General features: G+C 65.3%; 111 protein-coding genes and 4 pseudogenes (2 of these 115 cut by a window edge). 54 read left to right on the forward strand and 61 right to left on the reverse strand.

Going from position 1 to position 111,191, the window contains the following annotated elements:
- The 6 genes from flhB to flgB all read right to left on the reverse strand — a co-directional run.
- A protein-coding gene (gene flhB / locus RMR04_RS09735) for a flagellar biosynthesis protein FlhB (RefSeq protein WP_311914430.1) crosses the window boundary here: on the reverse strand, positions 1–530 show its beginning. It extends 538 nt beyond the left edge of the window; only the first 530 of its 1,068 coding nucleotides appear in the window; it begins with the start codon at positions 528–530; its stop codon lies off the left edge, out of view.
- Positions 531–536: 6 nt separating this feature from the next.
- Positions 537–1,295 (reverse strand): flagellar biosynthetic protein FliR, encoded by a 759-nt coding sequence (gene fliR, locus RMR04_RS09740; protein WP_311914431.1) that lies wholly within the window; start codon positions 1,293–1,295, stop codon positions 537–539.
- Between the two features lie 83 nt (positions 1,296–1,378).
- Complete coding sequence (gene fliQ, locus RMR04_RS09745; RefSeq protein WP_069692353.1) at positions 1,379–1,645, reverse strand: flagellar biosynthesis protein FliQ; 267 nt, start codon at positions 1,643–1,645, stop codon at positions 1,379–1,381.
- A 46-nt stretch (positions 1,646–1,691) separates the two neighbouring features.
- Positions 1,692–2,015: a flagellar hook-basal body complex protein FliE gene (locus RMR04_RS09750; protein WP_311914432.1), complete on the reverse strand. Its 324-nt coding sequence runs from the start codon at positions 2,013–2,015 to the stop codon at positions 1,692–1,694.
- A gap of 29 nt (positions 2,016–2,044) precedes the next feature.
- Positions 2,045–2,455 carry a flagellar basal body rod protein FlgC gene (flgC, locus tag RMR04_RS09755; RefSeq protein WP_069692351.1) on the reverse strand — a complete coding sequence of 137 codons (411 nt, stop codon included), beginning with the start codon at positions 2,453–2,455 and terminating at the stop codon, positions 2,045–2,047.
- Positions 2,456–2,582: 127 nt separating this feature from the next.
- Positions 2,583–2,984, reverse strand: a complete 402-nt coding sequence (flgB, locus tag RMR04_RS09760; RefSeq protein WP_311914434.1) for a flagellar basal body rod protein FlgB — start codon at positions 2,982–2,984, stop codon at positions 2,583–2,585.
- A gap of 260 nt (positions 2,985–3,244) precedes the next feature.
- On the opposite strand from flgB, the gene RMR04_RS09765 reads away from it, so the two are divergent.
- The 3 genes from RMR04_RS09765 to fliP all read left to right on the forward strand — a co-directional run bounded on the left by RMR04_RS09765 (position 3,245) and on the right by fliP (position 5,565).
- Entirely contained in the window at positions 3,245–4,201 is a 957-nt protein-coding gene (locus RMR04_RS09765) for a flagellar biosynthetic protein FliO (RefSeq protein ID WP_311914436.1), read from the forward strand.
- A 56-nt stretch (positions 4,202–4,257) separates the two neighbouring features.
- A complete protein-coding gene (locus RMR04_RS09770; RefSeq protein WP_311914438.1) occupies positions 4,258–4,599 on the forward strand; it encodes a hypothetical protein in 342 nt (113 codons plus the stop codon).
- A 225-nt stretch (positions 4,600–4,824) separates the two neighbouring features.
- A complete protein-coding gene (gene fliP, locus RMR04_RS09775) occupies positions 4,825–5,565 on the forward strand; it encodes a flagellar type III secretion system pore protein FliP (RefSeq protein ID WP_410492257.1) in 741 nt (246 codons plus the stop codon).
- A 3-nt stretch (positions 5,566–5,568) separates the two neighbouring features.
- Here the strand turns inward: fliP and RMR04_RS09780 are convergent, their stop codons facing one another.
- From RMR04_RS09780 to fliL, 6 genes are all read right to left on the reverse strand, one after another.
- Complete coding sequence (locus tag RMR04_RS09780; RefSeq protein WP_311914439.1) at positions 5,569–8,367, reverse strand: tetratricopeptide repeat protein; 2,799 nt, start codon at positions 8,365–8,367, stop codon at positions 5,569–5,571.
- 20 nt (positions 8,368–8,387) lie between these two features.
- On the reverse strand, positions 8,388–8,948 hold the full coding sequence (locus tag RMR04_RS09785) for a hypothetical protein (protein ID WP_311914440.1): 561 nt from the start codon (positions 8,946–8,948) through the stop codon (positions 8,388–8,390).
- 812 nt (positions 8,949–9,760) lie between these two features.
- Positions 9,761–10,600 carry a MotE family protein gene (locus RMR04_RS09790; RefSeq protein WP_311914442.1) on the reverse strand — a complete coding sequence of 280 codons (840 nt, stop codon included), beginning with the start codon at positions 10,598–10,600 and terminating at the stop codon, positions 9,761–9,763.
- On the reverse strand, positions 10,597–11,049 hold the full coding sequence (locus tag RMR04_RS09795) for a DUF6468 domain-containing protein (protein WP_311914443.1): 453 nt from the start codon (positions 11,047–11,049) through the stop codon (positions 10,597–10,599). The genes RMR04_RS09790 and RMR04_RS09795 overlap by 4 nt, the downstream gene beginning before the upstream one ends.
- A gap of 19 nt (positions 11,050–11,068) precedes the next feature.
- Entirely contained in the window at positions 11,069–12,202 is a 1,134-nt protein-coding gene (fliM, locus tag RMR04_RS09800; RefSeq protein WP_311914444.1) for a flagellar motor switch protein FliM, read from the reverse strand.
- A 43-nt stretch (positions 12,203–12,245) separates the two neighbouring features.
- Positions 12,246–12,758 carry a flagellar basal body-associated protein FliL gene (gene fliL, locus RMR04_RS09805; RefSeq protein ID WP_311914445.1) on the reverse strand — a complete coding sequence of 171 codons (513 nt, stop codon included), beginning with the start codon at positions 12,756–12,758 and terminating at the stop codon, positions 12,246–12,248.
- A 291-nt stretch (positions 12,759–13,049) separates the two neighbouring features.
- On the opposite strand from fliL, the gene flgF reads away from it, so the two are divergent.
- Genes flgF through flgH form a run of 4 tightly spaced genes read left to right on the forward strand, consistent with a single transcriptional unit; the run spans position 13,050 to position 16,461 of the window.
- Positions 13,050–13,793 carry a flagellar basal-body rod protein FlgF gene (gene flgF / locus RMR04_RS09810; protein WP_311914446.1) on the forward strand — a complete coding sequence of 248 codons (744 nt, stop codon included), beginning with the start codon at positions 13,050–13,052 and terminating at the stop codon, positions 13,791–13,793.
- Between the two features lie 20 nt (positions 13,794–13,813).
- The gene (gene flgG / locus RMR04_RS09815; protein WP_311914447.1) at positions 13,814–14,605 is read left to right on the forward strand and encodes a flagellar basal-body rod protein FlgG; all 792 of its coding nucleotides are present in this window, start codon (positions 13,814–13,816) and stop codon (positions 14,603–14,605) included.
- Between the two features lie 17 nt (positions 14,606–14,622).
- Positions 14,623–15,696, forward strand: coding sequence for a flagellar basal body P-ring formation chaperone FlgA (gene flgA / locus RMR04_RS09820; protein ID WP_311914448.1), 1,074 nt, complete (start codon positions 14,623–14,625; stop codon positions 15,694–15,696).
- 24 nt (positions 15,697–15,720) lie between these two features.
- On the forward strand, positions 15,721–16,461 hold the full coding sequence (gene flgH, locus RMR04_RS09825; RefSeq protein WP_311914450.1) for a flagellar basal body L-ring protein FlgH: 741 nt from the start codon (positions 15,721–15,723) through the stop codon (positions 16,459–16,461).
- A gap of 539 nt (positions 16,462–17,000) precedes the next feature.
- Here the strand turns inward: flgH and dksA are convergent.
- The 3 genes from dksA to RMR04_RS09840 all read right to left on the reverse strand — a co-directional run bounded on the left by dksA (position 17,001) and on the right by RMR04_RS09840 (position 20,000).
- Positions 17,001–17,423, reverse strand: a complete 423-nt coding sequence (gene dksA / locus RMR04_RS09830; RefSeq protein WP_311914451.1) for an RNA polymerase-binding protein DksA — start codon at positions 17,421–17,423, stop codon at positions 17,001–17,003.
- A gap of 203 nt (positions 17,424–17,626) precedes the next feature.
- Positions 17,627–18,652 (reverse strand): hypothetical protein, encoded by a 1,026-nt coding sequence (locus tag RMR04_RS09835; protein ID WP_311914452.1) that lies wholly within the window; start codon positions 18,650–18,652, stop codon positions 17,627–17,629.
- Complete coding sequence (locus RMR04_RS09840; protein WP_311914453.1) at positions 18,627–20,000, reverse strand: MBOAT family O-acyltransferase; 1,374 nt, start codon at positions 19,998–20,000, stop codon at positions 18,627–18,629. The genes RMR04_RS09835 and RMR04_RS09840 overlap by 26 nt, the downstream gene beginning before the upstream one ends.
- 140 nt (positions 20,001–20,140) lie before the next feature.
- Between RMR04_RS09840 and RMR04_RS09845 the strand changes: the two genes are divergently transcribed.
- From RMR04_RS09845 to RMR04_RS09895, 11 genes are all read left to right on the forward strand, one after another.
- Positions 20,141–20,803 (forward strand): CerR family C-terminal domain-containing protein, encoded by a 663-nt coding sequence (locus tag RMR04_RS09845; RefSeq protein WP_311914454.1) that lies wholly within the window; start codon positions 20,141–20,143, stop codon positions 20,801–20,803.
- Entirely contained in the window at positions 20,800–21,756 is a 957-nt protein-coding gene (locus tag RMR04_RS09850) for an HlyD family secretion protein (protein WP_311914455.1), read from the forward strand. Before RMR04_RS09845 ends, RMR04_RS09850 begins: the two co-directional genes overlap by 4 nt.
- Entirely contained in the window at positions 21,753–22,670 is a 918-nt protein-coding gene (locus tag RMR04_RS09855) for an ABC transporter ATP-binding protein (protein WP_311914456.1), read from the forward strand. Before RMR04_RS09850 ends, RMR04_RS09855 begins: the two co-directional genes overlap by 4 nt.
- Positions 22,671–22,675: 5 nt before the next feature.
- Positions 22,676–23,818 (forward strand): ABC transporter permease, encoded by a 1,143-nt coding sequence (locus tag RMR04_RS09860; RefSeq protein ID WP_311915787.1) that lies wholly within the window; start codon positions 22,676–22,678, stop codon positions 23,816–23,818.
- Between the two features lie 71 nt (positions 23,819–23,889).
- Positions 23,890–24,405, forward strand: coding sequence for a winged helix-turn-helix transcriptional regulator (locus RMR04_RS09865; RefSeq protein WP_311914457.1), 516 nt, complete (start codon positions 23,890–23,892; stop codon positions 24,403–24,405).
- A 9-nt stretch (positions 24,406–24,414) separates the two neighbouring features.
- Positions 24,415–25,680, forward strand: a complete 1,266-nt coding sequence (gene fabF, locus RMR04_RS09870; protein ID WP_311914459.1) for a beta-ketoacyl-ACP synthase II — start codon at positions 24,415–24,417, stop codon at positions 25,678–25,680.
- 341 nt (positions 25,681–26,021) lie between these two features.
- Positions 26,022–26,732 (forward strand): ABC transporter permease, encoded by a 711-nt coding sequence (locus RMR04_RS09875; protein ID WP_311914460.1) that lies wholly within the window; start codon positions 26,022–26,024, stop codon positions 26,730–26,732.
- Positions 26,725–27,477, forward strand: coding sequence for an ABC transporter ATP-binding protein (locus RMR04_RS09880; RefSeq protein WP_311914461.1), 753 nt, complete (start codon positions 26,725–26,727; stop codon positions 27,475–27,477). The genes RMR04_RS09875 and RMR04_RS09880 overlap by 8 nt, the downstream gene beginning before the upstream one ends.
- Positions 27,474–28,430: an ABC transporter substrate-binding protein gene (locus RMR04_RS09885; RefSeq protein WP_311914462.1), complete on the forward strand. Its 957-nt coding sequence runs from the start codon at positions 27,474–27,476 to the stop codon at positions 28,428–28,430. The genes RMR04_RS09880 and RMR04_RS09885 overlap by 4 nt, the downstream gene beginning before the upstream one ends.
- Positions 28,427–29,044, forward strand: coding sequence for a hypothetical protein (locus RMR04_RS09890; RefSeq protein WP_311914463.1), 618 nt, complete (start codon positions 28,427–28,429; stop codon positions 29,042–29,044). Before RMR04_RS09885 ends, RMR04_RS09890 begins: the two co-directional genes overlap by 4 nt.
- Positions 29,044–29,682 carry a hypothetical protein gene (locus tag RMR04_RS09895; RefSeq protein ID WP_311914464.1) on the forward strand — a complete coding sequence of 213 codons (639 nt, stop codon included), beginning with the start codon at positions 29,044–29,046 and terminating at the stop codon, positions 29,680–29,682. The genes RMR04_RS09890 and RMR04_RS09895 overlap by 1 nt, the downstream gene beginning before the upstream one ends.
- A gap of 14 nt (positions 29,683–29,696) precedes the next feature.
- On the opposite strand, the gene RMR04_RS09900 is transcribed toward RMR04_RS09895, so the two are convergent.
- From RMR04_RS09900 to RMR04_RS09925, 6 genes are all read right to left on the reverse strand, one after another.
- Positions 29,697–31,226, reverse strand: a complete 1,530-nt coding sequence (locus tag RMR04_RS09900; RefSeq protein ID WP_311914465.1) for an acyl-CoA carboxylase subunit beta — start codon at positions 31,224–31,226, stop codon at positions 29,697–29,699.
- A 109-nt stretch (positions 31,227–31,335) separates the two neighbouring features.
- Positions 31,336–32,124, reverse strand: a complete 789-nt coding sequence (locus RMR04_RS09905; RefSeq protein ID WP_311914466.1) for an ATP12 family chaperone protein — start codon at positions 32,122–32,124, stop codon at positions 31,336–31,338.
- 115 nt (positions 32,125–32,239) lie between these two features.
- Positions 32,240–33,700, reverse strand: coding sequence for a methyl-accepting chemotaxis protein (locus RMR04_RS09910; RefSeq protein ID WP_311914467.1), 1,461 nt, complete (start codon positions 33,698–33,700; stop codon positions 32,240–32,242).
- The gene (locus RMR04_RS09915) at positions 33,697–34,011 is read right to left on the reverse strand and encodes a hypothetical protein (protein ID WP_311914468.1); all 315 of its coding nucleotides are present in this window, start codon (positions 34,009–34,011) and stop codon (positions 33,697–33,699) included. Before RMR04_RS09915 ends, RMR04_RS09910 begins: the two co-directional genes overlap by 4 nt.
- 181 nt (positions 34,012–34,192) lie before the next feature.
- Positions 34,193–34,558, reverse strand: coding sequence for a VOC family protein (locus tag RMR04_RS09920; RefSeq protein WP_311914469.1), 366 nt, complete (start codon positions 34,556–34,558; stop codon positions 34,193–34,195).
- Between the two features lie 36 nt (positions 34,559–34,594).
- Positions 34,595–35,599 carry a P1 family peptidase gene (locus RMR04_RS09925; protein ID WP_311915788.1) on the reverse strand — a complete coding sequence of 335 codons (1,005 nt, stop codon included), beginning with the start codon at positions 35,597–35,599 and terminating at the stop codon, positions 34,595–34,597.
- A gap of 301 nt (positions 35,600–35,900) precedes the next feature.
- On the opposite strand from RMR04_RS09925, the gene RMR04_RS09930 reads away from it, so the two are divergent.
- Positions 35,901–36,527, forward strand: coding sequence for a Spy/CpxP family protein refolding chaperone (locus tag RMR04_RS09930; protein WP_311914471.1), 627 nt, complete (start codon positions 35,901–35,903; stop codon positions 36,525–36,527).
- 158 nt (positions 36,528–36,685) lie between these two features.
- Positions 36,686–37,402, forward strand: coding sequence for an MgtC/SapB family protein (locus RMR04_RS09935; RefSeq protein WP_311914472.1), 717 nt, complete (start codon positions 36,686–36,688; stop codon positions 37,400–37,402).
- 39 nt (positions 37,403–37,441) lie between these two features.
- On the opposite strand, the gene RMR04_RS09940 is transcribed toward RMR04_RS09935, so the two are convergent.
- Positions 37,442–37,681, reverse strand: coding sequence for a hypothetical protein (locus tag RMR04_RS09940; protein ID WP_410492224.1), 240 nt, complete (start codon positions 37,679–37,681; stop codon positions 37,442–37,444).
- A gap of 191 nt (positions 37,682–37,872) precedes the next feature.
- On the opposite strand from RMR04_RS09940, the gene RMR04_RS09945 reads away from it, so the two are divergent.
- Both RMR04_RS09945 and RMR04_RS09950 read left to right on the forward strand, forming a co-directional pair.
- Complete coding sequence (locus RMR04_RS09945) at positions 37,873–38,025, forward strand: hypothetical protein (protein ID WP_311914474.1); 153 nt, start codon at positions 37,873–37,875, stop codon at positions 38,023–38,025.
- A gap of 209 nt (positions 38,026–38,234) precedes the next feature.
- The gene (locus RMR04_RS09950) at positions 38,235–39,125 is read left to right on the forward strand and encodes a heparin lyase I family protein (RefSeq protein ID WP_311914476.1); all 891 of its coding nucleotides are present in this window, start codon (positions 38,235–38,237) and stop codon (positions 39,123–39,125) included.
- Between the two features lie 122 nt (positions 39,126–39,247).
- On the opposite strand, the gene rpsD is transcribed toward RMR04_RS09950, so the two are convergent.
- The 3 genes from rpsD to RMR04_RS09965 form a co-directional block, all read right to left on the reverse strand.
- Positions 39,248–39,865 (reverse strand): 30S ribosomal protein S4, encoded by a 618-nt coding sequence (gene rpsD / locus RMR04_RS09955; RefSeq protein ID WP_310156716.1) that lies wholly within the window; start codon positions 39,863–39,865, stop codon positions 39,248–39,250.
- A 216-nt stretch (positions 39,866–40,081) separates the two neighbouring features.
- On the reverse strand, positions 40,082–40,951 hold the full coding sequence (murI, locus tag RMR04_RS09960; protein WP_311914477.1) for a glutamate racemase: 870 nt from the start codon (positions 40,949–40,951) through the stop codon (positions 40,082–40,084).
- Between the two features lie 172 nt (positions 40,952–41,123).
- The gene (locus tag RMR04_RS09965) at positions 41,124–42,401 is read right to left on the reverse strand and encodes a flavin monoamine oxidase family protein (protein WP_311914478.1); all 1,278 of its coding nucleotides are present in this window, start codon (positions 42,399–42,401) and stop codon (positions 41,124–41,126) included.
- Between the two features lie 508 nt (positions 42,402–42,909).
- Between RMR04_RS09965 and RMR04_RS09970 the strand changes: the two genes are divergently transcribed.
- Positions 42,910–45,093 (forward strand): TonB-dependent hemoglobin/transferrin/lactoferrin family receptor, encoded by a 2,184-nt coding sequence (locus RMR04_RS09970; RefSeq protein WP_311914480.1) that lies wholly within the window; start codon positions 42,910–42,912, stop codon positions 45,091–45,093.
- 97 nt (positions 45,094–45,190) lie between these two features.
- Here the strand turns inward: RMR04_RS09970 and RMR04_RS09975 are convergent, their stop codons facing one another.
- From RMR04_RS09975 to RMR04_RS09990, 4 genes are all read right to left on the reverse strand, one after another.
- Positions 45,191–46,000 carry an RNA methyltransferase gene (locus RMR04_RS09975; RefSeq protein WP_311914481.1) on the reverse strand — a complete coding sequence of 270 codons (810 nt, stop codon included), beginning with the start codon at positions 45,998–46,000 and terminating at the stop codon, positions 45,191–45,193.
- A 109-nt stretch (positions 46,001–46,109) separates the two neighbouring features.
- The gene (locus tag RMR04_RS09980) at positions 46,110–47,975 is read right to left on the reverse strand and encodes a methyl-accepting chemotaxis protein (RefSeq protein ID WP_311914483.1); all 1,866 of its coding nucleotides are present in this window, start codon (positions 47,973–47,975) and stop codon (positions 46,110–46,112) included.
- A 282-nt stretch (positions 47,976–48,257) separates the two neighbouring features.
- A complete protein-coding gene (locus RMR04_RS09985) occupies positions 48,258–49,397 on the reverse strand; it encodes a dipeptidase (RefSeq protein ID WP_311914484.1) in 1,140 nt (379 codons plus the stop codon).
- A gap of 223 nt (positions 49,398–49,620) precedes the next feature.
- A complete protein-coding gene (locus tag RMR04_RS09990) occupies positions 49,621–50,868 on the reverse strand; it encodes an NAD(P)/FAD-dependent oxidoreductase (protein ID WP_311914485.1) in 1,248 nt (415 codons plus the stop codon).
- Between the two features lie 259 nt (positions 50,869–51,127).
- Here RMR04_RS09990 and RMR04_RS09995 point away from each other — a divergent pair, with 259 nt between their 5' ends.
- The 5 genes from RMR04_RS09995 to RMR04_RS10015 all read left to right on the forward strand — a co-directional run bounded on the left by RMR04_RS09995 (position 51,128) and on the right by RMR04_RS10015 (position 55,661).
- On the forward strand, positions 51,128–52,093 hold the full coding sequence (locus tag RMR04_RS09995) for a hypothetical protein (protein ID WP_311914486.1): 966 nt from the start codon (positions 51,128–51,130) through the stop codon (positions 52,091–52,093).
- A 97-nt stretch (positions 52,094–52,190) separates the two neighbouring features.
- A complete protein-coding gene (locus RMR04_RS10000) occupies positions 52,191–52,868 on the forward strand; it encodes a glutathione S-transferase family protein (protein ID WP_311914487.1) in 678 nt (225 codons plus the stop codon).
- Between the two features lie 54 nt (positions 52,869–52,922).
- Complete coding sequence (gene rpe / locus RMR04_RS10005; protein WP_311914489.1) at positions 52,923–53,606, forward strand: ribulose-phosphate 3-epimerase; 684 nt, start codon at positions 52,923–52,925, stop codon at positions 53,604–53,606.
- A gap of 145 nt (positions 53,607–53,751) precedes the next feature.
- A complete protein-coding gene (gene purB, locus RMR04_RS10010) occupies positions 53,752–55,059 on the forward strand; it encodes an adenylosuccinate lyase (protein ID WP_311914490.1) in 1,308 nt (435 codons plus the stop codon).
- 47 nt (positions 55,060–55,106) lie between these two features.
- On the forward strand, positions 55,107–55,661 hold the full coding sequence (locus tag RMR04_RS10015) for an RBBP9/YdeN family alpha/beta hydrolase (RefSeq protein WP_311914491.1): 555 nt from the start codon (positions 55,107–55,109) through the stop codon (positions 55,659–55,661).
- A 201-nt stretch (positions 55,662–55,862) separates the two neighbouring features.
- Here RMR04_RS10015 and RMR04_RS10020 read toward each other — a convergent pair whose 3' ends face one another.
- The 11 genes and pseudogenes from RMR04_RS10020 to RMR04_RS10070 form a co-directional block, all read right to left on the reverse strand.
- Complete coding sequence (locus RMR04_RS10020) at positions 55,863–56,978, reverse strand: branched-chain amino acid ABC transporter substrate-binding protein (RefSeq protein ID WP_311914492.1); 1,116 nt, start codon at positions 56,976–56,978, stop codon at positions 55,863–55,865.
- Between the two features lie 129 nt (positions 56,979–57,107).
- A complete protein-coding gene (locus RMR04_RS10025) occupies positions 57,108–57,482 on the reverse strand; it encodes a DUF6867 family protein (protein WP_311914493.1) in 375 nt (124 codons plus the stop codon).
- A gap of 1 nt (position 57,483) precedes the next feature.
- Positions 57,484–58,215: an ABC transporter ATP-binding protein gene (locus tag RMR04_RS10030; RefSeq protein ID WP_311914494.1), complete on the reverse strand. Its 732-nt coding sequence runs from the start codon at positions 58,213–58,215 to the stop codon at positions 57,484–57,486.
- Positions 58,215–59,051 (reverse strand): ABC transporter ATP-binding protein, encoded by an 837-nt coding sequence (locus tag RMR04_RS10035; RefSeq protein WP_311914495.1) that lies wholly within the window; start codon positions 59,049–59,051, stop codon positions 58,215–58,217. Before RMR04_RS10035 ends, RMR04_RS10030 begins: the two co-directional genes overlap by 1 nt.
- The gene (gene livM, locus RMR04_RS10040; protein WP_311914498.1) at positions 59,051–60,433 is read right to left on the reverse strand and encodes a high-affinity branched-chain amino acid ABC transporter permease LivM; all 1,383 of its coding nucleotides are present in this window, start codon (positions 60,431–60,433) and stop codon (positions 59,051–59,053) included. The genes RMR04_RS10035 and livM overlap by 1 nt, the downstream gene beginning before the upstream one ends.
- A 5-nt stretch (positions 60,434–60,438) precedes the next feature.
- Positions 60,439–61,356 carry a branched-chain amino acid ABC transporter permease gene (locus RMR04_RS10045; protein ID WP_311914499.1) on the reverse strand — a complete coding sequence of 306 codons (918 nt, stop codon included), beginning with the start codon at positions 61,354–61,356 and terminating at the stop codon, positions 60,439–60,441.
- Positions 61,357–61,833: 477 nt separating this feature from the next.
- A complete protein-coding gene (locus RMR04_RS10050) occupies positions 61,834–62,844 on the reverse strand; it encodes a 4-hydroxyproline epimerase (protein ID WP_311914501.1) in 1,011 nt (336 codons plus the stop codon).
- Between the two features lie 9 nt (positions 62,845–62,853).
- Positions 62,854–63,261, reverse strand: coding sequence for a DUF3574 domain-containing protein (locus RMR04_RS10055; RefSeq protein ID WP_311914502.1), 408 nt, complete (start codon positions 63,259–63,261; stop codon positions 62,854–62,856).
- 127 nt (positions 63,262–63,388) lie between these two features.
- Positions 63,389–64,621 carry an NAD(P)/FAD-dependent oxidoreductase gene (locus tag RMR04_RS10060; RefSeq protein WP_311914503.1) on the reverse strand — a complete coding sequence of 411 codons (1,233 nt, stop codon included), beginning with the start codon at positions 64,619–64,621 and terminating at the stop codon, positions 63,389–63,391.
- A gap of 10 nt (positions 64,622–64,631) precedes the next feature.
- Positions 64,632–64,958, reverse strand: coding sequence for a cupin domain-containing protein (locus tag RMR04_RS10065; protein WP_311914505.1), 327 nt, complete (start codon positions 64,956–64,958; stop codon positions 64,632–64,634).
- 32 nt (positions 64,959–64,990) lie between these two features.
- Positions 64,991–65,892, reverse strand: a pseudogene (locus tag RMR04_RS10070) (dihydrodipicolinate synthase family protein).
- Positions 65,893–66,027: 135 nt separating this feature from the next.
- On the opposite strand from RMR04_RS10070, the gene RMR04_RS10075 reads away from it, so the two are divergent.
- Positions 66,028–66,732 (forward strand): GntR family transcriptional regulator, encoded by a 705-nt coding sequence (locus RMR04_RS10075; protein WP_311914506.1) that lies wholly within the window; start codon positions 66,028–66,030, stop codon positions 66,730–66,732.
- 28 nt (positions 66,733–66,760) lie between these two features.
- Here the strand turns inward: RMR04_RS10075 and RMR04_RS10080 are convergent, their stop codons facing one another.
- Positions 66,761–66,922, reverse strand: coding sequence for a hypothetical protein (locus tag RMR04_RS10080; RefSeq protein WP_311914507.1), 162 nt, complete (start codon positions 66,920–66,922; stop codon positions 66,761–66,763).
- Between the two features lie 163 nt (positions 66,923–67,085).
- Between RMR04_RS10080 and RMR04_RS32090 the strand changes: the two are divergent.
- Both RMR04_RS32090 and RMR04_RS10085 read left to right on the forward strand, forming a co-directional pair.
- Positions 67,086–67,259 (forward strand): annotated as a pseudogene (locus RMR04_RS32090) (flavin reductase family protein); the annotation flags it as partial.
- A gap of 119 nt (positions 67,260–67,378) precedes the next feature.
- The gene (locus RMR04_RS10085; RefSeq protein WP_311914508.1) at positions 67,379–67,534 is read left to right on the forward strand and encodes a flavin reductase family protein; all 156 of its coding nucleotides are present in this window, start codon (positions 67,379–67,381) and stop codon (positions 67,532–67,534) included.
- A gap of 4 nt (positions 67,535–67,538) precedes the next feature.
- Here RMR04_RS10085 and pcaC read toward each other — a convergent pair whose 3' ends face one another.
- Genes pcaC through pcaB form a run of 5 tightly spaced genes read right to left on the reverse strand, consistent with a single transcriptional unit; the run spans position 67,539 to position 71,784 of the window.
- Positions 67,539–67,934, reverse strand: coding sequence for a 4-carboxymuconolactone decarboxylase (pcaC, locus tag RMR04_RS10090; RefSeq protein ID WP_311914509.1), 396 nt, complete (start codon positions 67,932–67,934; stop codon positions 67,539–67,541).
- Between the two features lie 11 nt (positions 67,935–67,945).
- Positions 67,946–68,725, reverse strand: coding sequence for a 3-oxoadipate enol-lactonase (gene pcaD, locus RMR04_RS10095; protein WP_311914510.1), 780 nt, complete (start codon positions 68,723–68,725; stop codon positions 67,946–67,948).
- Between the two features lie 32 nt (positions 68,726–68,757).
- Positions 68,758–69,168, reverse strand: coding sequence for an aconitase X swivel domain-containing protein (locus RMR04_RS10100; protein ID WP_311914511.1), 411 nt, complete (start codon positions 69,166–69,168; stop codon positions 68,758–68,760).
- On the reverse strand, positions 69,159–70,418 hold the full coding sequence (locus RMR04_RS10105) for an aconitase X (protein WP_311914512.1): 1,260 nt from the start codon (positions 70,416–70,418) through the stop codon (positions 69,159–69,161). The genes RMR04_RS10100 and RMR04_RS10105 overlap by 10 nt, the downstream gene beginning before the upstream one ends.
- Positions 70,411–71,784 carry a 3-carboxy-cis,cis-muconate cycloisomerase gene (gene pcaB / locus RMR04_RS10110; protein WP_311914513.1) on the reverse strand — a complete coding sequence of 458 codons (1,374 nt, stop codon included), beginning with the start codon at positions 71,782–71,784 and terminating at the stop codon, positions 70,411–70,413. The genes RMR04_RS10105 and pcaB overlap by 8 nt, the downstream gene beginning before the upstream one ends.
- 176 nt (positions 71,785–71,960) lie before the next feature.
- Between pcaB and RMR04_RS10115 the strand changes: the two are divergent.
- Positions 71,961–72,409 (forward strand): annotated as a pseudogene (locus RMR04_RS10115) (SRPBCC family protein).
- 40 nt (positions 72,410–72,449) lie between these two features.
- Here RMR04_RS10115 and RMR04_RS32095 read toward each other — a convergent pair.
- Positions 72,450–73,528, reverse strand: a pseudogene (locus RMR04_RS32095) (methyl-accepting chemotaxis protein).
- A gap of 602 nt (positions 73,529–74,130) precedes the next feature.
- On the opposite strand from RMR04_RS32095, the gene RMR04_RS10130 reads away from it, so the two are divergent.
- From RMR04_RS10130 to RMR04_RS10190, 13 genes are all read left to right on the forward strand, one after another.
- The gene (locus RMR04_RS10130; protein ID WP_311914518.1) at positions 74,131–74,631 is read left to right on the forward strand and encodes a (2Fe-2S)-binding protein; all 501 of its coding nucleotides are present in this window, start codon (positions 74,131–74,133) and stop codon (positions 74,629–74,631) included.
- 85 nt (positions 74,632–74,716) lie between these two features.
- Positions 74,717–77,095, forward strand: coding sequence for a xanthine dehydrogenase family protein molybdopterin-binding subunit (locus RMR04_RS10135; protein WP_311914520.1), 2,379 nt, complete (start codon positions 74,717–74,719; stop codon positions 77,093–77,095).
- Between the two features lie 79 nt (positions 77,096–77,174).
- The gene (locus RMR04_RS10140) at positions 77,175–77,978 is read left to right on the forward strand and encodes an FAD binding domain-containing protein (RefSeq protein ID WP_311914521.1); all 804 of its coding nucleotides are present in this window, start codon (positions 77,175–77,177) and stop codon (positions 77,976–77,978) included.
- Positions 77,979–78,076: 98 nt separating this feature from the next.
- On the forward strand, positions 78,077–79,147 hold the full coding sequence (locus tag RMR04_RS10145; protein ID WP_311914524.1) for a YncE family protein: 1,071 nt from the start codon (positions 78,077–78,079) through the stop codon (positions 79,145–79,147).
- A gap of 181 nt (positions 79,148–79,328) precedes the next feature.
- Positions 79,329–80,240 (forward strand): AAA family ATPase, encoded by a 912-nt coding sequence (locus RMR04_RS10150; protein WP_311914526.1) that lies wholly within the window; start codon positions 79,329–79,331, stop codon positions 80,238–80,240.
- A 107-nt stretch (positions 80,241–80,347) separates the two neighbouring features.
- Positions 80,348–80,725 (forward strand): nuclear transport factor 2 family protein, encoded by a 378-nt coding sequence (locus tag RMR04_RS10155; RefSeq protein WP_069692276.1) that lies wholly within the window; start codon positions 80,348–80,350, stop codon positions 80,723–80,725.
- 124 nt (positions 80,726–80,849) lie between these two features.
- Positions 80,850–82,052 (forward strand): vWA domain-containing protein, encoded by a 1,203-nt coding sequence (locus tag RMR04_RS10160; RefSeq protein ID WP_311914529.1) that lies wholly within the window; start codon positions 80,850–80,852, stop codon positions 82,050–82,052.
- Positions 82,053–82,135: 83 nt separating this feature from the next.
- Entirely contained in the window at positions 82,136–82,459 is a 324-nt protein-coding gene (locus RMR04_RS10165; RefSeq protein ID WP_311914530.1) for an XdhC family protein, read from the forward strand.
- Positions 82,459–83,088: a LysE family translocator gene (locus RMR04_RS10170; RefSeq protein ID WP_311914531.1), complete on the forward strand. Its 630-nt coding sequence runs from the start codon at positions 82,459–82,461 to the stop codon at positions 83,086–83,088. Before RMR04_RS10165 ends, RMR04_RS10170 begins: the two co-directional genes overlap by 1 nt.
- Before the next feature lie 4 nt (positions 83,089–83,092).
- Positions 83,093–83,785, forward strand: a complete 693-nt coding sequence (locus RMR04_RS10175) for an XdhC family protein (RefSeq protein ID WP_311914532.1) — start codon at positions 83,093–83,095, stop codon at positions 83,783–83,785.
- A gap of 12 nt (positions 83,786–83,797) precedes the next feature.
- The gene (locus tag RMR04_RS10180; RefSeq protein ID WP_311914534.1) at positions 83,798–85,396 is read left to right on the forward strand and encodes an NTP transferase domain-containing protein; all 1,599 of its coding nucleotides are present in this window, start codon (positions 83,798–83,800) and stop codon (positions 85,394–85,396) included.
- A 461-nt stretch (positions 85,397–85,857) separates the two neighbouring features.
- A complete protein-coding gene (locus RMR04_RS10185) occupies positions 85,858–86,127 on the forward strand; it encodes an usg protein (RefSeq protein WP_311914535.1) in 270 nt (89 codons plus the stop codon).
- A 254-nt stretch (positions 86,128–86,381) separates the two neighbouring features.
- The gene (locus RMR04_RS10190; RefSeq protein ID WP_311914536.1) at positions 86,382–86,897 is read left to right on the forward strand and encodes an exopolysaccharide biosynthesis protein; all 516 of its coding nucleotides are present in this window, start codon (positions 86,382–86,384) and stop codon (positions 86,895–86,897) included.
- Positions 86,898–86,988: 91 nt separating this feature from the next.
- Here the strand turns inward: RMR04_RS10190 and RMR04_RS10195 are convergent, their stop codons facing one another.
- The 10 genes from RMR04_RS10195 to RMR04_RS10240 form a co-directional block, all read right to left on the reverse strand.
- Positions 86,989–89,205, reverse strand: a complete 2,217-nt coding sequence (locus RMR04_RS10195) for a putative bifunctional diguanylate cyclase/phosphodiesterase (protein ID WP_311914537.1) — start codon at positions 89,203–89,205, stop codon at positions 86,989–86,991.
- An 87-nt stretch (positions 89,206–89,292) separates the two neighbouring features.
- Entirely contained in the window at positions 89,293–90,042 is a 750-nt protein-coding gene (locus RMR04_RS10200) for a proteasome-type protease (RefSeq protein WP_311914539.1), read from the reverse strand.
- Between the two features lie 49 nt (positions 90,043–90,091).
- Positions 90,092–90,919, reverse strand: coding sequence for a transglutaminase family protein (locus tag RMR04_RS10205; protein ID WP_311914541.1), 828 nt, complete (start codon positions 90,917–90,919; stop codon positions 90,092–90,094).
- An 84-nt stretch (positions 90,920–91,003) separates the two neighbouring features.
- Complete coding sequence (locus RMR04_RS10210; protein WP_311914543.1) at positions 91,004–91,945, reverse strand: alpha-E domain-containing protein; 942 nt, start codon at positions 91,943–91,945, stop codon at positions 91,004–91,006.
- Positions 91,946–92,018: 73 nt separating this feature from the next.
- On the reverse strand, positions 92,019–93,434 hold the full coding sequence (locus tag RMR04_RS10215) for a circularly permuted type 2 ATP-grasp protein (RefSeq protein WP_311914545.1): 1,416 nt from the start codon (positions 93,432–93,434) through the stop codon (positions 92,019–92,021).
- 296 nt (positions 93,435–93,730) lie between these two features.
- Positions 93,731–94,648: a dihydrodipicolinate synthase family protein gene (locus RMR04_RS10220; RefSeq protein WP_311914547.1), complete on the reverse strand. Its 918-nt coding sequence runs from the start codon at positions 94,646–94,648 to the stop codon at positions 93,731–93,733.
- Positions 94,649–94,688: 40 nt separating this feature from the next.
- Positions 94,689–95,573, reverse strand: a complete 885-nt coding sequence (locus RMR04_RS10225) for an ABC transporter permease (RefSeq protein ID WP_311914549.1) — start codon at positions 95,571–95,573, stop codon at positions 94,689–94,691.
- 17 nt (positions 95,574–95,590) lie between these two features.
- Positions 95,591–96,550 (reverse strand): ABC transporter permease, encoded by a 960-nt coding sequence (locus RMR04_RS10230; protein WP_311914550.1) that lies wholly within the window; start codon positions 96,548–96,550, stop codon positions 95,591–95,593.
- Positions 96,551–96,575: 25 nt separating this feature from the next.
- The gene (locus RMR04_RS10235; protein WP_410492225.1) at positions 96,576–98,153 is read right to left on the reverse strand and encodes an ABC transporter substrate-binding protein; all 1,578 of its coding nucleotides are present in this window, start codon (positions 98,151–98,153) and stop codon (positions 96,576–96,578) included.
- 12 nt (positions 98,154–98,165) lie between these two features.
- Complete coding sequence (locus tag RMR04_RS10240; RefSeq protein ID WP_311914551.1) at positions 98,166–98,873, reverse strand: FadR/GntR family transcriptional regulator; 708 nt, start codon at positions 98,871–98,873, stop codon at positions 98,166–98,168.
- Between the two features lie 133 nt (positions 98,874–99,006).
- On the opposite strand from RMR04_RS10240, the gene RMR04_RS10245 reads away from it, so the two are divergent.
- From RMR04_RS10245 to RMR04_RS10270, 6 genes are all read left to right on the forward strand, one after another.
- Positions 99,007–99,960 (forward strand): dihydrodipicolinate synthase family protein, encoded by a 954-nt coding sequence (locus RMR04_RS10245; protein WP_311914554.1) that lies wholly within the window; start codon positions 99,007–99,009, stop codon positions 99,958–99,960.
- A 58-nt stretch (positions 99,961–100,018) separates the two neighbouring features.
- Positions 100,019–101,218 carry a mandelate racemase/muconate lactonizing enzyme family protein gene (locus RMR04_RS10250; protein ID WP_311914555.1) on the forward strand — a complete coding sequence of 400 codons (1,200 nt, stop codon included), beginning with the start codon at positions 100,019–100,021 and terminating at the stop codon, positions 101,216–101,218.
- A 233-nt stretch (positions 101,219–101,451) separates the two neighbouring features.
- On the forward strand, positions 101,452–102,768 hold the full coding sequence (locus tag RMR04_RS10255; protein ID WP_311914556.1) for a M20/M25/M40 family metallo-hydrolase: 1,317 nt from the start codon (positions 101,452–101,454) through the stop codon (positions 102,766–102,768).
- A 152-nt stretch (positions 102,769–102,920) separates the two neighbouring features.
- A complete protein-coding gene (locus RMR04_RS10260) occupies positions 102,921–103,826 on the forward strand; it encodes an amino acid ABC transporter permease (RefSeq protein ID WP_311914558.1) in 906 nt (301 codons plus the stop codon).
- 13 nt (positions 103,827–103,839) lie between these two features.
- Entirely contained in the window at positions 103,840–104,619 is a 780-nt protein-coding gene (locus RMR04_RS10265) for an amino acid ABC transporter ATP-binding protein (protein ID WP_311914559.1), read from the forward strand.
- A gap of 40 nt (positions 104,620–104,659) precedes the next feature.
- The gene (locus tag RMR04_RS10270) at positions 104,660–105,493 is read left to right on the forward strand and encodes an ABC transporter substrate-binding protein (protein WP_311914561.1); all 834 of its coding nucleotides are present in this window, start codon (positions 104,660–104,662) and stop codon (positions 105,491–105,493) included.
- Between the two features lie 51 nt (positions 105,494–105,544).
- On the opposite strand, the gene RMR04_RS10275 is transcribed toward RMR04_RS10270, so the two are convergent.
- Complete coding sequence (locus RMR04_RS10275; protein WP_310156558.1) at positions 105,545–106,519, reverse strand: LysR family transcriptional regulator; 975 nt, start codon at positions 106,517–106,519, stop codon at positions 105,545–105,547.
- A gap of 157 nt (positions 106,520–106,676) precedes the next feature.
- Positions 106,677–106,952 (reverse strand): hypothetical protein, encoded by a 276-nt coding sequence (locus RMR04_RS10280; protein ID WP_311914564.1) that lies wholly within the window; start codon positions 106,950–106,952, stop codon positions 106,677–106,679.
- A gap of 219 nt (positions 106,953–107,171) precedes the next feature.
- Here RMR04_RS10280 and RMR04_RS10285 point away from each other — a divergent pair, with 219 nt between their 5' ends.
- From RMR04_RS10285 to RMR04_RS10295, 3 genes are all read left to right on the forward strand, one after another.
- Positions 107,172–108,044, forward strand: coding sequence for an alpha/beta fold hydrolase (locus RMR04_RS10285; protein ID WP_311915790.1), 873 nt, complete (start codon positions 107,172–107,174; stop codon positions 108,042–108,044).
- A 78-nt stretch (positions 108,045–108,122) separates the two neighbouring features.
- Positions 108,123–108,515 carry a CopG family transcriptional regulator gene (locus RMR04_RS10290; RefSeq protein WP_311914565.1) on the forward strand — a complete coding sequence of 131 codons (393 nt, stop codon included), beginning with the start codon at positions 108,123–108,125 and terminating at the stop codon, positions 108,513–108,515.
- A gap of 17 nt (positions 108,516–108,532) precedes the next feature.
- Positions 108,533–109,639, forward strand: a complete 1,107-nt coding sequence (locus RMR04_RS10295) for an extracellular catalytic domain type 1 short-chain-length polyhydroxyalkanoate depolymerase (protein WP_311914566.1) — start codon at positions 108,533–108,535, stop codon at positions 109,637–109,639.
- Between the two features lie 327 nt (positions 109,640–109,966).
- Here RMR04_RS10295 and RMR04_RS10300 read toward each other — a convergent pair whose 3' ends face one another.
- Both RMR04_RS10300 and RMR04_RS10305 read right to left on the reverse strand, forming a co-directional pair.
- Positions 109,967–110,623, reverse strand: a complete 657-nt coding sequence (locus RMR04_RS10300) for an extensin-like domain-containing protein (protein ID WP_311914567.1) — start codon at positions 110,621–110,623, stop codon at positions 109,967–109,969.
- A 151-nt stretch (positions 110,624–110,774) separates the two neighbouring features.
- Positions 110,775–111,191: the end of a L,D-transpeptidase gene (locus tag RMR04_RS10305; protein ID WP_311914568.1), read on the reverse strand. Its footprint extends 546 nt past the window's final position; the window shows 417 of its 963 coding nt (coding positions 547–963); its start codon lies beyond the right edge, outside the window — the gene reads right to left on this strand; it ends in the stop codon at positions 110,775–110,777.

The following is a 111,191-nucleotide window of genomic DNA, read 5'->3' on the forward strand; positions in this document are numbered from 1 at the left end:
TGGGCAAAACTCTCGAGCCGGTCATGCTCGTTCCAAAGCGTGGTCCAGAGCACGACGCCAATCAGGCCGGTCTTGGCGAGCCCCTTGGCGAAATTCACCCAGGCTTCCTTGCCGAACATGCGCTTGGCGCCGGCCATGGGCGAGATGCGGCTGAACTTCGGCATCATCGGCTCGAAGGTCCAGAGTGGCCTGTGCTGGATCAGCGCGCCGGCGAGTGCGGCGCAGAGGATGAAGGCAAGAGGCAGCCCGATCGCGGAAAAGCCGGTCATGACGCCTTGCCGGGTGACGTTCATGAAGGACGTGCCGTCGGAGGGTACCTGATGGGCGTTCATCAGGAAGCTGCGCAGCGAGAGTGCCGCTTCCCTCGCCGACCAGCCGGCGGCGACGAGCAGTGCCAAGGTGAAGCCGCAAAGCACGAAGAAGGTGCCGATTTCGTTGGAGCGGGCGACGTCGCCCTTTTCGATCGCCTGATCCAGCTTTCGCTGGGTCGGGTCTTCTGTTCTGTCCTCGTTGTCGGCCTCGTCTGACATCGCCGCTCAGCTTCCGGTGAACTGGCGCAGGAAGACGCCGAGATCGTTGAGGAAGACGCTCATCATGACGCCGATGACAGCGATGAGCACGACCATGCCGCCGAAGATCGAGGCCGGGACGGCCAGAAAGAAGACCTGGAGCTGCGGCATCATGCGCGCGAGCACGCCCAGCCCCAGATTGAACAGCAGCCCGAAGACGATGAAGGGGGCCGAGATCTGGACAGCGAGCGCAAACCCTTGCGCGGCAGCGCGGACGGCCAGGGTCAGTATGTCGTTGACGTCGGGCAGGCCGCCGGGCGGCAGCACGCGGTAACTTTCATGGACCGCGACGATGGCGACATGATGCAGGTCTGTCGTCAGGATGAGTGTGATGCCGAGCATGGTCAGCAGGTTGCCGACCGAGGGATTCTGTTGCCCGCCCGTCGGGTCGATCGTCGTGGCGAAGCCCAGCCCCATCGTCTGCGCGACGATCGCGCCCGCCGATTGCAGGCAGGCCATGACGAAGCGCGAGCAGAGGCCGATGACGAGGCCGATCAGCACCTCGCTGGCGAGCAAGCCGACGACGCCGGGCATGTCGCTCGGCACGCGCAGCAGCGGACGGACCATCGGCGCTATCATCAGAGCGATGAAGAAGGCCAGCGACAGCCGCGCACGCGAAAAGACGAAGCGCTCGCCGATGCCCGGCATCAGCATGACCATTGTTCCAACGCGCGCGAAGACAAGCACGAAAACGGCGCTGATCTCGGGCAGGATCGCGATCTGCATCGGGCGCGGCTGGCCTCTTCGCCGATCGGTGCGTCGCAAGCTGGAGCCATGGGCGACCATGGCTGGGCAAAGCTGCGGCAGGTTCATTCGCCCGTGGCGATTCGGACGGCGACCCGCCCCATATAGCCTGCGAGCGCGTCGCCCATGAACGGAAGAAACACCATCAGCGTCACGAAAACGGCGAGGATCTTCGGAACGTAGACGAGCGTCTGTTCCTGGATCTGCGTCAGGGCCTGCACCAGCGAGACCGCGAGGCCGACGATGAGGGCAACCGCCATCACCGGCCCACCGGCCTTGAGGAAGACGAAAATGCCGTCGCGCGCGACGTCGAGGATGGCTCCGGAGGTCATTGCTTCGTTTCTTGTCCTGGCTTCTCGTCCTGAAACGCGGCGGCCGTCAGACCGGCATCCGCATGATTTCCTCATAGGCCGCGATGATCTTGTCGCGCACGGCGACGAGCGTCTCGATCGCGGCCTCGCTTTCGGCGACGGCGGTCACGACATCGACGACATCGGAGCGGCCGGCGGCGACATTGGCCGTCTGCGTGTCGCTCTTCTTGCCGGCGTCGGCGGTGGCTTCGAGCGCCTTGCTGATCAGCGACGAGAAATCCGGGCCGTCGCCTGCGCCGGTCGCTGAGGCGAGCGGCTTGCGCATCAGATTGCCCGCGCCCATCCCCTGGATCGAGGCGTAGGCTCCCGCGGCGAAGCTGGGTGTGGCCATGGCTGGGGTTCCTGTTCCGGGCCGCGCGATCAGGTGCGCAGGATGTCGATGGTGCGCTGGATCATCCGGCGCGTGGAGGAGATCAGATTGAGGTTGGCCTCGTAGCTGCGCTGGGCCTCGCGCATGTCCACGGTCTCGATCAGGGTGTCGACATTGGGCATGCGGACATTGCCCGAGGCGTCGGCGACCGGATTGCCGGGCTCGAATTTCGTGCGGAAGGCGCTCTGGTCGCGCTGGACGCGGCCGAGATTGACCAATTGTGCGTCGAGGTCGCGGTCGAAACGGCGCTGAAAGGTCGGGATCTTGCGGCGATAAGGGTCGGCGCCGGCGCTGGCGGGCCCGGAATCGGCGTTGGCCATATTCTCCGCGATGACCCGCATGCGGCCGGACTGGGTGCGCAGGCCTGATGCCGCGACCGCGATGCTCTTCATCAAATCCATGATTTGCCTCCCGCCATATTAGAGCGGTTTCCGATCCTATTGGATCGTTCAACCGCTCTATCTCCTTGTTTTAACGCGTTTTCTTCACGCGAACCGGTGCCCACTTCGCTCGAAAACGCTGCGCCGGTCACCGGCCCTTGCCGATCGCGATCTTCATCAGGCCCAGCCCCTTGGTGTAGAGCGAGGCGGCGAGCTGGTAGTCAGACTGGTTCTGCGCGACCTTCATCATCTCGTCCTCGAGATTGACCGCGTTGCCGTTCGGCGTGATTTCGAAACGCGGAGCGCCCGTGCTGTCGAAGCCGCCACGCTGGCCGGAGAGGCCCATATGACTGGGGCTGGTCTGCGCCATCACGACGCCGGCCTGGCCGGGCGCGATCGCGGGCGCCTTCAAGTCATGCGGGCGAAAACCCGGGCTGTCGGCATTGGCGACGTTCTCGGCCAGCAGCTTCTGGCGCGATTGGTGCCAGTGCATGCGCGTCTTCAGCGCCTGCATCAGGTTTCCGCCGGTGCCCAAAGCAGTGTCGGCCATGGTCGATCGTTCCGTTCCGGTCACCCTGGGGCCGGCTGTCGCCGAGGGGCGGCTGCGCGGCGGAGGCTTTCGCTCACTGGGTAAATATTGCCGGGTACAGGGTTAACGACCGGTTAAAATCGGTTTGGCTGTGCGAAACAGTTAACCACGCGTTCACCATGTTGCCCGATAAGAAAAGCGTTATGCTATAGCCAAGGCGTTGAACCTTGGGCGGAAACATCAGCCGCCCGGGTAGGTCGCCGTCGCTCATGAGGCAAACATTGCAGACGTTGTTCGGCTTCGATCTTACGACCGCGCAGAAGGTGATTGTCGCTTCTGTCGTGATTCTCGTGCTGCTGATCCTGCTCGGCTTATTCGTGCGTCAGATCCAAGGCGGTCGGCTGAGAATGAAGGGGCAGGGCGGAGGGCGCCAGCGCCAGCCGCGGCTTGGCGTCGTCGATACCCATACTCTCGACCGGCAGCGCCAGCTCATCCTGATCCGACGCGACAATGTTGAGCATCTGATCATGATCGGCGGCGCCTCGGACGTCGTGGTCGAAACCAACATCCTGCGCAGCGGCGGCCGCGCGGCGGCGGCGCTTCCCATGGAGACCCCGGTGACCGAGCGGCCGGGCGCCTTCGAACCCTTGCCGTCGGCCGAGGCCGCGCGCCAAGACACGCGCCAAGATTTGCGCCAAGACCTGCGCCAGGAACAGCCCACATTAGAACGGTTGCCGATCCGATCGGCCCCAGGCGGTGCGCCGTCGCGTCCCGCGCAGCAGGGGTCGACGCAGGTCGAGGCTCCTGCCGCTATTGCTGCCGGCGTCGTCCTGCCCAGCCTTGCGGCTGCGGCAACCCAGATACCGGCGCCGGCGGTTCAGCCACCGAGCTTTACGCGTGATTTTTCCCCGTCGCAGTCGGCCAGCGCCGTCGAGCTCGACAGCATGACGCAGCAATTGGAGGAGGCGCTGAAGCGGCCGCATTCGGCCGTCCGCCCGGCGAATGCACCAGCCGAACCGCCACGGCTTCAGGACGAACCCAAGCCGCCTGCGCCGCTGGTCGAGCCGGTGGTCGATCTCCCCCTATCGCGCCGGCGATGCCGACGCCGACTCCGCCCGCGCCGCCGGAAACGGCAGGGCGGCCGATTCCGTTGCCGGCCGATGTCGAGGCCGAGCTCGAAATGGCCCTGGGCCTCAGGCCCGAACGCGTGGTTCCCAAGGCGCCTCCCGTCACCGTAACAGTGAAACCCGCTCCTGTCGCAGCGCCGCCCGCGCCTCCCATGCCGGAGCCAGTCGTGGCGCCGGAACCCATCAAGGCTGCCCCAGCCAAGAGCGAGCCTGCGGCCGTGACTGAGTCGGCTCCTCCCGACGATATCGAGGATTCGTTCCTCGAAGCTCCCGCCAAGCCCGCCGAGTCCGCGCCCGCACCGGAGCATAAGCATGAGGCGAGTGCCGCCCCCGAGCCCAAGATGTCGGCGAGCGAACCGGAACCCGCCTTCAAGCCTGAACCCAAGCCTGAACCCAAGCCCGAGGCTGCGCCCGAGCTGAAGCCTGCCGCCATCGACCCGTTCTCCGTCGATGCGATCGAGGCGGAGTTTGCGCGTCTGCTCGGCCGCGATCCCAAACCTAAATCCTGACATCACAAATCTTGACATCACCCAGGGCCGCCTCGTCGCCTCGGCGAGGCGGCCCTGGGCACGATCAACAGGCACGATCAACAGGATTGTCGGTGTGCGCGGGCCTGACGCCCCGTCCCCGGTTGCCGGGGCGCGCTGGCCGGCTCTAGCGTTGGCCGGCCCGATCGACTGAGTCGGGCGTTGTTCCGGCCCGGCGTGACCTTGACGAGAACCCTTGAGAGATCGCTGCGAGGCGGCCGCGCCCTATGGGGCGCGCTAGCGCTCTTGCCGGTGCTGGCGGCTCCGGCCTGGGCGCAGACGCTTTCGCTCGACCTGGGGCAAGGCGGGGGCGTCGCCGAGCGTGCGCTCCAGCTCATCGCCGTCATCACGGTGCTGTCGCTCGCACCGTCGATCCTGGTCATGGTGACGTCGTTCACGCGCATCGCCGTCGTGCTGTCGTTGCTGCGCTCGGCGCTCGGCACGCAGACCGCCCCGCCGAATGCCGTGATCATCGGGCTGGCGCTGTTCCTGACCGGCTTCGTGATGACGCCGACGCTCCGCGAGGCCTATCGCACGGCGATCGAACCGCTCGTTGCCGGCCAGATCCAGCCGCAGGAGGCCTATAATCGCGGGGTCGTGCCGTTCAAGGCGTTCATGCTCAAGAATGTCCGCGAGAAGGATCTGGCGTTGTTCATGGAGATGTCGCGCGAGCCGGTTCCCGCGCGGCCCGAGGACGTCCAGATCCAGGTGCTGGTGCCAGCCTTCATGATCTCGGAACTGCGCCGCGCCTTCGAGATCGGCTTCCTGCTGTTCGTGCCCTTCCTGATCATCGACCTGGTGGTGGCCTCGATCCTGATGTCGGTCGGCATGATGATGCTGCCGCCGGTGACGGTGGCGCTGCCGTTCAAGCTGATCTTCTTCGTGCTGGTCGACGGCTGGGGGCTCGTCGCGAGCTCGCTGGTCAAGAGCTATGGCGGGTCGGGATAGGGCTCAGCCCTGCCTGGACGGCGGGGCTGCGCTGTCGGCGGCGCCGGTCTGGCCCTCGGTCGGTGGCTGCTCGGGCCTGGGGCGCTGCCGCACGGTGGTGGAGTAGGCTGGGTAGCGGGCGCGATAAGCCGTCATGAAGTCGGTCAGGGTGTCGGAGCCTGCTGCCGCACGCGCCATCTCGCGGATGTCGGAGGCCTTGGCGCGGCTGGCGCCGGTGACGAAGGCAAAGGTGCGCGCATCCGTGCTCTGCGCCATCTTGGCGGCGAATTTGCCCCGCAGCCGGTCGAGCGAGAGCGCCTCGTTCGACATGACATAGGAAATCGCGCTGCGCATAACGTCGGCGCGCTCGCCTTCGCTGAGAGGCTCCGTTCCGCGCCAGCTTTCGCCGAGCATGCGTTCATGCGCCTCGCCGGCCTCCCGCCAGCGCTTGCCGGTCCAGAAGATGTCGGCGCGCAAACGGTCGACCTCGGGTCCACGTTCCGCTTCCAGCAGTTCGAGCGCCTGGTCGGTGCGCGACAAATCGGACAATGCCTTGGCCTCGAGCAGCAGGCGGGCGCGCTTGACGTCGCCGGGCAGTTCGATCAGCCGCGTCGCGTTGAGCGCACGCAGCGCCTCGACCGGCTTGCCGTTCATCAGGCTGATCATGGCGAGCTTGGTGGCGACGGTGGAGCGCGCCGCGCCGGTCAGGCGCTTCTCGATCTGGTAGCGCAGGATTTCGCTCGCCTGATCCAGCAGGTCGAGCTCGACCAGCCTGTCGGCCAAGAGCCGGGTGATTTCGTCGCCGCGCCGGCCGACCGGCAGGAATTCCTTGAAGTCGTAGAACAGCGCGAGCGCTTCGATGCGCGGCAACTGCTCGGCGCCGCGACCGCTGAACAATTCGGCGAAGCGCTGGGCGGTCTCGTCATGCATGCGCCGCGTCAGCGGGTTGTCGGGGTAGTTCTCATTGGCCCGGCGCGCGACCATGAAGGCGTCGCGCCAGCGCTGATGGTCGGCATAGAGCCGGCCAAGCTCGGCCAGCGCTTCCATCTCCAGATCTCCGCCGCGCCAGATGATCGACACCGTCTCCAGGCGGGCGATGGCTTCGTCGGACGACATGTCCGGCCGCTTTTCGACTTGCGCCAGCTTGACCGCGCGCAATTGCGCCTCGGAGGCGACAGGCCGGCTGTGGGCCTCGAACAAGGGCTTGTAGCCGTTCAGCGCCGCTTCCGGCCGGCCGCTGACATCGTCGAGGATGGCGCGCAGGAGCGCCAGTTTCTCGGGGTCGACCAGGCCGCGCGGCAGGTCCGATAGTTTTTCGATCTCGCGCTCGGCGACGGTGAGGTCCTGCGTCGCCAGCGCCGCGCGGGCCTTTGCGAAGCGCAGCTCGGCCTGGATCTCCGGCGGATAGCGATCGAGGATTGCCTCCGCGCGGCGAAAGCCGATGAGCGCCTGGGCGTTGCGCCCAAGTCTCTGCTCCGGCAAAGCGCGCCAGAGGCCGGCTTCGACATCCTCCTTGATCGGGCCGGCGTCGAAGGCGGTGATCGCCTCCTGATTGCGATGCATGCGCACCGCGATCAGCCCCTTCAGGAAGAGCGGCTCGCGCTGGTTCCGCATGGCCGGGTCGTCTGCCATCATGACCGACAAGGGGCCATTGGCTTCCGCCATCAGGCCATTGGCCGCGTAGAAACGCGCCAAGGCGAGGCGAGCCTCGGATTTGCGGCCGCGCGAGGCGTCGGCGACGTCGCGCAGCAGGGCGCGTGCGCCGTCCCGCACAGTGTCGACGTGCAGCTTGTTCCATTGCTCGGGGTCGAGCAGGGGCGGCTGGGCGGCCGCCGTCTGGCTCGTGTCGCTTTGCGCCTCGGCGGCTACGTCGAGCGTCACCGTCAAGCCGCCGGCGCGGCCGATCTGGGCCTGGTCGGCCGCGGCGCGCACCACGAGATCGTCGGCGCGGGGCGCGACGGCAAGACCATGGGCGGTCTGGAGCAAGTTGAATTCGACGAACTGATAGGGCTTGGCCGTGACGCGCGCCGGCCCGAACGCTGTCGCGACCGCCAGCGGCGTGCCGGACGGGCCCGGCTCGAGCCAGTGCACCCCCGTCATGCCGGACAGCGGTACGGCGAGGATGGTCTGGCCGCGCTCGTCGACCGTGCGGCGCGGGGCGACCGGGGTCGCCGTCTTCTTCTGCGGCTCGCCAAGGCTCAGCGACCAAATCGGGCCGTCATCGATCAGCCGTGTCAATTGCTGACTCGCCAGTCGCAGACGCACCAGCGTGACCTTGCCCTCGCGGGTTACGGTCGCGTCTTCGACCAGCTGCGGCAGAATGGTCTTGAAATCGGCCGGGTTGATCGTGTCGCGCGTGTCGAAGACGAGCGTGACGATCCCCGCATCGACGAAGGCGGCCGCGCCGGTCATGCGCGGAAAGCGGAAATCGATATGGCCGCCTTGTGCAGTGCCGGCAGCCTCGATCTTCACCGCCTGGGGCGCCGGGTCGATGACCGGCGCGGCGACGGCTGCAGGAACGGTCGCGGGCTGGCGGTCGGGAGTGGCGGCGGAAGCCACTGCCGCAGCCGGCAAGGAGGCCGGCGTCGGCGGCGCCTTCACCGCCGCATCCATTCCCTCTGGCAGGCTCGCCAATGTCGGACCGTTGGTTTTGGTGGGGCGCAGGAGATCGACCGTCAGCCCATCCTCGTCCTGGAAGTTCCTGACCTGCCAATCCTTCGGAATCGAGAGTTCAAGCCGTGTCGCGACCTCGTCGGTCTCCTGGGAGAGCAGCGCGACGCCGTCCGGCAAGGCGCGTTTGAGGGCTGCGGGCTCGACTGTCAAAGGCTGGTCGAGGGTCAGCTTCAGCGTGCCGTCCTCGAGCGCAGTCGTGAGACCGGTTCCAGGGGGGCCTGGAAGACAAGGCGCTCCAGCGTCGGCAGCTTGGCGCCGCGCACGATCAAGGGCTTGTTCTGGGGCCGTGGCTGGCGGGCGGCTTCCTTGACGCGGGCTTCGGCCTGCCTCAAGCGCTCCGCCATCTCGGTGATCACTTCGGGCGGGGGGCCCGGCAGCAACCCGGTCCAGTTCTCGGGCAAAAGGTCGATGAAGGCCTTGTCGCCGGCCTCGATCAGATTGGCGCGGAACATCTTGGGAAGCGCGAAGCGCATGCCGCGCCCGTCGGGATCGAGCCGCGCCAGGGTAATGTATTCCGGCAGCTCCTTGGCGATCTTGTTGATGTCGATCTTCACCGGGGAGGCGAAGGCGACCACGAGCACGCCATTGTTGACGCGGATGCGGGTCGGCGTCGGCTCGTCGAAGGTCAGGGCGAGGCGGCCGAAGCCCGGCGGCATGTCTTGGCCGCGCAAGGTGGCGTTGGCGGCGAGCGTGGGCTCGCACAGGCCCGCGCCGATGGCGAGCGCAGCCAACCCGATACCGAAGGCAAGGGAACGCGGGACACGCAAAACCGGAGAACTCACGCAACGCGACACGACCGGGCCGGAGCTGCCTGACCAGGCCGTCCGCCTGCTTTAGACGCTAGACTGTCAAGGATAATGCCGGGTTAACGTGGCCCCGGCATAATATCCTTGTGGAACAATCGTTTAGAGGGTTCGTCGGGATTGCGGACTCGGGAAGACAAGGGAGCGGGCCATGGCACGGCGCCAGCCACGCGATGATTTCCAGGGTGCGGACGATTTACATTTGCTCGCTGGCTGCGCGTGCTGGCTTGGCACTCGCAAAGCCAAGATTATGCGGTTCCGGCTAAAAAGCTGGTGCAATTATCGAGAAGTTAACCATACTTGCGAACTTATCAGTAGGGGGTCGCGTTCTATCCGAAACAAGAGCTGGGTTGGAGGACGCGATGCTGATTTATGTCGGGATTTTCTATTTGTCGTGCTTCGCGGTCTTCCTGGAGCTGGTCGATCGCGCTCCGGTCATGGACTGATGTTCAGCAGACGGCCAGGCCGCCCAGCCAAGAAATCCGATCCATGACATCGTCGCGCTGACGAATAGCAGCGCTATCGTGACGGTCAACAGCCTTTGGGCGAACGTTTTTGCCGGAGCCTGATCTGCTTGCGGCGCTCGATTTTTTCACGTCGGCTCGCCATCGCCAATGCCGGCAATCAGATCATCGTTTGCTGCGGCCCGCGAATTCATGAAGGCGGCCCTCTATTGCCTGACCACCCATGAGGGAAAGCGGCAGCTCGGTTGCGTTGAGCCCGGCCTTCTTTTAGTGCGATCAGCGTCGCGGAGCGGGCGCGATGGCCGGCAGTTCGTTGCCCGGTAGCGGCATGAGTTCGGCGGTGCTGCGCTCTGGCGCGCGCGAACTGGTGGCGAGGGCCACTGTCAGCTTCTCGGCCCGGTCGGGCGCCATGGCGGCGAGCACGTCGGACATCTTGCGTGGGTTCATCTGCTGGACAACCGGTAGCAGCACGTCGAGGCCGAGGCGGTCGAAGACGCGTGCGGCGTCCTTCGGCTTCATCGTCTCGTACATGATCACGAGATTCCTGATCGCCTTGAGTTCGTCCTCGGCGGGCTTGCGCTTGGGGCCGTCGACCTTGTCTTCGAGTTGCTTCAGGTCGCCGACGCGGCCGTCGAGCTTCTTCTCGGCGGTGTCGAGCAGGCGTTCGCGCATCTCCAGTTCGCGAATCCGGGCATCGATTTCTTCACGCCGCTCGCCCAGGCGTTCGAGAATGGCGCGTTCGGCGGGAGAGGTGAGCTTGGCCGTGCCGTTGACGACGCCGGCCTTGTTGTTGGGGTTGGCGGCGCGCGCCGCATCGGCCTTGGCTTCCGCTTCGGCCTTCTCCTGCTCCTTCTTCGGATCAGGCTTGTCGACCGAGCCGGTCGTCTCCGGGTCGCGCAGGGCGCCATCGGGTGCATGCGCCTGGGCGATCACCTTGGCGAGACCCCAGACCTGGGGCTCCGGCTTCACCGGGCGAGTGCTATCGGACGAAAAGACGCTCTCGCTTGCTGGCACCTTTCCCGGATAAGGCTCCGCCGTCCAGGCAAGCAGTTTCAGCGCCAGGAGACCCATGGCGCCGAGAATCACTGCCGGAAAGAGGCGGGGCCTTTCGATCACGCGGCCTGGCCTTCCAGGCGCCGGGCGGCACGGGCGCGGATGGCGGCTGCGGATTCGGCGGCGCTGGTCATGCGCGAAATCGGGGTGGGCTCGGGCGCTGGCGGCTCCGGGGCTTTGGGCGCGACCAGCGTGGCAGCGCTGACGATCTGCGAGATCCGCTCCATCACGGTCTGGCCGGCTTCGATCTGGGCGGCGAGGTCGGCGGCGTAGCGCTCGGCGGTGCGCAGGCGCTCGGCCAGGGTGCGGTCGCAGTCGCCCAGCGTCAGCTTCAACCCGGCGATGGCGCGCTCGGCGGTATCGGTCGCCGAGATCAGCGCGCCGACGGTCTGGCGCATGGCGCCTTCGTCGGCCTTGAGCCGCTCGATACGCTTGGCCAGCACGTAGCAGGTGATGATGGTCGCGACGAGGAGGCTTGCGACCAGGGCATCGGCGATGAGGGTGATCGTCATGGCTTGGTGAATATCCGCGTCAGGAGGGAGAACCGAGATGGCTCGTGGCGCTGTCGAAGGCGGCGATCGTGGTCTTGGAGCGGCGCAGCGGGCTGACGACCTGAACGGCGATCTTGTCGTCGACGCGTCCGATCCGGCCCTCGCTGACGATGAAGTCGCCGCAGCGCAGTGCGACCGTCGAATCGGGCCTGGCATCGAACATCAAGGTGTCGCCGATCTCGAGTTTCATCACCCGCTTCAACGGCATCTGCGTCTCATGGAGCACGCAGGTCACGGCGACGTCGGTCTGCCAGACCTCAGTCGCGAGATGGTTTTCCCAGATCGCATCGCGCCCGAGCTTCTCACCCATGAAGCTTTCGAGCAGCAATTCGCGGATCGGCTCGATCGTGGCGTAAGGCAGCAGCAGATGCAGGCAGCCGCCCCGGCCTTCCATGTCGAATTTGAGCTCGACGCGGATGGCGGCGTTGGCGGGGCGGGAGATCGAGACGAAGCGCGGATTGGACTCGATGCGATCGACCGTGAATCTCACCGGTGAGAGCGGTTTGAAGGCAGCCTCGGCATCATTCAGGATCAGCGCGATGACGCGCTTGAGCATGTTGATCTCGATCGAGGTGAAAGGACGGCCGTCGACGCGCGGCGCCGGCTGGCCGCGCTTGCCGCCGAACATCGTGTCGAGCACCGAATAGATCAGCGAGGACTCGATTGTGATCAGGCCGAAATTGTCCCACTCCTCTGCCTTGAACACCGAGAGCATGGCGGGCAGCGAGATCGAATTGATGTAATCGCCGAAGCGCACCGAGCGGATGCTCTCCAGCGAGACCTCGACATTGTCGGTGAAGAAGTTGCGCAGACTGGTCGAGAGCAGGCGCACGAGACGCTCGAAGATGATTTCGAGCATCGGCAGCCGTTCATAGGCGACCGAGCCGGAATCGACGATGGCCTGGATGCCGTTGCGGGCGTCCCTGTCGTCGCCGATGGAGAAACCGAGCATCGTGTCGATTTCGTCCTGCGACATCAGGCGGTCGGTGCCGCCATCCTGCTCGCCTTCCTCCACCAGCATGTCGGGCATGGTCGCCCATTCGGCCGCCATCCCTTCCGGGCTGAGGGGCTCGTTCTTGGGCTTGCCGGCTGGATCGAGGTCGTCGTTGCTCATGTCTTCGTCGTCATCCCGGCTGGTGCGTGGAAGCCCGGAGGGCTCACTGCACCAGCAATTCCTTGAACAGCACCGCGTCGATCTTGGCCGGATAGACCGTGACGTTGACGCGCCGCAGCAATTCTTCCTTGAGGCGGTACATGCCGGCCGAGCCTTCCAGATCGGCCGGGCGCAATTCGCGCATGAACACCTGGAAGGCGTCCTCGACGCGTGGCAGCAACGGCTTGATCTCCTCGGAGACCTTGGCGTCGGCGATCTCGAGCACGACCTTGACCTTGATGATCGGCTGGCGGTCCTGCTGGCCGCCCGGCGAGATGCCGATCATCATGTCCCGCATCTCGACGAAGCTCGCCGGCTTCTTGGCGGCCTTGGCCTGCTCGGCCGCTGCCATCTGCTCCGGAGAGGGGTGCCTGAGGAAGAAGAACCAGCCGCCGCCGCCGAGCCCGCTGAGCAGCAGCACGCCGCCGAGGATCATGATCAGCTTCTTCTTACCGGGCTTGGACGCTTCGCCGCCCCCGGCATTCTCTTCGTCGGTCTTTCCGGCCTTCTTCGACATCGCAGCACCGCCTCGGGCTGGGCGCGCGCGGCATCGATGCCCTGCTCCCTGTCTCCACCCTGATCATTCACGGTTAACGTGTCGTTAAGGACGGCAAATCTTGCCGGGTCATTTCTGCCCGAAGTCCTGGAATTGCCGAGGCCTGCGCGGTCGGTCGATTTAGTAATATCTTTTTAAAATCAAATAGATGCCGATATTAACCATGTTGGCACAGCGCTTGCGGCTGTGGTGCTGCGATGGCTGCGCTGGGGAGCGTCGAAGCGATCGCGGGACAATTCGGGAGACCATGCCGTGGAGAACGCGCTTCTCGTCGGCCTATCGCGTCAAATGGCTTTGGCGCGCGAGCTGGATGTCATCGCCAACAATCTGGCGAATACCGGCACGAACGGCTTCAAGTCGCGCTCGGCGCGCTTCAATGAATTCATCATGCCGGTCGCCAGCGCCGAGACCTTTCCGAGCGGCGACCGGAAGCTCTCCTATGTCATCGACAAGGGCACGCCCATCGATCTGTCGCAGGGAGCGCTGGAGCGCACCGGCAACCCCCTCGACGTGGCGCTGCGCGAGAACAACTACCTGGTCGTCCAGACGCCGAACGGCCAGCGCTACACCCGCGCGGGCTCGATGAGCCTGAACCAGCAGGGCGAGCTCGTGACGCAAGGCGGCTACCAGGTGCTGGGCGAGGGCGGTCCGATCCGTTTCGGCAACACCGAAAGCAATTTCAGCATCGCCGTCGATGGCACCATCTCCAGCGACCAGGGCGTCCGCGGCAAGCTCAGGCAAGTCCGCTTCGACAATCCGCGCGCGCTGAGCAGCGACGGCAACAACCTGTTCGCCTCGGCGACGCCGCCGCTGCCGGCCGGACCGCAGGCCCGGCTCGAGCCCGGCGCGATTGAGGGCTCGAATGTGAAGGCGATCCTGGAGATGACCCGCCTGATGGAGGTCCAGCGCTCCTATCAGGGCATCGCCAACATGATGACCAAGACCGACGAACTGCGCACCAAGGCGATTTCTCGCCTGGCCGATCAGCAAGCCTGAACCGGGGAAGGAGCAAGTCAATGCGCGCCCTGCAGACAGCCGCCACCGGCATGATGGCCCAGGAACTCAACGTCCAGGTCATCTCGAACAACATCGCCAACGTGCGCACCACTGGTTACAAGCGCCAGACCGTGCATTTTCAGGATCTTCTCTATGAGAATTTCCGGCGCGCCGGATCGGCCACCTCCGACCAGAGCACGATGGTTCCGGCCGGCACCTTCGTCGGCTCCGGCGTCAAGACGACGTCGACCGGGCGCGTCATGAGCCAGGGCAACCTGTCGTCGACGGAAAAAGAGTACGACGTCGGCATCCGCGGCGAGGGCTTCTTCAAGATCCGCATGCCCGATGGCCGCACGACTTATACGCGCGACGGCTCCTTCGACCTCGACGCCCAGGGCCAGCTCGTGACCCGCGACGGCTACATAGTCGAGCCTGGCATCACGGTTCCCAACAACGCAACCAGCGTCAGCATCAACGCGCAGGGCACGGTCGAAGTCCAGCTTCCCGGTCAGACCGCGCCGCAGACGCTGGGCCAGCTCCAACTCACCCGCTTCATCAACAAGGTCGGTCTCGAATCGATGGGCGACAACCTGTTCGTCGAGACCGCGGCCTCGGGGCCGGCGATCGACGGCGTCGGCGGCGGCGAGGGCTTCGGCACGCTGCAGCAGAACTATCTCGAAGAAGGCAACGTCCAGGCTGTGACCGAGCTCACCACCCTGATCGCGGCTCAGCGCGCCTATGAGATGAACTCCAAGGTCATCACCGCCGCTGACCAGATGATGTCGGCGACGACGTCGATGTTCCGCGGCTAGGCCTGAGGATGCGCGCCATGATCCGCTTATCGACCCTCCTCGCTGCCGTCGCGCTGGCTGGTACGGCGTTCGCCGCCCAGCCTCATCCAGCCGCTCGCGCCGGGGCCGGGGCCGGCGCCGTCGCAGCGATCGTCGCGCCGCCGCCGCAACAGCCGCCGGCTCCGACGCCGGTGCGCAAACCCTTCCTGCGTCCGGAGCTCACGCTCACGAGCGAGCTCGTCAGCTTTGGCGATCTGCTCTCGGGATTGTCGAGCGACGCTGCCGCGACACCCGGTTTCCGGGCTCCTGCACTTGGCGAGACCGGCACGATCCAGGTCAGCCGCATCATGGAGGCGGCGCGTGCCGCCGGCATCATTCGCGACGCCAGCGACATCGAGAGCCATGGCTTCGCGCAGGTGATCGTGACCCGTGCCGCGCGCCGCCTGATGGCGTCCGATCTCGAGGCGGCGGTAAAGACCGGGCTCCAGGAGCGTTTCGGGGTCGATGCCCGGGCGCTGGCGCTTGCGATCGATGGCGGTGCGCCGGCGATCGCGATCGAGCCCGAATTGACCGGCGACGTGACGGTGCTCGATCTCGGTTATGACGCCCGCTCGCGCCGTGTGCAGGCCCGGCTGATCGTACCAGGCAGCGCGGCGATGCGCCTGAAGCCCATCCGCATCACCGGCCAGATGGTCGACACCATCGAGGTCGTGGTGCCGCGCCGCAGCATCGCCCGCGGGGAAACGTTGAGCGCGGCCGATGTTATCGTCGAGCGCCGTCCGCGCGACGGGCAGGCGACCGAACTCATCGGCGACGCGAAGGCGGCCGTCGACAAGGTGGCGCGGCGCGCGCTCACTGTCGGCATGCCGCTGCGCGTCGGTGACGTGCAGCGCGAGGAGATCGTCGGGAAGGGCGATCTCGTCACCATCGTCTACGAGGCGCCCGGCCTGCTCATCTCGATGCGCGGCAAGTCCGGCGAGGCCGGCGCGATGGGCGATGTCATCACCATCACCAATCCCCAATCCAAGCGCGTGCTGCAGGGCACGGTCAGCGGGCCCGGGCGGGTTTCCGTCAAAAGCTCCGCCATCGGCCGTGTCGCCAGCGCTCCCTGATCCAGACAGTTGCGGACCCCGATCATGACCTCACGCATTCTCGTCAGACTTTTCGGGCTCCTTGCCCTCGGTGTCGCTCTCAGCGCCTGTGGCGCGGCCGACCGGCTCGCCAATGTCGGCCAGGCGCCGGCCCTCTCCGCGATCGAGGATCCAACGGCGGTGAAGGGCTACAAGCCCGTGCAGATGCCGATGCCGGCGGTGGAGCACGCCTCCTTCGCGCCGAACTCGCTCTGGCGCACCGGCTCGCGCGCCTTCTTCAAGGATCAGCGCGCACGGGTGGTCGGCGATCTCGTGACGGTCAAGGTCAAGGTCACCGACAAGGCCCAGCTCGACAACACGACCAAGCGCAGCCGCAAGAACGGCGAGGATGCGGGCGCCGACAATATCCTCGGCTACGAGAACAAGCTGCCTAACGGCGCCACTGCCGGCTCGCTCCTGAAGCTCGATTCGACCGCTTCGAGCGAGGGCGTGGGCTCGGTGCGTCGCGCCGAGACCCTGGCGACGAATGTCGCTGCCGTGGTCACGCAGACCCTGCCTAACGGCAATCTGGTGGTTGAGGGCAAGCAGGAGATCCGGGTCAATTTCGAAGTGCGCGAGTTGATCGTCGCCGGCGTGATCCGGCCCGAGGACATCGAATCGGACAACACTATCGATTCGACCAAGATCGCCCAGGCCCGGATCGCCTATGGCGGGCGCGGCCAGCTCACCGATGTCCAGCAGCCGCGCTATGGCCAGCAGGTCATGGATATCCTGCTGCCCTTCTAAAAGCATCGCATAGATCTCACGAAGTTCCGGCCGGCGTGGAACGCTCCCCGCTTATTCCCGCGCTGGCCGGCCGGCGGTCTCTCCCGAGCCGCCGGCTCTTATCGCCAAGAGCCGGATGACTTCAGCTGGAATCACAGAGTGATCCCAGCTGAAGTCTGAATCCGTCTCTCATCTAAGAGTGAGAGCAGGATCAAGGCGAAAAACCGGTTCCCACTTTTTCGCCTCCTGCTCGAGAGCAGTTTTCGATCCGATTGGATCGTTCAACAGCTCTATCTCTTTGTTCTAACGCGGTTTCTTCACGCGAACCGGTGTCCACTTCGCTCGAAAACGCTCTAGTTGAGAGTGGTAGACGAGTGACGGCCTCCCGCTTTTCGTCATCCCGCTCTCATCCCGGTCGCCCGTCACGCTCCCCAAGCTCACAGGGCTGGCGGCCAGAAAGAAGCCCCGCGCCTCCCGCGCGGGGCTTCTGCTCGCGAAATAAAAAAGGCCCTCCGCGCATTGCAGAAGGCCTCCGGCATGGCTGCGAAGCAGGCCTTAGCCTAATCGTCGCGGAATACACGCTCATTGCGCTCGTGACGTTCCTGCGCTTCCAGCGAGAGTGTCGCGATCGGCCGGGCTTCGAGGCGCTTCAGGGAGATCGGCTCGCCGGTGTCCTCGCAATAGCCATAGGAGCCCTCGTCGATGCGGGCGATGGCGGATTCGATCTTGGCGATCAGCTTGCGCTGGCGATCGCGGGCGCGCAGCTCGATGGCGCGGTCGGTTTCGGAGGAGGCGCGGTCGGCGATGTCGGGGTGGTTCTCGCTTTCGCTCTGCAGAGTGACGAGTGTTTCCTTTGCTTCCTTCAGAATCTCATTCTTCCAGGACAGCAGCTTGCTGCGGAAATACTCGCGCTGCCGCTCGTTCATGAACGGCTCGCTGTCGGTGGGTTTGTAGTCCGCTTCGAGAATGATTTGCTTCGACATAGGCACACTCTCTGAGTTGGTCGTCTCGGCGCGCCCACCGACTCCGCCGTGGGAGGCCCGCCGATTTCGCGCCCTTATAGCGAGGGACATGGGCAGTAACAATCACTGCCGCGCGTCTTCAACCGCTTCCGTCAACACATTGCCTCGACTGGGCGATAGAGCGCCGAAACGGGCGTTTTCTGCCCCTGATTCTTGCCCTTGCTTCAAGGTGGCGGTGCCAGGACGGCGGCGATGTCCGCCTCGACCAGCACGGCGAGGCTGCGACGGTAGTGGGTGTGGTCGAAGAATCGGTCGGGGTCCCCGTTCTCCGGCCGGCCGATTCGCCAGTCGATCAGCACGGAGCGGGGATGTCGCTGCGTTATCTCGGCAAAGGCGGCGCGGCATGCCGAATCCGCCGCAGCATTCTGGCTGCCGGGCTCCGGGTGGCTCGTCGCATAGCTTGGCGGGCGCAGCAGGATCAGGGCCGCTTCCGGCGCAGCCGCCAGGGCCAGCGCTTCGAGCGCCCGTGCGGCGGGAAACGGTCCGGAGTGATTGCGGCCACCAATCTGCAAGGAGGTCCCTAGCGTGACGCGGCGGTCGCGTTCTGCCTCGGGGCCCTGCGCATCGAAATGCGCTTCATAGTTCCAATAACCATCGGGGCGGGCGCGGGCGCTGTCGGGGTTGCGCAGATAAGCGATTCGGAAGGGTAGTTCCTGGATGACGTCGTAGCGTGCGAGGCCCAGGAGATAGTCGCCAAGATTGCGGCTGAAGAGCCAGAACGGGAAAGGTCGCTTGTTCGGCAGCGCCGGATCGGGCGTGCACCAATGTTCGTCGATTCCCACGACAATCGCGCGCGCCGGTTCGAGCCGCTTGCGCAGGAACCACTCGAGCAGGGCAAGAGCTTCCTTGGGACCGGTTCCCGGTGTCGCAAGGGAGAGGAAGGCGATGCCGGTCCTCGCCTTGAGTTCCTCGGGAGAGACGAGCTGGATGTGGGAGTTGCCGATGATCACTGCTTGAAAAGCGGGGTCGCGCCCGCGGCTTGCTGCGGCCATGCGCGGTCCCTGCGGCCTGACGCCTGGCTTGAGCGCAAGCGGGGAATGGCCGGTGTCGTAGGGGTCGAGCAGAAAGGCTAGCCCTAGAAGGCTGGCCGCCAACAGCAGGGCCGTCGCCAGGAAGGCGCGTGCGAAACCGGCCCAGCGCACTGCCGACATCGGCGCGATGCCTTCAGAACTGGAAGTAGATGAATTCATAATTGGCGTCGTCACCGATCTTGAACAGGACGATGACGAAGAGGATCGCCGCAATCACCGCAATCCAGCGCACTGGGGGCAGCCGCTGCACGAGCGTCCAGGCCGTGGGTCCAAGACACGCGAAGGCAGCGGCCGGCAGCAGCGCGCGCCATTTGAAGCCCGTCCCCGCCGGAGCCAGGCCGAGCAGCCCCTTATAGATCGTCAATGCCGCCTCAAAACTCGTGGCGCGGAAGACTACCCAGCACAGCATGACGAAGACGAAGGTCAGGAGCCAGCCAAGCGGCTTGGGCATCGGCAGTTCGGCGCGCCGCCAGAGCAGCGCCACGATCAGGGCGAGGCCATGCGCGACGCCCCAGGCAACATAGGTGAGCCCCGCGCCGTGCCAGAGCCCGCCCAGCGCCATGGTCGCAAACAGCGCCCAGACCTGGGTCGGCAGGCCATGTCGGGAGCCGCCGAGCCAGATATAGAGGTAGTCGCGCAGGAAGCGCGACAGCGTCATATGCCAGCGCCGCCAGAAATCCTGGATGCTCGTCGAACGATAGGGCGCCTCGAAATTCTGCGGCAGCACGATGCCGAAGAGCAGCGCCAGCCCGAGCGCCATGTCGGTGTAGCCGGAAAAGTCGAAATAGATCTGGAAGGTGAAGGCGAGCATGCCTTGCCAGGCCTCCGCCATGCTGACGACCTTTCCGACGGCGGCGGCGGCGAAGACCGGGTTGGCGTATTCGGCCAGCGGGTCACCAAGCAGCACCTTCTTGGCGAGGCCGGCGGTCAGCAGCAGCAGGCCGCGCGCGATCCGCTCGGCTGCATCGGGCCGCTGATAGGGCCGCTCCTCGAACTGGTGCATGATCTCGCGCCAGCGCACCAACGGCCCCGCCAGCACCTGCGGGAAGAAGGCGATATAGAGCGCGTAACGCACCAGATCGTAGCGCGGTGCCTCGCCGCGCCTGAGATCGGTCAGGTACATGACGTGGTGGAAGGTGAAGAAGGAGATGCCGAGCGGCAGCGCGAGATCGAGCCGCGGCGTCGCAAATCCTGGAATCATTCCAGCGAGATCGGCGAAGAAGTTGACGTATTTGAACAGCGCAAGTGCGGCGAGGTTCAAGATGATCGCCAGCGTGATCAGCGCGCCCGCCCTGGTCTTCTGGAACGCTTCGGCGATGAGCCAGTTCAGCCCGATCGAGAGCGCGAGCAACGGCACGAAACGCCAGTCCCAGTAGCCGTAGAAGGTGAAGGACAGCGCCACCAGCACGGGCAGCCGCCACTGCGGCGCAAAGCGCTCGGCGAGCCAATGCAGGCCGAGTGCGAGCGGCAGGAAGCCGAGCAGGAAAGCGAAGGAGTTGAAGAGCATTGGGCCGGTGGCTGTGCAGGAAGGGCCGCCTTAGACCATTGTCCCGCGCAAGTCATGTCGAGCGTGGCCTTTGCCCTGGGTGTCGCCATGCGTTCAATCAATCGATTGATTAAATCGAGATTCCGCGCTAGGTAAGGTGGATGAAACTAGCCTCCGGCAACGACCAAGGCGCTCGCGAAGCGTTGATGCGCGCCGGGCTCGACCTGTTCGGGCGGCACGGCTTTGATGCGATCTCGATCCGCCAGATCGCGCAGGCGGCCGGGGTCAACAGTGCCGGCATCGCCTATCATTTCGGTGGCAAAGACGGACTGCGTCAGGCTTGCGCCGCGGCCATCGTCGCCACGATGAAGGAGCGGGTCTTCGGGGCCGCCGCGACCATGCCGCCGCTGGAAGGGCTCCCGCCGGAGGCGGCGGTGGAGCTCTTGGTTGCGGTCGTGAGCCGGGTTACGGCCTTTGCGGCGCGCGTGCCGGAGAGCGAGACCATCGCCCGCTTCGTCGTGCGCGAGATGATGGAGCCGACCTCGGCGTTCGAGACGCTCTATGAGGGGCTGGTCGGCCCGGTCCATGGTCGTCTTTGCACGCTCTGGGCTGTCGCGGCCGGCCTCGAGGCCGAGGCGCAGGCGACCAAGCTCGCCGTCTTCGCGATGGTCGGGCAGGTACTCTATTTCCGGCTGGCCCGGCCGGCCGTGATGCGGCGCATGGGCTGGAGCGACATCGGCGAGGCCGAGAGCGAGGCGATCGCCACCGTCATCCGCGCCAATGTCCGGGCCAGCATCGCCGCCATGCGGGAGGGGCAGCCATGATCGCTGAATTCATCTGTTCTTTTAGCATTGCTGCCTCACTCGCCTTCTGCGGGCCGCCGACGACGCGCATCGCCGGCTATGTCGAAGGCGAATATGTTCGCCTCGGCCCGATCGATACCGCCCGGATCGAGAGCGTCGCGGTCAGGCGCGGCGAGCGCGTCGCGCCCGGTGCCGTCGTCGCGGTGCTGCAGGCCGATGATGCGCAAAATGCCGTCGCCGAGAGCGATGCCCGACTGGTGCAGGCCAAGGCCCAGCTTGCCAATCTGCTCAGCGGTCGGCGGCCGGAAGAGATCGCCGTGATCGAGGCGAGTGCGGCCTCCTCCCAGGCGCAGGAGCGCGAGGCCGACCGGGCGCTGGAGCGGCGGCAGGACCTTTTTCGTCGCGGCGTCTCGACCCAGGCCGATCTCGACCAGGCGCAGACGGCGCGCGACGTCGCGGCCGCCAATGTACGCCAGAGCGCTGCCAATCTCGCGGTTGCCCGGTTGCCGGCGCGCGAGGAGGAGATCAAGGCGGCACAGAATCAGGTGACGCAGGCGCAGGCCGCTCTCGCCCAGGCGAAATGGCGCCTGTTGCAGCGAAGGCTCGTTGCGCCGGCGGCCGGGATCGTCACCGATCTCGTGCGCTATCCCGGCGAACTCGCGGGTCCGGCGGCGCCGGTGCTGACCTTCCTGCCGGACGGGGCGATCAAGCTGATGGTCTATGTGCCGGAGGCGCTGCTGGCCGGCACCCGTGTCGGGACGCTGCTCGACATCCGTTGCAGCGGCTGTCCGTCCGGTCTGTCCGCCACGGTGTCCTATGTCGCGCAGGAGCCGGAATTCACGCCGCCGGTGATCTATTCGGCCGAGACCCGGCAGAAGCTGGTCTATCTGGTCGAGGCCCGGCCGGAAGGCGCGCAGGCGGCGAAGCTTCAGCCGGGTCAGATCATCGATGTCGTGCTGCGGGGCCGACGATGAACGTCATCGAGGTCAAGGGGCTGACCAAGCGCTTCGGTACCCGCACCGTCGTCGACAATGTCGATCTCACGGTCGCGACGGGCGAGATCGTCGGCTTCCTCGGCCCCAACGGCTCGGGCAAGACGACGACGATCCGGCTGATCTGCGGGCTGCTGACGCCCGATGCCGGCGAGGGCACGGTGCTTGGTCTCGACGTCAGGCGCGACAGCGCCGCGATCAAGCGCCAGGTCGGCTACATGACGCAGAAATTCTCCTTCTACGAGGATCTGACGATCGAGGAGAATCTGACCTTCGTCGCGCGGCTCTACGAGTTGAAGCCTGTGCAGGATGCGGTGGCGCGGACGCTCGATGGCCTTGGCCTGACCTCGCGCAAGGACCAGCTCGCCGGCACGCTGTCTGGCGGCTGGAAGCAGCGACTGGCGCTCGCCGCCTGCATCATGCACCAGCCGAAATTGCTCCTGCTCGACGAGCCGACGGCTGGCGTCGATCCCAAGGCGCGGCGCGAGTTCTGGGACGAGATCCACCGGCTCGCCGGCGACGGCCTGACGGTGCTCGTCTCGACGCATTACATGGACGAGGCCGAGCGCTGCCACCGCATCGGCTACATCGCTTATGGCAAGATGCTGGCCACCGGCACGGTCGAGGAGGTGGTGCGGGGCTCGGGGCTGGTCACCTTCGTGGTGCATGGCCCATTGACTGCAGCCCAGATCCGCGAACTCTCAATGGTCGATGGCGTCGAGCAGGTCGCGCCCTTCGGTACGACACTGCATGTCGTCGGTAGCGACAGGGGCAAGCTCGAGGCAGCGCTGGCGCCGCTGAAGGCGCAGCAAGGGGTCCGCGTCGAGCCCGGCGAGACCAGCCTCGAGGACGTCTTCATCAAGTTCATGACCGGTGCTCAGGCGAGGGCGGCATGAGCGCAATGGCCATCAGCAGCGTGCTGTCCCTGGGGCGGCTCGGCGCCGTGCTCGCCAAGGAGTTCGTGCAGATGCGGCGCGATCGCATCACCTTCGCGATGATGCTCGCGGTGCCGATCGTGCAGCTGCTCCTGTTCGGCTACGCCATCAATAACGACCCCAAGGGTCTACCGGCGGCGGTGCTGGCGCTCGGCCAGGACCGCTACACCCGCTCGGTCGTCGCCGCGCTGCAGGTCTCGGGCTATTACCGGTTCGGCCGGCAGCCGGAGAGCGCGGCCGAGGCCGAAAGCCTGATGGCGCGCGGCGCGATCTCCTTCCTCGTCACCATCCCCAGCGATTTCGGCGCCCGGGTCGAGCGTGGCGACGAGCCGCGTATCCTGGTCGAGGCCGATGCGACCGATCCAGCGGCGTCGAGCGGTGCAGTCGCGGCCCTGCAGACCATCGCCGGCCGGGCCCTGACCCGAGCCCTCGGCAGTGAGGAGGCGGCGCGCGAGCAGAGCCAGAGCGCGCTCTCCTTCATCGTGCATCGGCGCTACAATCCTGAAGGCATCACCCAGTACAACATCGTCCCCGGCCTGCTCGGCGTCATCCTGCAGATGACGATGGTGATGATGACCTCGATGGCGCTCACCCGCGAGATCGAGCGCGGCACCATGGAGAACCTGCTGGCCATGCCGGCGACGCCGGCCGAGATCATGCTCGGCAAGGTTCTGCCCTATCTCGCCGTCGGCAGCGTCCAGGTTGTGGTCGTGCTCAGCGCCGCAAAACTGCTGTTCGGCGTGCCGTTTCTGGGGAGCCTGCTGCTGCTGCTTACCTGTGTCCTGATTTTCGTGCTGGCGCTCGTCCTGCTCGGCTACACGATCTCGACCATGGCGCGGACGCAGTTGCAGGCGATGCAGCTGACCTTCTTCTTCTTCCTGCCATCGCTGCTGCTCTCGGGCTTCATGTTTCCGTTCGCCGGCATGCCGGGCTGGGCTCAGGCGATCGGTGAGCTGTTCCCGCTGACGCATTTCCTGCGGGTCATCCGGGCGATCATGCTGAAGGGCGCGGGCCTCGACGATGTCGGCGTCGAGGTGTTCTGGCTCTCCGTCTTCGTGCCCGCCTATGCCGGGCTCGCGCTGATGAGATTCAGGAGCACGCTGGATTGAGGCAAGCGAGAGGCGGCTGCGGCGCCGCATAGCTTGCAAAAAGATAGTAACTGCTTTAGCTCGGGCGCACCATGCAACCGAAGCTCGTTCCGCTTGCCGAATGCCCCTGCGCCCGCACGGTCGAGACCGTCGGCGAATGGTGGAGCATCCTGATTCTGCGCGATGCCTTGCAGGGTTTCACGCGCTTCGACGAATTCCAGCGTAGCCTCGGCATCGCGCCGAACATGCTGGCGCGGCGGCTGAAGCATCTGACCGAGAGCGGGCTGTTCGAGCGGCGGCTCTATCAGCAGCGGCCGCAGCGCTACGAATACGTGCTGACCGCGAAGGGCAGGGATTTCTTCCCCGTGATCGCCGCGATGGTCGCTTTCGGCAATCGGCATCTGGCGCCCGAAGGCGTGGCGCTGGTGCTGGCCGAGCGCGAGACCGCGCGGCCAATCGAGCTTGTCATGGTCGATGCCGCGAGCTTGCGTCCGATCACGCCTGAGACTGTCACGGTGGTTGCTGGCCCGCGCGCGAGCCCCGGCATGCGCCAGCGCCTGGCCACCATCGCGAAGCTGCGCTCAGCGGCGCCCTCCCATAGCGAATAGGACATTCATATGCGCCGTGTAGTCGTAACCGGTATGGGCGTGGTCTCGCCTCTTGGCTGCGGAGCAGATCTGGCCTGGCAGCGCTTGCTCGCCGGCCGCTCCGGCTTGCGTCGCCTGCCGGATTCGATCGTCGAGAGTTTGCCGGCCAAGGTCGCCGGTGCGGTGCCGTCGAAGGAAGAGGATAGCGAGGGCGGTTTCGATCCTGACGGTGCGATCGCGCCGAAGGACCAACGCAAGATGGACCGCTTCATTCAGTTCGCGCTGGTCGCGGCCAAGGAGGCGCTGATCCAGGCGAATTGGCACCCAGTGAGCGAAGTCGAGCAGGAGCGCACCGCGACGGTGATCGCCTCTGGCATAGGAGGCTTCCCGGCGATCGCAGAGGCCGTGCGTATCACCGATGCGCGCGGAGTGCGTCGACTCTCGCCCTTCACGATCCCGTCCTTCCTGGTCAATCTCGCTGCCGGCCATGTCTCGATCGACCATGGCTTCAAGGGGCCGATCGGTGCGCCGGTGACGGCTTGCGCCGCCGGCGTCCAGGCGATCGGCGACGCGGCGCGGCTGATCCGTTCGGGCGAGGCTGATGTCGCGCTTTGCGGCGGCAGCGAGGCCTGCATCGATCTCGTCGCGCTCGGCGGTTTTGCTGCGGCGCGCGCACTCTCGACCGGCTTCAACGAAGAGCCCGAAAAGGCCTCGCGCCCGTTCGACCGTGACCGCGATGGCTTCGTCATGGGCGAGGGCGCCGGCCTGCTGGTGATAGAGGCGCTGGAGCATGCCCAGGCGCGCGGCGCCAAAATCCTGGCCGAGATCACCGGCTATGGCACCAGCGCCGACGCCTATCATATCACCTCCGGACCCGAGGATGGCTCGGGTGCGCGCCGCGCCATGGAGATTGCGCTGAAACAAGCTGGGCTGAAGCCCGGCGATGTCCAGCACCTCAATGCCCATTCCACCTCGACGCAGGTCGGCGACCGCGGCGAACTGGCGGCGATCAAGGCCGTCTTCGGCACCGAGAAGAGCATTGCGATCAGCGCGACGAAATCGGCGACGGGCCACCTGCTCGGCGCGGCCGGCGGGCTGGAGGCGGTCTTCACGATCCTGGCGTTGCGTGACCAGATCGCGCCGCCGACGCTCAACCTCGAACACCCCGATGAGATGGCCGCCGGGCTGGATGTTGTGGCCAGGCAGGCACGGCCACTCGCGATGGAGCACGCCATTTCGAACGGATTTGGGTTCGGTGGCGTGAATGCCAGCGTGGTGTTCCGGCGTTGGGAATAGGACCGCTCATGCCTTGCTGATGCGGGGAGCGCCGGAAAAATACGTTTCCCACATCAGACTCGCCCCCGGCCAGGACAGCGGGGTAAGCTAGGATAGTGGATCTGTTCTATCTCTCTAGAATTTCTCGCTAAAGTTTGTAATTATTATAATTCTTGGCTTACATCTTGATTATTCTAAGTAAATAATATTCGAAATTGAAGTTTATATTGGATTTTTAGCCATATCGCCGTTAGGGCTTCGCTCGCCATCGCGGATGTCGCGCGCCAGGCAGGTCCCATTGTCCAGATATGCCGGCTTTCAGCGGATTCCTTGTCTTTGGGGTTTTGGGGCTTGCCTGGTTCGTGACCAGTGCAACCGGCTTCGTCTCGCCATTTCTGCTGCCGGGGCCCTTCGCGGTGGCACAGGCAGGCTGGCAGCTGATCCAGGATGGCTCGCTCGCCAAACACGCGGCGATCAGCCTCCAGCGCGTCGGCCTCGGCTACGGATTGTCGGTCATTCTTGCGCTGCCGCTGGCGCTGCTGTTTGGGCTGTTGCCGCGCCTGCGCTCCTTCTGCGAGCCTGCGCTCGAATTCCTGCGCCAGATTCCGCCGTTGGCTCTGCTGCCGTTGCTGATTCTCTGGCTCGGTATCGGCGAGGTGCAGAAGGTTGGCGTCATCGTGCTGTCCTGCTTCTTTCCGATCTTTCTCGGAGCGCTCGGCGGCATCGCCCAGGCCGATCCGAAGCTGATCGAGGTCGGGCGCATCTGCGGCCTGAGCCGGCGGGAAATCCTGACACGCATCGTTCTGCCGGCTTCCCTGCCGGCGCTGGTGGTCGGGCTGCGGATCGCGCTCGGCTATAGCTGGCGGGCGCTGGTCGGGGCCGAACTGATCGCCTCGAGTGCGGGGCTCGGCTATCTGATCATCGACGCCCAGAACATGGCGCGGACCGACATCGTGCTCGTCGGCGTGCTGGTCATCGGCGTGCTCGGGCTTATCGCCGATGCGCTGGCGCGCGCCGCCTTGCGCAGATCGGCGCCGTGGCTGCGCTCGCAGCTGGAGCTCGGCCGTGTTTGAAGCGCGCAATCTCGGTTTGCGCTATACCGTCGGCGAGCGCGAGTTCGCGGCGCTGGAGGGCGTTGACCTCAGCCTGCCTCGCGGCGGGTTCACCACCATCGTCGGGCGCAGCGGCTGCGGCAAGACCACGCTGCTGCGGCTGCTGGCCGGGCTGGCGGAACCGAGCGATGGCGAACTGCGCTTCGAGAGCGGTGGTCGCCCCCGTATCGGCTACGTCTTCCAGGAGCCGCGGCTGATGCCTTGGCTCAGCGTCGCCCGCAATGTCGGCCTGGGCCTCGTGGGCCGCCTCGACAAGGGGCTACTGGTACGCCGCGTCACGGAGGCGCTGCAACTCGTCGGCCTGTCCGGCTTCGCCGAGGCGACGCCGGACCAGTTGTCCGGCGGCATGGCCCAGCGCGTCGCGCTTGCGCGCGCCCTCGTGCTCGAACCCGACCTGTTGCTGCTTGACGAGCCTTTTGGCGCGCTCGACGCCTTCACCCGCCGCAGCTTGCAGATGGAGCTGGTCGAGATCTGGCGGGCGCGGGGCACGACGATCGTCTTCGTTACGCATGATGTCGAGGAAGCCGTGCTGCTGGGGCAGGCGGTCGCCGAACTCTCCGAAGGTCGGCTCGTCGGCCTGCATAGGGTCGATCTGCCCTATCCGCGTGACGCCACCGATCCCGCTCTGCTCGCCCATCGCCGCACCGTGCTGGAGCGGCTGCTCGAAACAGGGCCGAATTCTCACCTCAAGGAAACAGTGCCATGAGACGTCTGAAGCTCTTCGTCGCCGCGGCAATGCTCGCGACGTCGCCGATGATCGCCGCCCATGCCGCCGATAAACCGGCGAAGGTCAGCGTCACCTATGTCTCCTCGCCCTTCAACGTGCCCTCGATCATCATGCGCAAGAAGGGCTTCCTCGACGATGCCTTCGGCGCGCTCGGCGTCAAGACGGAGAATCCGGAGATCACCTCGGGCGGTGCGCAGATTCAGGCGCTTGCGGCCGGGGCCATCGATATTGCCAGCGTGCTCGGCGGCACCTCGGCGATCCTCGGTCGTGCCAACGGCATCGACCTCAAGGTCATCGCCGCCTATTCGCGCTCGCCCAAGGCCTTCTTCGTGATGACCGGTGCGAATGGCCCCGGCAGCATCGAGGCGCTCAAGGGTAAGAGCGTCGCCGGGCCGAAGGGCACGACGCTCAACCAACTCCTCGCGGCGGCGCTCGCTTCCAAGGGCATGAAGCTGACCGATGTCGAGTATCTCAACATGGAGCTGCCGGCCGCGCGCGCCGCGCTGCTCGCCGGCAAGGTCGATGCTGCGACGCTGGCCGGCGCCAATGCGCTGCAGGTGGAGGCGGCCGGCGGGCGCATTCTCGCGAGCGGAGAGGGGCTGATCGCGCCGATCTCGGTGATTGCCGTCCGCGGCGCCTTCCTGCGGGAGCAGCCCGCTCTGGTTGCGGCCTATCTCGCCGCCCATCGCAAGGCGCTCGACTTCATGCGCGACAACCCCGAGGAGGCTTTGAAGATCGCGGCCGAGGACCAGAAGATCTCGATCGATGACGCGCGCAAGCAGCTGCCTTGGTACGATTTCACCCTGGCGATGACCGATCGCGACATCGAGAACCTCGCCGGCGACCAGCGCTTCATGGTCGAGGCCGGCATGCTGCAGAAGACGATCGACATCCGCGCCGATCTGATCGATCCGCTGGCGTTCAAGCCGTGAACGACGTCGTCCTGCTCGATTGCGAACAGGCCGAGGGCGGCGTCCAGGATCTCATCCGCGACCTCGTGCTGGGGCCGCGCATTGCTTTGCTGCCGCTCTACGATCTGGAGCGGACCGATCTCGCCGCCTTTCGCGGCTTGCTGGTCGGCCTCCATGCCGACCAGCGCTATCTTTCCTCGCGCCGAGCCCAGCTTGAAGGCTTCCTGGCGCAGGGAGGGACAATCGTGGTCTGTGGCCATGTCGGTCATCCCTTCCTGGCCGAGCTGAATCCCTTCGTGCCGATCCCGAACTATCGCGTCGAGGATCTCGAAGTGAAACGCGAAGCGGCGCATCCGGTCTGGGAGGGAGTCGAGATGGAGCATCTGTCGCGCCGCCGGGGCGTGGCGGGCTTCTACGGTCGCGGCTCGAACCCGCCGCCACCGGGCACGCGTGTGCTCAACAGTCTCGGGCCCGGCCGCCACCCGGTCGATTTCGAGTGCCGGCCGTCGGTTGGCGGGCGGCTATTGGTCCATGCGGGGGCGGATCTCTGGGGCTATCACGGCTCCGGCTCGACCGCGGACCGGATCATGCCGCAACTGCTCGATTGGATCACAGCCCCGATGGAGGCCTGGTGATGCTGGCGCTGATCGAAGGTGGAACCTATTTCCACAAAGAGGCGATCGATGGCGAGCGCCTGACAGGACGCTTCGACCGCACGATATACGCACCAGAACTCGATGCCGCGGCTCTCGCGGGCTGCGACGCGCTGATTGTCGCCGACCGCATTCATCCGGCGGTGCTGCGGCGCAAGCGGCCGCTCCTGCTCGGCTATCTCGCGGCGGGCGGCACGCTGATCGTGCTGGGCGAAAATCGGGCGCAGGACTGGGCGCCGGGCGTCGCCTGGGAGTTCAGGCCGACGAATTTCTGGTGGTGGCTGGAGACGGGAGCCGATCCGGGCCACCGCATCGTCGCCCCCGGTCACGAGATCTTCCGCCATGTCGGCATGAGCGAGCTGGTCTGGCATTATCACGGGCTGCTGACGCCGCCGCCGGGCGCGACCTCATTGGTCGAGATCACGCCGGAGGGCGATCCACACGGCAAGGGCGGCTCGATCCTCTACGATCACCGCAATGTCGGCGGTGGGCCGGGCCGGATGATCGTGACCACGCTCGACCCGTTCTACCATCACGGCAGCTTCTTCATGCCGGCGGCGTCGCGCTTCCTCGGCAAGCTGCTCGACTGGACGGACGAGGCGTTTCGGGCGTCGCGCTGAGCACGCGACGCCCCTTACAGCGGAATATTGTCGTGCTTGCGCCAGGGCCGCTCGACGCTCTTGGTGCGCAGCATGGCGAGCGCGCGGGCGATGCGGCGGCGCGTTCCATGCGGCAGGATGACCTCGTCGATATAGCCGCGCTCGGCCGCCACGAAGGGCGACATGAAGCGGTCCTCGTATTCCTTGGTCTGGCGGGCGATGGTCTCGGCGTCGCCGCCACGGAAGATGATCTCGACCGCGCCCTTGGCGCCCATCACCGCGATCTGCGCGGTCGGCCAGGCATAGTTGACGTCGGCGCCGATATGCTTTGACGCCATCACGTCATAGGCGCCGCCGAAGGCCTTGCGGGTGATCACCGTGACCAGCGGCACAGTGCATTCGCTATAGGCGTAGAGCAGCTTTGCGCCATGCTTGATCAGCCCGCCATATTCCTGCGCCGTGCCCGGCAGGAAGCCCGGCACGTCGACCAGCGTCACGATCGGGATCTCGAAGGCGTCGCAATAGCGCACGAAGCGCGCGGCCTTCCTTGAGGCGTCCGAGTCGAGCACGCCGGCCAGTACCATGGGCTGGTTGGCGACGACGCCGACGGTACGGCCCTCGATGCGGCCGAAGCCGGTGACGATGTTGCCGGCATAGGCTGCCTGGATCTCGAAGAAATCGCCCTCGTCGAGCGTTTTCAGGATCAGTTCCTTGATGTCGTAGGGCTTGTTCGGATTGTCCGGCACCAGCGTGTCCAGGCTCATATCGACACGGTCGGGCACGTCGAAGGAGGGCCATTCCGGCACGCCTGCGGTGTTGTTGGCGGGCAGGAAGTCGATCAGCCGGCGCACCTGCAGCAGTGCCTCGACATCGTTCTCGAAGGAGCCGTCGGCGACCGAGGATTTCGTGGTGTGGACTTTCGCGCCGCCGAGCTCCTCGGAGGTCACGGTCTCGTTGGTGACGGTCTTCACCACCTCGGGGCCGGTCACGAACATGTAGCTGGTATCGCGGACCATGAAGATGAAGTCGGTCATCGCCGGCGAATAGACGTCGCCGCCGGCGCAGGGGCCCATGATCACGGAGATCTGCGGGATCACGCCCGAGGCCGCGACATTGCGCTTGAAGACCTCGCCATAGCCGCCGAGCGCCGCAACGCCCTCCTGGATGCGGGCGCCGCCGGCATCGAACAGGCCGACGATCGGCGCGCGCATCTTCAGCGCCATGTCCTGGATCTTGGTGATCTTCTGGGCGTGGGTCTCCGACAGCGAGCCGCCGAAGACGGTGAAGTCCTTGGAGAAGACGAAGACGGTGCGGCCATTGACCGTGCCCCAGCCGGTGACGACGCCGTCGCCGGGGATCTTCTCGCCCTTCTCCATGCCGAAATCGACGCAGCGATGCTGCACGAACATGTCGAACTCCTCGAAGGAGTCGCGGTCGAGCAGGAGTTCGATGCGCTCGCGAGCGGTCAGCTTGCCACGCTTGTGCTGCGCTTCGATCCGGCGCTCACCGCCGCCCTTGCGGGCGCCGTCGCGACGGTCTTCGAGCTGTTCGAGAATGTCTTTCATGGAGCCCCCGCGAGCCGAGCCAAGTTCCTATCCGGCTTAAGGGCGGAAGGCCGGGCTGTCCATCGGGGGCGCCTGCCGCTTTGGTGCAAGGCCGGGTGCGATCAGGCTCTCAGCCCTGCATCAGCAACAGCGACGCCGCGTCGAATTCCTTGCGGCGGATGACGCGGCGTTCGGCTGCGTCCTCGTCCTGGCCCCAGATCGCGATCTGGTAATCCTCGTCGAGATGGGCGGCGTTCCAGACCGCATCGGGACTGAGCTGTCCGTCGGCGAGCGCCAGCATCAGGATGGTCGAGCCGGTCAGCGTCATGACGTTGTGCGCGCCCGCGAGCGCGAGCGGCGCCGGGATCGCGGCGATGCGGGCGGCGACGGCCTCCAGCGTGCCGGCGGGCTGGGCGGCGAACATCACGCCCTCAGTCAGCTCGAAGCGGGCGCCGATCGCCGCCTCGACCGCGGCGATGATCGGATTCCAGATCGCGTTCTGGCGTTCGACCAGCGTGTCGGGCTCGGCCGCACGGTAGCAGAGCGCATCGCTGCCGGCATAGCGCACGATCTCGGCGCGCACGGCCTCGCGCTGGTCGGCGACGCCGTCGAGCGCAGAATTGACCAATCGCGTCAACGGCATGCGAGCGGGGTCGATCTTCTCCAGCTGCGCCTGCCATTCGGTAGCCAGCGCCTCGGCGGCAGGGCGGGAGGTCACTGCCAGCGGGTTGCGCGCCGGGGTGCGCGCCGTCTTGCCGTCGAGCGCGACATGGAACAGCCCGTCACGCTCCAGCACCGCCGCCGCCTCGTAGAAGCGGCGGGGCAGGGCGTTGCGCATCGCGGACTGCGCGGCGGCAACGGGGTCGGGCTGGCTTGCGCCGGGCGCGCCGAAACGCGCAAGGAAGGCATCTGTCGACATGACAGCCCCATAGAGCAGGATGCGAAAAAGTGGAAACCGGTTTTTCGCATCCTTCTCTCACTCTTAGATGAGAGCGCATTTTCTGAGCCGCGAAAATCGCTCTTCGCGCCGTTGCTCAGGCCTCGCGGATGCGGTCCAGGAACTGCGCGACCTCGAGGTCGAGATCGGCCGATTGCCGGTCCAGCCTGTCGGCCGATTTGGCGACGAAGGCGGCGGCGTCGCCGGTCTCGGTTGCAATGCGGCTGACGATCTCGATATTGCCGGAGGCCGATACGGTTTCCTTGGCCGCGACCTGGATGTTGCTGGCGATCCCGGCGGTCGCTGCGCTCTGCTGCTCCACCACGGTTGCGACGGCGGCCGAGACCTCGTTCAGCGAGCCGATCGTCGCGTTCATGGCATCGATGGCGCGGATGGCGTCCTCGCTCGAGCTACGGATCGCTTCGATCTGGCCCTGGATCTCCTCGGTCGCCCGCGAGGTCTGGTTCGCGAGCGTCTTGATCTCCTGGGCGACGACCGTGAAGCCACCGCCGGACCGACCGAAGCGCGCGGCTTCGATCGCGGCGTTGAGCGCGAGCAGATTGGTATGCTCCGCGATCGTCGAGATCATCCCGGCGATGTTGCCGATATCCTCTGCCTTGGTCGAGAGATGGTTGACCGTGGCGAGCACAGTCTTGGCCGTGGAGGTCGTCGCGCCGACAATGCGGGTGGTCTCGCCGACCTGCTTGTCGATTTCGCCGAAGGAGGTCGCGAGCTCGGCGGTGGCGTTTGTGATGGCGACGACATTGGACGAGGTGTGGTGCGAGGACAGAAAGGCGGCGCCGGCCCGCTCCGCCACCTCGGAGGCGCCGGCCTGCATCTGCTGCGAAGCCGTGCGCAAGGTCCTGACCGAGGCGATCACGTCCTTGGCGATGCCGGCGATCTTGTGCTCGAAATCCTCGGCGACCGCATAGAGCATCGTCTTGCGCTCCTGGGCGGCCTTCTGGGTCGTGGCGGCGGCCTCATAGCGGGCATCCTCGGCCGCGCGCCTGGCTGTGGTCGCCTCCTGCTTTTCCGTCTCCGAGGTCGCCAGGGCGACCCTGAGGGAGGATACCGTCCAGCTCAGCGCCAGCGCCTGCACGACGACGATGACGGCGTGCAGCAGGACGCGGTCGAAACTATTGCCGTTGGGAAAGACACCGAGCGGATAGACGATGCTCAGCACGGCATGATGGGCCGCGACAGCAAGCGAGGCGGGGACAAAAATCCGCCAGTCGAGCCAGCCCGCGAGCACCGCCAAGATGGCGAAGAAATACATGTGCATGTCGGACTGATAGGGATGCCCCGCGAAGGTGTAGACCAGCAGCATGACCTGGCCGAGCGACGTGATCGAGCTGACCTGCCGGGTTATCCAGTTGGTGCCGCAGGCCCACCAGACCAGTGTCGTGATCGCCGCGAGCGCGATGCCGGCAGCCACGATCTGATCGGGATTGCTGGCTCGCCCCAACTTGCTCGCAAGCGCCAGCAGCACGGTGTTGCTCCAGAGCACGGCGATGATCACATAGGCGAAACGCGCCCTGAACCGCTCCACATCCGTCATGTCTGGGCCTGCCAGGACCCGCCCGCGCACAGGCGCGCCAGTTCGCCGTCGATCACCAGCCAGGCGCCGGATTGGTAGAGCTGGGTAGCGTAGTCGGGCCGGTCGCTGAGGCTGATGACGAGGGCAGGCGTAGCACCGAACTGCAGCAGGTTGCCGCCGGCCTGGGCGACGGCGTCCGCGACTTGCGCGGCCGATGTGCCCGACCGGAAATAGGCCGCGACCGGGCGGCCCGGCACGGGCCAGGCGGCGATGAGAAAGGCTCCGATCGCGATGAGGAGGCTGAAGACGGCGCCGAAGGCGATCTCACGCATACCACAGCCTTTCCCGACGGTTGCGTGCCACTGGCGCGAGGCGATCAACCAAACGGCGAATTACAACCAGTGATTGAATTGTGTGGTTCTCTGACTTTCTAAGACGTAAATCCGTCGCGCATATATGAAAATAAATACAGTCTTTTGGGGGCGCGCGAGGCCGATCGCGCCGCGCCGCCGCTCAGGCACGCTGGAAAAGCTCGATCACATTGCCAGATGGGTCCTCGCACAGGATCTGGCGGCCGCCTGGACCTTCGACGATAGCGTTGCGGAACGGCACGCCCTGGGCGCGCAGCGCTTCGACCAGGGCTGGCAGATCGGTAACTTCCAGGACGAAGCGGTTCCAGCCGCCGGGCTCGGGTTTGCGGCCGTCCGGCATTGGTCTGGAGGCGGATGCGAGTGGACCGGCGAGCCACAAGGTCAGCCCTTCGCTCTCCAGGATCGCCATGGCCGGGCCGAACTGCTGCTTCAGTACGAAAGACAGCTTGTCCCTGTAGAACGCGACGGCTTCATCGACGTCGTTCACAAGGTATCTGATGCTGGCCATTGGTATCTCCTCGAGGTTGCAGGCGTGCTGCTTGAGTTATCGGCTCCCGAACAGGTCGCGCCAGGCCGGCTTTGCGCCGGGAAAGGGCAGGGCGGTCGCGGCATGGACGCCACGCGCGACGGCACGCGCCAGCACGTCTGCGGCCACGGCGCAAAGCTCGGTCAGCGCAAAGGCGTCGGACGGAGCGCCGGCATGGCCGGTGGCCGCCGCGAAGACGATATCGCCGTCGAGCGCGCCATGGGCTGGCCTCAGGGCGCGGGCAAGGCCGTCATGGGCTGCGAGCGCCAGCCGCTTGGCCTGGGCCTTGGTCAAGACGGCGTCGGTCGCGACCAGCGCGATCGTGGTGTTCTGGCCGGGGCCGCCCTTGAACCGGATCGCGCTGTCGGCGGAGGAGATCGCGGCGGGCCAGCCGAGTCCGGCGAATTCTTGGCCCTGCTCGTAGGGTGCGGCCCAGAAATGTGGCCCCTTGCCGATCGTTGCCGTGCCGACCGCATTGACGGCAACCAGCGCCCCGACGATCTGTCCTGTCGCCGCCCGCGCGCTGGCGGAGCCAAGGCCGCCCTTGAGGTTGACGGTGCTGGCGCCATAGCCCGCGCCAGCAGTGCCGAGCGCGAAATCGCCTGCCGCCGCATCGAACGCGGCGCGTCCGAGTGCGCGGTAGGGCGGCTCGCTCGCGCCGTCCCTGGCCCAGGGCTTCTCGCCGCCATTGAGCAGATCGAACAGGATCGCTTGCGGTACGAGCGGCACGCGCAGGCTGCCGATCTGAAAGCCGCGCTGTCTTGCGGCGAGCCCCGCCATCACGCCATCGGCTGCGGCCAGCCCCCAGGCAGAGCCGCCCGAGAGCACGATCGCGTCGATATGCTCCGCCGTCATCTCCGGCTCCAGCAGCGCAGTGTCGCGCGTGCCGGGCGCACCGCCGAGCACAGCGATCGAGGCTATGCTGGGGCGCTCGAACAGAGCGACGGTGACGCCGGTCGCAGCCTGAGGGTCCTGCGCGTTGCCGACGAGGACGCCGCGAACATCGGTGATGAGATTGCGCATCAAGGTCAGACTTCAGGCTGGAGTAACTTTCGATCCAAACGGATTGAAAATTACTCTATGTCATTGTTTTAACGCATTTTCTTCACGCGATCCGGCGTCCACTTCACTTGAGAATGCTCTCGTCGGGGAACGAGACTTCCGTGCCGGGCCTGCCCACATTACGATCTTTTCATGCTTGCGCCATCGCCGGGTCACGCCCGCGGCCTCACCTTGCGACCATCGTGAACCGGCTTCGAGACCCGCTCAGCGACCCGATATTCGTTTCGTGCCAGATATTCGTTTCGTGTCATGGGAGATCAAGATGAAACGCATTGCCCTGATCGCAGCTTCGGCAGCTGCCGCCATCACGGCCTCGCTTGCGCTGGCCCAGCCGCAGCCGCTGCCGCCGGCCGGTGGTTCCGATCGCGATCGCTCCCAGCAGGAGCGGAGCGATTCGCGTGACGACCGGCGCGGTGAATCCCGCGAGCAGCGGGCCGAGCGCATGCAGGCCCGCCTGACCGAGCGCCTGACCAAGCTGCGCGCCGACATGAAGCTCAAGCCCGAGCAAGTGCCGTTGTTCGACACTGTCGAGAACGTCATCAAGAAGGGCGCCGAGAAGCGCCGCGAGGGCTGGGCGGCGCTGCGCGAGCAGCGCGAGACCTTCCGTCACGCCGACATCATGGAGCGACTCGACATGACATCGGGCCGCCAGGCCGAGCGCGCCGCGCGGACCAAGGAACTCGCCGACGCTGTCCGCCCGCTCTGGACGACGCTCAGCGACGAGCAGAAGACGGTCGTCCGTCGCGCCGTACGTGAAGCGATGGCCGAGGGACGCGGCATGATGCAGCGCATGCGCGAGCGTTTCGAGGAGCGCCGCGGTGGTGGCCGTGACGATGACGACCGTGGTCCGCGCCGTGGGCGGGACGATTGGCGCGAGCGTCGCGGCTGAGGCGACGCGTCGGTTCTCTCCGGAGACTTGCCGCTCCGGAGACTTGCCTCGCCAGCGACTTGCCGCCAGTGACTTGCCCTGACGGCCCACGGCCAGCTCTTGCCGGCCGTGGGCTGCAATGCAATTGAACGCGCGAACCTGTGCGGGAGGCACCAGGCTTGCGCTTCATCCAGACTTTCGAGCTGCTGCCGTTCCTCGATACGGTCGTCAGCCTCATCGCGGCGTTCGTTCTCGGCGTCCTGATCGGCGCCGAGCGCCAGTACCGCCAGCGCACCGCGGGTTTGCGAACGACGGCGCTCGTTGCGCTGGGGGCGGCGGCCTTCGTCGATCTCGCCATGCGTCTCGACGGCGCGTCGGGGGCGATCCGGGTCATCGCCTATGTCGTCTCCGGCATCGGTTTCCTCGGCGCTGGCGTCATCATGAAGGAAGGCATGAATGTGCGCGGCCTCAATACGGCCGCCACGCTCTGGTGTTCGGCTGCGGTCGGTGCCTGCGCCGGAGCCGACATGGTTGCCGAAGCAGCCCTGATCACGGTCTTCGTCATCGCAGGAAATACGCTGCTGCGGCCGCTGGTCAACGCCATCAACCGGATTCCGCTGAACGAGCAGAGCTCGGAGGCGACCTATGAGGTCGTCGTGACCACCGATCCGCTCTCCTTGGCCGTGGTCCGCGAAGCGCTGGTCGAGCACCTCGAGGCGGCGCAATACCCGGTCAGCGACATCACGACGACCGAGCGCGGCGAGGATGCGGTCGAGGTGATTGCCAAGCTGATCAGCACGGCGGTCGACCGCAAGGAACTCGACAATGTGGTCGAGCGCCTCGCGCTGCTGCCCGCCGTCAAGCACGCCACCTGGGAGAGCAGCACGGCGGACTGACGCATCCTGCTCTCACTTTTTGATGGGAGCCGGATGATTTCAGGTGCCAGCGGCGTCCGAGACGCATTTTTTGGTGAAGCTGGTCTTGGCCGCGCCGGCGAGCTTCTTGTCCGCCGCCTGCTTGTCGCAAGCCGCGCCGGCATCCTTCTCGCATTTCGTCAGGAAGCTGGTCTTGGCAGCGCCGTTGAGTTTCTTGTCTCCGGCCTGGACCGCGCAGCTTTGCGCATGGGCAAGGCTGGAGAGACAGGTTAAGGCGAGGGCGGCGAGCAGCGTCTTCATCATGGTCATCCTTTCCCGAATCAGGGCCGACAAGGCCTGGTAAAATTATGCGGCACTGTCAGCCGAGGGGAAGGCGAACATCGCTGACAACAGGTAAAATCGGCGGGTCTGCGATTCACCATACTTGTTTAAGTTGAATTCATCGCTTTGCATTTACGTTTCGGCAGTAAATCCACTGCGAGGAGGTGACCATGAGGGCGACATGGTTGACATGGGGGATGCGGAGCTTCATCGGCTCGGTCTTCGTTTTGTGCCTCTTGGGGCCTTATGCGATCTCGATCCTGATCGGCTGCCTCTGCGTCGGCTGCTATTGCTTTCGCGACGAGGCCGGCTCGCATCTGTGAGCCCGCCTGAATTCTGCGCGGCCTTGGTCCCCAGGGTGTTGCGCGGCCAGGGCGATCGATCCAGTGTATCGCTAGATCACGTCGCATTCGGACGTTTCCGTTCGAATGCGACGTGATCTATTCCAAGAGTTGAGAGCATTGCTCTTGCGAAAAACCGGTATCCACTTTTTCGTGCAATGCTCTCGGTCGGCTTTTGCGAAGGTGGTGCGGTGCGCGCTCTGCTTCGTTCGATGGTGTTGGTGCTTGCGATCCCGCTCTGGCCCGTGATCGCGCGCGCGGACGGGGCACGGCCGGTCTTCGCCGCTGATTTCGAGACATCCTGCATCTCCGGCCAGGATTGGCGCATCTCCTCGCAGCTCGACAGCGTCGTGCATTCCAGTCGCATCCGCTGTGTCGAGACGGCTGGTGGCCAGCATGCGCTGGGCATCACGGTCAAGCCGGGAGACGGCTATGATCCCAATCCCGGTTCGGTCCCGACGGAGCGGGCCGAGGTCCAACTCCGCCATGAAGTCGTGCGTTTCGATGCCGCGACCTGGTACAGCTTCAGCTTCCGGATCGATGGCGACTGGCCATCGCACAAGAACCGGACGGTCATTCAGCAGATCAAGCAGAACATCGATCCGCGTTACGAGAAGGGCAGGGGCGGCGAGGAGACCTGCGACGCGGCCAATCCGCTCTTCAAGATCGAGGTCGATTCGGATGGAGCGACACCGGTGTTCCGGGCCAAGGTCGCGGGCACGCAAGGCTGCGGCGACAGCGTCGGCCAGCAACGCTTCTGCGGCGACTGGCCGGTCGAGACGGGGCGCTGGCATCGTGTCAATGTGCTGATCAGGCCGGGCCGGGCGGAGGGCGACAGCCTGCTGCGGCTCTGGTTCGACGGGCGCGCCTGCCCGGTCTATCGCGGCCTTCTCGGCTATCCGCGCTACGGCGTGAAGCGGCAGGGCACGCCGGTGATCGATACGCAACCGCGCTTCGGCATCTATCGGGATGCGCTGCCCGAGACAGCCCAGACGATCCTGTTCGACGACATTCTGTTCTGGGACGAGAGCCCGGCCGGGCATCCCGCCTGGGCCGGCATCGACCCGGCGCTTCCACGATAGGCTGGATCGCTGGCGCCGCGCTTCGCTGGCTCGGGGACAAAATACAAAAAAGGGCGGCTCTTGCGAGCCGCCCTTTCGTGAATTTTGCCAGGCGCTTGCGGCCCGGCTCTGCGAAACTGAAATCAGCGCGAGTAGAACTCGATGACCAGGTTCGGTTCCATCTGCACCGCATAGGGCACGTCCGTCAGGGTCGGCGTGCGGGTGAAGGTGGCGGTCGACTTGTTGTGGTCGGCCTCGATGTAGTCGGGCACGTCGCGTTCGGCGAGAGCGGCGGCTTCGATCACGATGGCGAGCTGGCGCGAGCTCTCCTTGACCGCGATCACGTCACCCGGCTTGACCTGGTAGGACGCGATGTTGACGCGCTTGCCGTTGACCGTGACATGGCCGTGGTTGACGAACTGGCGGGCGGCGAAGACCGTCGCCACGAACTTGGCGCGGTAGATCACGGCGTCCAGGCGGCGCTCGAGCAGGCCGACCAGGTTCTCGCCCGAATCGCCCTTGAGGCGGATCGCCTCGGCGTAGTAGCGACGGAACTGCTTCTCGGAGATCGAGCCGTAATAGCCCTTGAGCTTCTGCTTGGCGCGCAGCTGCGTGCCGAAATCGGAAGGCTTGCCCTTGCGGCGCTGGCCGTGCTGGCCGGGGCCGTATTCGCGGCGGTTGACCGGGGATTTCGGGCGGCCCCAGATGTTCTGACCGAGACGGCGGTCAATCTTGTACTTCGCCTCGTGGCGCTTGGTCATGTTTCGCGTGTCCTCTAGGTTCGCGAGTGAGGACCGCGCCCTCCTGCTCCCCATCTCCGGGGCGACAGATCCGGCTCCTGAGAGCGGATCACGGGTGCGGAAAAAGCCACGCGGGCCTTTTGGGCCCGCGCGACGCCGGCTTAGAACCATGCGGGAGCGGGTTTGTCAAACCGGGAGCGTCATTTTCGGCTCAAGCGACCCGACTATGATGCTGCGTCAATTCGCAAGCGGCATCGGCTCGATGGTGATCTGCGTCAGCCCGTAGCCGGCCAAGGCGATGCGCAGCGGGCCGCTGATGCCGGCGCCGCTGGTGAAGATCGCGGGCGCTTCACCGACAGCATCCGCGAGCCGGGGCATGGCCGATCCGAGGAGCTGGGTGACACGCCGGGCGACCGCCGGGGCCGGGTCGATCCAGTTCACTGGCCAGGGAGCGAGCCGCCGCATCCGCTCGATCAGCAAGGGGTAATGGGTACAGGACAGCGTGACCACATCGGTGCGGGCGCCGTCGCTGGCGACGAAGCAGGGCGCGATCTCGGCCAGGATCGCTGCGTCGTCGATGGCCTCGCCCTTGAGCGCCGCTTCGGCGAGGCCGGCAAGCCGCGTCGCGCCGACCAGCGTGACCTGGCAGGCCCCGGCATAGGTTGCGATCAGGTCACGGGTGTAGTCGCGGGCGACCGTGCCGGGCGTCGCCAGCACCGAGATCAGGCGGCTCCGTGTCAGCTCGGCGGCCGGCTTGATCGCCGGAACCGTGCCGACGAAGGGGATGCTGAAACGCGCCCGCAAGGCGGGCAGCACCAAGGTCGAGGCGGTGTTGCAGGCGATGACGACAAGATCGGGATGGCAGCGCTCGACCAGCCGCTCCATCACGCTCAGCACGCGCTCGACCAGCGCCGCCTCGTCGAGGCGGCCATAGGGAAAGCCGGCATCGTCGGCGGCATAGACGATGCGGGCATCGGAACGCGCGCGCGTCATCTCAGCCAGGACGGTGAGTCCGCCCAGACCGGAATCGAAAACCAGGATGGTGGGTTGGCGCAGCGGCATCGCTGCCGTGCCATAGGCCGTTCCGGCTAAAAGATCGACCTGCATGACGCGACGCTTATCGTAAAAAAGAGAGCTGGCTTATCGTAAAGGGAGGTGGCTTGCCGAAAGAGAACCGGGCCAGGATTGCGCCAGAGGCGGGTTGCGAAAGGGTTAAGGGGCGCTTTCGAAACTGTCTCGGATTTGGGCGATTCTGGCTGTTGGAGGCCGGCCCCTTGGTTCACGCCTTCAGCCGCGCGACCGCCGCTGCCGCCGCCCGCCCGGCTAGCGTCGCTCCGCCGACCGTCATCGCGCCGCCGCCGGCGGTTGCCTCGCCTGCGATGAAGATGCGTCCGCCGATCGGCTGGGCCAACGCGTCGCGCGCCGTCTCCCGGCCGGGCAGGCAGACCGAATAGGAGCCGAGCGAGAACGGGTCGGTCCACCAGGCGGGGAAGGAGCAGGCCTTGACCGCCTTGCGGACATCCCCGCCAAGCATCTGCGAGAGCAGATCGGTGATATGGGCCTGTGCTTCGGCCGTGCCGGCCTTCGCCAATTCACGGGCATGGTCACCACCGAAATAGCCGATGATGATGTCCTGATCGTCGGGGAACAGGTCGAAATTCATCAGCGTCTTGGGCGAGCCGGCCTCGAGAAGGCTCATGCCCGGCGTCACGCCGAAGCGATCGCCCTCGACCTTGAGGGCGATCTTGGTCAGCGCGCCCATACCGATGCCGGACAGCGCGTCGCGTGTCGCCGCCGGCAATTCGGGTGTGAAGCGGATCGCGCCCGCCTTCAGCACGCCGACCGGTACCGTGACGATGCAGGCATTCGCCCGCAAGCTGCCGGAGCGGCTTGTGACGACGACGCCCGGCCCGTCCCAGGTGATAGCGCTGACGGGTTCGTTCAGGCGGATGTCGAGACCCACGCCATGGCGCGTGACGAGATTGCCGTAACCGGTGGGTACGACGAGGTCGTCGCCGGCCCAGAGGCGCTGGTAGTCGCGCGCCGAGATGCGCTCCGATTCCTCGCCGATCGAGAGCAGCAGGCCCGAGGAGGCGATTGGGGCCATGTCGGGGCCGAGATCGCCGAGCAGTTCGGCGACCGAGAGATCGCGCTTGGTCAGATCGACCGTCTCCAGCCTGCGATCGATCTGCCCGAAGGCGCTGCGGCGCTTCAGGCGGTCGGTCTCCGGCATGGGCTTGCCGTCGGCGAAGACCCGGAAGCCGCCACCCTGAGGTTCGTTCGGCGTCTCGACGCCGAGCTCGCGGGCAATCTGGACCCATGGGTTGCGCTCGGCCCAGTGGATGAACATCGCACCGGCGTCAAAGGCGGGGCCAAGCGAGCTGTCCGTGAAGGCGCGGCCGCCGATGCGGTTGCGGGCTTCGAGCAGGATCGCCTGGCGGCCCGCCGCCTTCAGCCCATGGGCGGCGGCGATGCCGGCCGCGCCTGCGCCGATGATGACGACATCGACATCGGTGGCCGCGAGGCTGCGTCGCGTCCCGGCAAGCGTGGCCGCCATGGCGCTGGCTCCGCTCAAAAGGCTCCGGCGATCGAGCATGCGTGGGTTCCCTGGATGGCGCCTGCCCATGATGCTCCGGCGCTTGTGCGTTGCAATAGGAAGCTGTCTTGCGGCGGCGTTGTGACGATCACGAGATCGGGAGTGACGCGCGCGGGAGCCGAATGTTGCCAAGCATGTCGCAGCTGCGGAGCGATTTGCCGCATTAGAGGCAGTCGATTTGGCGCTTCAGTTGTTCGTTAGAATAAATCCATAGTTTAGTTGCGGTGCCGCAAAAGATTGACAGCTACAAATATGGCAAATATCTGATCGTCGTCTTGTACTGCTGTATAAGGCCTTGTTTATATTCATTTTAATCTCCGATGGCGCGGCGATTTCGCTGGGTTGCGGTGACAAGGACTGGACTTGGGCGATGGGCGATTATTCCGGTAGACTGCGCGGGGGCGTGGCGCTTGGAAGCTTGATGTTGGCTTTGATGGCTGGGCCGGCTTACGCGCAGCAACAAAGCCGGGTGCAATCCGTTGCCGGCGCGGCCAATCCGGACAGTCCGGTGGTTCTCGACCAGATCAACGTCCAGGGGGAAGGCGTGCCCGGAGGGGCGCTTCTCAGCGGGCCGACGACCACCCGCGTGACGCGCCAGGAACTCGACCGCGAGCAGGTTCAGAATCTGACGGATCTGGCAAACCGCGTCGAAGCCGGTATCAGCTTCAATCGCCAGAACAATTCGCTCAACATCCGCGGCCTCGACGGCGCCCGCGTGCTGACGACGATCGACGGCATTCGCCAACCCTTCCTGATCGATACGCGCATCACTCGCGGCGCCCAGAACGCCTTCGATTTCGATTCGCTCTCGACGCTCGACCTGCTGCGCGGCGGCAGCGGCGCCAGCACGCTGGGCGGCGGCGCGCTCGGCGGTGCGCTCGCCGTGCGCACGCTCGACCCCGAGGACCTGCTGCGTAACGGCCGCTCCTATGGTGCGCTCGCCAAGACCGGCTATGACAGCACCGACCGGGCCTGGTTCGGCAGCGGTGCGGTCGCCGCCCGCATGGGCAACACCTCCGTCCTGCTGCAAGGCGGCTTCCGCGACGGCCACGAGATCGACAGCAAGGGCTCGAACAAGAGCATCGGTGCAACGCGCACGGCGCCGAACCCGAGCGATTTCAGCCAGTATAACTTCCTCGGCAAGATCTATCAGGAGGTCGGCGAGCATCGCTTCGGCCTCACCGCCGAGTTCTTCAAGCGCGCGGATCGCATCCAGGTCCGGAACAATACGGTCTCGCTGACCGGCAATTTCCGTCCGGGCGCCTATCAGAGCGGCGAGGACGTCGAGCGTAACCGTGTTTCGCTGACCTATGACTACAAGCAGCCTGGCGGCTTCATCGACGAGGCGCATGCGACGCTCTACTGGCAGCGGCTGAAGCGCGACGACCTCACCAATGCCTGGCGCTTCACGAGCATCGTCGGCCCCTATGTCCGCGACAATTCCAATGAAGAGAACGCCTACGGCTTCAACGGCCATCTGCTGAAGAACTTCCAGACCGGCGTGCTGTCGCACCGCGTCACGCTTGGCACCGAGCTGCGCACCACTTCGCTGGAGCAGTATTCGGCCGGCGTCGACAACTGCCCGGCGCGTCCGGCGTCGGGTGCATTCACGGGGGCGCTCGCCACCTGCAACAACCTTTTCACCAACCAGGCCGACCAGCCGAAGATCGACGGAAAGCTCGTCGGCCTTTACGCGCATGACGAGATCGGCCTGATCGACAACCGCCTGCGCATCACGCCTGGCGTGCGCTTCGACTGGTACGAGGAGAAGCCGCAGGATACGCCGGCCTACACGAATGGCGGCTCGCGCCCGGTCGGTTTGCCGCCGTCATCGAGCGACACGGGCTGGTCGCCGCGCGTCCGGTTCGAATACGACATCCTGAAGAACGCGCCCCTGGTGAAGGACGTTACCGTCTTCGCGCAATGGGCCAAGACCTTCCGGGCGCCGACGGCGGACGAACTCTATGGCCGCTTCGGCGGAACCTCCACCTATCTGCGCACCGGCAATCCGAATCTGCGCCCTGAAGTCGGCAACGGCATCGATGTCGGCTTGCGCTTCGGCGACAAGCAGCTCGGCGGCTCGATCACCTATTTCAACACCAATTACCGCAATTTCATCGAGACCTATCAGGTTCAGGCGGCGGGCGTCGGTGGGCTGTATCCGCAAGGGGGCATCACCGGCTATCGGAATATAAGCCGTGCCGAGATCCAGGGTGTCGAACTCAACGGGCAATACGCCTTCGCAGCGAATTGGCTGGCGCGCGGCTCGTTCGCTTATACCCGCGGACAGAACAAGGACGACAACACCTTCCTGAACTCGATCCCGCCGGTTCAGGGTATCGTCGCGATCGCTTACGGCACCGATGTCTGGGGGGCCGAGGTTTCGACCAAGCTGGCGGCTGCGCGCGACGACGTCTCGACGGTTTCAGGGGGCACCGGCTTCAAGGCGCCGGGCTATGCGATCTTCAATGCTTCGGCGTGGTGGCGGCCGCTGCCGCAGATCGCGGATCTCGAATTACAGGTCGGAGTCTACAACATCTTCGACCGCAAGTATTTCGATGCCGTCAATGTCCCGCTCTCGCGCCCCCAGGGCCGCGACTATTACAGCGAGCCCGGTCGCACCGTGAAGGCGACGATGAAGTACCAGTTCTGAGAACAGATCTCTCGGCGGGTGCCGCGGCGCCGGCTGACAATGTCGAAAGCCGGCCGCCTGTGGCCGGCTTTTTCATTTGCCATGCGGTGGCTCTTTTTTATTCGCCATGCGGTGGCTTGGGCACGCGCAGCCGCCGCGGCCCTTCGGCCAGCGATTTGAAGACGCCGCGCAAGGTGCGCGCCTCCTGCTCGGTCAGGCTCAGCCGGTGCAGGATGTCGCGCAGATTGGCGGTCATTACCGGCTTCTTGCCCGGTGGAAAGAAGCCGCAGATGTCGAGCTCACCTTCGACATAATCAAACATCGACAGGATCGTCTCGCGCGTCGCCGGCGGCGAGGTGTTGCTCTCGCGGAAGGGCGGTTCGCCGCCGGTCGCCTTGAACCACTCATAGCCGGCGAGCAGCACGGCCTGCGCCAGGTTGAGCGAGGCGAAGGCCGGGTTGACCGGGAAGGTCAGGATCGCGTCGGCGAAGCTGATCTCCTCATTGGTCAGGCCGATGCGCTCGCGCCCGAACAAGATGCCGACGCGTTCGCCTGTGCTGACGCGCTCCGCGAGCGGCGGCATCGCCTCGGCCGGCGTGACCACGCGCTTCATCTGGCCGCGCTCGCGGGCGGTGGTGGCGAGCACATGGTTGAGATCGGCGATGGCCGAGGCGGTGTCTGGAAAGAGCCTGGCGTTCTCCAGGATATGGGTCGCACCAGAGGCTGCGGAGGTTGCGCCCTTCTTCAGGCCGCCGCCCGTCGGCCAGCCGTCGCGCGGCGCGACAAGGCGCATCTCCGACAGGCCGAAATTCGCCATGGCACGGGCGCACATGCCGATATTCTCGGCCATTTGCGGTTCGACCAGGATGATGACCGGGGCCGGCACCATGGTCGGCGGGCGTGTGCGGTCTGTGCCGGATCCAGTCATGAAATGGGCTCGCTCTCGGGAAGAGAGCGAGCCCTTAACGGATGGAGCAGCTTCGGCAAGCAATCTCTTGAGCGAGCGATCTCTTGCCGGGCGGCCTGCCGGCCTGAGATCAGGCGGCGTAGCGGCGCTGCGGCTGCACCATTGGGGCCTGCTGGCTGGCCGAGCTGGTATGGGTCCGGAAGGTCGCGACCAGGCCGTTGAGGCGCTGGATCTGGCTCAGCAGCGATGTGGCCGAGGCCGCGCTTTCCTCGGCGAGCGCCGCGTTCTGCTGGGTCATCTCGTCCATATGCGCCACGGTCTGGCTCATCTCGTCGATGCCGTTGGCCTGTTCGGCGGAGGCGGCCGAGATGTCGGTCACGGTCGCGGAGACTTTACGCGAGGCTTCGACGATCTGGTTGAGCGCCTCGCCGGCGGAGCGCACCAGCGCCACGCCCTGCTCGACCTCGCGGCCGGATTCGCCGATCAGCGCCGTGATGTCCTTGGCGGCGTCACCGGAGCGCTGCGCCAGGGTACGGACCTCGGAGGCGACGACGGCAAAACCCTTGCCGGCGTCGCCGGCGCGGGCGGCTTCCACCGCGGCGTTAAGCGCCAGCAGATTGGTCTGGAAGGCGATCTCGTCGATCACCGAGGTGATGTCCGAAATCTTCTTCGAGGCGAGTTCGATCCGCGCCATCGCATCGACCGCGTTGGTGACGATGGCGCCGCCCTTCTCCGCGACCGACATCGCCTGTTCGGCCAGCGCGACCGCCTGCCTGGAGGCTGTGGCCGAGGCCTTTACCGAGGCTGCAAGTTCCTCCGTGGTGGCCGCCGTCTCTTCGAGCGAGGAGGCTTGCTCCTCGGTGCGCTTCGACAGGTCGTCAGCGCCCATATTGATCTCGCGGGCCGAGTTTCCGACATCGGTGGAGGTGGCCTGGATCGTCGAGACCGTCTCGCTGAGGCGGGCGACCGCGGTGTTGAAGTCGTCGCGCAGCTTCTCATAGGCGGCTGCGACATCGCTATCGATCCGGCAGGTCAGGTCGCCCTTGGACAGCATGTCGAGACCGCCGGCGAGCAGATCCATGACCTCGCGCTGTTCCGTGGCGAGGCGTTCCTGCTCGCGGGCATTGGCGGCGCGGTCGCGCTCGATCTGCTGGCGCTGTGTCTCGGAGGCGGTGCGGGACTGTACGGTCTCCTCTTCCAGCCGCCGCATTTCGAGGCCGTTCTGCTTGAAGACGAGCACGGTCTTGGCCATGGCGCCGACTTCGTCCTTGCGGGCGTCGCCCTCGACAGCCGCGTCGAAATTGCCGGCCGCGAGTTCGCTCATCGCAAGCTTCAGGCGGTCCAGCGGGCGCGTGATGGTGCGCGAGGACATCAGGATGGCGCCGACGAGCCCGAGCAGGAGCCCAGCGACGCTGGCTGCGAGGGTGATGGCGGCTGTGTGCTCGGTCGTCGCGGTCAATGCATCGGATTTGGCGTCGAGATCCTTGAGCAGCGCCGTGTTGAAGGCGGCGATCTCGCTGACGAGCCCGCGAAGCTTGCCGTCCAGCGTGCTCATCACCGCCAGCGCCTTGGTATTCTCATCCTGCTCTCCGAGCTGGATGGCCTGGTCGACGGAGGCCTTCAGGCCGCGCGCCTGCGTGGCGAAGCCTTCAAAACGCTCCTTCATCTCCGGCAGGATCGTGGCAGCCTCGGTGAGATAGGTGAGCGTGTCCTTATACGAGGACTCGCCTTGCGCCTTGGCCTCGGCGATCGCGGGCGCACCGGCAGGGTAGGCGATGATCTTGTAGGTTTGCCCGATCAGGTCGTTCGCCGTCCGCGAGGCGCGGGCGCTGGCGAGGATGGCCTTGGGGCGGGTGTCCAGCATGACGGAGTAGTCGGTGTCGATTTGCTTCATCTGCCGGCCGGCATAGAGGCAGGCGCCCAGCCCGATCAGGCCCATCAGGATGATGGCGCTGACGAATTTCGTACCGATCTTGATATTATTCAGGTTGATCATGGCCATCTCGAGCTGCTGCTGCTGATCGGGATGGTTAGCGAAGGCGGTTAAGGATCAATGAAATCAACAGCTTCTAGCTGATAAATCACCCATTTCTACACGTATCGGGCGTGCCCGGTTCGGATATGCAATCCAGGGGCGTTGAAATCCCGGGAAGTCGGCTTTCAGAGCAATTTCGGATCCACTTGGGTCGGAAATTGCTCTGGCCCATTGTTTAACGCGTTTTGTTCATGCGAACCGGTATCCGCTTCGCTCGAAAACGCTCCGGCGCCGTCCTGCGAATCAGGCGGCAGCTTTCTCCACCGCCCGCATGACCCGCAGCGTGTTGCCGCCGGCAAGCTTTTCGAGGTTGTCTTCCGACCAGCCGCGCCGGATCAATTCCGCGATCAGCGAGGGGAAGACCGTGGTGTCCTCGAGCCCATCGGGATTGACCCAGCCGAAGAAGTCCGAGCCGACGCCGATATGGTCGTGGCCGATACGCTTGGCGAGGTAATCGAGATGGTCGCAATATTGCGGCAGCGTTGCCTTGGGGCGGGGCCCGACCTTGCGCTCGATCTCCTGTTCCGCCTTGGCGTAATCGAGCCCTTCGGGTGTCTTGCCGTACTGGTCCTTGACCGGGCGGTGCCAGTCGCGCGCGGCCTGGTTGATGAAATCGGGCACGAAGGTCGCCATCACCACGCCGCCATTGCCGGCAACGCGATCGAGCACGTCATCGGGCACGTTGCGCGGATGGTCGCAGAGCGAAAACGCATTGGAATGCGACCAAACGACGGGGGCGCTCGTGACGTCGAGCACGTCATGCATCACCTTGGGCGAGACATGGGCGAGGTCGACGACCATGCCGAGCTTGTTCATGCGCGCGATGACATCCTTGCCGAAGGCGGTCAGGCCGTTGTGCTTTGGGGCGTCGGTCGCGGAATCGCACCAGTCATGCGTGCCGTTGTGGCAAAGCGTCATCAATCGCACGCCGAGATCGTAATAGGCGTCGAGCGCATCGAGCTGATTGTCGAGCGCCGAGCCGTTCTCGATCGTCATGAACAGCGCGATCCTGCCCTCGGCTTTGGCTGCAGCGACATCGGCAGCCGAGAGGCCCGGCCGGAACACGTCGGCATGGCGCTTCAGGATGTCGCGCATCAGCGCGATCTGGGCGAGCGCGAAGCCGGCAGGCTTGGGGTGGTTCGGCGGCACATAGGCCGCAAAGAACTGCCCGGCGAGCTTGCCGGCCTGCATGCGCGGAATGTCGGTGTCGACGTCGGGATGCAGCTTGGCGAGATCATAGGCCGCGACATCGCCCTTGGCGTTGCGGTCGAGCCTGATGACATAGGGCAGGTCATTATGGCCGTCGATCATCGGCGCGCGGTCGAGCAGTGCGAGCGCGGCGACGTAGGCATTGTCCTGAACGGGAGCTTCGGCGAGGGCCATGGCGCAACCTTGAGCTGGAATCGAGAGCGGCCGGGATCGTGGCAGGGCAGGGCGTGAGAAGCGAGAGGGGAAAGCGCAGGGGTGTCATCCCGTGCGCGCCGCAGCGTAAAACCCTGCTGCGTAGACACGGGACCGCGTGACGAGAGGGCGCCTCTTTACCAAGAGCGGTCCCGCATCTGCGCAGCAGCACTGTGTGCTGCAGCGCGTGCGGGATGACACCGCCTCAGCCGAACCGCGCAGCCGAGAACGGGGTCGGATCGACGAAGACCTTCTGGCCCGTTACCATCTCGGCGATCATCCGGCCGGTGACGGCCGCCAGCGTCAGCCCGTGATGGGCGTGGCCGATCGAGAACCACAGGTTCTTGTGCTTGGGCGCGGGGCCGATGATCGGCATCATGTCGGGTGTGCAGGGCCGGCGGCCGAGCCAGGGCTCGGCATCGATCCGCTCGCCAAGCGGGAACAGCGTCCTGGCGATCGGCTCGGCGCGGGCGAGCTGGACCGGCGTCTTGGGCGCGTCACGGTCGGCAAATTCCGCGCCCGTGGTCAGGCGGATGCCCTGCAGCATCGGCGCGAGGAAATAACCGCGCTCGGTGTCGAGCACCGGGTGGTTGAGCACGGCGTTACCTTGCGCCTTGTAATGCATGTGGTAGCCGCGCTTGACCGCGAGCGGCAGATGGTAGCCGAGCTTGGTGGTCACCACATCGGCCCAGGGGCCGAGCGCGACGACGGCGTCCTTGGCCTGGGCCTTGCTGCCATCAGTGAGCGTCACGCTCCAGCCGGCGGCGTCCTGGACCAGCGTGCCGGCGTCGCCGAGCGCGAGCTTGCCGCCGAGCTCTTCGAACCGCGCGACATAGGCTTTGGACAGGCCCAGCGGATCGACCACCGTCACCGGGTCGGTCCAGTGCAGGCCGCCGATCAGGCTCTGGTCGAGATGAGGTTCCTCGCTGCGCAGCGTCGCGACATCGAGAGCCTTGTAGTTCAGGCCGAAATCGCGGTTCCAGCGCGCAGCCTCGGCCAGGCGCTCGTCCTGCTGGGCTGCGGTGCGAAACACCTTCATCCAGCCCTTGCGGCGCAGCAGATTGGTCGCGCCGGCTTCCTGCGCAAGTGCGTCATGCTCGCTGACGCAATGCTCGATCAGCGTCGCATATTTATGGGCGATAGCCTCATGCTGCGAGGCGCGCGAATGCATCCAGTACGACCACAGGAAGGGCGCCAGCTTGGGGATCGCGCTCCAATGGTAGTGCGCGTCGATGGTGTTGTTCATCGCGTAGCGGATGAGCGCGCCGAAATCATGCGGGAAGCCGTAGGGGTAGACGCCCTCGCGCTGGATCAGCCCGGCATTGCCGTAGCTCGTCTCCTGGCCCGGGCCGCGCTTGTCGACGAGCAGCACGGAGCGGCCCGCCTTTTGCAGATGCAGCGCCACCGAAATGCCGACGATCCCTGCGCCGAGGACGATGGTATCCGTCTGCATGTCATGCTCCTGCCAGCTCGCTGCTGCAGCAAAATAGCCGTTTGTGGGGCGATGTCAGCGCCACGGCGCATTTTTGCGGCCTTACGGCCAAAGTTTCGCAAGATTTGCGCCAATCGGCGGCAAGCCGTGGGTTTGCCTCGCTTTGCCGGCTTTCTCTCGCAATTTTCTGCGGACGCAGGGCGGGCCTGCGGCGATGGCGGGTGACGCAAGGCGGCAGATCGGCGAGTGTCGCGGCCCTTCCAGTCCAAACCGGGCCTTCATGCTTTCGCGTTTCGCCGCTTCAATCGCCGCCGCTTTGGCCTGGCTCGGCCGTCATGGCACGCAAGGTTTCGCGCTCTCGATCTTCCTCGGACTGGCCTTGCCGCAGTTCTCGGCTGCGGCGCGTCCGGTGCTGCCGATCACGATTTTCTGCTTCACCACGATCGTGTTCATGCGGGCCGATCTCGGCATCATCGCCGGGCTTGTGCGGCGGCCGGGCAAGCTCATCCTCTCCTGTCTCTGGCTGGTCGCGGCGCCGGTCCTGATGATCGGCGGGGCCTTCCTCCTGCTTGGTCGGGAGGCGCTCGATCCGGGGCTGCTGCTGGGGCTCGCCATCATGGGCGCCGCGCCGCCGATCATGTCGTCGCCGGCGGTTGCGATCCTCTATAGCTTCGAGCCGTCGCTGATCATCGCCTGCGTTATCCTGACCACGATCATCAGCCCGATTGTCGCGCCCTTCCTGGTCGAATTGCTGGCGGGCGCCGCTGTGCCGCTCGACAGCTGGGTCTTGGCGTTCAGGCTTTTGCTCTTCGTCGGCGGTGGCATGGCGGTCGCGGCGGCGTTACGGGTCTGGCTCGGCGTCGCGCGGATCAAGGGGATGAAGGCCAATCTCGATGGTTTTGGCGTGCTGATGTATTTCATCTTCGCCATCGCCGCGATGGACGGCGTCACGCAGGCGGCGATCGACGATCCCAAGCGCGTCCTGCTCTTCCTGGCCTGCGTCTTCGCGGTCTCGGGCTTCGGGCTGCTCACGGCCTATTTCGTCTTGCGCCGCCTGCCGGCCTCGGAGCGCTTCATGATCGGCTACGGCTCGGGCCAGCGGAACATGGGCATGATCGTTGCGGCGCTGGGAGCCGGCGTGCCGCCCTCGACCTTCCTGTTCTTTGCCCTGGCGCAGTTCCCGATCTATCTGCAGCCTTGGCTGCTGCGCGGCCTCGCGGCGCGTATTCGCCGCAGGGAGGCCTGAAGTCTTGGACCTGAAGCCTGAGGTTTGAAGTCTCCTGCCGTGAGCTGACGGCTCGCTTTGCGAAGGTCGCCCCAACGAAACCGGGGGCCTCGCCGTCATGATCACGCTCTATTCCGGGCCGCTCAGCCTGTTCTCCCGCAAGGTCGAGATCGCGCTGCGGGAGAAGGCGCTGCCTTTTGAGCGCATCATGGTGCCCTTCAGCCAGACCGCGGGCTATGAGCCCAGGCATCCTGAAGTGCTGGCGCTGAACCCGAAAAGGCAGGTGCCGATCCTGAATGACGAAGGGTTTGTCGTCTACGATTCCACGATCATCCTCGAATATCTCGATGAGGCCTATCCGCAGCCGTCGCTCTATCCCAAGACCCCGGCGGAGCGCGCCCGCTGCCGGCTGGACGAGCTGTTCGCGGACGAAATCCTGTTCATGGCCGTGCGCCCGCTGATGCATCGCAGCGAGCCGCCGACGGCGGACCGCAACAAGCGGGTGGCGCAGGAGACCGATGCGCTGATCGCCGAGGCCGAGCTCGCGCGGCATTATTGCGGGCTTAATGAGCGATTGGCCGGCCGCGACTTCTTCGGCGAGGCGTTGTCCGTGGCCGATATCGGGCTGTTCATGACCCTGTTTTGGGGCTTGCGTCTCGGCGGCCCGTCGCTAGCCGACTATAGCGAGCTTGCCGGCTGGTTTGGCCGTTTGAGCAGCCGGTCGGCCTTCGCTGTGGCCGTTGAGGAAGTGACCGAGGCCGACCGGCGGCTGTCATACCCGGTGAAGCGGCGTTGAAAAGCCTCTGGATTTGATTGCGGCGCCGGCCTGCGGGCGTTAAACGCTTGGCGCATGAGCGCTCCCATCCGTATCGCCCCCTCGATCCTCTCGGCCGATTTCTCGAAGCTGGGCGAGGAAGTGCGTGCGATCGACGAGGCGGGGGCCGACTGGATCCATTGCGATGTGATGGATGGGCATTTCGTGCCCAACATCACCTTCGGGCCGGATGTGCTGAAGGCGATCCGCCCCTGCACCAAGAAGCCCTTCGACGTGCATCTGATGATCGCGCCGGTCGATCCTTATGTCGAAGCCTTCGCCAAGGCGGGCGCCGATCTCATTTCGTTCCATGTCGAGGCCGGGCCGCATGCCCACCGGACGCTGCAGACGATCCGGGGCCACGGCAAGCAGGCCGGCATCGTGCTCAATCCCGGCACGCATGAAAGCGCCATCGAGCCGCTGCTCGACGATCTCGACCTGATCCTGCTGATGACTGTCAATCCCGGCTTCGGCGGGCAGAGCTTCATCCGCTCCGTGCTCGAGAAGATCGCCCGGGTGCGTGCTATGATGGGCGAGCGGCCGATCGCACTCGAAATCGATGGCGGGGCTAGCCCTGAGACCGCGCCGCTCGCGGCAAAGGCCGGAGCGAATGTTCTCGTCGCCGGCTCTGCCGTGTTCAAGGGCGGACCTGCCGCCTATGCCGCCAATATCTCCGCGATCCGCAAGGCGGCCGAAGCCGCGCGTGGGCAGTGGGTTTAAGGTTTTAGTACAGCCCTCATCCTGAGGAGCCGCGAAGCGGCGTCTCGAAGGATGATCCAGCGAGCGCCTTCTGGAGCATCCTTCGAGACGCGCTCCTGCGGAGCGCTCCTCAGGATGAGGGCTCGTTTGTCATAAGGACGAGACGATGATCCCGCGCTATTCCCGCCCCGAGATGGTTGCGATCTGGGAGCCGCAGACCCGCTTCCGGATCTGGTTCGAGATCGAGGCGCATGCCACCGACAAGCTCGCCGAGCTCGGCGTGGTGCCAAAGGAGGCTGCGGCCACGATCTGGGCCAAGGCCAAGGACGCGACCTTCGATGTCGCGCGCATCGACGAGATCGAGCGCGTCACCAAGCATGACGTCATCGCGTTTCTCACGCATCTGGCCGAGATCGTCGGGCCGGAAGCCCGCTTCGTCCATCAGGGCATGACCTCCTCGGATATTCTCGACACAACGCTCTCGGTGCAGCTCGCGCGCGCCACCGACCTCTTGATCGCGGATGTCGATGCACTGCTTGCGGCGATCAAGCGCCGGGCTTTCGAACACAAGCTGACGCCGACAATCGGCCGTTCGCATGGCATCCACGCCGAGCCGGTGACCTTCGGGCTGAAGCTGGCGCAAGCCTATGCCGAGTTCGACCGCTGCAAGGCCCGATTGGTCGCAGCTCGGGCCGAGATCGCGACCTGCGCGATCTCGGGCGCGGTCGGCACCTTCGCCAATATCGATCCGAGTGTGGAGGCCTATGTCGCTGAGAAGATGGGGCTGAGTGTCGAGCCGGTCTCGACCCAGGTCATCCCGCGCGACCGGCATGCGATGTATTTCGCCACGCTTGGCGTCGTGGCCTCCTCGGTCGAGCGACTCGCGACCGAGATCCGGCATCTGCAGCGCACCGAGGTCTATGAGGCGGAGGAGTTCTTCTCGCCCGGCCAGAAGGGCTCCTCGGCGATGCCGCACAAGCGCAACCCGGTGCTGACCGAGAACCTGACCGGGCTTGCCCGCCTCGTGCGCGGCATGGTCGTGCCGGCGCTGGAGAATGTCGCGCTCTGGCATGAGCGCGACATCTCGCATTCCTCGGTCGAGCGGATGATCGGCCCCGACGCCACGGTGACGCTCGATTTCGCGCTCGCTCGGCTGACTGGCGTCGTCGACAAGCTGCTGATCTACCCGCAGAACATGCGCAAGAACCTCGACCGGCTCGGCGGCCTGCACAATTCGCAGCGCGTGCTGCTGGCCCTGACCCAGGCCGGCGCTAGCCGCGAGGAGAGCTATTCGCTCGTCCAGCGCAACGCGATGCGCACCTGGGAGCATGGCGAGGACTTCCTCACCAACCTCAAGAAGGATGCCGAGGTGACGGCGAAGTTGTCAGCGGCGGAACTCGAGGCGATGTTCGACGAGGGCTACCACTTCAAGCATGTCGACACGATCTTTGCGCGGGTGTTCGGGGAGGCGTGAGCAATCCACGTCTGGACAAGTGCGCGAGCGTCGCTATCTGAGCTTTCATGAAATCTTCCGAAGCCGACATCCTCATCATCCCCGGCTGGTCCGGGTCCGGGCCCGACCACTGGCAGAGCCGCTGGGAGGCCAAGCTCCCGACGGCGCGGCGCGTCGAGCAGGCGGATTGGCACAAGCCGCGACGCGAGGAATGGGCCGCGCGCATCATCGAGGCGGTGCGAGCCGCCACGCGCCCCGTGGTGCTCGTCGCGCATTCGGCCGGCGTCAGCGCGGTCGCGCATGCGGCGGAACATCTGAAGCCCGGCGAGGTCGCGGGGGCGTTCCTGGTCTCTCCGCCGTCGGAGGCCGCGAAACGCGCGCTTCCGGACATGGAGGCCGCATTCGCCACGCATAGGCGCGAGCAGCTGCCCTTTCCCGCCACGGTCATCGCCAGCGCGACCGATCCCTATTGTTCGCTGGACGAGGCGAGGGCGCTGGCGGAAGCCTGGGGCGCGACCTTCGTCGATGCCGGCGACAGCGGCCACCTCAACACTGAGTCCGGGCATGGCCCCTGGCCGGACGGGTTGCTGCAGTTCGCGAGCTTTCTCAGGCGCTTGGGCTGAACGGCTGCGGGTTTGATTCAATCGTCATTGCGAGCGTGAGCGAAGCAATCCAGGAGGTCTCACACAGCCCCCTGGATTGCCCCGTCGCTTTCGCTTCTCGCAATGATGCGGATGCCCGGTTCGGGCACCTCCAAAACAAAACCGCCCGGGATTGCTCCGAGGCGGTCTCGTTTCACGCGTGAGCGCGATCAGCCGTCGAGATCAATTCTCGACATAGGTGATCTTGCCGTCGGCGCCCTTCTTCCAGGTGTAGACGGTGTAGTCCGGGCGGGTGATGTCGCCCTTCTTGTCGTAGGTGATGTCGCCGATCACGGTCTTGAAGGTCTTGCCCGAGCGCATGTACTCGGAGACCTTCTTGGGATCGAGGGACTTGGCGCCTTCGGCGGCCTGCTTGAAGATCTCGACGGCGGCGTAGGAATAGAGCGTATACGCCTCCGGCTTGAACTTGCGGGCCTCGAACTTCTTGAGGATGGCCGCGGCTTCAGGACGCTTCTGCGGGTCCGGCGGGAAGGTCATCAGCGTGCCTTCGACGCCGGGGCCGCCGATCGTGGCGAACTCGTCGGTGGTGATGCCGTCGCCCGAGATCATCACGGTCTTCAGACCCTGGTCGCGCATCTGGCGCACGATCAGGCCGCCTTCGGTGTGCAGGCCACCCCAGTAGAGGTAGTCGGCGCCGACGGACTTCAGCTTGGAGATCAGTGCCGAATAGTCCTTCTCGCCGGCGTTGACGCCTTCATAGAGCACGTCCTTGACGCCCGCCTTGGTCAGGCCCTTGCGGGTCTCGTCGGCGAGGCCCTGGCCATAGGTGGTCTTGTCGTGGACGATGGCGATCTTCTTGCCCTTGAGGTTCTTGGCGATATAGGCAGCCGCGACCTCACCCTGCTGGTCGTCGCGACCGCAGGTGCGGAACACGTTCCAGAGGCCGCGCTCGGTGATCTTCGGGTTGGTGGCCGAAGGCGAGATCATCGCGATGCCGTTCTCGGCATAGACTTCCGAGGCCGGCATGGTGACGCCGGAGTTGAAGTGGCCGATCACGAACTTGACGCCGTCGCCGACGAACTTGTTGGCGACGGAGACGCCTTGCTTGGGATCGGAGACGTCGTCGCCGACCGAGAGCGCGATCTTCTGGCCCAGGATGCCGCCAGCCGCGTTGATGTCGTCGATCGCCTGCTCGGTGCCGTTCTTCAGCTGGGCGCCGAAGGCGGCGTTGGGGCCTGTGATCGGTCCGGCGACGCCGAACTTGATCTGTGCATTCGCCACGCCGGAGAAGGCGAGGACGGCGCCGAGCGCGATACCGCTCAACAGCAGTTTCTTCATGAGATCAGACTCCCCTATGATTACTATGAACGGGCTGGATGGTCCGCCCGTCTCGGCGCGCGCGGCTACCGTGAGACGCAGTCTTGCGCTTTTTCAACGGTCTGTCACGCGTCAAGCTCGTCGCCATTTTCAGGCTATTTCGGCCCTGATCTTTGCGCCTTCGCGCGCTTTCCAGCTGAATGGGCCGGTGCGCTCGAAGAGCCAGCGATATTGGGTCGTCATCTGCCTGGCGCGGTTGTAGCGCCAGCCAGCGAAGCCGAAAGCCATCAGCACGATGGTATCGACAATGTAGTAGTGCAGCGTCAGCAGCGTCGCCTCGAACAGTGCGAAATGGATGAAGCGCACGGCGAGCCCGAGAACCAGGATGTAGAGCACGAGCTGGACAGTCGGCTTCCATGCCTTGGCCACGGCGCGGCCCGACATCCAGGCGAGCCAGCCGCCCATCACCACCGTGACCAGCAGGAACAGCCAGACCGTCGGTTCTTCGTAGAGGATGCCTTGCATGTCAGTGCCTCCCGCCTTCGAGATAGGCGGCGCGCACCTGCGGATTGGCGAGCAGCTCCTGGCCCGTGCCGCTCATGGTGACGACGCCGTTGACCATGACATAGCCGCGATGGGCGAGCTTGAGCGCGTGGAAGGCGTTCTGCTCGACCAGGAAGACGGTCAACCCTTCCGTCTTGTTGAGTTCTCGGATCGCCTCGAAGATCTGCTTCACGATCAGCGGGGCAAGCCCCAGCGAGGGTTCGTCGAGCAGGAGCAGCTTGGGCCTGGCCATCAGGGCGCGCGCGATCGCAACCATCTGCTGCTCGCCGCCCGAGAGCGTGCCGCCGCGCTGCTGCAGCCGCTCCTTGATGCGCGGGAAGAGCACGCAGATCTTTTCGAGGTCCTCGTCGAAATGGGCGAGGTCGCGCACGGCCGCGCCCATCTGCAGATTCTCGTAGACGGTCATGCGCGGGAAGATGCGCCGTCCCTCTGGGGATTGAGCGATGCCCAGCCTCGCGATCAGGTGGCTCGGCATCTTGGTGATGTCGCGCCCCTCATAGGTGATCGTGCCCTCGCGCGCCTGCGGGTTGCCGAAGATCGTCATCATCAGGGTCGATTTGCCGGCGCCGTTGGCGCCGATCATGGTGACGATCTCGCCGGCATGGACGTCGATGTCGACGCCCTTGAGAGCGATGATCTTGCCGTAATAGGTCTTGACGCCGCGTACGGTGAGAAGAGGCTGAGCTTCGGTCATCACAGTCCGACCTCTGCTTCAACGGCCGCGACCTCGTCGTCGTCGACGCCGAGATAGGCGGCGATCACCTTGGGATCGGCCTGGACCTCGGCCGGCGTGCCGTCGGCGATCTTGGTGCCGTAGTCGAGCACCACGACATGGTCTGAAATCTCCATCACCACCGACATGTCATGTTCGATCAGCAGGAGCGCTGTGCCGATATCCTTGCGGATCGAGAGCAGCAGCTCGTTGAGGTCATGGCTCTCGCGCGGGTTGAGGCCGGCAGCCGGTTCGTCGAGGCAGAGCAGGACCGGCTCGGTGCACATGGCGCGTGCGATCTCGAGGCGGCGCTGGTCGCCATAGGGCAGGTCGGCGGCGGGATCGTCGGCGCGGTCGATCAGCTTGATCTTCTCCAGCCAGAACTTGGCCTTCTCGATCGCTTCCTTCTCGCGCGCCTTGTAGCCGCCGACGCCGAGCACGCCGAGGAAGGTGAAGCCCGAGGCGATCATCAGCGGGTTGTGCTGGGCGACGAGAAGGTTTTCCAGCACGGTCATGCCGCCGAAGAGGCGGATGTTCTGGAAGGTGCGGGCAACCCGCGCTTTCCATGAGATCCGGAAGTCCGGCATCCGCTCGAGCAGATAGCTCGCGCCGCTGTCATGTGTCAGCGCCATCATGCCTTCGGTCGGCTTGTAGAAGCCGGTAATGCAGTTGAAGACCGTGGTCTTACCGGCCCCGTTGGGGCCGATCAGTGCGGTGATATCGCCCTTGCGGGCCTCGAAGGAGAGGTCGTTGACGGCGGTGAGGCCGCCGAAACGCATGGTGACATGCTCGACCTGGAGAAGCGGGGCGGTCACCATCAGCCGTGGCCCTCCTGGACCATGTCGGACGAAATCGCCTTCTTTTCCTTGAGGAAGGCAGTCGGCTCACGCGTCGAGATCAGTCCGCGCGGCTTCCAGATCATGATCACCACCATGGCCAGGCCGAAGATCAGCATGCGGTATTTGGTCGGGTCGAAATCATTGCCGAAGATCGCCTTCAGCCAGTCGAGCTCGCGCAGCAGCTCGGTGCCGCCGATCATGGCGATCGCGGCGATGGCGCAACCCCAGAGCGAACCCATGCCGCCGAGCACGACGATCGCCAGCACCATCGCCGATTCCATGAAGACGAAGGATTCAGGCGAGATGAAGCCCTGCCGCGCCGAGAAGAAGGCGCCGGCGAAGCCGCCGAACATGGCGCCGATCGAGAAGGCGGTGAGCTTGGTGTTGGTGGTGTTGATGCCGAGCGAGCGGCAGGCGATTTCGTCCTCGCGTAGGGCTTCCCAGGCGCGGCCCACTGGTAATCGTCTGAGCCGTAGCGTCACGAAGGCGGTCAGCAGCGCGAGCGCCAGGATCAGGTAATAGAGGAAGATCGTTCGGTAGAGCGGCGAGAATTCCAGCCCGAACACGGCCGCGAAGCCTTCGTCGCTGGCATTGAACGGGATACCGAAGAAGCTCGGCCGCGGAATGCCGGAGATGCCGGCATAGCCGTTGGAAAAATCGACCCAGTTGATCAGAACGAGGCGGATGATCTCGCCGAAGGCGAGCGTGACGATGGCGAGATAGTCGCCGCGCAGGCGCAGCACGGGGAAGCCGAGCAGCATGCCCCAGAAGGCGGCGAGGATACCCGAGAGCGGCAGCAGGACCCAGAAGGACAGGCCGAAATTCTTGGCCAGCAGCGCGTAGGAATAGGCGCCGACCGCGTAGAAGGCGACATAGCCGAGGTCGAGCAGACCGGCGAGGCCAACGACGATGTTCAGCCCCCAGCCGAGCATGACGTAGATCAGGATCTGGACGCCGAAATTGTCGATCCATTTCAACGCGCCGCCCCAGCCGCTCAGGCCGATCGCGATCATCGGGAAGGTGATGAGGAAACCGAGCCCGAACAGCGAGAAGATGCGCGAGTTGCGCTGAAAGAAAGCAAAGGTGCCGTGCGGCAGAAAGCGCACCAGCGACTTGCGCTCGTCCTTGCCCTGCTGGCGCAGCACCACCAGGAAGCGCCCGATGAAGACGATGGCGACGGCCCAGGCGACGGCCTCCCAGCGCTGGTCGAGCACCAGCACGTTCTCCATGTTCTGGCGGGTGCCCCAGGCGATGATCGGGATGCACAGGCCGAAGGTGACGAGGGCGGCAAAGCCGGCCTCCTTGAGCGCCGCCTTGATGTCGCGAGGAGGCGCCGCGGGCGTCGAAATGGTCGTCGCCATGGCTGTCAGACTTTCTCGACTTCGGGGCGGCCAAGGATGCCCGAGGGCATGAAGACGAGCACGATCGCGAGGATGCAGAAGGCCGCGACGTCCTTGTAGTCGATGGTAAAATAGGCCGACCACATCACCTCGATCAGGCCGATCAGCAGGCCGCCGATGACGGCGCCGGGCAGCGAGCCGATGCCGCCGAGCACGGCGGCGGTGAAGGCCTTCACGCCGGGGATGAAGCCATCATTGAATGAGACCACGCCGTAGAGGACGAGGTACATCACGCCGGCGACCGCGGCCAAGGCGGCGCCCATGATGAAGGTGATCGAGATCGTGCGGTCGACGTCGATGCCAAGGAGCGCGGCCATCTTGCGGTCCTGCTCGCAGGCGCGCTGAGCCCGACCGAGCGGCGTCTTCTGGACGATGTACCAGAAGGCCGCCAGCAGCACGGCCGTCGTCACGATGATGACGATCTGCTTGTAGGAGATCTGGACCGAATAGGTCGCGCTTTCGATCAGCGTGATCGAGTCGTTCAGCATCGGCGCGGTCGATTTATTGCGCGGGCCCTGCACGACCTGGACGAAGTTCGACAGGAAGATCGACATGCCGATCGCCGAGATCAACGGCGCGAGGCGGAAGGAGCCGCGCAGCGGTCGGTAGGCGACGCGTTCGATCGCCCAGTTCCACAGCGAGGTGAAGAACATCGCCAAGGCGAGCACGACGATGAGCGCCACCACGATCAGCCCGGCGCCGAACCAGGAGGCGATCAGCATGAAGAAGATCAGCGCGATGAAGGCCGACAGCATGAAGATGTCGCCATGGGCGAAGTTCACCATGCCGATGATGCCGAAGACCATCGTGTAGCCGATGGCGATGAGGCCGTAGATCGACCCCAGGGTCAGCCCATTGATGAGCTGCTGGAGAAACACTTCCATTGACGACGCCTAACCCCTCTCATCCGCTCCCGTTCTTTTCGGCGGCATGACGCCGACGCATGCGGGATGCGATTGCTACGCAGAGCTACCAACGGCTTGCGGCTTCGACAATCGCGCCGGGCCACAATTCTGTCAAAAGCAATCTGGCACGTTTTGCCTGCTGTTTGTGCAGGCATCTCTGCGGTACGGCGGCGATTTCGCGCAAGATGATTGCGAGGTGGGCACTTCTGCAACGGGTATTTGGGCCTGATGCGCTGTGAATATGGGCGCGAAAAACCGTCTAGGATGATCTTTCTGCACCCAATCGGCTTCCAACGGAGCATGGCTGCGTCGCCCGACGCTAGATCACGTCGCATTCGGACGGTTCCGTCCGAATGCGAAAAACGTGATCGATTCCAGGAGTTGAGAGCATTGCTCTTGCGAAAAACCGGTACCCACTTTTTCGCAAGAGCAATGCTCTTGGGCAGTTTTGCCGCGTCAGGCACGGTCGGCGAGCTGGAAGCCATGCGCCAGCGGGTCGCGGTCGTCGATGAAGATGGTGTTATAGCCGGTCATCCGGGCCCAGCCCTCGATCGAAGGGATGATCGCGTCATGGGGGCCGACCTTCGCCGCCGCCTCGACCCGGCCGCGGAAGAGCGTGCCGATGATGCTCTCATGGACGAAGTCGTCGCCGACCTTGAGCTTTCCCTGCGCGGCCCATTGCGCCATGCGCGAGGAGGTGCCGGTGCCGCAGGGCGAGCGGTCGAGCGCCTTGTCGCCATAGAACACGGCGTTGCGGGCATGCGCCTCGGGCTTCGTCGGCGCGCCTGTCCAGAGGATATGGGAGAGGCCGTTGATCGCTGGGTTCTCGGGGTGGACGAACTGGTATTTCGCGTTGAGGGCAGCGCGCAGCTTCGGGCTCCAGCGCAGCAGGTCTGAGGGGTTCACCTCCGCGATGTCGCGGATCGCGGCTTGCGGATCGACGATCGCGTAGAAATTGCCGCCATAGGCGACATCGACCTTAACCTCGCCCAGCCCTTCGATCTCGGCAGAGAGGCCGGTCGCGTGCAGATAGGAGGCGATGTTGGTGATGCGGACGCTGTCGACATAGGGCCCGTTGCGGACATAGGTCGCGGTGACGAGGCCGGCGGGCGTGTCGATCTTCAGCACGCCCTCCCGGCGCGGCGTCACCAGCCCGCGCTCCAGCGCCATGGTGACGGTGCCGATCGTGCCATGGCCGCACATCGGCAGGCAGCCCGAGGTCTCGATGAAAAGGAAGGCGATGTCGGCGTCCTCGCGCGTCGGTGGATAGAGGATCGCGCCCGACATCATGTCGTGGCCGCGCGGCTCGAACATCAGCCCGGTTCGGATCCAGTCGAATTCCGCCAGGAAATGCGCGCGCTTCTCGACCATGGTGTTGCCCTTCAGGGCAGGGCCGCCGCCGGCGACGAGGCGCACCGGATTGCCGCAGGTATGACCGTCGACGCAGAAGAAGGTGTGGGTCGTCATGGCATCCACTCAGAAGGATATGCAGGCCGGCTTCAGGATCGTGCCGACCGATTGCTGGTTGAAACGCTGCTTATAGGCTTCGGCGATGGCCGCGAGCTTGGCGCGCCCTTCGGGCTCGTCCTTCAGGGCGAGGACGAGGAGTTTTGCCTGCTCCCGCACCAGGACGCCGCGCGTGGTATCGCGATACTGCCCTTGCCCGGCAAGGATCGTCAGCCCGTCGGGGAAGCGCGGCGTCACCTCGTCATCGACGAAGCGGCCGAAGGCTTTCTCGCTGACGCCGAGCCTGTCGCCGATATTGCGGCCGAACAGCAATTCAGCGACGAGCATCGCCTGCTGGCCCGGCGTGCAGGCGAGCGGCGCGACGGTGGCGCAGCCGCCAAGGCAGGCGAGGCCGGCCAGAAACAGGGTACGAATCATCGTCTTGGCCCCATCGGCCCAGATCCTGTTTCAGGCGCCGGGAGGCCGTGCTCGATCGGGAGGGCAGGGGCGATTCCCGCGCCCGCCTTCGTCTCGATACTGAGGATTGGGCCGGTGGTCATGGCTTTTAGAACCGGCGCGGACTGAAGGGCGCGAGATCGATCGCGGGCTTGCGGCCGGCGATCGACGCGGCGACGAGGCCTGCCGTCGCGGTCGATTGCGTCATGCCGTAATGGCCGTGGCCGAAGGCGTAGACGACGTGGCGATTGCGGCTCGCCTCGCCGATCACGGGCAATGAATCCGGCAGCGACGGCCTAAAACCCATCCAGAGCGTCCCGCTCTCGAAGGGCGGCAGGCCGTCGACCAGGCTCGCGGCCCTGTCGTAGAGGCTGCGTGTCCGAGCGTGGTTGGGCGCAGCCTTCAGCCCGCCGAACTCGACGGCGCCGCCGATGCGCAGGCCGCTCTCCAATGGCGTCATGACGAAGCCATGGCCCTCGAAACCGACCGGGCGCGAGGTCAGGCCGGTGACGCCGGGAAAGCTGACATTGTAGCCGCGCTCGGTGTCGAGCGGGACGGCATCGCCGAGCGCTGCCGCCAGCGGCTTCGACCAGGCGCCTGCCGCGATCACCGCGCGATCGACGACGCGTTGCCAGCCATCGGGGCCGATCAGGGACGGGCGCTCGCCCATCGAGATGTTGCTGACCTCGGCCTTCTCGAAGACCGCGCCGCGCGCCAGCGCCGCCTCGAGCAGGGCCAGCGTCAATTGCAGGGGATCGCTGATATGGGCAGTGTCGGGATGGAAGGCGGCGCCGACGAAGCGCCGCTTCAACGCCGGCTCGAATTGGCTGAGCTCCTCGGGGCCGATCATCTCGACCTTGATGCCGAACTCCGCCTGACGCCTGGCGACATGGCCGGCCTCGTCTAAAGCCGCCTTGTCGGTGAAGACATAGAGCCCGCCCTGGCGATGGATGTGGCGGCTGAGGTTCAGGCTCTCGGCCCGCGCCAGCCAGGCCGGCAAGGCGAGCTGCTGCAGGGCGGCGAGCCCCTGGATCGAACGCTCATAGGCATCCGGCCGCGCCGCCAGTACGAAGCGGACGAGCCAGGGCAGGAGCTTGGGAAAATAGGCCGGGCGGATCGAGAGCGGCCCGAGCGGATCGAGCAGGAATTTCGGCACCTGCCGCAGGTTTTTGGGACTGGCGATCGGCAGGATGTCGGTATGAGCCATCCAGCCGGCATTGCCGCGCGAGGGGCCGAAGGCGGGCCCTTCCTTGTCGAGGATCAGGACCTCATGGCCTTCGTCGAGCAAGGCATGCGCGATGGCGCAGCCGACGATGCCGGCGCCGACGACGGCGATCTTCACGACAGGGCCTTCATGGCAGCGACAATTCCTTCAGAGCGCCGGGCTGCTTCACCTCGATCTCGACGAAGGCGATCGGGTGGGTGGAGCCGTTCATGACGTCGTGCTGGACACCCGCCGGACGCATATAGGCCTGGCCCTGCGCCAGCGGCACATCGGTTTCCGTCTTGCCGTCGTGGATGCGCAGCGTGCCCGCGACCAGCATCACCACGAAATAGGGCCAGCCATGCGTATGCCAGCCGGTCACGGCGCCGGGCTCGAAATCCCAGCGCGTGATCCGGATCGTCTCGTCATCCTGCTGGAGCGTCGGGATGGCGGGGAGGGTGCAGGCGAAGGCCATGGCGTCTCCGGTCTTTTAGAAACTCGGGTCTTTCAGAAACTCGGCAGCGTCGGACGTGTCGCTTCGGCTGCCTTGACGATCGCCGTGAGGCGGGCACGTTCGGAGCCCTGCAGCGCTGACGCGGAGCGCGGCAGCGGTCATTGGAGCCAATCACCAGCGCCTCGACCAGCTTGATGTTCTGGACGAGTCTCGCCGAGACGTCGAGATCGAGCAGCGGGCGGAACCAGCGATAGATCGCGATCGCCTCGTTCATGCGGCCGGCCTTGGCGAGTTCGTAGATCGCGACGGTCTCGCGCGGATAGGCCACGACCAGCCCCGCGACCCAGCCATCGGCACCCATCGCCAGGCTTTCCAAGGCGAGGTTGTCGACGCCGGTCAGCAGCTTGAAACGATCGCCGCAGAGCGACTTGATCTCGCTGATGCGGCGGATGTCGTCGGACGATTCCTTGATGGCTGTGAAGAGCGGCTCATCGGCCAGCTCGACCAGCATGGCGGGCGGGATATCGACGCCGTAGGCGGGCGGATTGTTGTAGATCATCACCGGCAGGCCTCCAGCCTTGGCAACGGTCCGGTAATGCGCTGCGGTCTCGTGTGGCTCGGATTTATAGGGGATGCCGGGCAGCACCATGAAGCCGGCCGCGCCGGCCTTGGCACCGGCTTCCGCCAGTTTGCAGGAAGCCCTGGTCGAGCCCTGAGAGACTGTCAGCAGCACCGGCACCTTGCCGGCGGCGACGTGCAAGGCGGTTTTCAGGACCTCGATCTTCTCATCGGGTTCCAGCGTCGAGGCCTCGCCGAGCGAGCCACAGACGATCAGCCCGTGTACGCCGGCCTCGATCTGGAGGGCGAAACAACGCTCCATTTCGGGAATGTCGAGATGGTCGTCGCTGGTGAATTTCGTCGTCACCGCAGGCAGAACGCCGGTCCAATGGCTCATGGCACAAAGCTCCTTGCGCGCCGGCCCGTTTCGCTTGCAGATTGCAAACAGGCGAGCTTCGGCTCTCAGCGACATAGGTGATATATCAATGATCGGTCGCGCGTCAATCCAACCTTATCGACTGTCGGAGCGCGCATGAGTCTGCGCCCGGTCTCCGATGCCCGTGCCGATGAGGAGGCACTTGCCCCGCTTCCGCCGCCTGCGGCGCCCAGCCTGTCGGAGACGGCCTATCGCCGGCTCGAGGAGGCGATCGTGACCCTGTCGTTGCGTCCAGGCGCGGTGCTGACGGAGGCGCAGCTGATCGATCTCGTCGGCGTCGGGCGCACGCCGGTGCGCGAGGCGCTGATCCGGCTGGCGCAGCAGGGGCTGGTCGAGATCCTGCCGCGCAAGGGCGTCGCCGTAGCCGACATCAACGCCATCGACGTGATGGCGGCGCTCGATGCGCGCGAGGTGCTGGAGCGGCTGATCGCGGGCGATGCCGCCAAACGGGCGAGCCCGCGCGAGCGCATCCTCATCATCGAGCAGGCCAAGGCGATGCGCGCGGCGGCCGAAACCGGCGACGTCAACGCCTTCATGCGCATCGACACGGAGCTCAACGGCATGGTGGCGGCTGCCGCGCGCAGCCCCTATGCGACGCGCGCCGTCGAGCCGCTGCAGGCGCTGATGCGGCGCGCCTGGTATCATTTCGAGCGGCAGGACGACCTCGTGCCCTCCGCGCATCTGCATGTCGCCTTCGCGCAGGCGATCGCGACGGCCGATCCTGCCGCAGCGATGATCGCGAGTGACGCGCTGATGCTGCATTTTCGTCGTGGCCTGCTCGGCGCGCTGGGGCGGGATTGAGAGGTCGGGCGGAGCGATGCGGGCAGGGTTAGAGCACCTCTGATATATCTTCTGAAGTCGCGTCGAACTCGCCGCTCGCCATGGTGGAGGGGGCGCCCATGCCGCGGCGCTCGACAAGAGCGGCGACTGCCTGATCTGCGATCGCCATTTCGAAGGTCTCGAACACGTTGTCTTCATCAAGACGGCTCATGATTGAACGAGCCGGTGTGTCGTTCCGTGAACTGGCTTTCGCGGGCGTGCGCCCCTAAATCAACGGGCTAGAGTTCATGCAGCAGGCTGGGCGAATGACCAAGATCGTTGAGGCGGCGCCGCGCCTGACGCCGGCGGCCGATGGGCAGGCCTTCCGTGACGCCATGGCGCGGCTGGCGAGCCCGACCCATATCGTCACGACGGCGGGGCAAAACGGCCGAGCCGGCTTGACCGCGACCGCCGTCGCTTCGGTCTCGGACGCGCCGCCGACCGTGCTGGTCTGCATCGAGGGCAACAGCCGGACTCTGGCGGCGATCGCGGCCAACGGCGTCTTCTGCATCAACACATTGCCAGGTGGCTCTGCCGACCTGGCTGAGACCTTGCCGGGCGTCGCGGCATCGAGGGGGAGGCGCGTTTCGCCTCGGCGCGCTGGGGCAGGCTGGCGAGTGGCGCGCCGGTGCTGGAGCAGGCACTGGCCGCCTTCGATTGCCGGCTCATCGCGATCCAGGAGGTCGCGACGCATCGCATCGTCATTGGCGAGGTCTTGGCACTGGGCGGTACGGGGCAGGGCGCCGGCCTGATCTATCGCGACCGGCGCTTCGAGACGGTCTGATGGCTCAAGGCTTGCTGGCTTCCGCCTCGATCTCGGCGAAGACGCTGGCCGCCTCCTTGAAGGCGTGGTTGGCGGCGGGGACGCCTGCATAGATCGCCGCCTGCATCAGCACCTCCTTGATCTCGTCGCGCGTCATGCCGTTATTGAGCGCACCGCGGACATGGATGCGGAACTCGCCCCAGGCGCCGAGCGCACAGGCGATCGAGAGCACGATGATCGAGCGCTCCCGGCGCACCAGGCCGGGCCGGTTCCAGATGTCGTTCCAGGCGGTGCGGGTAATGAACTCCTGCCACTCGCCATTGAAGGCGGTGACGCCGGCGCTAGCCTTGTCGACATAGGCGTCGCTCAGTACGGCCCGGCGGGTCTTCATGCCGTTGTCGTAACGGGTTTTCTCGTCCATGGCGGTTGACCTCAAGCTTGCAGGAAGTCGAGCACCGCCTTGGTGAAGGCGGCAGGCTGCTCGAGATTGGAGAGATGGGCGGCGTCGAGCTCGACCGTCTGCGCGCCGTGGATGGCCTCAGCGATCAGGTGCCCGGCGGCGGGCGGCGTCGCGGGATCGACCTTGCCGATGATGACGAGCACCGGATTGGTGATCGCGCGGATCGGCTCGCGCTGGTCCATGTCGCGGATCGCCGCGCAGCAATTGGCGTAGCCGAGCGGCGGAGTGGTGCTGAGCATTTCGCTGACCTTGGCCACGGTCGCGCTGTCGCGCTCACGGAACTCCTGGCTGAACCAACGCTCCAGTATCGGCTGGATCAGCCCTGCCATGCCGTTGGCGCGCACGGATTTGATGCGGGTGTTCCAGAGATCGGGCGGGCCCATGCGGGCGCCGGTATTGGCCAGCACCACCCGGTCGAGGCGCTTGCCGGCATGGGTCGCGAGCCATTGGCCGACCATGCCGCCCTTGGAGAGGCCGCACCAATGGGCCTTGGCGATGCCGAGATGATCGAGGATCGCCAGCGCGTCCTCGCCGAGCATGGCGATCGAATAGGGTTTGTCGGCTGCGGTCGATTGGCCGTGACCGCGTGAATCATAGCGCACGACGCGGAAGGCCCTTGACCATTCCGGGATCTGCGGATCCCACATCGAGAGATTGGTGCCGAGCGAGTTCGAGAGCAGCAGCACGGGCGCGTCGGCCGGGCCGTCGATCCTGATGTTGAAGGGTTCGCCCCTGATGGTCTCGATCGGCATGGCGTTTCTCTCGTGTTGTCAGTTGCGTGTTGTCAATTGACGGTGATCGCGCCGCTGGCGGACAGCGTCAGCCGCCGGCCGGCCAAAGCCTGCTGCCGCTCGGCTGGAAACCGGAGCGCTGGCGGTGCTTGCCAGCCCATTTCGCGCGCGACGATGATGCCGAGCAGCAGGATGGCGTCGGGCGCATCCATCAGGATCGCGGCCGGGGCCTTGCCGGCATGGACGAGTTCCAGCAGCACGGCCGAAGCCGAGGAGGAGCCGATCGTGCCCGGCAGCGCCAGCACCGTGCCGGCGATGCTCGCGCCGCGCTGCGGATGGCGCGCATCGATGATCAGGCCGGTTTTGGGATCGACGCCGCCCCAGAAGCTGATGGGGGCGGTGAGCGCCAGACATGACGCGGAGACCGCTTCGCCCGGGATCAGGATCTCAGCCGTCAGCTCCATTGCTGGGCCTCCCTGACGAGGCGGCCCGCGACGGCGCTCTCGACGCATTCCGAGAGCGAGCCATAGGTCACGGCATAGCCGGTATTGCCTGGCGCACAATGTGCGAACTTACCGGAATTGGTCATCAGCACCGCGCCCTCGATTTCAGGCAGGATCGGCGTGACGACGACGCAGGTATCGACCACGAAGACCACGCCCGCCGCTTCCAGCGCGGCGCGGCGGCCATCGGCAGCGAGCGGCCCCACCACATGGCGGCCAGTATTGGCATAGAGCGGCGCGGCGAGCCTGCGGCCGGCGAGCAGCCGCTCGACCTCCGCGATCTCGGCCAGGGAGAGATGTGGCGAGCCGATCGCGACAGCGTCGATCCGCTGCGTCGTGCCGGCGGTCGAGAGCCGCGCCAGTGCCGCCTGCAACTCCTGTGGGGTCAAGACAAGATGCTCGCGCGGCGGGACATGCCCGAGTGCGGTTGCGGCATCGGGCGCTTCCGGCGTCACGCCCGCGACATGGAACAGCCCGACGCCGCCGGCGGAGGCTGCGGCCGCGCCCAGCGCCTTCAGCCGGTCCTCATTGGTGCAGCCTTGCAAGCCCTCGATGACCGCGACCGCACTGCCGGCGGCGCGGCCGAGATAGGTCCCCAGCACCGGATAGAACACATCCGAGCTGCGCAGGGTTGATGACAGGCCGCTGACGTCGATCAGCAGGGAGGCGACGCGATTCTCCGGCCGGTGCAGGCCGTAATCGGGTGCGCAGCCGGCAATGGCGCAGGCAATGTCGAGGAAATCGCCATAGCGGTTGGTTCGCGCGCCGAGCACTGAATTGCAGAAGATGACGGCGTTGGACTCGCCCCAGGCGACATCTGTGCCCACAGCTGGGCGATGTCCCGCCTGATAGGGCGCGCAGGTCCAGGAGGGCTCGCAGCCCATGGCCTCATAGGCGCGCATCATCCGCCCCGCCATGTCGCGCTCATGCGCGGGCAGGCGGATCGCGGCGCAGCCGGCGGGGGCAAGCGCGCCGACATTCAAGGTGGCACGCACCGCGACCCTGGCGCCGCCCGCGACCAGCCTTTCGGCGAAGAGCGTGCCGGAATCGCCATGATAGAGCGCGCCGTCGATATGGGCGGAGGCGATCGGGATCAGCCTCGGCGCCCCCATCAGGCGGGCGGCCTCCGTGACGATGCGCAGCGCCATGGCGGCGCCTTCGCCTTGCGCGCCTGAGGCGATGCTGCGTTCCTGGGCGGAGAGTTCAAGCATCGGAATCCATATACTCCCGCTCCTCTTCGTAGAGAGCGAGGATGCGGTCGATGATTGTGTCAGTCGCGCCGCGATAGGTCGTCGGGTCGAAGAGCTTGTCGAGCTCGTCGGAGGCCAGCTTGCCGGCGAGGGTGGGGGGCTCGGCAAGCACCTCCTTGAGATGGCGGCCGCTGGCGATGCAGATGCGGCTGGCCTCCTCGAGCAAGTGATGTGCCTCTCCCCTGCCGATGCTGGCGGCGAGGGCGAGCGAGACGCGCTCAGCCATGACCAGGCCATTGGTGAGCTCGAGATTCTGCCGCATCCGCTCGGGGAAGACCTGAAGCCCTTCGATCAGCGTCACCATCTGGTTCAAGGCGGAGCCGGCGATGGTGAAGAGCTCCGTCATCGTCAGCCATTCGGCGTGCCAGCCGCCCATAGCGCGCTCGTGTTCCTGCGGCATGGTGGCGAGCATGGTCGAGACCAGGCCAGGTGCGCGCTTGGCGGCGGCGAGGATCAGCGTGCACAGCACCGGGTTGCGCTTGTGTGGCATAGCGGAGGAGCCGCCCTTGCCGGGGGCTTCCGGTTCGGCCAATTCACCGATCTCGGTTTGCGCCATCAGCGCGATGTCCTGCGCGATCTTGCCGAGATGGCCGATGAGGATGCCGAGGCCGGTGGCGATCCGTGCCGGGCGCTGGCGTTCTGTGTGCCAGGGCGTGTTGACGGCGCCGATGGAAGGCATCGTTCTGCCGAAGGCCTGAAGGACGGCCTCGGCCTGCTCGCCGAGCGAAGCCAGCGTGCCCGCTGCTCCGCCGAGCTGATGCGCGGATCGGCCGTAGATCATGAAGTCGTCGTGGAAGGAGACGACAGGGCCGAGCCAGTTCGCCGCCTTGATGCCGAAGGAGATCGGCACGGCGTGTTGCAGGAACGTGCGGCCGATCATCGGGGTGTGGCGATGGCGCCTTGTCAGCTCAGCGAGGGCCTTCGCAAGACGGGCTGCTCGCTTCAGAAGCAGCTCCCATGCCGCGCCATATTGCTGCGCATGGCCGGAATCGATCACATCCTGGCTGGTGGCGCCGTAATGCACCCATTTCGCGGCTTCGGGATCGATTGCGGCGACGCGGGCCGTCAGCGCCTTGACCAGCGGGATTGCAGGATTGCCGGCCAGCGTCGCCGCCTTGCCGATGGTGGCGATGTCGTAGAACTCCGCCTTGCATTGCGCACCGATCGCTTCTGCGGCCTCGGCTGGGATGACGCCGGCCGTGGCTTCCGCGCGGGCCAGCGCCGCCTCGAAATCCAGCATGCCTTGCAGCGCCGCGCGGTCGTCGAGCAGCGCTGCCATTTGCGCATCGGCGAACAACTCGCCGAACAGGCCGAGAGAGCCGCTCATCTGTCCACGGACCGGGGCGCGGCGGGCGTAGCTTGGGCGCTGTTCACTTTTGTCCCCTTGTGCAGCGAGGGGCTTTCCGCTCATGGATAGCCGACCCGAGCCTTGGATAGACCCGAGGCATGGCCGGCTGCAACAGCGGCGGGGTCGGCTTGATCTTGGAATGAGGGAGTAGCGGCATGGCGATGACGATGAATGGCGAGGTCACCTTGCCGGCTGCCAAGGATGTGGTCTGGGCCAAGCTGAACGACGCGGAGGTGCTCAAGGCCTGCATTCCCGGCTGTGATCAACTGACCAAGGACGACACTCATTTCTCGGCGATCGTGAAGGTCAAGCTCGGGCCGGTGAAGGCGACCTTCCGAGGCAAGGTCGAACTTGTCGACCTCGACCCGCCCAATGGCTATCGCATCCAGGGCGAGGGTGAGGGCGGCATCGCGGGCTTTGCCAAGGGCGGCGCCAAGGTCGCGCTCAGCGACGCCGAGGGGGGCAGACGCTGCTGCGCTACGATGTCGAGGCGCAGGTCGGTGGTAAGCTGATGCAACTCGGCGCGAGGCTGATCGATTCGGTCTCGAAGAAGCTCGCCGATGAGTTTTTCGCCAATTTCGCCAAAGCGGTCAGCGAAGGCTGACGCGTTCTTCGGCATCAGAACGGTCAGCGAACTGAGCGCGTCAGGACACCTGTCTCAGCGCCGTCAGCGCCTCGCTGACGGTGGCCTCCGCCGCGCCGACTTGAAGTGCGATCTGTGAAGCGACGAGGGTGGCGCGTTCGATCGCCCTCGTCGTCGTCTCCAGGCTGTCGCCGACGGCTTGGGCGCTGGCGATCGTGTCATCCGAACACCCGGCCACATCCGAGGCGTCGCGCGCTATGCCCGAGGTGACGAGGCTCTGCTGGGCGACCGAGTCGGATATCGCCTCGGAATCGCCCCGGATTTCGCCGATCGTCGTGCTGATCGATGCGGCATGCTGGCCGCATGCCGCGGCGTTTGCCGAGAATTCGGTGATCTGGCGAGAGATTTCCCGCGTCGCATTGGCTGTCTGCGTTGCCAGCGACTTTACCTCCGAGGCAACGACGGCGAAGCCGCGCCCGGCTTCCCCGCTCGGGCCGCCTCGATCGTGGCGTTGAGTGCGAGCAGATTGGTCTGCGCGGCGATGTCTGCGATCAGGCCGAGAACCGAGCCGATGCTGGCGGTCGATTCACGCAATTGCGTGATCGCGTGGTTCATCGCCTCGGCGTCGCCGACGGCGCGGGTGGCGATGGCGACGCTTTGACGGGCGCGATGGCCGATCTCGCCGATATTAGCCGACATCTCTTCGGTCGCGGCTGCCGTCTGGCGGGCGCGGTCTCTCATCATTTCGGCGGCACGCGTGACATCGAGGACCTGTGTCCGGATGAAGGCTGTCGCGCTCGTGGTTTCGTCTGTGGCGCCGACGAACTGCTCAACGGCGCCGCTGATCGTCGAATCGAGCGTGCCGATCCGTGATTTCAGCATATGCGCGGCGGTGTCGAGCGCGTCGCGGCGATGCCTGGCCTCCGCGGCCTCAAGGGCATGATCCAGGGTGATAGCGGTATTGATGTCCATGACCAGGACGTTTTCGATGATCTCCATGTCTCTCGCGAAACGGCTGGGAGACAGCAGAGAGGCCAGGCGCGGCTTCGTCGCGATTGCTCTGAAAAGGGCCCCCGCGATCGATACGCGGGAACGGGTGCCGACCTTGACGGCGCGCTCCAGCATGCACATGCGCTCCATGGAGGTGTGGTAGCGCTCGTCGAAATCACCTTCAAAGATCAACCTGAAATGCTGCTCCGTGATCTCGTAGAGGTTCTCGTTTAGCGGCGCGATGCTGTCTTTCAGCCCGGGATGGATCTGGCGACCGTAGGAGAAGGCCTTGGCGACGATGCCTTCGATGACGAGATCGACGTGCTTGCGATAGCCCCGCAGCGCGGTGCGCTTTTGCTCGCCGTAGCCTGTCGAGCGCAGGCGGCGTGCGACCTGTTCTGAAATCGATGTCAAGATCGGCCCTCGCGCCGCCGCCAAAAGCGCTCCAACGCGCTGGCTCACGGTGAGTGGCCCCGGTTAAAATTCCGGCAATGCGACATAGGTACGCGGTCTCGCAAATTCTGGTCGAGCTCCAGCCGAACGCGATGAATCACCGCGAAACGGTACAAAACAGCCTGCCTTGTCTAGATGTCCCCGGCTTGACCGCGCAAAAATGCGGGTCCACATTCAATTTCGAGCTATTCCAAGGAAGAGCTGCTCTTCGTCGATTGCGGTCGCGCGAGGGGAGATTACGCTACGGCTTCGAGATGTCTTAGCCGGGCGCCAGACCCGGGTCCCAGGAGGAATGCCCCATGGCCACCGTTTCGATGACGGTGAACGGCAAAGCCGTCACCGGCACAATCGATCCCCGTACTCTGCTCGTTCAGTTCCTGCGCGAGAATTTGCGCCTGACGGGCACGCATGTCGGCTGCGACACCAGCCAGTGCGGCGCCTGCGTCGTCCATGTCGACGGCAAGGCGATCAAGTCCTGCACGACACTGGCGCTGTCGCTCGAGGGAGCCTCCGTGACGACGATCGAGGGGCTGGCGGCGAACGGTGTGCTGCATCCGATGCAGGAGGCTTTCCGCGAGCATCACGGGCTTCAGTGTGGCTATTGCACGCCGGGCATGATCATGGCGGCCGTCGATATCGTGAACCGGCGCGGCCACGCGCTCGATGAGCAGACGATCCGCGAGGATCTCGACGGTAATATCTGCCGCTGCACCGGCTACCACAACATCGTCAAGGCGATTGCAGCCGGGGCCGAGGCCATGGGCGGCAAGGCGAAGCCGGCCCGCCAGGCCGCGGAGTAAGGCGTTTCGCCCGCGCTATCCCGCGCGGGCTTTTTCTCATGCCATGACGTGCCCGCCAGAGGCGCGCTGCGAGGAGGGAACACCAATGTCTTCTCAATCAAGCTCCGCCACCGGAATCGGCGCCTCAGTCCGCCGCAAGGAAGACCACCGCTTCATCACGGGCCAGGGTCGCTATACCGACGACATCAACCGCCCCGGCCAGGCCCACGCCTATTTCCTGCGCTCGCCCCACGCCCACGCCACGGTCAACAAGATCGACACCAAGGCCGCAGCCAAGATGCCCGGCGTGCTTGGAATCTTCACAGGCGACGATCTCACTTCCGATAAGGTCGGCGGGCTGATCTGCGGCTGGATGATTCACAACAAGGACGGCTCGCCGATGCGCGCCGGCGCCCATCCGGCCCTGGCCCAGGGCAAGGTCCGCTATGTCGGCGACCATGTCTGCGTGATCGTCGCCGAGACGCTGGCCCAAGCGCGCGACGCGTCAGAGGCAATCGTCGTCGATTATGGCGTGCTGCCGGCGGTGGTCGACACCGCAAGCGCCGCCAAGGCCAAGACCGTGGTCCATGCGGAGGCGCCCGACAACACGGTGTTCAACTGGCATCTCGGCAACAAGGACGAGACAGAGAAGGCCTTCAAGGCGGCCAAGCATGTGACGAAGCTCGACATCGTCAACAACCGACTGGTGCCCAACCCGATGGAGCCGCGCGCGGCCGTCGGCGATTACGATCAGGGTGAGGGGGCATTCACGCTCTACACCACAAGCCAGAACCCCCATGTCGCCCGCCTCGTGCTCTCGGCCTTCATCGGCATCGCGCCCGAGAACAAACTGCGCGTGATCGCGCCCGATGTCGGCGGCGGCTTCGGCTCGAAAATCTTCATCTACGCTGAGGAGACGGTTTGCGTCTGGGCGGCCAAGAAGGTCGGCCGGCCGGTGAAATGGACGTCGGACCGTTCCGAGGCCTTCCTTTCCGACGCGCATGGCCGCGACCATGTCACCCATGCCGAGCTCGCGACCGACGCGGATGGCAAGATCACCGGCCTCAGGGTCAAGACCACGGCCAATCTCGGCGCCTATCTCTCGACCTTCTCTTCCTCGGTGCCGACCTATCTTTACGCGCCGCTGCTCTCGGGCTCCTACGACATCCCGGCGATCTATGCCGAGGTCGATGCGGTCTACACCAATACGGCTCCCGTCGACGCCTATCGCGGGGCGGGGCGGCCGGAGGCGACCTTCGTGGTCGAGCGGCTGGTTGAGGTCGCGGCGCGCGAACTCGGCAAGGATCCGGCAAAATTCCGGATGCAGAACTACATCAAGAAGTTCCCGCACCAGACGCCGGTGATCATGATGTACGACGCCGGCAATTATGGTGCGGCGATGAAGAAGGCGCTGGAGATCATCGACTATAAGGGCATCGGCAAGCGCAAGCGCGACTCGGCCCGTAACGGCAAGCTGCGCGGCATCGGCTTCTCCTCCTATATCGAGGCTTGCGGCATTGCGCCGTCGGCCGCTGTGGGCTCGCTCGGTGCCGGCGTCGGCCTATGGGAATCGGCGGAGGTCAGGGTCAACCCGATCGGTACCGTCGAGGTTTTGACCGGCTCTCACAGCCATGGCCAGGGCCATGAGACGACCTTCGCCCAGCTCGTCTCCGACAAGCTCGGCATCCCGATCGAGAACGTCTCGATCGTCCATGGCGACACCGACAAGGTGCAGATGGGCATGGGCACCTATGGCTCGCGCTCCGGCGCGGTCGGCATGTCGGCGATCTTCAGGGCCGTCGACAAGGTCATCGCCAAGGGCAAGAAGGTCGCAGCCTATGTGCTGGAGGCCGACGAGGCCGACATCGACTTCGCGGATGGGCACTTCAAGGTGAAGGGCACGGACAAGACGCTCGATTTCGGCTCCTGTGCGCTGCAGGCCTATGTCGCGCACAAGTTCAACGGGCAGGATCTCGAGCCCGGGCTGAAGGAGGGCGCGTTCTACGACCCGACCAATTTCACCTTCCCGGCCGGCGTCCATATCTGCGAGCTCGAGATCGACCCCACGACCGGCGTGACCCATATCGAGCGCTGGGCGGCGGTGGACGATTTCGGCAATGTCATCAACCCGATGATCGTCGAGGGGCAGGTCCATGGCGGCATCGCCCAAGGTGTCGGCCAGGCGCTGCTGGAAGGGGCGAAGTACAACAGTGACGGGCAGCTCGTGACCGCGAGCTTCATGGATTACTGCATGCCCCGCGCCGACGATCTGCCATCCTTCGATGTCGGCATGACAGTGACGCCATGTCCGTCCAACCCGCTCGGCATCAAGGGCTGTGGCGAGGCCGGCGCCATTGCCGCCCCGCCCGCCGTGATCAACGCCATCACCGATGCGCTCGGCCATGAGGACATCGCCATGCCGGCGACGCCCCAGGCGGTCTGGCGCGCGGCGCAGAAGAGCATCAAGAGAATGGCTGCCGAGTAAGCATCGAGAGGGCGGATGGCGGCGTGTGGCCGTCGTTCGCCTATCCAGCGCCTGCGACGTTTCGAAAGGGATCATGCCCATGTACGCCTTCACCTTCCATCGCCCGGCCACGGCGCGCCAGGCCGTCGGTCTCCTCGCCAAGAAGGAGGACGCCAAATTGCTCGCCGGCGGACACACGCTGCTTCCGACGATGAAGCAGCGCCTCGCTTCGCCAGGCGCTCTCGTCGATCTCGGCGGCTGCGCCGATCTCAAGGGCATCGAGCGCAAGGGCCGCACGGTCGTGATCGGCGCGATGACGACCCATGCCGAGGTCGCGGCTTCGCCAGTCGTGCAGGAGGCCATTCCGGGCCTGGCCTATCTCGCCTCGCATATCGGCGATCCGCATGTGCGTCATCGCGGCACGATCGGCGGTTCGGTCGCCAATAATGACCCTGCGGCGGACTATCCCGCAGCCTGCCTCGCGCTGGGGGCGACCATCGTCACCAACAAGCGCAAGATCGGGGCGGACGAGTTCTTCACCGGCCTTTACGAGACCGCGCTGGAGGAGGGCGAGATCATCACCAAGATCGCCTTTCCGCTGGCCTCCAAGGCTGCCTATGCGAAATTCCGCAATCCTGCCTCGCGCTATGCGCTGGTCGGCGTCTTCGTCGCCAAGCGCGGCTCCGATGTCCGCGTCGCGGTCACGGGCGCGGGCGAAGGCGGCGTCTTCCGCTGGCCCGAGGCTGAGGCTGCTCTGAAGGCGCGCTTCACCGCGAAATCGCTCGATGGCCTCAAGGCCTCGGCCAAGGGCATCAACGCCGACATGCATGCCGATGCCGAATATCGCGCCCATCTGATCGGCGTGATGGCGAAGGAAGCTGTGGTGCGCGCGACCGGGAAGTAGGGCGCTGCATAATCGAGCTTTGTCGAGGGCGATGTCGTTCGGCATCGCCCTGAGACGAAACGGATCGCAACGATCGATCCAATCCGGGGGATGCGCCGATGAGATATGCCACTTTCGTGGGGGCAGCCGCCCTCGTGACGCTCCTCGCTCTGCCGGCCTCCGCCTTCGACGGTTGGCATCTCGAGAGTTCTGCCACGATCGAAGGCAAGGGTGCGGCCTGGGACTATATCAGCCTGGATGGCGCGTCCGGCCGGCTCTATATCGGCCATCGGAAGGAAGGTCTGCAGGTCTTCGACACCGCGGGCAGGAAGCTGCTGAAGACGCTCGACAATACCGCGACGCAAAGCTCGAACGGCGCGACGCTGATGCCCGAATTCGATCTTGGCTTCTCCAATAACGAGGACGGATCGATCACGCCGTTCAAGATGTCGACGATGGAGTCGCGCGCGCCGATCAAGCTCGGCGAGGAACTCGACACCAGCCACTACGATCCGGTCTCGAAGCGGATCCTGGTCAACATGGCCGCGGGCAAGGATGGCACGGAGCTCGTCGTCCTGCAGGCTCCCTCGCTCGAGAAGGTCGGCGTCATCAAGGTCGCAAGCAAGAAGCCTGAGCATGCCGACGGCGACGGCAAGGGCAACCTTTTCTTGGCCTCGCGCGACCTGGAACTGGTCTACCGCATCGACATGAAGGAGATGAAGGTCACCGCGGAGTGGCCCACTCCCGGATGCGGCCAGACCAACAGCCTGACAATGGATGCCGCCAACAAGCGCATCTTCTTGGGCTGCCGCGGCAGCGACAAGGCAAAACCTGCCTTCGCGGTGATGGATTCCGAAACCGGCAAGGTGATCTTTTCGCAGGAGGTGGGCGGCGGCAATGACGGCATCGCCTATGATGCGGAGCTGAAGCGGATCTTCCTGACCAACGGCGTCAACGCCGTCATGAACGTGTTCGAACAGGTCGATGCCAATACCTACTGGCAGATCGAGGCTCTGGGCACCCATGCCGGGGTGCGCTCGCTGGCGCTGGACGCCAAGAGCAAGAAAATCTTCGCGGTAACGGCCGAGGGCTCGGCCGATTATGCCAAGAAGGTGACGACGACCGTTTCGCCCTATTATGCCAACACGTTTTATCCGAATACGTTCAAGGTGTTGATCTACGCGAAATGATGTGATGTTTCCCATTGCCGTTGCCGCCTCGCCAGCGGCGACGGTGGTGTCGGGATGCGACTGGGTTCGCTCCTCCGTCGATTCCGTCGGGGTCGCGCCGGTTTCGGGACGCCTGGACGGTTGTCGTCAGGGGGCTCCGGGCAGGCCGGCGCACCTGAACCGGGAATGATGAGAGTTTGCGATGATTGCCTTGCCGGATTCCATCGACGCGACGCAGGCTCTCCTGCAATCGCAGGGCTATGTCGCCGACCGCTCGCTTGCGACCGTGCTGTTCCTGGCGCTGAGGATGAAGCGGCCGCTGCTACTGGAGGGCGAGGCGGGCACCGGCAAGACCGAGATCGCGAAAGTGCTTTCGGCTGCTTTGGGGCGCAAGCTGATCCGGCTGCAATGCTATGAGGGGCTCGACCTCGCCTCGGCGGTCTATGAATGGAACTACGCCGGGCAGATGATGGCGATCCGGCTGGCGGAAGCCGGCGGTGTGACGGGTGATCGCGAGCGGCTGGAGGCCGACATCTTCTCGGAGAAATATCTGGTCAAGCGTCCGCTCCTGCAGGCACTGGAGCCGCAGGAGGGTGGCGCGCCGATCCTGCTGATCGACGAGCTCGACCGTACCGACGAGGCTTTCGAGGCCTTCCTGCTCGAAGTTCTGGCGGATGCGCAGGTGACGATTCCCGAACTCGGCACGATCAAGGCTGCCGAGCCGCCGATCGTGATCCTGACCTCGAACCGCACCCGCGAGATTCATGACGCGCTGAAGCGGCGCTGCCTCTATCACTGGGTCGGCTACCCCGATGCGGCCCGCGAGCTCGCCATCCTCAAGGCGCGCGCGCCAGGCGCTCCCGCCAAGCTGGCGAAGCAGGTCGTCTCCTTCGTGCAGGCGATCCGCAAGGAGGAATTGTTCAAGGCGCCCGGCGTCGCCGAGACGCTCGACTGGGCGAGCGCTTTGGTGGAGCTCGACGCGGTCGCGCTCGATCCCGCGCTGGTCTCGGACACGCTGGGCGCGCTGCTGAAATACCAGGACGATATCCAGGCGATGCAAGGCTCGAAGGTGAAGGAGCTGCTGGATCAGGTGAAGGCGGAAGCGCGAGGGTGAGGCCGCAGACGTCGTTCTCGGGCGGAGCGAAGCGCAGACCCGAGAATCTCTTGCGGGAGATGGTCGGCTCAGGGCCGACCAAGACGCGCCAACAGAGGAGGGACACCATGTACAATGATCTCAAGGCGATCGAGGCGGCGACCTGGACCTATCTCAACGGACTTTATGAGGGCGATGTCGACAAGCTCTCCCATGTCTTCCATCCGACCAGCGCGCTGACCTCGGCGCAGGAGGACGGCGCGATCAAGATCCTACCGCGCGACCAGTGGTTGGAGTGGGTACGCAGCCGGCCCTCTCCGAAAGCCGCCGGCCTGGCGCGCGGCGACCATATCCTGACCATCGATCTGGTTGGGCCGACGCTGGCGCTGGTCAAGGTCAAATGCCAGATGCCGCCGCGCTATTTCACCGATCTCTTGTCCTTCCTGAAGGTCGATAGCAAATGGCAGGTCGTGCAGAAGGTGTTCATGACCGAGGTGCGGGAGTGAATAGCGACACTCTCCGTCATGGTCGGCCTTGTGCCGGCCATCCACGCCTTGTGACGTTGATACCGGTGGAAGCGAAGACGTGGATGCTCGGGACAAGCCCTAGCATGCCGGACGCGGCTCACCGATGACTGGCAAGCTCCCCGAAAACGTCGCCTATTTCGCCCGAGCGCTGCGCATCGCCGGCGTGCCCGTTGGTCCCGGTGCGGTGGTCGAGGCGGTCGAGGCGCTGGCCGAAGGGGCGCTCGGCGAGCGCGATGACGTCTATTGGGCTCTGCATGCGATCTTCGTGAAGAAGCATGAGGATAGCGTCGTCTACGATCAGGCCTTCCGGCTGTTCTGGCGCAGGCGGGCGCTGATCGAGAAATTGATGGCGCAGATGTCGCCCGTCTCGCCTGGCGGCGACAGCTCGCCGCAGAAGGAGGAGGCCGGCGCGCTGCGGGTGGCGGAGGCCTTCGCGCCGCCCAAGCGCGAGGAGGATGAACCGCCGCGAGAGCTGACCGAGTTCAGCGCGCAGATGACCGTCTCCGATCGCGAGACATTGAAATCGCGCGATTTCGCCCAGATGAGCGCGGCCGAGATCGCGCGGGCCAAGCAGTTGATCGCGGGCTTGAGCCTGCCTGACGACAGGGTGCCGACACGGCGCTTCCAGGCCGCACATCAGGGCGCGCGCATCGACCCGCGCCGGACCTTTCGCCGCTCCCTGCGGGGCGGCGGCGGTTCGATCGATCTGGCGTTCCGCGAGCGCGCCGAGGTGCATCCGCCGGTCGTCGCGCTGGTCGATATCTCGGGCTCGATGGCGGAGTATTCGCGCATCTTCCTGCATTTCCTGCATGCGCTCACCGAGAAGCGCCACCGCGTGCATTCCTTCGTTTTCGGCACAAGGCTGACCAATGTCACGCGCTCCTTGCGCGCCCGCGACCCCGACGACGCGCTGGCCCTGGCGGGGCGCGCCGCGCCCGACTGGGAAGGCGGCACGCGCATCTCGACGGCGCTGCATACGTTCAACCGGGTCTGGTCGCGCCGGGTGCTGGGGGGCGGGGCGGTCGTCCTGCTCTTCACCGACGGGCTGGAGCGGCATCTCGACGGAGAGCTCTCCTTCGAGATGGACCGCCTGCACCGCTCCTGCCGCCAACTCGTCTGGCTCAACCCGCTCTTGCGCTTCGAGGCCTTCGAGGCGCGCGCCAGCGGCATCCGCGCGATGCTGCCCCATGTCGACAGTTTCCGACCGATCCACAATCTCGCGGCGATGGCCGATCTCTGCGCGGCACTGTCGCCGGATGCAGACCGGAAGAGCGATCCGCGCCAGTGGTTGAAGAAGGCCGGGTGAGGCATGATATCGATGAGGATTTTCAAGCTGCGCTCGTAGTGACGGGAAGCATCTGAAATCATAGCGAGATCGAAGGTCATCCCATGATCAGCACCGACACAGACATCCTCAGCCTGGCCGAAGCCTGGGCCAAGTCGGGCCGTGGCGTGGCGCTCGCCACCGTGATCGAAACCTGGGGCTCGGCCCCGCGCCCGGTCGGCTCGCATCTCGTCATCGATGACGAAGGTAATTTCCAGGGCTCGGTCTCTGGCGGTTGCGTCGAGGGCGCGGTCGTCGAGGAGGCAGCCGAGGTCATCGGCGGCGGAAAAGCCCGCACGCTCGAATTCGGCGTTGCCGACGAGACCGCCTGGAAGGTCGGGCTCTCCTGCGGCGGGCGGATTCGGGTCTATGTGGAAAAGGTGAACTGATGGCGTCCTGGGAAACCCTTGTCGCCTTCGCGACGCTGACCATCCTGGTTGCCTATTTCCCGGGGCCGGCGCTGCTCTATACGGCGGCGCAGACGATCTCGCATGGCCGCCGCGCCGGCTTCATGGCGATGCTCGGCATCCATCTCGGCTGCTATCTGCATGTCTTTGCCGCCGCCTTCGGCCTGTCGGCGGTGTTCAAGCATGTGCCCGAGCTCTATGTCGCGGTGAAGCTTGCGGGCGCGTTCTATCTCGTCTGGCTCGGCATCGGCATGATCCGCGCCAAGCTGACCCAGGGCGAAGCCTCCGCAACGCCGCCCAAGACGGTCAAGCGTGCCTTGATCGACAGCTTCATTGTCGAGGTGCTGAACCCCAAGGTTGCGCTGTTCTTCATTGCGCTCTTGCCGCAATTCGTCGATCCGGCCGGCTCCCTGCCGGTCTGGGCGCAGTTCCTGATCCTTGGCACGATCGTCAATTTCGCCTTTTCCTCGGCCGATTTCGTTACCGTCCTGGGGGCGTCCGCCGTGGTCAAGACGATGAAGCAGACGAAGGCCGGCTTCGCCTTCGGGCGCTGGCTCGGCGGCTCAATGATGATCGGGCTTGGGCTGAAGCTCGCGATCGACAAGGGCTGACGCGATGGAACTTTCGATCTTATCTGCGCTCAATGCCGAGCGCACTGCGCGGCGCGCGAGCGTTCTCGTCACCACGATCGAAAGCGGCACGCAGCGGCTGGTCAAGGCGGCCGACATCGCGGCCGACCCGCTGGCGGAGGTGCTCGACAAGCAGTTGCGCATGGCCAAGAGCGCGATGGTCGAGGTCGCAGGAGCGCAGTATTTCCTGACCGTGCAGGCGCCGCATCCGCGCATCGTCATCACCGGCGCCGTCCATGTCTCGCAGGCGATGGCGCCAATGGCGAAGCTGCTCGACCTCGACCTCGTGATCGTCGATCCGCGCACCGCTTTCGCCACGCCCGAGCGCTTTCCCGGCGTGCGCCTCCTGACCGAGTGGCCGGATGAGGCGATCGCGACGCTCGGGCTCGACAGCTACACGGCCTTCGTCGCGCTGACGCATGATCCCAAGATCGACGATCCCGGGCTGGAGGCCGCTCTGCGGTCCGATTGCTTCTATATCGGCGCGCTCGGCAGCCGGAAGACGCATGCCCGGCGTATCGAGCGGCTGGCGGCTGCGGGCTTCGATGAGACCGCGACCGGGCGCATCCATGCGCCGATCGGGCTCGACATCGGCGCGGTCTCGCCAGCCGAGATCGCGCTCGCGATCCTGGCTGAGATCGTTAGCAGCTTGCGCGGCCCGCGCCGCAAACCGGTCTGAGCCACAAACCAGATGAAATTCGGACCCGTCGCCATCACCGATGCCGCAGGCTGCATCGCCGCGCACACCGTCCGCGCCGGCGATGTCATCGTCAGGAAGGGCGCGACGATCAGCGCGGAGGATGCCGTCAGGCTCGCGGCCGCTGGGCTGACTGAGCTCGTCGCCGTCAGGTTGGAGCCAGGCGATATCGACGAGAATGCCGCGGCGGCGAAGCTGGCCGCTGCGCTGGCGGGGCAGGGCATCGTCACCGAGACCCCCTTCACCGGTCGCGTCAATCTCTTCGCGACCACAGCAGGCGTGCTGACGATCGATGTCACGGCGATCGACCGCTTCAACCGGGTCGACGAGGCGATCACTGCCGCGACCTTGCCGGCGATGAAGCCTGTCGTTGCGGGCGAGATGGTCGGCACGGTCAAGATCATCCCCTATGGCCTTGCCGGGAGCCTGGTCGACGAGGCGCTGGCGGCCGTCATGGCTGCGCCGATCTCGGTCGCAGCCTATCGGCCCGCTTCGGTCGGGGTGATTTCGACGCTCCTGCCAGGGCTCAAGCCCTCGGTCATCGAGAAGACCCTGCGCATCATGGTTGACCGGCTCACGCCGGCCGGCGCGAACTTGTCCGCCGACAGGCGCGTGCCGCATGAGGTTACGCCATTGGCGCAGGCGCTTGCGAAGATGGTGGCGGGGCCGGCCGATATCGTCATCGTCTTCGGGGCCTCGGCCATCACCGATCGGCGCGATGTGATCCCGCAGGCGCTGCTCGCGGCCGGTGGGCGGATCGAGCATCTCGGCATGCCGGTCGACCCTGGGAACCTGCTGCTGATTGGCGAGCTCGGCGGCAAACCGGTGATCGGCGCGCCCGGCTGCGCCCGCTCGCCCAAGGAGAACGGCTTCGACTGGGTGCTGCAGCGCTGTCTCGCCGGCATTCCCGTCCGCAAGGCCGATATTCAGGCGATGGGCGTCGGCGGCCTCCTGATGGAGATCGTCTCGCGCCCGCAGCCACGGGCTCCGGGCCATGCCGAGGCCGCGCCGGTCGCCGGCATGGTGCTCGCGGCCGGCCGCTCGACCCGGATGGGCGAGGCCAACAAGCTGTTGCAGGCTGTGCGGGGCAAGCCACTGGTGCGCCATGCCGTCGAGGCGCAACTGGCCTCAAAGGCTGCGCCTGTCCTGGTGGTGACGGGTCATCAGCAGAAGGAGGTCGCCGCCGCGCTGGCCGGCCTCGATATTCGCCTCGTCCATAATCCCGATTTCGCCAGTGGCCTTGCCAGTTCTGTGAAGGCGGGCCTTGCCGCATTGCCGGTTTCGGCGCCGGGCGTCGTGGTTTCGCTTGGCGACATGCCCAATGTGACCGCGCAAGTGATTGATAGGCTGGCCGAAGTCTTCGCCGACAGGCCGGATGCGCTGGCGGTGGTGCCGACGCTGCTCGGTCAGCGCGGCAATCCCGTGCTGCTCGCGCGGGCACTGTTCCCGGCGGTGGCGCGGTTGAGCGGCGATCAGGGGGCCAGGCGTCTGCTCGACGAGGCCGGCGAGGCCGTCGCCGAGGTGCCGCTGGACGACCCGGCGATCGCGCTCGACGTCGATACGCCGGAGGCGTTGCGGGCGCTGGTTGGGTAGGGAGATGGCTCGATTTGGAGCTGCGGCGTCATTTCGGGATGGCCCATAGGGCCGAGCCCGGAGCCCATGACTATCGGAATGGCCAGATAGGACGCCATTCATAGCCGACTAGCGTCTGTCTCTCCAGCTTGTGGGCGATGCTGCAGGTGGCCGCCGCTGTGTCTGTTCGCGGACGGCTCCGAACGAGGCCCAGTTGCGGAGGCCGCTGTCGTCGAGCCCGCTCTCGCCGAAGGCGCCGTGACACGCGGCGAGCGCGGTCAAACGCCTAGCCCCGGCATTCGCATGACGCGCCGTCATCCCCACTCCAGCACTGGATGCAACCATCCCCTGCGCATGGCCGGATGCACAGGGGATGGTTGCCGCAGCTTGGCAGGAGGCTTGCAAGCTTTTGTTAACCAAGCAGGCGCAGCCTATATCTAACCGGCTCAACTTTCATCGTGACGTGGCGAAGGGAGATGGCAATGGCTTCAGCGGACTTCATCCGGCAACTGGCGGGATACGGGTTGACGACGGCGACGATCCTCTACCGCTTGCCCGATCACCCGAAATTGCTGCAGACCTATATCTGGCAGCAATATGATCTCGCCCCGCGTTTCCCGCAGCTGCACGACTTTCTCGATTTCTGGAAGCGGGAACTGGAAGGCCCGCTTCATTCGGTCACAGTCGCGCATTCGCGCCTGATCCGTCCGGCCGAAATCGTCAACGTCAACGGCGTGCTGACGCTACATTGAAGGCCCTCATCAAAGAGTTAGAGCAGGATCGACTGCTCTAGCCCGCGCGCCCGGGCGGGGCGCAAAGTGCCGGTACCCACTTTTTTGCATCCTGCCCTCGGCGTCGCCGCGCTTGTTGCGCGGGGCCTGCGCATGCTAGGCCGCTGCTCCCGACCCGGCCCGGCCTTGTCCTATTGTCACCTCCATTACGCACTTCCGGACTACTGACGGCGCTCGCCGCCCTGCCTGGAGAGCGCATCGGGGTCGCCACGATCATGTCCGCGCTCAAGGACCGGACCTACGCGCTGCTCGTGGTCCTGCTCGGCTTGCCGAACTGCCTGCCGATGCCGCCGCCGATCCCGCTGGTCTGCGGCCTGGTGCTCGCCTTCGTCGCGGTGCAGATGCTGACCGGCCGCGCCATGCCGTGGCTGCCTCAGGCCGTCCTCGGCAAGAGCGTGGGTAAGCCCGAACTCAGCCGCGCCGTGGCGCGCGCCGTGCCGGTGCTGACGCGGCTCGAGCGCTTTTCGCGGCCCCGCCTGACCGCCCTGGGCAGCGCCTTCGCAACCCCGGTGCTCGGGCTGATCATCCTCGTGCTGGCGCTCGGCCTTGTCGTCGCGGCGCCCTTCATTGGCCAGATCCCGCTTGGGCTCGCCGTCTGCCTGGTCGGCCTGGGTCTCGTCGAGCGCGACGGGTTGTTCATCATCGCCGGCGCTGTCATCGGCGCGGGCGGGCTGATCCTCAGCGCTGGTTTCGCCTATGCGATCGTCAGCGGTCTTTCCGGGTTGTTCTAGCTTTTGGTTTTAACGCGTTTTCTCCGCGCAAACGCTTCGCGTTTGTCGCGAGGGAACCGGTGTCCACTTCGCTCGAAAACGCTCTAAAAAATCAAGCCGCTGCAAGGCGGGCGGCAAAAGGCGCGTCCTGCGCCAGGAGCCGATCGATCTCGTCCGCCGAGACGGCCTTCGAGAACAGGAAGCCCTGCAATTCGTGGCAGCCGATCGCCTGCAGGAAGCGGTGCTGCTCGACCGTCTCGACGCCCTCGGCGCAGACGCGCAGGCCGAGTGCGCGACCCAGATGGGCGATCGAATGGACCAGAATCGCCGATTCTCCTGTCGTCTCCATGTATTCCAGGAAGGAGCGGTCGATCTTGATCTTGTCGAAGGCAAAGCGGCGTAGATAGATCAGGCTCGAATAGCCGGTGCCGAAATCGTCCAGCGCGAGGCCGACGCCATGGCTGCGCAGATCCATCATCGCGGCCTCCGCCGCATCGGCGTCCTCGACGACGACGCCCTCGGTCAACTCCAGTTCGAGACGCGCCGGGTCGAAGCCGGTCTCCTCGAGGATGGCGATGACGTTGGCGACGAAATCCTTGTGGCGGAACTGGATCGGCGAGACGTTGACCGCGAGCTTGACGCCCTCCCAGCGCAAGGCTTCCGTGCAGGCGCGCCGCAGCACCCAGTCGCTCAGGGGCACTATCAGCCCGCGCTCCTCGGCGATGCCGACGAATTCGGAAGGCGGTACCAGGCCGTGTTCCGGGTGCGGCCAGCGCACCAGAGCCTCGACGCCGATGATCGACGATCCGTCGATCGAGACCTGCGGCTGGTAGTGCAGTACGAGCTGGTCGTCGGTGATCGCCTTGCGCAGATCCTCCTCGACCATGCGCTTGAGTTGCAGCGAGCGATTCATGTGCTCTTCGAAGAAGGAATAGCGGTTCCGGCCTTCGTTCTTGGATTGGTAGAGCGCGGTGTCGGCGAGCCGGAGCAGCAAGCCGCGGTCGCTGCCGTCCTGCGGTGCGAGCGCGATGCCGATCGAGCAGCCGATCGAGGTTTCCACTCCGAAGATGGTGAAAGGCTTGGTCAGGGCCTCAAGGATGCGTTCGCCCAGGGCGGCGCAGCCGGCCGGATCATGGATATTGGTCTGGATGATGCCGAATTCGTCGCCGCCAAGCCGCGCCACAGTGTCGCCCAGCCGCATGATGCCCAGAAGCCTGTCGGCGACCTGGCGGATCAGCTCGTCGCCGGCGGTGTGGCCATAGGTGTCGTTGACGGCCTTGAAGCGGTCGAGGTCGAGCAGCATGACCGCCAAGCTCGCGCCCGAGCGAGCAAGTTGGGCCAACTCCTGGTCGAGCCGGAGGTCGAAGGTGCGCCGGTTCGGCAGCAGCGAGAGCTCGTCCTGCCCGGCGAGGCGCTGGATCTGGCGTTCCCTGAGCGCGACCTGGCTTGCGGCGCCGCGCAACCTCTGGACGACATAGGCGAAGATAGCCGCGAAGAGCAGGCCGACCGCGACGAAGCTCCAGAAGAACTGGTGCAGCATGGCATCGCCCGGGCGCTCGGGCGCCCAGGTCAGCCAGGCCTTGACGGCGCCGTCGGGCGCCAGAACCTGGCGGCGCGACACCGGATCCTCAGGCATCCGCCCGGTCAGGCGGACATCGGCGACGCGGTAGCGATCAGCGATGTCACGCAGCACCGCGCTGGTCAATCGCCGGTAGCCGACGAGCTTCAGACTGCCGGGCCAGCGGGGGACCGCGGGCGTGGCTGCGGCCGCGAGATCGGCGACCAGGACGATGATGGCCTCTTGGCCGTCATGAATAATGAAGCTGACCGTCGGTTCGGCGATGTTCGTCGCCGGCGCAGTCGAGGCGGCCGAGCCTCCGGGAATGCGCTGGCTGAAATGCTTGAGCCCATTATAGCCGGTCTGGCCGGCCTGCGCGCCGGATTCGACGCCGGCGAGAACCCGGCCAGTGCCGGTCACGATATAAGCGCCGTCGAATTCCAGGAAGCGCGTGCTGAGGCGCGTGAAAGCGGATTGGAGCGTCGCGAGCGGATCATCGCTCGCGGAGAGGGCGGCCTGCAGTTCCCCGCTTGCCGCGAGGCTGTCGAGCCGCAAGCGGCGAAGCTTGAGCTGGCTGTCGATGGCCGCCTCGATGCGGTCGCGCTGGCGCATCGCCTCGAGCTTGTTGGCGTCGTTGGTGATCGCGAGCACGACGGCGACCAGGGCGGACAAGACCAGCAGGAACGCACAGCCGAGCGTCGCCACGGTGCTCTTGAGCATCCGCGCCGACGAGTCCGCGTTGGTCATCTTCGCGACGGCAGGCGCGCGCATCAGCTATCCGGAAAGGGCATCAGGACATGCATAATGCCAAGGGATTGTTGACATCCCGTTGCCGCGCGTGCGGATTCTTTGGGGTTTTTAACCGGCTGGCGGTCCATAGGGCGGTCGGGGTATCGCGGTGTGGGCCGCGCGCAACGCCGCCGACCAGCGCTCGCGCAGGTCGTGGAAATAGGGCTCGCCGGCTTCGATCCGGCGGTTGAGCTCGGGCTCGGCGGTGTCGCGGCGCAGCACGATCAGGTCGATCGGCAGGCCGACGCCGAGATTGGAGCGCATCGTCGAATCCATCGAGATCAGGCCGACCTTGAGCGCGTCGTAGAGATGCGTCTTGTAGGTCACAGCGCGGTCGAGGATCGGCTTGCCGTATTTGTGCTCGCCGATCTGGAGGAAGGGCGCATCCATGCCGCATTCGATGAAGTTGCCGGCGCCATAGACCATGAAAAGCCGCATAGGCTGGCCCATGATCTGGCCGCCGAACAGCATCGAGACGTCGAACTTCACGCCCGCTTCCTTCATGGCGTCGCCATCCATGTCCCTGACGGCGCGAATGGCGCGACCGACGAGCTGGGCGGCGCGGAACATCGTCGTCGCGTTGAGCAGGGTGTCCATCTCGCCGGTTTCGGGATTGGCCAGCCCCTCATGCAGCAGGCTGACCACCGACTGAGTCACGGAGAGGTTGCCCGCTGTCATCAACCCGAAGGTGCGCTCGCCCGGCGTGGAAAAGACATGCAGCTTGCGGAAGGTCGAGACGTCGTCGAGCCCCGCATTGGTGCGGGTGTCGGCGATCATCACCAGCCCGTCCTGCACGAGGATTCCGGCGCAATAGGTCACGAGGCGAGTCCTTGTCGTGGGATTGGCCGGGACGCGCCCGGCCGCTCCGTCATTGGTTGGCCTGGAAGCCGGCGGCCTGGCGCGCGCTGACGATCACGGAGAGGCGCTCACCGTCGCCGCCCTTGCGCGCCCCGCGCACCGGAGCGGCATCGGAATAGTCGAGGCCCGAGGCGATGCGCACATGGGTGTCGATCGGGCACAGGCCGTTGGCGCAATCGAAGCCGATCCAGCCATAATCGTCGAGATGGACCTCGGCCCAGGCATGGGCGCCGTTGGCATGGGGCAGGGACTGGCTTTCGGCGACATAGCCGGAGACGTAGCGCGCGGGCATGCCGAGATGGCGGGCGCAGGCCATGAAGACATGAGCGAGATCCTGCGCGATGCCCTCGCGCGCCGCGAAGGCGGCGGCGGCGCCGATCCCGGTGCGGTCGGCGGGCTCCAGACAGGTCATCTCTTCGTGCAGCGCGTCCATCAGGGCGTGCATCCTGGCAAGCGGCGTTCCGGCTTCGCGCGTCGTCTCCAGCGCGAAGCTGCGGAGCGCCTCGTCTGGCGCGCTCAGCAGCGTGTCACGGCGAAAAACCTCGGGCGGAACGCGCTCGATGCCGCCACGCACGACGCCGGCGAGGTCGGTGGTCTCGATCAGGCCACTGACCTGGATCGCCAGCGTCGCAATCGGGCCATCGGCCGAGAAGGTGTGAATCAGGTTGCCGTGAGGGTCCTGGCCGGCACGCAGGCGGCCATCGACCGTGGGCTCGATGCGCCAGGACATGACGTGCTGGCCGTCATGGTCGCGCGGAGTCAGCCGCAGGATCTGCGTGATGTGCCGGGCGGGCTCGGCATAGGCGTAAGCGATCGAGTGGGAAATCCGGATCCGCATGGCGTCGCTGGGTCTCGGGCGGTGGGGCGTGGACGGCCTCTCTTTAGCGGGCCATGCGGCTGGAAGCGAGCCCGAAGCCCGGTTTCATTGCAGATACTGCTCGATGATGGTGCCCCCAAGGCGATTATTCTCGGTGATGAAGTCCGAGATGAACTCGTGCAGCCCGTGCTGGAAGATGTCGTCGATGCGGGTGTTGTTGAGGTTGGCGAGCGTCTTGCGCGCCTGGCGCTGGGCCGGTCCCTGGCGGCCATAGGCGTCGCCGAGCGCGTCGAGGAAGCGCGAGATGTTCTCGTAGCAGCTCGCCAGCGAGCGCGGCATGCGCCGGTTCAGGATCAGGAGGTCGGCGATCAGCAGCGGCTTCACCGCCTCGCGATAGACCCAGTGATAGGCCGTCAGCGCCGAAACCTCGCGCAGGATCGTGGTCCACTGGAAATAGTCGAGCGAACCGCCGACCTGCTCGTTGTCCGGCAGCAGCACATGGTACTTCACGTCGAGGATGCGGGCCGTGTTGTCGGCGCGCTCGACATAGACGCCCAGGCGCGAAAACCAGTAGCCGTCGTCGCGCAGCATGGTGCGGTAGGCCGAGCCGTCGAAGACCAGCGAGACGTTTTTCACCCAGTCCAGGAAGCGCGCCAGTTCCTCACGGTCCATACGCTTCTTTTCGAAGCGTTGCAGTTCGAGCCAGGCGCCGTTCAGCGCGTCCCACATCTCCGAGGTCAACGCGGTGCGCACCGCGCGCGCATTGGAGCGGGCGAGCGCCAGGCAGTTGCGGATCGAGGAGTGGTTGTCGGGGTTGAAGGTCAGGAAGTCGCAGACATTGCGCTCATTGGCCTCGCCATAGGCCTTGGCGAAGGCCTCCTCGCAGCCGGCGGTCGAGACCGCGCTCTGCCATTCCGTGCCGGCGCCGCCATAGGCGTGGGGCAGGTTGGTCAATCGTGTCGTCGCATCGAGGATGCGGGCGAGGTACTCGGCCCGCTCGACATAGCGGGAGACCCAGTAAAGGCTGTCGGCTGTGCGCGAGAGCATGGTCAGTTCGGGCCTTTTCGTGGCGGGGCGCGGTGCGTCGGCGTTCCGTCCGGGATGAATGCCGCTGTTGATGTTATGCATCGAGCACCCAGGTGTCCTTGGTTCCGCCGCCCTGGCTGGAATTGACGACGAGCGAGCCTTCCTTCAGCGCGACGCGGGTGAGGCCGCCAGGCACGCAGGAGATGCCGTTGGCGCCCGAGAGCACATAGGGGCGCAAATCGACATGGCGTGGGGCCACGCCCGAGGCCACGAAGGTCGGGCAGGTCGAGAGGGCGAGGGTAGGCTGGGCGATGAAGCCCTCAGGGCTCGCCTTCAGCTTCTTACGGAAGGTCTCGATCTGCGCCTTGTTGGCGTGCGGGCCCACAAGCATGCCGTAGCCGCCGGAGCCGTTGACCTCCTTGACGACGAGCTTATCGAGATTGTCGAGCACATAGGCATTGGCCTCGGGCTCGCGGCAGCGCCAGGTCGGCACGTTCTTCAGGATCGGCTCCTCGCCGGTGAAGAACTTCACGATCTCGGGCATGTAGCTGTAGACCGCCTTGTCGTCGGCGACGCCGGTGCCGACCGCGTTGGCCAGCGTGACGTTGCCGGCCTTGTAGGCGCCGATCAGCCCGGGCACGCCGAGCACGGAATCGCCGCGGAAGACGAGCGGGTCGATGAAGTCGTCGTCGATGCGCCGGTAGATCACATCGACCCGCTTGGGCCCCTGCGTGGTGCGCATATAGACGACGTCGTCCTTGACCAGCAGGTCCGAGCCCTCGACCAGCTCGACGCCAAGCTTGTCGGCCAGGAAGGAGTGTTCGTAGAAGGCCGAATTGAACTGTCCGGGCGTCAGCAGGCAGATCGACGGGTCGGAGGGCGCGCTGCGCGGCGCGACCGAGCGCAGGGTCGCCAGCAACTGGTCGGGATAATTGTCGACGGGTGCGACGCGATGCGTGGCGAAGAGCTCCGGGAAGAGCCTGAGCATCACCTCGCGGTTCTCCATCATGTAGGAGACGCCTGAGGGCGTGCGCGCATTGTCCTCCAGGACATAGAAGGTATCGGCATCGACCCGGACCACGTCGATGCCGGCGATGTGGCAGTAGATGCCGTGCGGCACCTGAAAATCGACCATTTCGAGCTGGTAGCAGGCATTGCCATAGACCAGGTCGGGCGGGATGATCCCGGCCTTGAGGCATTCCTTGGGCCCGTAGACATCGGCCAGGAACATGTTCAGCGCGGTCACGCGCTGGCGCAGGCCCGCCTCGAGCTTGGTCCATTCCGGCTTGGTCAGGACCCGGGGAATGATGTCGAAGGGGATCAGACGCTCGGTCGACTCTTCGTCGCCATAGACGGCGAAGGTGATGCCGATGCGGCGGAAGAACAGTTCGGCCTGGCTGCGCCGCAGCGCCAGCGTTTCCGGCGGCGCTTCCTTCAGCCAGCGGTCGAGCTCAGCATAGGCCGGCCGTAAATCGGAGCCGGAGCCGGTCATTTCGTCGAACGCGACCATCGTAGGTGTTTTCCCCATTTCGGGCAGCCTATGCCTATTCGCGATCGTTCGGGAAGGGGGCGCATGGTCAGGGCTGCGTCGATGTCTGCCTAATCCTTGAGCAATTCCGGCGTTGGTGCGGCCGGTGCGCTTGTCGAGTCGTCAAAAGGGATGAGGCGCATCGCGCCGAGTTGGGCCGCAGTGGGCCTTCGACAGAATCGCCCGCTGCGGCGCGGCCCGCGTCAGAACCGGTCCGCCTGATCGTTTTCGAGCCACCGCCTCAGAGCGAAGGCGTCGTTCCGAGGCTCGTCGCGGAGCTAGCCGAGAAGCCCGGTCTGCTTGAGAATCGTTTTGACGGACGCTGCTTCCTCGGCGTTGAGGGAGCGTTGCGGCCGGGCCATCGTGTTGGTGTCGATGACGCCGAGAAGCTGCATTGCCGTTTTGAATGCGCCGACGCCGGCCGAGCCGGCGCTGGTGCGGCCGAGCGAGATCCAGACCATCTCGAACAGCCGGCAGAGCCGTTCCTGCTCCTGGCGAGCCTCGTCCCATTTACCGGCCTGGGTCAGCCGCCAGAGCTTGACGTAGCCCTTGGGGTCCACATTGGCGAGGCCGGGCACCACGCCCTGGGCGCCCATCAGCGCCGCGTTGTCGACCACAATCTCGGACCCCGTCATCGCGAAGAAATCGGGGATGTCCGCCAGGTCTTGTTTGACGAAGCGGAAATTGCCGTCGTCCCCGCTGGAATCCTTCAGGCCTGCCACGGTGCCTTCGCGGGCGAGCGTGACGGTCGTCTTGCGCTCAAGCTTGATGTGGACGCAGACGGGGATGTCATAGGCGATGACCGGGCGGTCGACCGCCTCGCGCACATAGCGGAAATGGTCGATGGTCTCGGCCTGGCTGGTGCGGGTGTAGAACGGGGCGGTCACGACCAGCGCGTCGGCGCCCGCGGATTGCGCGACCTTCGCATGCTGGATGACGCGGTCGGTCGTCGGGTCGATCACGCCGGCGAAGATCGGCACGCGGCCATTGTTGATCTTGACGGCGTGCTCGATGATCCTCGCGCGCTCGTCATTGTCGTGGAAGACGACTTCGCTGGTCGACCCCAGCACGAACAGGCCATCGACGCCGCCCTCGAGCAGATGCTCGATCACGCGGGTGAAGGATGGGTAGTCGACCTTGAAATCCAGGGTCAGGGGGGTGACGACCGGGGGAACCACACCGTGAAAACGTGTCATGGGCTGAGGCTTTCTCTGCTTGGATTACTCAAGGCTTGGATTACTCGAGCTCTGTGCGCGGATCGAAGGCGTCGCGGAGACCGTCGCCGATGAAGTTGATGGCGAGCACGGTCGCCACGAGCGCGGCGCCCGCCGGCATCCATTGCGAGGGGTGCAGCTCCAGCACCGCAGTCGAGCGCGCCGCCCTCAGCATGTTGCCCCAGCTCGCTTCGGGCGGAACGATGCCCATGCCAAGAAAGGAGAGGCCGGCTTCGAGGAGGATCGCATTGGCGAACTGCACGGTGGCGTAGACCACGAGGATGTCGAGCGAGTTCGGCAAGGCATGGCGGAAGAGCAGATGCCCGAGACCGGCGCCGAAGCCGCGGGAGGCGACGACGAAATCGCGTTCGCGAAGTTCCAGCAGGCGAGCCCGCACCATGCGCGACAGCACCGGCCAGGACAGGAGCGAGATCACGAAGATCGTCGGCAGGATGCCGGTGCCGGTGATCGAGGCGAGCACCAGCAGCAGGATGACCGGCGGCAGCGTCATGGCGAGATCGACGAAACGCATGATCGCACTATCGACGGCGCGCCCGCCAAAGGCGGCGAGCGCGCCGACGACAAAACCGATGAAAAGCGAGATCGCGACCGAGACGGACGCGATCAGCAGCGAGATCCGCCCGCCCTGCAGCAGGCGGGCCAGCGTATCGCGGCCGACGCCGTCGGTGCCGAGCCAATGGGCCATTGAGGGCCCGGAGTTCAGCGCCCGCAGATCGATGCTGTTGGGCGCATAGCGCCACCAGAGCGGATAGGTCAGCACCGCGAGCAGCACCGGCGCCAGGATGAGCAGGCCGGCAATCGCCGCTCCATTGCGGAAAAAGCGCCCGAGCGCGCGTTGCAGCGGGCTCCGGCTGCGCCTTTGCAGGGAAACGACGCTTGCGGCCATGGGCGTATCCGCGCTCATCAGCTCACCTGAATGCGCGGATCGACCGCCGCATAGGCAAGGTCTGTCAGGAGATTGACCAGGATGACGCCGACGCCGACCAAGAGCGTCGCGCCCATGATCACCGGGTAGTCGCGGGTCTCGACCGCCTTGACCATCAAGAGCCCCATGCCCGGCCAGTCGAAGACGCTTTCGATGAAGATCGCGCCACCGATGGCAATGCCGATGGTCGAGCCGATCAGGGTGATGACGGGTAGGATGGCGTTGCGCAGGGCGTGCCTGACGATCACCGCGAATTCGCCGACGCCCTTGGCCCGGGCCGTGCGCAGATAATCCTGGTTCAACACCTCGATCAGCGAGGAGCGCATGTAGCGCATGAACAGCGCGGAATAGACGAGCGCGAGCAAAGAGGCGGGCAGGATGAGGTGGGCCAGCAGATCCGAGAGCGAGAAGGGTGCGCCCGGCGTCAGCATCCCGCCCGAGGGAGCCCAGCGCAGCACCACTGCAAAGACGTAGAGGCCGAGCAGAGCGTTGAGGAAGGCCGGGGTCGAGATGGCGAGGAAGGCGAGGACGCCGAGGCCGAGATCGATGACGGAGTTGCGCTTGACCGCACTGATGACGCCGGCGGCAATGCCCAGCACGATCGCCATGGCCAGGCCGGTCAGCATCAGCAGCAGCGTCGGCCCGGTGCGCTCCATCAGAAGCGGCAGTACGCGTACGCCGGCCCGGTCGATCGAGTAACCGAGATCGCCGCCAAGCGCCGCGCGCAGCCAGGCGAAATATTGCACTGGCCAGGGCTGGTCGAGCCCGAGCCGTTGGCGCAGCGCGTCCATCTCGACCTGGCTCAGCGGGGCCAGCGGATTGAGATAGGCATCGATCGGGTCACCCGGCGCCAGGCGCAGTAGCACGAAGACCATGATGCTGAGCGCAATCAGCATCGTCAGGCCGGCGGCGAGCCGTTTCAGATAGAAGCCAAGCATGGTTCACGCCGTCGTCGAGGGGAGCTCAGGGCGCGATCGACCATTTCTCCGGCGTGGCCGCGAACGGCCCGCCACCCGGCGCCGGTGTCCAGACGAAGTCCTTGAGCTTGACCGAGGCGACGCCGTAGCGGTTGGCGACCCACATCGTGCCCCAGGGCAGCGTCTTGTTCATGACGGCGCAGACGTCCTGGTATTTTGTCGTCGCCTTGGCCTGGTCGGTCTCGGCGACGGCGGTGTTCAGCGCGGCATTGAGTTCGGGAATCTTGATCTGCAGGAAGTTCTGGCCGACGGGCGGGATCTGGCTCTCGTTCAGACCGAGATTGAGCGTTCCGGGATCGGGGCCATTCTGCAGCCCGGCATAGACCAGCGGGAAATCGGCTGGGTTTGGCGTCCGGGACATGACGATGCCGTTATAGCCCGCCGAATCCAATGCGCGCGGCACGACATTGATGCCGACCTGGGCGAGCATGGCCTGGACCGCGGCCATGACGTTGGCGGTCAGCGGGTTGTTGTAATAGGTGATCCAGGAGATCGGCTTGGCGCCGTTGATCTTGTCCCAGCCGGCCTCCTTGAGCAGCCGCGTCGCCTTGGCCGGGTCATAGGCATATTCGTCGAGCGCCTTCGGGATCAGGCTTCCCTCGACATAGCCGCAATCGGCCTTCTTGGCGGCGCCCTTGTAGAGACTGTCGATGATCGTGTTGCGGTCAATCGCATGCATCACCGCCTGGCGGACGCGGATGTCGTTCCAGAGCGGCAGCTGGTTGTTGAAGCCGATATAGTTGGCGACGTAGGAGGCGCCTTCGATGATGGCGTAGTCCTTGTTGCCCTTGAAGGTCGGGACGTCGTCGGACTCGATATAGGTGAACTGGATTTCGCCGGCCCGCAGCGCCGAGATCGCCGCGGCTGCATTGGCGAAGTAGCGGTTGATCAACCGGTCGACCTTGGGCTTGCCGCCGCGATAGGTTTCGTTGGCGGCGAGTTCGACGAAGCGGTCGGTCTCGTAGCGCACGAATTTGAACGGGCCGGTGCCGATCGGCTTGGTCGACCACATCGCGTTCTTCGCCATGTCTTCCGGTGCTATTGCTGCGAGCGCATGCGCCGGCAGGATCATCATCTTGGTCAAGCTGACGATCAGGGCGTTGTCGGGCCGCGACAGCTTGACGACGACGGTGCGCGGGTCCTTGACCTCGACGCTGTCGACGGCGGACAGCCGCGCCGACAGCAGGCTCGCGGTCTTCGGGTTCTTGTTGAGCTCGATGGTGAACTTCACATCGGCAGCGGTGAACTTCTGGCCGTCATGCCAGCTTTCTTCCGTCAGTTTGAAGGTATAGCTCAGCTTGTCCTGGCTGATCTCCCAGCTCGCCGCCAGTGCCGGCACGAGCTTGGTCAGGCCGGCATCATAAGTGACCAGCGGCTCGAAATAAGTGTTCAGCCAAGTATAGCCGGCGGGCGCCGTCATCGGGTTGAAATTGCCCTGCAGGCCGCCGGGGCCGACGTCGAAGCCGCCGGTGATCGTCTTCATCTGGGCGAAAGCCGGCGTCATCATCGTGCCGGCCAGCAACACAGCGCCGATCAGCGCCTTACGATACATCCTCATGGTCATGGTAACCTCCCATTAGCTCGCCTTGCTGGCTGCTATTATTTTTGAGATGCCGTGATAGTGGTGGTCGAGGCGCTCGCGCGCCGTTTCGGCGTCGCGCGCTGCGACAGCTTCGACGATCTCGTGGTGATCGCGCCAGGTGGCGACGGGATCGCGGTTTTCGAGATTGAAGAAGTCCGAGGCTTTGACGAAGGCCTGCCAGAAGATGTCGAGCAGCTTCAGTAGGAGCTGATTGTTCTGGCAGCGGAACAAGGTGCGGTGGAAGCGCCGGTCCTCCTCCAGGAAGCTTTTGCCCGCATCGACGCTCGCCTTCATCTGGGCCGTGATGGCGCGCAGTTCGGCGATGTCGTCGGCGCCGATCACCTCCACCGTCCTGCCGATCAGCGCGCCTTCCAGCGCGCGGCGAATGGTCAGGAGCTCCTCGAAATCGTCGAGCCGGCCACGCAGACCGAAGGCGAGGTTGTCGAGCAGCGGGGCGAAGGAGAAGTCGCTGACGAAGATGCCGATGCCGCGCCTGGTCTCGACGATGCCGACGGATTCCAGCGCCTTGACCGCCTCGCGCACCGAATTGCGACTGACGCCAAGCTGTTGGGCGAGGTCGTTCTCCGGCGGAAGCGGACTGCCCGGAGGCAGACCGCTCTCGTCGATATAGGCCTTGACGCTTTCGAGCACCGAGACGTGCAGCGATTGCGGTTTCACCAGAGGCTTGATCGTCCGGTTCACGGGCCTTCGACCTCGTCATGGGTGGCGCGCGGGGTGCCTTCTCCGAGCACTGGCGGATGCCGTCCATTGGTTGATCGATATTTACTTGTAGGATATCCCTTAAGTCAACAAGCCGGCGAGACGGGAAACGAAGATGGCCGGGAAGCTCGAACGAGCGGGCAGGTGGGGCAAATTGCGCGGCAATTGGGCGACGCTGCTGCTGCCGATCGCGCCCGACGGCGCCATCGATCTGTCGGGGTTGGCCGACGAGATCGACGTTCTGATCGCTGCCAAGGTCGATGGCATCTATTCGAACGGCACCGCGGGCGAGTGCTGCAACCAGACCGAGGCCGAATTCGACGCAATCCAGCGCATCCTGGCCGAACGCTGCAGCCGGTCGAGGACTCCTTTCGTCATCGGCGCCTGCCAGCCCGATCCGAGCCTGGCGCTCGACCGGCTGCGCCGGGCCGTTGCGCATGCGCCCGATGGAATCCAGGTGATCCTGCCGGATTGGTGGCCGGTCACCGATCCCGAGGCCGTGGACTTCCTGCAGATGGCGGCCGAGGCGGCGGGAGACATTCCGCTCGTGCTCTACAATCCGCCGCATGCGAAGCGCGTGCTGTCGCCGGCCACGCTGGCCGCCGTGCTGAAACAGGTGCCCGGGGTCGTCGGTGTCAAGCTGGCCGACGGCGATGCTGACTGGTACGCGGCGGCCGACAAGCATCTGCGGGATTGGGCGCTGTATGTGCCGGGCCACCATCTCGCGACCGGGGTTAAGGCTGGCGTCGCGGCCGGGGCCTTCTCCAATGTCGCCTGCCTCAGCCCGCGCGGCGCGCAGCTATGGACCGAGATGATGCGGACAGACATTGCAGGGGCATGCGAGATCGAGCAGCGCATCTGCGAATTCATGGACGCGCATATCCTGCCGTTCCGGCGCGACCATGGCTATTCCAACGCCGCCCTCGACAAGCTGCTCGCCGCGATCGGCAACTGGGCGCCCCTTAGTCCGCGCCTGCGCCGGCCCTATCGCTGGATCGAGGCAGCCGAGGCCGAGCGGCTGAGGCCGATCGCGCGGCGCATGATGCCGGAGATCATGGACGCGCGCTGAGCCAGGCCATGTGTTGCCGTGGTCGAAACGGCGGCCGTTGTCGAAACGAGGGAGCCCGATGCCTGAGATCACCAGAGTTCGCTGCGTCCTCTTGAGTTCGCCCTATGCCGATGCGGATGAGCGCGAGATCAAGGCCTGTTTCCCGAACGGGCCGAAGCGCACGATCGGCATGGTCGAGGTGACGCTGGACAATGGCGTGACCGGCATCGGCGAAGGCTATCTCGCCGTGTTCGCGCCGCTGGTCTTCAAATCGATCGTCGATCTCTGCACGCCGCTGATGCTAGGCAAGGACGGCTTCGACATTCCACGGCGGGTCAAGGATCTGCGCTCGCTGTGCGATTACTGGTCGCTCCAGGGCGCGGCGCGCCATGTCATCAGCGCGTTCGAGGCCGCGTTGCAGGACGCCAGGGGCAAGAGCCTCGGCGTGCCCGTCTATGAGCTGCTCGGCGGCGCGAAACGCGACTCGATCCAGATCTATGGCAGTGGCGGCTGCTGCGATGCCAAGCACCAGTTCATCCGCGAGCTCGACCTGCTGAGCGCGAAGGGCATCGGCATCTACAAGATCCGCTCGCTCAAGCACGACATCTGGCGCACCGTCTGGGCGCTGGAGGAAGCGGCCAGGCGCGGCATTCGCGTGGCCGTGGACATGTGCCAGAATCTGGCCGATCCGCCGCAGCCCGTGGATGATGTCGTCGCCTTCGTCGAGGCCGTGCATGCCAGGACGGAGCAGCGCATGCTGTTCCTCGAAGAGGCCGTCGGTCCCGACAGCCCCGAGGCGTTCCGCGCGCTGCGCCAGCGCATCGACGTTCCTGTCTGCGGCGGCGAGATCATCACGACGCCGAAAGAGATGATCGAGCGCATGCGCGTCGGCGCCTATGCCTTCGTCCAGCCCGACGCCTCCGTGATCGGCGGCGTCAGCGCGGTGATGGAGATCTTCACTGTGGCCGACGCGCTCAAGATCGATGTCGTCGTGCATGCCTGGGGCGGAGCGGCCGCGATCATGGCGAATTACCATGCCGCCTTTGCCGGCGGCGGCGGGCTGGTGGAATTCCCGATGCTCGATTTCCCGCTCGGCCGCGAGATGATCGGCGATCAGGGGCGGATCGAAAAAGGCCGCCTGCTGCGCCCCACCGCGCCGGGCCTCGGCCTGACCCTGACCCCCGAGATGGAAGCGCGCTATCCCTTCGACGGGAGCGCCGTCTATAGCTGCGTCCTGAACGATTGGGATCCACCGCCGGACGACCACTGGAAACCTTGATGCGCGCCTAATGGGTGGCTCGGCGCATCAGCTAGCCCAGCGAGTGACCGTTCTCGCGCGCATTTCGCGGGAGAGTGCAGTGCCAGCCTGCAAAACGAAGGCATTAGCAATATCGATTATTTGAATTAGATATTATTATAATACCTTTGGACCTTCCTGCGCTGTGATTTGATGACTCGACCGGGGCTCGGCTCGCCCAGCCCCCGGAGATCGTCACGGCAAGCAGGTTTCCCATGTCCAAAGATGTCGCGGCCATCAAAGCCGAACTTTGCCAGATGATCGACGAAAGGCGCGACGAGATCATCGCCTTGCTCCAGCGGTTCCTTCAGATCAAAAGCGTCAACCCGCCAGGTGACATGCGCGAGACGGCTGATTTCGTCCGCAGCATCCTCGACGAATTCGGAAGCCCGCACAGGACTGTCGCTCTCAGGGACGACATGCCGAATATCATCGGCCGCTGGGACGCGCCCAGACCAGGCCGTCATCTCGTCTTGAACGGGCATATGGACGTCTTCCCCGTCACCAATGAACGCTTGTGGGACGCCGCTATCGTCGATGGCAAGATCATGGGCCGCGGCGCCTCCGACATGAAGACAGGGACGCTCGCCTCGATCCTGACCTATTGCTATCTCTATCCCTATAGCGAGCATCTCAGCGGCGCCTTGACCCTGACGGTCGTCTCCGACGAGCAGTCCGGTGGACGATACGGCACGAAATATCTGTTCGATGAATTCGCCGATGAAATCGCCGGAGATTGCTGCCTAAACGGCGAGCCCAGCGGGCTGGCCAATCTGCGCTTCACGGAGAAGGGAACCCTGCGCTTCCAGCTTTCCGCCAGGAGCGCGGGAGGGCATGGCGGCTATCCGCATCGCGCGCCCAACCCAATCGAGGCGATCTGCAAGCTCGTCGCTGCGATCTATGAGCGCTACCATCTCAAGCTCGCGACCTTGCCTCCCGAGATCGATGCGGTCCTGACATCGCCTGAAACGATCGCTGCGGCGGATGCCAATCTCGGCAAGGGCGCAGGCGATATCGCGCGCCGCATCACCGTCAATGTCGGCATCATCGAGGGCGGACAGAAGGCGACGCAGATTCCCACCGGATGCAGCACGCATCTCGACATCCGCGTACCGATCGGCTCCGACCGCGACGTCATCCGACGCGATCTCGAAACGCTGGCTTCAGAGCATGGCTGCGAGATGGTCGTGAACGAGGACCACAGCTATCCCGCGAGCATGACCGATCCGTTCGGCGAGATGGCGACGATTCTGCGCGGCAACATCAAATCCCTGCTCGGGCATGACGCGCCGCCGGTTTCAAGCCTCGGGGGTACCGACACGCGCTATTGGCGCTGGCGCAAAATCCCCGCGATCATCTGCGGCCCTTCGCCGATCAGCATGGGACGCGATGACGAGCACGTCACCATCGACGAGGCCATCGCCGTGCTCAAACTGCAGGTGATGTGCGTCCTGGACTATCTCGGCAATACGGGCGCCGCGTTGTCCCAAAACACCAGCCAAAACATCAGCTCCGATCCGCGCCCGGCGTAACGCGCCGTTTGACGCAGCGCGCGGCATACACATCGGCGCCGAGCAAAAAAGGCCGAGGGGACAACGTAATGAAGCCGATGACGCGCAGATTCGAGCCGACCCAGGCGCTGCATCAGCAGGCGCGGCTTCACGGCCGAAGGGGAGGGTGACGCATGCCGCCTTCCAACACGGGCCCCGCCGGGGGCAGCGCGATCTCCGCTCTACAGTCCGCCTTGCCGGCTGACGCCTACAAGATCGCCCATTACACGATCGTGCCCCGGCGCCATTATGGCCGGATCCTCGCCACCGTCGCGATCCTCGCGGTCCTGGCGGTGCTGATCCGGGCCTTTGCCGTCGGCGATATCGAGTGGCGCTATGTCGGCCTGTTTCTGACGGCGCCGGCCATCATGACCGGGCTTGCCAACACCATCCTGCTCGCGATCTGCGCCATGCTGCTGGGGGTCGTTCTCGGCGTGCTCTTCGCCGTGATGCGCCTCTCGAAGAACCCCGTCCTGAGCACCGTGGCGAAGCTCTATGTCTGGCTGTTTCGCGGCGCGCCGGCGCTGCTGCAGTTGCTGATCTGGTTCAACCTGGCTCTGATCTTCCCCCGGATCGCTTTCCCCGGTCTCTTCGACCTGCGCACGGTCGATGTGATGACGCCGTTCGTCGCCGGATTGCTCGGCCTGGGCATCCAGCAGGGCGCCTACACATCCGAGGTCGTCCGAGCGGGCCTCCTCTCCGTCGATCGCGGCCAATATGAAGCAGCCCAGGCGATCGGCATGACCCGCCTGCGGATGCTGAGGCGCATCGTGATGCCGCAAGCGATGCGCGTCATCGTTCCGCCCGTCGGCAACGAGTTCATCGGAATGGTGAAGCTGACCTCGCTGGCGAGCGTGATCCAGTACTCTGAAATGCTCCATGCCGCGCAGACGATCTACTACGCGAATTCCCGCGTGCTCGAACTCCTGATCGTCGCGAGCATCTGGTACCTCGTCATCGTCTCGGTGCTGAGTTTCGGCCAGAGCTTCGTCGAGCGCTATTTCGGGCGCGGCGTCGCCGCCGTCCGCCACGGCTTGTGACGGGAGGCGCGAGATGAACTCCCCCTCAACCAGTCCCATCGTCCGGGCAATCGACGTCTGCAAGCGCTTCGGCAATTTCGACGCTCTCAAAAACGTCAATCTGGAGGTCGATGCCGGCGAAGTCGTCTGCATCATCGGCCCGTCCGGTTCAGGCAAGAGCACGCTTCTGCGCTGCATCAATCAGCTCGAACAGATCGATGGCGGTGCCATCTGGGTCAATGCGGAACTGATCGGCTATCGCCGCGAAGGGACCAAACTCTATCATCTGACGGACGCCGAGATCGCCCGGCAGCGGCAATGCGTGGGCATGGTCTTCCAGCGCTTCAACCTGTTCCCTCACTTCACGGCGCTGGAAAACGTCACGGAAGGCCCGGTGCAGGTCCTGGGCGAGCCGTTGAAGCAGGCCCAGGCACGTGGTCGGGCATTGCTTGCCCAGGTCGGCCTGGCCGACAAGGAAAACGCCTATCCATCCGAATTGTCGGGCGGGCAGCAACAGCGTGTGGCGATCGCGCGCGGTCTCGCCATGCGACCGGAGATCATGCTGTTCGACGAGCCGACCTCGGCCCTCGACCCGGAACTCGTCGGCGACGTCCTGTCCGTGATGAAGGACCTCGCCACGAGCGGCATGACCATGGTCGTGGTGACGCATGAGCTCGGCTTCGCGCGCGAGGTCGCCGACCGCATCGTCTTCATGGATCAGGGCGAGATCATCGAGGTCGGCCTCGCCCAGGACCTGCTGTCCTCGCCACGCCAAAAACGCACCCAGGATTTCATCTCGGCGGTGCGCGCCTGAGCTGCCTCGAGATCATCAACGACAATAAAGGAGTGGGACAATGAAATTCGCCGTCATCGCCACGGGAGCCCTGCTGGTGCTCAGCGCCACTGCGGCTCATGCCCAAGCCCTGCCCGAGAAATATAAAAGCGCGGGGAAGATCGTCATCGGCACGACGCCGAACTACCCGCCCGTGACGTTCAAGGATCCGGCGACCAACCAGCTCACCGGCTACGATATCGAAATCGGCAATGCCATCGGCGAGAAGCTGGGCATCAAGATCGAATGGCAGGACACCAGCTTCGAGCAGATGATCAGCGGGGTCACGACCGACCGGATCGATCTCATCCTCGGCGGGATGAACGATCTCCCCGCCCGCCGCGAGACGGTCGATTTCATCGACTATATGAAGTCCGGGGTCCAGTTCTTCGTCCAGCACAAGCGCTCGGGCGAATTCAAGGAGGCCACCGACCTCTGCGGCAAGACGGTGGGGGCGAGCCGCCGCACGAACTTTCCCAAGGATATCGATGCCTGGAGCCAGGAGTGGTGCGTCAAGGCCGGCAAGCCTGCAATCAAGGTGCTGGGTACGGAAGGTTCAGCCGATGCGCGGGCACAGCTCCGACAGGGCCGCATCGATGCCGGCGCCCAGGGTAATGAGAGCCTTCCCTACCTGATGAAGCTCGACCCCGATACCTACAAGCTCCTCGGAACTCCCTTTGCCATCACCTACCAAGGCATCGGGGTGGCGAAAAAGAATGGCGCCTTGCGCGATGCCGTCGCGGGCGCACTCAAGGCGATGCTGACTGATGGGACCTACAACAAGATCGTCGCCAAATATGAGGTGCAGCCCAGCGCGATCACCGAGGTTTCCATCAATGAAGTGCCGTTGAAGTAACCGGTTACAGGCTTGCGGGATTGCTGTCCCGCAGGCTGCCTTCCCGGCACGTCAACCGCGAGGCTGCTCGAAGACGTGGAACTGATCACCCATCCACGGAGCAATGGCGTGCAGGCTGGGCGCAATCTTGTCCCGAAGCAGGACGTGAAGAACATGGGCGACCTCTTGCGGAATCGCGCCGAGTTCGGATTTCCGGGAATATAGGTCAATACGCCGGCGTATCTTGATGCCCGGCAGTGGCAGCAGCCGCACCCCGGTCATGCGTTCCTTCGTCTGCAGCGCCATCAGCGGCGTGGTGATCGACCAGCCGAGACCCGCCGACACCATGGTTGCGATGGTGTCGGCCGTATCGCTCTCGAACTCGCGGGGAAACTCCAGCCGCAACTGCCGGATCACCTGCTCGACCTGGCGGCCTGCACTCGTGCGATGGGTATGCCGAATGAAATTGCGACCCTTGAGATCGGCCAAAGACCGGACCTCGATATCCCATTCGGCAGGCAGCGCCAGGGCGTAGGGCTCGATCAGGAGCGGAATCGTGATGGCCGCATCGACTTCCCTGAGAAGATCGACGCCGATGAGGATGTCGATTTCACGAGCCTGGAACTGTTCCTCGCTGATGCCCCGCATGTTCGCAAACAGCGAGCACCGTTTGACGCTCTTGCCCAGTTCCCGGACGAAATCTGGCCCGAGCGTCGTGGTCAGCGAGGCGACCATCGAGATCCGCAAGGTCGGGATCACATGGTGGGCGGAGGATTTGACAGCCGTCTCAAGCTCGCGGGCCTGCTCCAGCAAGTCATGCGCCTTTTCCATGAGCAACCGGCCAGCCGTCGTCGCCTGTACGGGCCGGATGTCGCGGTCGAGCAGGGTGACACCCATGGCTTTTTCGAGATTGGCCACAACCTGCGACACCGCCGATTGCGTCAATCCGACCCGCCGCGCGCCCTTTGTCAGGCTACCGGTGGCGACGACCGTTCGAAAGATCTCCAATTGCCAAAGATCAAATCCCAGCTTCTGCGACGTCGTCATGTGTCTCGATCTGAGCGGTCTGGCAGGCATCCGATGATAGAGGCTTCCCGCCCAGGCTTACAGCGGGAGTTTTTTGCCCTTGCCGGCCGGTGTCCTGCGTCATGACGAGGGACGCCGGCACTGTCGAGAGCTGGCGTCATGTCGCGTGTCGGGCCGCCTACATGCCCAGGCGATCGCGGGCGACAGTCAGGCGAATTGACAATCCCTCCGGCCTCCAGTCGCGAAGGATTTCGCCGCCAAGTTGCCCCTTTACGGTGGCCCTTGCGAGAAGAGTGCCGAAACCGTCGCCGTCGCTTGACTGCTCCGCGGCTGGCTCGCCGCTTTCGATCCAGGCAAGGGTGAACTGGTCGTCATCCTCCTCGCCGACGATGTCCACGTGGCCTTCGGGAGATGACAGCGCCAGGTCGAGCCGCGGCAGAGTATGGAGCTCCACGCGATCGTCCCTGCCATTCCTGCTGCCATCGCCCGACGGGCGAGGGAGATGTACAAAACGCGTGTAACCGAGTTCGAAAAGGAGGTGGGATCAGCTTAGCTCACCGCCCACGGAACCGGCCGCGAGCCAGTTTGCGTTCCCGCTCCCTGGGGAGACCAGAAATTTTGGAACGCTCGCTCCCGAGGGCCGTTCATGTCTCAGCGCAAAAGCGGGGCGGCTGTGTTCGAGAATTTCAAACTCGACTTTATTGAAACGCCCGAAGCGACATTGCGCGTCCGCTACGGCGGAGCCGGGCCGCCCGTGCTGCTACTGCACGGACATCCACGCACCCACACGACCTGGCATCGTGTCGCGCCTATTCTCGCGCGGACCCACACGGTCGTTTGCCCGGATCTGAGAGGTTTTGGCCAGTCAGATAAACCTCCGGATAGCGCCGATCATTCCGGTTCGTCAAAGCGCGCCAAGGCTCGCGATTGCATCGCCCTGATGAGGTCGTTGGGCTTTGACCGCTTTGCTCTGGTTGGCCACGATCGTGGCTCGTACACCGCCTTCCGCATGGCGATGGACCACCCGGAATCGGTCAGCTCTCTCGCCATTCTCGATGGCGTCCCGATTATCGAGGCCCTGGAACGCTGCACCGAACGATTTGCGCGCCAATGGTGGCACTGGTTCTTCTTTGCGCAGCCTGACAAGCCGGAGCGGGCCATTCTCGCTGATCCCGACGCTTGGTATGGCGGCTCGCCGGAGGCCATGGGCATCGAGAATTTTGCTGACTTCCAACGCGCGATCCGCGACCCCGAGACGGTGCATGGCATGATCGAAGACTATCGAGCTGGTCTCGGCATTGATCGCGCGCATGACGAAGAGGATCGCCGCCAAGGGAAGGTCCTGAGATGTCCGGTATTGAGCCTATGGTCGCTGCGCGACGATCTGGAGGATGTATACGGTGATGTACTGGCGGTCTGGAGGCCCTGGGCGCCGGACCTGCGCGGCCATGGCATCGATAGCGGGCATCACATGGCCGAGGAGGCGCCTGATCGGCTGGCGGCGGAGTTGCTCCGCTTCATGCGCACCGACAGGCCAGGACCGTAGCGCGTATCGAGAGCTGTGCCTTGATATCTGCGTGCCGACATCCATATACCATCCGTATGGATGGTATATGGATGAAACATGAAAACGCCCGATAGCGAAAAACTGACCCTGAATCTGGGCTTCGTGGACCTTGGCCGTATCGACCTCCTAGTCAGGGATGGCTTTTACTCGAACCGCTCGGATTTCATTCGCACGGCGATCCGTAACCAGCTTTCGACGCATGCCGAGGTCGCGGAGAAAGCCACGACGCGGCTGGCTCTCGAACTTGGACTGCGAACTTTCACCCGGCAGGATCTGGAGGCGGTCATCGCCGCCGGTGAACGCCTTGAGATCCGGGTTCTGGGCCTGGCTATCATCGCAAACGACGTCTCTCCGAAGCTTGCCAGAGACGCCATCGCCTCCCTGACGGTTCTCGGCGCGCTGCATGCTGCTCCCGAGATCAAGGCCGCTTTGGCCGACCGCCTGACATGACACAAAGGACATTTCCCATGAACCCGCGCTTTCACGCCGCTATCGGCGAAGCCATGAGCCGCCTCCGAACGGCCGACGTCGCGGGCGCAACGGCTGCGGTGCAGCGCGCGCTCTCCGGCGAGGCCCCGCAAGGACAACGGCGCGCCGAAGACGGCAAGGCAAGCGCGGTCGGGTTCAAGGCTCCTCTCCCGCGCCGGCTTGGTGATGTCCTGCGAACACTTCGCAACGAGCGAGGTCAGTTCGAGCACGCCGCAGCGGAGACCAAGCGCGGTCCTGATGCCTCAGACGATGACGAGCGCTTTTGCCAACGCAACTTTCAGGCTGCGGCCGGATCGGTGACGTACAAACTTTACATACCAGCGGGCCATGCCGAGCGGGAACTGGCGCTGGTCATGATGCTGCATGGCTGCACGCAGGACCCGGACGATTTTGCGCGCGGGACGCGGATGAACGCACTGGCCGACGAATTCGGCTTGATCGTCGCCTATCCGCACCAACCGCGATCGGCCAACGCGCAAGGCTGTTGGCAATGGTTCGATACACGTCATCAGAGGCGTGGTTCAGGCGAGCCCGCGGTACTGGCGGGCCTGGCCCAGGAACTGGCCGCAGACTTCAAGATCGATGGCAAGCGGGTCTTCGTTGCGGGTCTGTCGGCAGGTGGCGCAATGGCGGATGTGCTGTCTGCGACCTATCCCGACGTCTTTTCCGCGGCCGGCATTCATTCGGGCCTGCCGCATGGGGCAGCCAGCGACGTCATGTCGGCATTCGCCGCAATGAAGGGCTCCTCGAAAGCGGCCTATCAGGCGCGAGAAATGGCTGGCAGAAAGATCATCTTCCACGGCGACGCCGATGTCACGGTCAACCCGTCAAATGGCAAGATGCTGTTCGACGGAGCGCAGTCTCGCCATGGGAAGCTGCCGGAGGTCACGACCGATGGCATCGTAAACGGCAAACGCGTCACCCGGACGTTGCTCGGCCCGGCAACCGGTCCCGCGATCGCCGAGTATTGGATCGTTCATGGCAGTGGCCACGCCTGGTCGGGCGGTGACAATAAAGGGAGCTTTGCAGACGCAACAGGCCCCGATGCCTCGCGTGAGATGATCCGATTTTTCCTCCAAAGTTGAGGAGAGACCGGGGGAATGCAAAAGGCAGGCGGAGCGCTTATCGAGGGCTGATCCGAACCGGCGTCGCATATTGGACCTTTCCGGCCGAGGGGACGGTGGTTGCGCGCTGGCCTAGAGCGGTTTCCGATCCAACTGGATCGTTCAACAGCTCTAGCCCCTTGTTTTAACGCGTTTTCTTCACGCGAACCGGTAGCCACTTCGCTCGAAAACGCTCTAAGCATCACCGTCGGCATCGGCCTTATCGCGAGCGCTGCCCTGCGTTATCCAATCCTCAGAGGCCGAGTCGGCTTCCGCGACGCGGCGAGCAACCTGGTCAGACGCGCTCGCTTATTCGACCGTCCATTGGCAGATTCGAAAGTCGCGCGAGCGCTTCCGCATGTCGAGGTGGAGGTGATCTTTATGGGCGCTGTCAGATCCCGGCCCGAGAACGGTCGTAAATCTTGCGCACGCGCTCTTGCTGATCGCGCCACGCATCGACAGCGTCGCCGCGTCGCGGCCAGCCAGCGGGATGATGCGCCCGTCCTGCATTTTCAACGCGCTGACATCCAGCGCGTTGCCGCTGGCGTGCTCACTGATCGGAGCGCCCGCGACACCGTTGCGTGGACGACAGGCATGTCCACCGACACCGGCCAGAGTGGCGAGCTTGGCGTTCTCACCTGCGGCTATCTCCGAGAGGTCGTCGCGAATCCATGCCAGGACTTCGAGCGCAAACGAGCAGCGGACCGTGATCGCGCTGTCCAGCTCGACTTTGGATCCGTCCGGCCTGTCGATACGCTCGAACGTGACCGGATCGTCGATACCGCAGTCGCCGGAGCTGCTGGCTGGTGCCGGGGAAAGTGCTACGCCACCGCGCTCCTTGAACGTCCCGACGCAGGCTGATGGGCCCGGTGATTTCTCCGATAGTTCCGCCTGCGAGGGCGTGGAGGCGGCCTTCGCCTTCGGGTCAGGTGCGAACTCGGCCGGGCGCCGCGGCGGCAGGGGCATGATTATCAAGGTTCGCGTCGGGCGCGCTGATCGTTTCGCCCCAACGGCACGATCCGGAGCGGCCGGCGCAGACGAGGCCGGTACCAGACTCATGAGCAAGGCGACCGAGATTGCGACGGCCTGCCAATATCGGCTCTGGACACGCACGCATTCAGTCCACGAAGCGCACCGGCACGCCCGGCTTCACCAGGTCGGCGAGTTCCTCCGCATCCCAGTTCGTCAGCCTTACACAGCCATGCGACGTCGTCTTGCTGACCTGCGAGGGTTCGGGGGTGCCGTGAATTCCGTACGTCGGCTTGGACAGCGCAATCCAGATCGTGCCGACCGGGCCATTGGGGCCGGGTGGGAGCACGAGGGTCTCGGTGTTCTTGCCCTGCTGGAAGTTTTTTTCGGGATCGTAGGTGTAGTTCGGATTCCTTGCCACCCTCTCGACCGTGTATTCGCCCGTAGGAGACGGGGTGTTCTCGCTGCCGATGGTGGCCGGATAACTCGCCAGAACCTTGTCATCCGCGGCGAAGACGACAACCATTCCGGTGCTCTTGACCGCGTCGATCCGTTGGGCGCTGCC

Source organism: Bosea sp. 685, from assembly GCF_031884435.1.
Classification (GTDB): domain Bacteria; phylum Pseudomonadota; class Alphaproteobacteria; order Rhizobiales; family Beijerinckiaceae; genus Allobosea.

Bases quoted from the DNA above. Each gene is read 5' to 3' on its own strand.
- fliR (WP_311914431.1), bottom strand. From the start codon at position 1,295: ATGCAGATCGCGATCCTGCCCGAGATCAGCGCCGTTTTCGTGCTTGTC.
- fliQ (WP_069692353.1), bottom strand. From the start codon at position 1,645: ATGACCTCCGGAGCCATCCTCGACGTCGCGCGCGACGGCATTTTCGTC.
- RMR04_RS09750 (WP_311914432.1), bottom strand. From the start codon at position 2,015: ATGGCCACACCCAGCTTCGCCGCGGGAGCCTACGCCTCGATCCAGGGG.
- flgC (WP_069692351.1), bottom strand. From the start codon at position 2,455: ATGGATTTGATGAAGAGCATCGCGGTCGCGGCATCAGGCCTGCGCACC.
- flgB (WP_311914434.1), bottom strand. From the start codon at position 2,984: ATGGCCGACACTGCTTTGGGCACCGGCGGAAACCTGATGCAGGCGCTG.
- RMR04_RS09795 (WP_311914443.1), bottom strand. From the start codon at position 11,049: ATGACGATCACCCTCATCGCCGATGCCCTGGTCGCAAGCCTCCTCGTC.
- fliM (WP_311914444.1), bottom strand. From the start codon at position 12,202: ATGAGCAACGACGACCTCGATCCAGCCGGCAAGCCCAAGAACGAGCCC.
- fliL (WP_311914445.1), bottom strand. From the start codon at position 12,758: ATGTCGAAGAAGGCCGGAAAGACCGACGAAGAGAATGCCGGGGGCGGC.
- flgG (WP_311914447.1), top strand. From the start codon at position 13,814: ATGCGCGCCCTGCAGACAGCCGCCACCGGCATGATGGCCCAGGAACTC.
- flgA (WP_311914448.1), top strand. From the start codon at position 14,623: ATGATCCGCTTATCGACCCTCCTCGCTGCCGTCGCGCTGGCTGGTACG.
- flgH (WP_311914450.1), top strand. From the start codon at position 15,721: ATGACCTCACGCATTCTCGTCAGACTTTTCGGGCTCCTTGCCCTCGGT.
- dksA (WP_311914451.1), bottom strand. From the start codon at position 17,423: ATGTCGAAGCAAATCATTCTCGAAGCGGACTACAAACCCACCGACAGC.
- RMR04_RS09835 (WP_311914452.1), bottom strand. From the start codon at position 18,652: ATGAATTCATCTACTTCCAGTTCTGAAGGCATCGCGCCGATGTCGGCA.
- RMR04_RS09840 (WP_311914453.1), bottom strand. From the start codon at position 20,000: ATGCTCTTCAACTCCTTCGCTTTCCTGCTCGGCTTCCTGCCGCTCGCA.
- RMR04_RS09845 (WP_311914454.1), top strand. From the start codon at position 20,141: ATGAAACTAGCCTCCGGCAACGACCAAGGCGCTCGCGAAGCGTTGATG.
- RMR04_RS09850 (WP_311914455.1), top strand. From the start codon at position 20,800: ATGATCGCTGAATTCATCTGTTCTTTTAGCATTGCTGCCTCACTCGCC.
- RMR04_RS09855 (WP_311914456.1), top strand. From the start codon at position 21,753: ATGAACGTCATCGAGGTCAAGGGGCTGACCAAGCGCTTCGGTACCCGC.
- RMR04_RS09860 (WP_311915787.1), top strand. From the start codon at position 22,676: ATGGCCATCAGCAGCGTGCTGTCCCTGGGGCGGCTCGGCGCCGTGCTC.
- RMR04_RS09865 (WP_311914457.1), top strand. From the start codon at position 23,890: ATGCAACCGAAGCTCGTTCCGCTTGCCGAATGCCCCTGCGCCCGCACG.
- fabF (WP_311914459.1), top strand. From the start codon at position 24,415: ATGCGCCGTGTAGTCGTAACCGGTATGGGCGTGGTCTCGCCTCTTGGC.
- RMR04_RS09885 (WP_311914462.1), top strand. From the start codon at position 27,474: ATGAGACGTCTGAAGCTCTTCGTCGCCGCGGCAATGCTCGCGACGTCG.
- RMR04_RS09895 (WP_311914464.1), top strand. From the start codon at position 29,044: ATGCTGGCGCTGATCGAAGGTGGAACCTATTTCCACAAAGAGGCGATC.
- RMR04_RS09900 (WP_311914465.1), bottom strand. From the start codon at position 31,226: ATGAAAGACATTCTCGAACAGCTCGAAGACCGTCGCGACGGCGCCCGC.
- RMR04_RS09905 (WP_311914466.1), bottom strand. From the start codon at position 32,124: ATGTCGACAGATGCCTTCCTTGCGCGTTTCGGCGCGCCCGGCGCAAGC.
- RMR04_RS09910 (WP_311914467.1), bottom strand. From the start codon at position 33,700: ATGACGGATGTGGAGCGGTTCAGGGCGCGTTTCGCCTATGTGATCATC.
- RMR04_RS09915 (WP_311914468.1), bottom strand. From the start codon at position 34,011: ATGCGTGAGATCGCCTTCGGCGCCGTCTTCAGCCTCCTCATCGCGATC.
- RMR04_RS09920 (WP_311914469.1), bottom strand. From the start codon at position 34,558: ATGGCCAGCATCAGATACCTTGTGAACGACGTCGATGAAGCCGTCGCG.
- RMR04_RS09925 (WP_311915788.1), bottom strand. From the start codon at position 35,599: ATGCGCAATCTCATCACCGATGTTCGCGGCGTCCTCGTCGGCAACGCG.
- RMR04_RS09930 (WP_311914471.1), top strand. From the start codon at position 35,901: ATGAAACGCATTGCCCTGATCGCAGCTTCGGCAGCTGCCGCCATCACG.
- RMR04_RS09940 (WP_410492224.1), bottom strand. From the start codon at position 37,681: ATGAAGACGCTGCTCGCCGCCCTCGCCTTAACCTGTCTCTCCAGCCTT.
- RMR04_RS09945 (WP_311914474.1), top strand. From the start codon at position 37,873: ATGAGGGCGACATGGTTGACATGGGGGATGCGGAGCTTCATCGGCTCG.
- rpsD (WP_310156716.1), bottom strand. From the start codon at position 39,865: ATGACCAAGCGCCACGAGGCGAAGTACAAGATTGACCGCCGTCTCGGT.
- murI (WP_311914477.1), bottom strand. From the start codon at position 40,951: ATGCAGGTCGATCTTTTAGCCGGAACGGCCTATGGCACGGCAGCGATG.
- RMR04_RS09965 (WP_311914478.1), bottom strand. From the start codon at position 42,401: ATGGCGGCCACGCTTGCCGGGACGCGACGCAGCCTCGCGGCCACCGAT.
- RMR04_RS09975 (WP_311914481.1), bottom strand. From the start codon at position 46,000: ATGACTGGATCCGGCACAGACCGCACACGCCCGCCGACCATGGTGCCG.
- RMR04_RS09980 (WP_311914483.1), bottom strand. From the start codon at position 47,975: ATGATCAACCTGAATAATATCAAGATCGGTACGAAATTCGTCAGCGCC.
- RMR04_RS09985 (WP_311914484.1), bottom strand. From the start codon at position 49,397: ATGGCCCTCGCCGAAGCTCCCGTTCAGGACAATGCCTACGTCGCCGCG.
- RMR04_RS09990 (WP_311914485.1), bottom strand. From the start codon at position 50,868: ATGCAGACGGATACCATCGTCCTCGGCGCAGGGATCGTCGGCATTTCG.
- RMR04_RS09995 (WP_311914486.1), top strand. From the start codon at position 51,128: ATGCTTTCGCGTTTCGCCGCTTCAATCGCCGCCGCTTTGGCCTGGCTC.
- RMR04_RS10000 (WP_311914487.1), top strand. From the start codon at position 52,191: ATGATCACGCTCTATTCCGGGCCGCTCAGCCTGTTCTCCCGCAAGGTC.
- rpe (WP_311914489.1), top strand. From the start codon at position 52,923: ATGAGCGCTCCCATCCGTATCGCCCCCTCGATCCTCTCGGCCGATTTC.
- purB (WP_311914490.1), top strand. From the start codon at position 53,752: ATGATCCCGCGCTATTCCCGCCCCGAGATGGTTGCGATCTGGGAGCCG.
- RMR04_RS10015 (WP_311914491.1), top strand. From the start codon at position 55,107: ATGAAATCTTCCGAAGCCGACATCCTCATCATCCCCGGCTGGTCCGGG.
- RMR04_RS10020 (WP_311914492.1), bottom strand. From the start codon at position 56,978: ATGAAGAAACTGCTGTTGAGCGGTATCGCGCTCGGCGCCGTCCTCGCC.
- RMR04_RS10025 (WP_311914493.1), bottom strand. From the start codon at position 57,482: ATGCAAGGCATCCTCTACGAAGAACCGACGGTCTGGCTGTTCCTGCTG.
- RMR04_RS10030 (WP_311914494.1), bottom strand. From the start codon at position 58,215: ATGACCGAAGCTCAGCCTCTTCTCACCGTACGCGGCGTCAAGACCTAT.
- RMR04_RS10035 (WP_311914495.1), bottom strand. From the start codon at position 59,051: ATGGTGACCGCCCCGCTTCTCCAGGTCGAGCATGTCACCATGCGTTTC.
- livM (WP_311914498.1), bottom strand. From the start codon at position 60,433: ATGGCGACGACCATTTCGACGCCCGCGGCGCCTCCTCGCGACATCAAG.
- RMR04_RS10045 (WP_311914499.1), bottom strand. From the start codon at position 61,356: ATGGAAGTGTTTCTCCAGCAGCTCATCAATGGGCTGACCCTGGGGTCG.
- RMR04_RS10050 (WP_311914501.1), bottom strand. From the start codon at position 62,844: ATGACGACCCACACCTTCTTCTGCGTCGACGGTCATACCTGCGGCAAT.
- RMR04_RS10055 (WP_311914502.1), bottom strand. From the start codon at position 63,261: ATGATTCGTACCCTGTTTCTGGCCGGCCTCGCCTGCCTTGGCGGCTGC.
- RMR04_RS10065 (WP_311914505.1), bottom strand. From the start codon at position 64,958: ATGGCCTTCGCCTGCACCCTCCCCGCCATCCCGACGCTCCAGCAGGAT.
- RMR04_RS10075 (WP_311914506.1), top strand. From the start codon at position 66,028: ATGAGTCTGCGCCCGGTCTCCGATGCCCGTGCCGATGAGGAGGCACTT.
- RMR04_RS10080 (WP_311914507.1), bottom strand. From the start codon at position 66,922: ATGAGCCGTCTTGATGAAGACAACGTGTTCGAGACCTTCGAAATGGCG.
- pcaC (WP_311914509.1), bottom strand. From the start codon at position 67,934: ATGGACGAGAAAACCCGTTACGACAACGGCATGAAGACCCGCCGGGCC.
- pcaD (WP_311914510.1), bottom strand. From the start codon at position 68,725: ATGCCGATCGAGACCATCAGGGGCGAACCCTTCAACATCAGGATCGAC.
- RMR04_RS10100 (WP_311914511.1), bottom strand. From the start codon at position 69,168: ATGGAGCTGACGGCTGAGATCCTGATCCCGGGCGAAGCGGTCTCCGCG.
- RMR04_RS10105 (WP_311914512.1), bottom strand. From the start codon at position 70,418: ATGCTTGAACTCTCCGCCCAGGAACGCAGCATCGCCTCAGGCGCGCAA.
- pcaB (WP_311914513.1), bottom strand. From the start codon at position 71,784: ATGAGCGGCTCTCTCGGCCTGTTCGGCGAGTTGTTCGCCGATGCGCAA.
- RMR04_RS10130 (WP_311914518.1), top strand. From the start codon at position 74,131: ATGGCCACCGTTTCGATGACGGTGAACGGCAAAGCCGTCACCGGCACA.
- RMR04_RS10135 (WP_311914520.1), top strand. From the start codon at position 74,717: ATGTCTTCTCAATCAAGCTCCGCCACCGGAATCGGCGCCTCAGTCCGC.
- RMR04_RS10140 (WP_311914521.1), top strand. From the start codon at position 77,175: ATGTACGCCTTCACCTTCCATCGCCCGGCCACGGCGCGCCAGGCCGTC.
- RMR04_RS10145 (WP_311914524.1), top strand. From the start codon at position 78,077: ATGAGATATGCCACTTTCGTGGGGGCAGCCGCCCTCGTGACGCTCCTC.
- RMR04_RS10150 (WP_311914526.1), top strand. From the start codon at position 79,329: ATGATTGCCTTGCCGGATTCCATCGACGCGACGCAGGCTCTCCTGCAA.
- RMR04_RS10155 (WP_069692276.1), top strand. From the start codon at position 80,348: ATGTACAATGATCTCAAGGCGATCGAGGCGGCGACCTGGACCTATCTC.
- RMR04_RS10160 (WP_311914529.1), top strand. From the start codon at position 80,850: ATGACTGGCAAGCTCCCCGAAAACGTCGCCTATTTCGCCCGAGCGCTG.
- RMR04_RS10165 (WP_311914530.1), top strand. From the start codon at position 82,136: ATGATCAGCACCGACACAGACATCCTCAGCCTGGCCGAAGCCTGGGCC.
- RMR04_RS10170 (WP_311914531.1), top strand. From the start codon at position 82,459: ATGGCGTCCTGGGAAACCCTTGTCGCCTTCGCGACGCTGACCATCCTG.
- RMR04_RS10175 (WP_311914532.1), top strand. From the start codon at position 83,093: ATGGAACTTTCGATCTTATCTGCGCTCAATGCCGAGCGCACTGCGCGG.
- RMR04_RS10180 (WP_311914534.1), top strand. From the start codon at position 83,798: ATGAAATTCGGACCCGTCGCCATCACCGATGCCGCAGGCTGCATCGCC.
- RMR04_RS10185 (WP_311914535.1), top strand. From the start codon at position 85,858: ATGGCTTCAGCGGACTTCATCCGGCAACTGGCGGGATACGGGTTGACG.
- RMR04_RS10190 (WP_311914536.1), top strand. From the start codon at position 86,382: ATGTCCGCGCTCAAGGACCGGACCTACGCGCTGCTCGTGGTCCTGCTC.
- RMR04_RS10195 (WP_311914537.1), bottom strand. From the start codon at position 89,205: ATGCGCGCGCCTGCCGTCGCGAAGATGACCAACGCGGACTCGTCGGCG.
- RMR04_RS10205 (WP_311914541.1), bottom strand. From the start codon at position 90,919: ATGCGGATCCGGATTTCCCACTCGATCGCTTACGCCTATGCCGAGCCC.
- RMR04_RS10210 (WP_311914543.1), bottom strand. From the start codon at position 91,945: ATGCTCTCGCGCACAGCCGACAGCCTTTACTGGGTCTCCCGCTATGTC.
- RMR04_RS10215 (WP_311914545.1), bottom strand. From the start codon at position 93,434: ATGGTCGCGTTCGACGAAATGACCGGCTCCGGCTCCGATTTACGGCCG.
- RMR04_RS10220 (WP_311914547.1), bottom strand. From the start codon at position 94,648: ATGACACGTTTTCACGGTGTGGTTCCCCCGGTCGTCACCCCCCTGACC.
- RMR04_RS10225 (WP_311914549.1), bottom strand. From the start codon at position 95,573: ATGGCCGCAAGCGTCGTTTCCCTGCAAAGGCGCAGCCGGAGCCCGCTG.
- RMR04_RS10230 (WP_311914550.1), bottom strand. From the start codon at position 96,550: ATGCTTGGCTTCTATCTGAAACGGCTCGCCGCCGGCCTGACGATGCTG.
- RMR04_RS10235 (WP_410492225.1), bottom strand. From the start codon at position 98,153: ATGACCATGAGGATGTATCGTAAGGCGCTGATCGGCGCTGTGTTGCTG.
- RMR04_RS10245 (WP_311914554.1), top strand. From the start codon at position 99,007: ATGGCCGGGAAGCTCGAACGAGCGGGCAGGTGGGGCAAATTGCGCGGC.
- RMR04_RS10250 (WP_311914555.1), top strand. From the start codon at position 100,019: ATGCCTGAGATCACCAGAGTTCGCTGCGTCCTCTTGAGTTCGCCCTAT.
- RMR04_RS10255 (WP_311914556.1), top strand. From the start codon at position 101,452: ATGTCCAAAGATGTCGCGGCCATCAAAGCCGAACTTTGCCAGATGATC.
- RMR04_RS10260 (WP_311914558.1), top strand. From the start codon at position 102,921: ATGCCGCCTTCCAACACGGGCCCCGCCGGGGGCAGCGCGATCTCCGCT.
- RMR04_RS10265 (WP_311914559.1), top strand. From the start codon at position 103,840: ATGAACTCCCCCTCAACCAGTCCCATCGTCCGGGCAATCGACGTCTGC.
- RMR04_RS10270 (WP_311914561.1), top strand. From the start codon at position 104,660: ATGAAATTCGCCGTCATCGCCACGGGAGCCCTGCTGGTGCTCAGCGCC.
- RMR04_RS10275 (WP_310156558.1), bottom strand. From the start codon at position 106,519: ATGACGACGTCGCAGAAGCTGGGATTTGATCTTTGGCAATTGGAGATC.
- RMR04_RS10290 (WP_311914565.1), top strand. From the start codon at position 108,123: ATGAAAACGCCCGATAGCGAAAAACTGACCCTGAATCTGGGCTTCGTG.
- RMR04_RS10295 (WP_311914566.1), top strand. From the start codon at position 108,533: ATGAACCCGCGCTTTCACGCCGCTATCGGCGAAGCCATGAGCCGCCTC.
- RMR04_RS10300 (WP_311914567.1), bottom strand. From the start codon at position 110,623: ATGCCCCTGCCGCCGCGGCGCCCGGCCGAGTTCGCACCTGACCCGAAG.